This is a genomic window from Marinimicrobium agarilyticum DSM 16975 (assembly GCF_000423345.1).
GTDB classification, from domain to species: Bacteria; Pseudomonadota; Gammaproteobacteria; order Pseudomonadales; family Cellvibrionaceae; genus Marinimicrobium; species Marinimicrobium agarilyticum.
In genome coordinates, this window is the sequence record NZ_AUHU01000012.1 from 57,672 (window position 1) to 146,698 (window position 89,027).

General features: G+C 56.0%; 57 protein-coding genes and 1 tRNA gene (1 of these 58 only partly in view). 31 read left to right on the forward strand and 27 right to left on the reverse strand.

The features are described from left to right. The 16 genes from G547_RS0112720 to G547_RS0112795 form a co-directional block, all read right to left on the reverse strand. Window positions 1–1,190, reverse strand: the 5' portion of a protein-coding gene (locus G547_RS0112720; RefSeq protein WP_027330188.1) for a sugar porter family MFS transporter. 376 nt of this gene lie to the left of the window's left edge; only the first 1,190 of its 1,566 coding nucleotides appear in the window; the start codon lies at window positions 1,188–1,190; its stop codon lies off the left edge, out of view. A 218-nt stretch (window positions 1,191–1,408) separates the two neighbouring features. Further along, window positions 1,409–3,733 (reverse strand): beta-galactosidase, encoded by a 2,325-nt coding sequence (locus G547_RS21355; RefSeq protein ID WP_036188492.1) that lies wholly within the window; start codon window positions 3,731–3,733, stop codon window positions 1,409–1,411. A 43-nt stretch (window positions 3,734–3,776) separates the two neighbouring features. Continuing rightward, window positions 3,777–4,880 carry an SMP-30/gluconolactonase/LRE family protein gene (locus tag G547_RS0112730; protein ID WP_245573478.1) on the reverse strand — a complete coding sequence of 368 codons (1,104 nt, stop codon included), beginning with the start codon at window positions 4,878–4,880 and terminating at the stop codon, window positions 3,777–3,779. After that, window positions 4,870–5,598 (reverse strand): SapC family protein, encoded by a 729-nt coding sequence (locus tag G547_RS0112735; protein ID WP_027330190.1) that lies wholly within the window; start codon window positions 5,596–5,598, stop codon window positions 4,870–4,872. Before G547_RS0112735 ends, G547_RS0112730 begins: the two co-directional genes overlap by 11 nt. 40 nt (window positions 5,599–5,638) lie before the next feature. Further along, window positions 5,639–7,189: a tryptophan halogenase family protein gene (locus tag G547_RS0112740; RefSeq protein WP_027330191.1), complete on the reverse strand. Its 1,551-nt coding sequence runs from the start codon at window positions 7,187–7,189 to the stop codon at window positions 5,639–5,641. Between the two features lie 117 nt (window positions 7,190–7,306). After that, window positions 7,307–10,096, reverse strand: a complete 2,790-nt coding sequence (locus tag G547_RS0112745) for a TonB-dependent receptor (RefSeq protein WP_027330192.1) — start codon at window positions 10,094–10,096, stop codon at window positions 7,307–7,309. Between the two features lie 256 nt (window positions 10,097–10,352). Next, window positions 10,353–12,659: an agarase gene (locus G547_RS0112750; RefSeq protein ID WP_157209872.1), complete on the reverse strand. Its 2,307-nt coding sequence runs from the start codon at window positions 12,657–12,659 to the stop codon at window positions 10,353–10,355. Between the two features lie 11 nt (window positions 12,660–12,670). Then, entirely contained in the window at window positions 12,671–13,312 is a 642-nt protein-coding gene (locus G547_RS0112755; RefSeq protein WP_027330194.1) for a bifunctional 4-hydroxy-2-oxoglutarate aldolase/2-dehydro-3-deoxy-phosphogluconate aldolase, read from the reverse strand. Between the two features lie 12 nt (window positions 13,313–13,324). Continuing rightward, window positions 13,325–14,326, reverse strand: coding sequence for a sugar kinase (locus G547_RS0112760; protein ID WP_027330195.1), 1,002 nt, complete (start codon window positions 14,324–14,326; stop codon window positions 13,325–13,327). Beyond that, a complete protein-coding gene (locus G547_RS0112765) occupies window positions 14,323–15,603 on the reverse strand; it encodes an MFS transporter (protein WP_027330196.1) in 1,281 nt (426 codons plus the stop codon). The genes G547_RS0112760 and G547_RS0112765 overlap by 4 nt, the downstream gene beginning before the upstream one ends. Window positions 15,604–15,631: 28 nt before the next feature. Beyond that, entirely contained in the window at window positions 15,632–16,786 is a 1,155-nt protein-coding gene (locus G547_RS0112770) for a mandelate racemase/muconate lactonizing enzyme family protein (protein ID WP_027330197.1), read from the reverse strand. Continuing rightward, a complete protein-coding gene (locus G547_RS0112775) occupies window positions 16,783–17,457 on the reverse strand; it encodes a GntR family transcriptional regulator (RefSeq protein ID WP_027330198.1) in 675 nt (224 codons plus the stop codon). Before G547_RS0112775 ends, G547_RS0112770 begins: the two co-directional genes overlap by 4 nt. A 224-nt stretch (window positions 17,458–17,681) precedes the next feature. Then, a complete protein-coding gene (locus tag G547_RS0112780) occupies window positions 17,682–19,157 on the reverse strand; it encodes a carbohydrate-binding protein (RefSeq protein ID WP_084645988.1) in 1,476 nt (491 codons plus the stop codon). A 276-nt stretch (window positions 19,158–19,433) separates the two neighbouring features. After that, on the reverse strand, window positions 19,434–20,126 hold the full coding sequence (locus tag G547_RS0112785; RefSeq protein ID WP_036188496.1) for an SDR family NAD(P)-dependent oxidoreductase: 693 nt from the start codon (window positions 20,124–20,126) through the stop codon (window positions 19,434–19,436). A gap of 17 nt (window positions 20,127–20,143) precedes the next feature. Continuing rightward, window positions 20,144–21,334 (reverse strand): DUF6786 family protein, encoded by a 1,191-nt coding sequence (locus G547_RS0112790; protein ID WP_157209873.1) that lies wholly within the window; start codon window positions 21,332–21,334, stop codon window positions 20,144–20,146. Between the two features lie 100 nt (window positions 21,335–21,434). Beyond that, the gene (locus tag G547_RS0112795) at window positions 21,435–22,211 is read right to left on the reverse strand and encodes an IclR family transcriptional regulator (protein WP_027330202.1); all 777 of its coding nucleotides are present in this window, start codon (window positions 22,209–22,211) and stop codon (window positions 21,435–21,437) included. Window positions 22,212–22,386: 175 nt separating this feature from the next. Between G547_RS0112795 and G547_RS0112800 the strand changes: the two genes are divergently transcribed. The 7 genes from G547_RS0112800 (at window position 22,387) to G547_RS0112830 (ending at window position 31,065) form a co-directional block, all read left to right on the forward strand. Next, window positions 22,387–23,538 carry an ABC transporter substrate-binding protein gene (locus G547_RS0112800; RefSeq protein WP_027330203.1) on the forward strand — a complete coding sequence of 384 codons (1,152 nt, stop codon included), beginning with the start codon at window positions 22,387–22,389 and terminating at the stop codon, window positions 23,536–23,538. Window positions 23,539–23,542: 4 nt separating this feature from the next. After that, window positions 23,543–24,688 carry a CaiB/BaiF CoA transferase family protein gene (locus tag G547_RS0112805; RefSeq protein WP_027330204.1) on the forward strand — a complete coding sequence of 382 codons (1,146 nt, stop codon included), beginning with the start codon at window positions 23,543–23,545 and terminating at the stop codon, window positions 24,686–24,688. Beyond that, entirely contained in the window at window positions 24,685–25,839 is a 1,155-nt protein-coding gene (locus G547_RS0112810) for a CaiB/BaiF CoA transferase family protein (RefSeq protein WP_027330205.1), read from the forward strand. Before G547_RS0112805 ends, G547_RS0112810 begins: the two co-directional genes overlap by 4 nt. Beyond that, window positions 25,823–26,659, forward strand: a complete 837-nt coding sequence (locus G547_RS0112815; RefSeq protein ID WP_084645990.1) for an enoyl-CoA hydratase/isomerase family protein — start codon at window positions 25,823–25,825, stop codon at window positions 26,657–26,659. Before G547_RS0112810 ends, G547_RS0112815 begins: the two co-directional genes overlap by 17 nt. Window positions 26,660–26,758: 99 nt before the next feature. Next, the gene (locus tag G547_RS0112820) at window positions 26,759–28,210 is read left to right on the forward strand and encodes an aldehyde dehydrogenase family protein (protein WP_027330207.1); all 1,452 of its coding nucleotides are present in this window, start codon (window positions 26,759–26,761) and stop codon (window positions 28,208–28,210) included. A gap of 24 nt (window positions 28,211–28,234) precedes the next feature. Next, on the forward strand, window positions 28,235–30,601 hold the full coding sequence (locus tag G547_RS0112825) for a glycoside hydrolase family 2 protein (RefSeq protein ID WP_027330208.1): 2,367 nt from the start codon (window positions 28,235–28,237) through the stop codon (window positions 30,599–30,601). 89 nt (window positions 30,602–30,690) lie between these two features. Beyond that, window positions 30,691–31,065 (forward strand): cupin domain-containing protein, encoded by a 375-nt coding sequence (locus G547_RS0112830; protein ID WP_169449452.1) that lies wholly within the window; start codon window positions 30,691–30,693, stop codon window positions 31,063–31,065. Window positions 31,066–31,136: 71 nt separating this feature from the next. Here G547_RS0112830 and G547_RS0112835 read toward each other — a convergent pair whose 3' ends face one another. The 3 genes from G547_RS0112835 to G547_RS0112845 form a co-directional block, all read right to left on the reverse strand. Further along, window positions 31,137–33,167, reverse strand: a complete 2,031-nt coding sequence (locus G547_RS0112835) for a carbohydrate binding domain-containing protein (RefSeq protein ID WP_027330210.1) — start codon at window positions 33,165–33,167, stop codon at window positions 31,137–31,139. A 68-nt stretch (window positions 33,168–33,235) separates the two neighbouring features. After that, window positions 33,236–36,886 (reverse strand): TonB-dependent receptor domain-containing protein, encoded by a 3,651-nt coding sequence (locus G547_RS0112840; protein ID WP_027330211.1) that lies wholly within the window; start codon window positions 36,884–36,886, stop codon window positions 33,236–33,238. 291 nt (window positions 36,887–37,177) lie between these two features. Beyond that, a complete protein-coding gene (locus G547_RS0112845) occupies window positions 37,178–41,185 on the reverse strand; it encodes a carbohydrate-binding protein (protein WP_027330212.1) in 4,008 nt (1,335 codons plus the stop codon). Window positions 41,186–41,644: 459 nt separating this feature from the next. Between G547_RS0112845 and G547_RS0112850 the strand changes: the two genes are divergently transcribed. From G547_RS0112850 to G547_RS21360, 10 genes are all read left to right on the forward strand, one after another. Further along, window positions 41,645–43,156 (forward strand): sulfatase family protein, encoded by a 1,512-nt coding sequence (locus G547_RS0112850; protein ID WP_245573479.1) that lies wholly within the window; start codon window positions 41,645–41,647, stop codon window positions 43,154–43,156. A gap of 284 nt (window positions 43,157–43,440) precedes the next feature. Next, window positions 43,441–46,191 (forward strand): TonB-dependent receptor, encoded by a 2,751-nt coding sequence (locus G547_RS0112855; RefSeq protein WP_169449453.1) that lies wholly within the window; start codon window positions 43,441–43,443, stop codon window positions 46,189–46,191. A gap of 103 nt (window positions 46,192–46,294) precedes the next feature. After that, window positions 46,295–47,545, forward strand: coding sequence for a glycoside hydrolase family 16 protein (locus G547_RS0112860; protein ID WP_036188510.1), 1,251 nt, complete (start codon window positions 46,295–46,297; stop codon window positions 47,543–47,545). 104 nt (window positions 47,546–47,649) lie between these two features. Then, entirely contained in the window at window positions 47,650–49,332 is a 1,683-nt protein-coding gene (locus tag G547_RS0112865; RefSeq protein ID WP_027330216.1) for a sodium:solute symporter family protein, read from the forward strand. Between the two features lie 55 nt (window positions 49,333–49,387). After that, window positions 49,388–50,623, forward strand: coding sequence for a glycoside hydrolase family 117 protein (locus G547_RS0112870; protein WP_027330217.1), 1,236 nt, complete (start codon window positions 49,388–49,390; stop codon window positions 50,621–50,623). 44 nt (window positions 50,624–50,667) lie between these two features. Further along, complete coding sequence (locus G547_RS0112875) at window positions 50,668–52,965, forward strand: FAD-dependent oxidoreductase (RefSeq protein ID WP_027330218.1); 2,298 nt, start codon at window positions 50,668–50,670, stop codon at window positions 52,963–52,965. A gap of 13 nt (window positions 52,966–52,978) precedes the next feature. Then, the gene (locus G547_RS0112880) at window positions 52,979–53,551 is read left to right on the forward strand and encodes an RNA polymerase sigma factor (RefSeq protein ID WP_027330219.1); all 573 of its coding nucleotides are present in this window, start codon (window positions 52,979–52,981) and stop codon (window positions 53,549–53,551) included. Further along, window positions 53,551–55,098 carry a LamG-like jellyroll fold domain-containing protein gene (locus G547_RS0112885; protein WP_027330220.1) on the forward strand — a complete coding sequence of 516 codons (1,548 nt, stop codon included), beginning with the start codon at window positions 53,551–53,553 and terminating at the stop codon, window positions 55,096–55,098. The genes G547_RS0112880 and G547_RS0112885 overlap by 1 nt, the downstream gene beginning before the upstream one ends. 2 nt (window positions 55,099–55,100) lie before the next feature. Further along, on the forward strand, window positions 55,101–57,374 hold the full coding sequence (locus G547_RS0112890; protein WP_051235410.1) for a hypothetical protein: 2,274 nt from the start codon (window positions 55,101–55,103) through the stop codon (window positions 57,372–57,374). A gap of 196 nt (window positions 57,375–57,570) precedes the next feature. Continuing rightward, window positions 57,571–59,136, forward strand: coding sequence for an alpha-L-fucosidase (locus G547_RS21360; protein ID WP_051235412.1), 1,566 nt, complete (start codon window positions 57,571–57,573; stop codon window positions 59,134–59,136). Between the two features lie 395 nt (window positions 59,137–59,531). Here the strand turns inward: G547_RS21360 and G547_RS23685 are convergent, their stop codons facing one another. After that, complete coding sequence (locus G547_RS23685; RefSeq protein ID WP_036188514.1) at window positions 59,532–59,876, reverse strand: hypothetical protein; 345 nt, start codon at window positions 59,874–59,876, stop codon at window positions 59,532–59,534. Here G547_RS23685 and G547_RS21370 point away from each other — a divergent pair. The 3 genes from G547_RS21370 (at window position 59,839) to G547_RS22765 (ending at window position 67,222) form a co-directional block, all read left to right on the forward strand. Then, window positions 59,839–62,880 carry an Ig-like domain-containing protein gene (locus G547_RS21370; protein ID WP_211224559.1) on the forward strand — a complete coding sequence of 1,014 codons (3,042 nt, stop codon included), beginning with the start codon at window positions 59,839–59,841 and terminating at the stop codon, window positions 62,878–62,880. The two genes, G547_RS23685 and G547_RS21370, sit on opposite strands and share 38 nt — an antisense overlap. A gap of 244 nt (window positions 62,881–63,124) precedes the next feature. Then, window positions 63,125–66,547 carry a HEAT repeat domain-containing protein gene (locus G547_RS0112905; RefSeq protein ID WP_084646000.1) on the forward strand — a complete coding sequence of 1,141 codons (3,423 nt, stop codon included), beginning with the start codon at window positions 63,125–63,127 and terminating at the stop codon, window positions 66,545–66,547. Between the two features lie 18 nt (window positions 66,548–66,565). Further along, window positions 66,566–67,222, forward strand: a complete 657-nt coding sequence (locus G547_RS22765) for a putative glycoside hydrolase (RefSeq protein ID WP_051235416.1) — start codon at window positions 66,566–66,568, stop codon at window positions 67,220–67,222. A 94-nt stretch (window positions 67,223–67,316) separates the two neighbouring features. On the opposite strand, the gene G547_RS0112915 is transcribed toward G547_RS22765, so the two are convergent. Together G547_RS0112915 and gcvP are read right to left on the reverse strand one after the other, a co-directional pair. After that, window positions 67,317–69,650 (reverse strand): agarase, encoded by a 2,334-nt coding sequence (locus G547_RS0112915; protein ID WP_027330223.1) that lies wholly within the window; start codon window positions 69,648–69,650, stop codon window positions 67,317–67,319. Between the two features lie 605 nt (window positions 69,651–70,255). Next, window positions 70,256–73,165, reverse strand: a complete 2,910-nt coding sequence (gcvP, locus tag G547_RS0112920) for an aminomethyl-transferring glycine dehydrogenase (protein WP_051235418.1) — start codon at window positions 73,163–73,165, stop codon at window positions 70,256–70,258. A 375-nt stretch (window positions 73,166–73,540) separates the two neighbouring features. On the opposite strand from gcvP, the gene G547_RS21380 reads away from it, so the two are divergent. Continuing rightward, window positions 73,541–75,025: an MFS transporter gene (locus G547_RS21380; protein WP_036188517.1), complete on the forward strand. Its 1,485-nt coding sequence runs from the start codon at window positions 73,541–73,543 to the stop codon at window positions 75,023–75,025. A gap of 110 nt (window positions 75,026–75,135) precedes the next feature. Here G547_RS21380 and G547_RS0112930 read toward each other — a convergent pair whose 3' ends face one another. From G547_RS0112930 to dusA, 3 genes are all read right to left on the reverse strand, one after another. Beyond that, window positions 75,136–75,594 carry a tellurite resistance TerB family protein gene (locus G547_RS0112930; protein WP_027330225.1) on the reverse strand — a complete coding sequence of 153 codons (459 nt, stop codon included), beginning with the start codon at window positions 75,592–75,594 and terminating at the stop codon, window positions 75,136–75,138. A gap of 5 nt (window positions 75,595–75,599) precedes the next feature. Next, window positions 75,600–76,556: a transaldolase gene (tal, locus tag G547_RS0112935; protein ID WP_027330226.1), complete on the reverse strand. Its 957-nt coding sequence runs from the start codon at window positions 76,554–76,556 to the stop codon at window positions 75,600–75,602. Window positions 76,557–76,758: 202 nt separating this feature from the next. Beyond that, window positions 76,759–77,781, reverse strand: a complete 1,023-nt coding sequence (dusA, locus tag G547_RS0112940; RefSeq protein ID WP_027330227.1) for a tRNA dihydrouridine(20/20a) synthase DusA — start codon at window positions 77,779–77,781, stop codon at window positions 76,759–76,761. A 178-nt stretch (window positions 77,782–77,959) separates the two neighbouring features. Between dusA and G547_RS0112945 the strand changes: the two genes are divergently transcribed. Then, the gene (locus tag G547_RS0112945) at window positions 77,960–78,721 is read left to right on the forward strand and encodes a DUF481 domain-containing protein (protein ID WP_027330228.1); all 762 of its coding nucleotides are present in this window, start codon (window positions 77,960–77,962) and stop codon (window positions 78,719–78,721) included. Here G547_RS0112945 and G547_RS0112950 read toward each other — a convergent pair. Continuing rightward, window positions 78,718–79,419 (reverse strand): glutathione S-transferase N-terminal domain-containing protein, encoded by a 702-nt coding sequence (locus G547_RS0112950; RefSeq protein ID WP_027330229.1) that lies wholly within the window; start codon window positions 79,417–79,419, stop codon window positions 78,718–78,720. The two genes, G547_RS0112945 and G547_RS0112950, sit on opposite strands and share 4 nt — an antisense overlap. Window positions 79,420–79,663: 244 nt before the next feature. Between G547_RS0112950 and acnA the strand changes: the two genes are divergently transcribed. The 9 genes from acnA (at window position 79,664) to G547_RS21390 (ending at window position 88,755) form a co-directional block, all read left to right on the forward strand. After that, on the forward strand, window positions 79,664–82,402 hold the full coding sequence (gene acnA, locus G547_RS0112955; protein WP_027330230.1) for an aconitate hydratase AcnA: 2,739 nt from the start codon (window positions 79,664–79,666) through the stop codon (window positions 82,400–82,402). A 97-nt stretch (window positions 82,403–82,499) separates the two neighbouring features. Continuing rightward, window positions 82,500–82,994 (forward strand): cyclic pyranopterin monophosphate synthase MoaC, encoded by a 495-nt coding sequence (moaC, locus tag G547_RS0112960; RefSeq protein WP_027330231.1) that lies wholly within the window; start codon window positions 82,500–82,502, stop codon window positions 82,992–82,994. After that, entirely contained in the window at window positions 82,991–83,239 is a 249-nt protein-coding gene (locus G547_RS0112965) for a MoaD/ThiS family protein (protein ID WP_027330232.1), read from the forward strand. Before moaC ends, G547_RS0112965 begins: the two co-directional genes overlap by 4 nt. A gap of 2 nt (window positions 83,240–83,241) precedes the next feature. Further along, window positions 83,242–83,688: a molybdopterin synthase catalytic subunit MoaE gene (gene moaE, locus G547_RS0112970; protein ID WP_027330233.1), complete on the forward strand. Its 447-nt coding sequence runs from the start codon at window positions 83,242–83,244 to the stop codon at window positions 83,686–83,688. 48 nt (window positions 83,689–83,736) lie between these two features. After that, window positions 83,737–84,636 carry a class I SAM-dependent methyltransferase gene (locus tag G547_RS0112975; protein WP_157209875.1) on the forward strand — a complete coding sequence of 300 codons (900 nt, stop codon included), beginning with the start codon at window positions 83,737–83,739 and terminating at the stop codon, window positions 84,634–84,636. A 164-nt stretch (window positions 84,637–84,800) separates the two neighbouring features. Continuing rightward, a complete protein-coding gene (gene gltX, locus G547_RS0112980; RefSeq protein WP_027330235.1) occupies window positions 84,801–86,279 on the forward strand; it encodes a glutamate--tRNA ligase in 1,479 nt (492 codons plus the stop codon). Between the two features lie 141 nt (window positions 86,280–86,420). Then, window positions 86,421–86,496: transfer RNA gene (locus G547_RS0112985), tRNA-Ala, on the forward strand. Window positions 86,497–87,271: 775 nt separating this feature from the next. Then, on the forward strand, window positions 87,272–87,940 hold the full coding sequence (locus tag G547_RS22770) for a hypothetical protein (protein ID WP_027330236.1): 669 nt from the start codon (window positions 87,272–87,274) through the stop codon (window positions 87,938–87,940). Between the two features lie 47 nt (window positions 87,941–87,987). Continuing rightward, window positions 87,988–88,755 carry a caspase family protein gene (locus G547_RS21390; protein WP_051235419.1) on the forward strand — a complete coding sequence of 256 codons (768 nt, stop codon included), beginning with the start codon at window positions 87,988–87,990 and terminating at the stop codon, window positions 88,753–88,755. Here G547_RS21390 and G547_RS21395 read toward each other — a convergent pair. Beyond that, window positions 88,748–89,027 (reverse strand): ATP-binding protein (locus tag G547_RS21395; RefSeq protein WP_245573480.1); only part of this gene is annotated, 280 nt, incomplete at its 5' end. The genes G547_RS21390 and G547_RS21395 overlap by 8 nt on opposite strands.

An 89,027-nucleotide genomic window follows, 5' to 3' on the forward strand; every position in this document is an offset into this window, starting at 1 on the left:
TCCATCCCCAAAGCTTCGCGAGCGGCGTTTTTGAAGGCAACGTCGCTGGTGAACTCGATGTTGGCCAAGGGCTGGAGCGACGATGCATCAAACGACCCCGCCAGGCTGTTGATGGCGGCGGAGTCAAGCAGGTAGGTGGCGTTGTAAAAGCCCCAGGCACATGCAAAGAGGCTTGCAGCGGCAGCGCCGAGGCCCACCAGCATCAGCGGGCGACGCCCGAGGCGATCGATCAGCAGCAATGCGATGGCGGTGGAAACAACGCTGACCAAGCCGACAATTACCGACTGCATAAAGGCCGCATCGGTGCCGATGCCCACTTGTTCGAAAACGGTGGGGGCATAAAACATGATGGCATTAATGCCGGTAATCGGCTGGAGGAATGCCACGGTAAACCCGAGCAGCATGGCCGCGCGGATGCGACGGTCAAAGAGGTCAGCAATTTGCGCTTTCAACGACCGGTCCTTATGGCCGTGGTGGGCGCTTTCCTCAATACTTTTGATTTGCGGGTCAATCTCTTCTTCGGGCATAACCGTGCGCATGACGGTTTTGGCCTCATCCTTCCGGCCTTCCAGGATCAGCCAGCGAGGGCTTTCGGGCACTGTGAGCAGCAGAACCAGCCAGATGGCGGCGGGAACGATTTCAACACCCAGCATCCAGCGCCAGGTATATGTTGCCAAGCCAACACTCTCGACCCATTCTGCGCCGGAGTTTGAGGCCTGCAAGATGGTGTAGTTGGCAAAGTAGGCGGCTGAGAGGCCCAGAACGATGTTGATCTGGTTCATGGATACCAGCTTTCCGCGCATATTGGCGGGGGCGACTTCCCCGATGTACATGGAGGCGACGGACAGCGAGGTAAACGCCAGGCCCCCGAGAAAACGGGCGGCGACCAGTGCTTCAAAATTGGGGGCAATCACCGAAGAGACGGCGGACACAAGATACAGGGCGGCGATGATAATCAGCGCTTTTTTTCGCCCCAACTTGTTACAGATGTGCCCCGTAGCCAGGAGGGCGAAGATGACCCCGAAACCGGGGGCCGCTACTACGGCGCCGACCTGCATATCGGACAGCCCAAACTCGGTGGTGATAAACCGGACCGTCCCGGAAATCAGGGCAGCGTCGAGGCCGAAGATGAAACCACCCAGGGCGACGATGATCGCGTAACGTAATGCGGATGAGCGATAACTTGCCATAAAAAAGTACCATCTTATTACTATAATGTTGGCTTTACGGGCCCAGAGGCCACGTCAAAGACGGTCTCAGGGCCCGTAAAGCGTCGCGCTAACATCGCATCATACCTCATGTTGGTACGATTGTTAACAATCTACAGAGATTCCTGTGAGCCATCCGGTTCAGCCCGAGTCTGTAGATCGAAAGCTCAGCCCCTGACGGCAGGGGCTGAGTCGTGGGTTTATTGGTCGTTGAATCGCTTGGGGTAGAGGGTTTTGTTGAAAGAGCGAGCGGCCTCAACCATGTTGGGGTACGGAATGTCGGTGACCGAGACGAAACCCACGTTATAGTTTTCGCCATCGAAGGCGCGGCCGGTGATCGGAGAGTCGACGTACTGAAACCAGTGCGCTCCGACCATGGTGTCGTGGGCTGCGACACTCTCCATATATCGCTTGTACATTTCGGCCCGGTCCGCCAGGTCATCCGCCATAACCAGCCCCGGATGAAGGAGGCCGCTGCCACGAGTCGCCCCGATATGAAATTCACCAATAATGCTGGGAAGGTCGATCTCATTGAGAAAGTCCCAGGCGTGGGGCTGAACACCCTCGTCATAAATATTGAAGCTCAGGACGTCTGAGTACTTGATAGAGGCCTCAACCGTTTCGTCCGGCATCCCCCAGCTCGCCATTCGAACGCCCATATAGAGATGATTTGGAAGTGCGGCTTCCAGCGTGTTGTGCACCACGCGAAAGTACTCTTCGGAAAGCAGCGCCAACAGGGTTGAATAGTCCTCAACAGCGGCGTCGGTATGAGTGCTCGGGGCGTAGCTTTTTTCCGCCAGGGCGTCCCAGCTCGCCAGTGAGGTGCCCCAGCGCTCATTCAACTGAGCAATGCTTTTGTAGGTCTTTTTCAGGTGTCGGGTAAACGCCTGTTTTGCGGGGCTTTGGGCGGCGGGTTGTGACAGGGCATCAAGAATAATGCCGTAGCGTTCGGAAACAGAACCTTCGGGGCGTCCCCAGCTTTTTTCATTGTCAATGAACACGCCGATACACCAGGGAGAGCCCTGAGTTTCCTCCGCGATCACATCAATCGTCACCTTTGCTCGACGGACGAACTCCGGGTCAAACGGGTCGGGCATGGGCGCCCATACATCGTGCTTGGAACTTAGCGTGGCAAAGTCCCCGATAATCCAGCCGTTGGCAAAGTAGGGCACTTGTTCGTTGGGGTAAAACGCCGGATCAACCCAGTTACCCATAGACGTAAAGCCCCAGCTTTGCATTCGGTCCAGGGTGACGTCTTCCCATTGTCTGACGTAGGACTCCGAGGCCTGCTCTCCGTAGCGACGCTCCAGGTTGGCGCGATAGAAGCTGAAGGTCTCGCCGGACGGCATCGGCCCTTTGTGAACCGACCGACGGTAGCTGTAGTGGTCGGAGAGTGGGTGATCGTATTCCGGCAACCAGTTGAACATGTCGTGGCGCAGCGACGACGCCACATAGCGGGTTTGGCGAACCTCATCGGAGAGTTCAACGATCCCGATTGAGTCCTCTGGGGTGACTTCGTCGGGGTCCACCTCGCGCACGGAAGGGTCGCGAAAGTCCACTCCGGTCAACGTGGTGAGGTTGGCCATACGAACATTGGCCAGGCCGTTGGAGAAAAACAGATAACCCTCCGGGTCAACCAACCACCACTTTCCATCCACCTTCTTGGTGCGGAAATAACCGGTGGCCTCATAGCGGGGGCCGTCCTTCCAGCCGCCAAAGCGAGAGCGGTCGGCCATGGGGCCATTGCTCTCCAGCGCTTCGAGTTCACGTTTAGCGGCGCGCTTCAACTCGGATTCACTGTGAATTTTGATCGGATAGTCGACGGTCGCATTCTGTCCAAAGCGGTCCACAAACTGCTGGATGTGAGAGGATGAGTACGCCGGGTTCTGACGCAACCGAATGTCATCCACGGTGATTACTTTTTCGGTGAGGTTGCCCTCGACAAACAAGGTGATTTTTTGAATCTGACTCAGGTCAAGGTCTTTGGTGCCGTGGCGCCAATAGAACATTTCATCGGCGTCCCAGGGTGGGGGATTTTCCCGCAGGCCACTGTCGAGTTGATTGAACGGGCCGTTGAGTACGACGTAGTAGGTTCCCGATTCACCGGCGGCCAGGTTCACGCTTTGGCGGCGCACGGCGCCTGAGGCATCGGTAATTCCCAACCATAGCTGGACGGATTCATTCCCCGGGTTGTGGGCATCCATAGCGAGGTGGAAATCGTTGAAGTCGCTCCAGTCCCACAGGTTTTCGGGGCGTAAGGTGACTGCCGCCTTGTAAACCTTTGGCGAAAAGCGGATGTGAAGCTGCTGCTCGCCACTGTCGGTGGAGTGAAGCTCGCTGCGGGTGCCCTCTGAGTCCTCATAAAGTGCAGATGGGGGAGTGGCGTTGAAGTCAGCGATGGACTGCAAGGGGGTAAAGGGACGTTGGGTATCGTCGGCGGTGTCCTGGGTGGGGGCGCATCCCGTACCGACTCCCAGCGTCAGGCCCAAGGCCAGGGCGGTTCCAATCGAGGCTTTTGATGGCATGGCTTTGCTCCTCGTTATGATGTTGTCGTGTTTGGGAATAGGACTACGGCGCTCGCTTGAGCGAGACCCGCATCAGAGTGTCGTGTGCGGTGATGTACAGCTGCGTTTCGTCAGCGTTCAGTGCACAGTTGGCGGTGAGCCGCCCGGTAAAAATTCTCGCGATTGGCTCGCCTTTGGGCGTAAAAACCCAGACACCGCCCGGACCGGTGGCAAAAATGTAGCCACTGGAGTGAACCGCCATCCCGTCGGGAACGCCTGCATAGTCGGGTTTGCCCTTGGTCCAGGAGGCGTCGTAGAGAATCCGTTTCTGGGTTATATCACCGGAAGCGGTCACATCGTAGGCGAGCCAGCGAGGGTGGTTTTTCGAGGATACGCCCACGTAGAGTGTTTTCTGATCCGGTGATAGGGCGATACCGTTTGGGTGTACCACAGTGTCGTCCAAAAGGCGCAGGGAACCCGAAGCACTCAAGCGGTAAATGCCTTGAAAGCCGAGTTCTTTTTGGGGATCATCAAGCCCGCCATTCAAGCCATAGGCGGGGTCGGTGAAATAAAGGTCTCCGCTGCTATTAAACACGCCATCGTTGGGGCTGTTTAATCGCTGCCCTTGGTACTGCGCCGCGAGTGTCTCGAACTGGGGGGACGGCTCGCTTACAGGGGCCCTCATCCGGGCGACACGCCGGTCCCCCTGCTGCAGAAGAATCAAGTACTGGTTGTCGTTGAGCAACAGACCGTTGGAGCCGCCGGTGTAGTCGTGTGGCTGCAAACCGGTTGCACCCGACGGTTCCAGATAAGGTTGGACTCCTCCGCTCTCGCGGTACTTAAGAATTCGGTTGTTTGGAATATCAGAGAACAGCAAATACTGGCCATCTTCGATCCAAAGCGGCCCCTCGGTCCACTCGAATCCACTCGCGAGGGTTTCCACGGGCGTGTCGGGGTTGAGCAGCGCTCTGGCGCTTTCATCCAGGATGTCAATTCGAGTTGTCGCCGGCGTGGTGTGCTCTGGCGTTGGCGAGGGCGCCTGGGATTTTTCCGCAATCGGGGAGCAGCCAATCAGAGCGGTCAGTAACGCAAACGCCGCCCCTTTTCGAAAGATAGTGAGAGCCGAGTACTCGCCGGTTGCTATCCACTGAGCAGTTCTATGAGTCACCACGGTTCACCTGATCGACTAAGCGTTGAATGTGACCAAGAGAAAAGCAGAGAAGGTAGCTGGCCTGCAGATAGCCTTTTTCGCTCCACCGCGCGAGCGTCGCGTCGGGCAGCGCACTCAGACGTTCCTCCTTGATCGTGTACAGTCCGCTGTATTGTCGACGCTCCCGCTCGGAAAACTGAATGTCGAGCTTTGCGGGTTCGATCAGGTCCTGCTCCACAAGCTGGTCGATAAATACCTGGGTCGAGGCTTGGCCCGACATCATCTGTGACAGGGTGCGAATCACTTCCCCGAGAAAGGCGGTTTGCGAGCCGTCCTCTTCAAACAGTTTTTCGCCACTTTCCCGGTTCACGCGGGGGCTGTCGACATCAATGGCCACGAGAGCGCCAGGGCCTTCTTGGGTGTCGCTTTTGGTTTTGTTGGTGGTTCCGGTCAGAAAGGGTTGTCGTCGGATATGAAGTGGTACGTAACTGGCGTTCCAGGTAGAGCCGTTCAAGTAAAGGTTTTCATTAGGCTCAAACCCCAATAGGGCGTAGAGGCCAAAGCGCCCGGTGTCCGGGTCCTTGGCGAGAAAAACAGCGTATTCGAGCACCAGCTTGCGCAGCTCATCGGCGACCACGGGGCTAAGGTGTATATTTTCCCCGTACTGGGCGCCGCGCTCGGTGGTTACTCGTAGGTCTTTATGTTTTTTGGGATCAAGTATTTCTGGGGTTGGCACAGGCTTGTCCTCTTCTTTTATCTGAAGGCATTGGGTTCGGTCACACTTTTTGCAGCCCGAACTCGTGGATTTTGTTGATCAGGGTGCGGGTTGAGGGCAGGGCCTGGGTCAATTGCTCAATGGCTCGCTGATTCGCCCGAAACGCCTCCAACGCTCGTTCCCGGTTTTCATCAATGTGGTGTGCTCGGGTGGGGCGGGTTTCAAAGCCCATGCCGTAGAGCACGTACTGGTAGCTGGCGGCGGGGAACACCTCCACAGCGTGTTCAAAATCATGATGCCAGGGCGGGTGATAACGCCAGAGTTCAGTCAATTCCTTCAGGCTCTCGGGGATGGTGTCCGGGTGTCGGTTATCGAGCCAGAAATCGCTGTCCGTGCGTTGGCTCAGGCTGTAGTGAAGCTTGAGAAAGTCAATGATGCGGTCCCAGCGATATTGAAAGGTACGGTTAAAACGCCGGGCGACGACATCCATGGTGTCGCGGTTGTCGGGAAACTGCTCGGCCAGCATGGCCGCGGATATTTCGACAAGGACCAGAGCGGAGGCTTCGAGTGGCTCGAGAAACCCGGCGGAGAGCCCGATGGCCAGGCAGTTGTTGACCCAAAACCGTTCCCGGTGTCCGGGCTCGATATCAATGGTGCGGAATTTTAGCGCCTCGGGGTCGTTAACGCTGGAGGCGAGATACTGCTTCAGTTGCTCGTAGGCGTGCTCTTCCGAAGTGTGAGCGCTGGAGTACACATGACCGACGCCGCGCCGGGATGAGAGGCCGATGTCCCAGATCCAACCGGCATCCTGGGCCGTGGAAATGGTGTGTGATGCAATCGGGCTTTGCTCTTCCGGGTAGGGCACATGAGCGGCTATCGCGCGGTCAATAAAGAGCACGTCTTTGCAGGAGCGAAAGGGGACCTGGAAATGCCCGCCCAGCAGAAGGGATTTGAACCCGGTGCAGTCGATAAACAGGTCGCCTTCCACCGGTCCTTCCTGCTCGGTCAGGACGGCCTTGATGTCCCCGTTGGCGGCGGACTCCACGCCGGAAACGTCGGCCTGCAGGTGACGCACGCCCAGGTTTTGAGTGCAGTGCTCTTTGAGAAACTCGGAAAAAGCGCCGGCGTCCAGGTGGTAGGCGTAGTTTGCCACCGCATCATACTCGGGGGTGGTGATCAGTTTGGGCGCGAGCCCATGTTCGCACAGGGCCTCCTGCGGGCATACCGCCTGTGAGAACGAGGCCTGCTGCCGCTCGGCTTGCCAATACGGCGCAAGATTCAGTTGAGAAAACTGGTGGGGTTGCACCAGTGGATGGTAGTAAAAATCGTCGTCTTTGCCGGTCGCCCATCGGGAAAATTTGGCGCCCTGTTTGAATGAGGCGTGACATCGGCAAATGAAGTCGGTTTCGCGAATGCCCATTTTTCTGAGCGTCGAGCGCATGGTGGGCCAAGTGCCTTCGCCGACACCGACGGTGGGGACGTTGGGTGACTCGATGAGCGTGATGGTGGGCGAGTGCCCTTGCTTGGAGACTCTGGCTGCCAGGGTGCCAGCGGTAATCCACCCCGCGGTGCCACCACCGACAATAACCACTGAGGTAACTGGTTTGACCACCTGATGTCCTCCTCGTCAAATGGAGAGGCCTGTTCTTATTGGCGTGATAGAGAAAGGCCGCCACACATGTGACGGCCTTCCCTGATGGTGCTTAACCGTTAGCGGTAAAGCAGTCGTTTAGAACTTGGCACGAATGCCAATGTTGTAGCGGGCACCGTACTGCTCTGCGGATACCAGCTGGTTGCTGAAACGGCCATGGCGACGAACGGTTTCCTCGGTGATGTTCAAGCCTTCGAGGAAGACCGAGACGCTGTCGGTGATATCGTAACTGGCGTTAAGGTCCCACTGGCCGTAGGCTTCGGTAAACGTCGGCTCGGTGGCGACCTGCGGCTGGCCTATGCTGAGCAGGAAGTCATCCCGCCAGTTGTAGGACAGACGAACCTGGAAAGCGTCTTTTTCATAGAAACCAATCAGGTTGGCCGAGTCACTCAGGCCGGTGAGGGCGAACGCCGAGTCAAAGTCGTATACGTCGTAGTTAACATCACCGTCGACCATGGTGGCATTGGCTATAACGCCGAAGCCGGTATCGTCAAACATATGCTGGACGTTGATCTCCCAGCCACTGACCTCTGCGTCGTCCTGGTTACCCGGTGTGGATGCTTCCCAGGTAATAACCGGATCATCCGAGTCGGAGAGACACTCATCCACGGGTTCACCCTGCGGATGCGGGCAATCCGGGTGCGGATCGATGCTGGGGTCTGTCAAAGGCTGACCGTTGACGTCTTCCAAGATACGGTCTTCAGTGGTCGAGCCGATAAAGTTCTCGACGTATTTCTTGAAGTAACCGACGGAGGCGTAGCTCCCTTCACCGTAGTACCACTCCAGCGACAAGTCCAGGTTTTCCGACTCGTACGGCAACAGGTTGGGGTTACCCTGGCTGATGGTGAATGGGCCACCGGGGCGAGCGATGCCAAACTGTGTTGCCGGGAACATGGCGGAAATGTCGGCCCGTGCAATGGTGCGGCTGTAGGAGAAACGGCCTACGAGATCCTGAGAGAATTCGGCCTTCACGTCCAGGTTGGGAAGGAAGCGAGTGTAGCCCCCTTCGAGGGTCTCTACGGTGGCATCTTCGGTGTATACCGGCCGCAGCTCTTCGAGGTTGAAGTAATTCAGGGCGATGATGCCGTTCTGAATGGAAGAGGCGGTTACGTCGGTTTCTTCCATCCGTACGCCAGTATTGATGCTGATGGGGATGTCGTTGAACTCAGTTTCAAAGTCAAAGGCGACATAGGCCGCTACGGTTTCTTCGGACACACTGTTGAAGGTGCCCGGGTCGGTGAAGTAGGCACCTTGGTCCTGCACCAGATCCAGGAATTGGCCAGCGTCATACTGTACCAACGAGGGGAACAGGTCGTTGGAACCATCGATTTCGTCGGCGAAGTCACCGCGCGGGGTAAAGGACAGGTCCAACGTGGACAGGTCCAAGTCTACCAGGCCGAAAGACTGGCTTCGGCGAGTGTCAACTTCATAGTCAGTCGTGGCAAGGCCGAACCGGATTTCCCGAAGCGCGCCGTTTTCGGCGTTTTCCCAAGTGCCGTCGAACTGAGCCTGGGTGATTTCATTGGTAATCTCGTAGCCACGTTCCTGGAACAGGTCGGAGGCAATGTTATCCGGGTCGAAGGGGTCACCACCCGGCAGGTCGGAACCGTCGACGAATACGGAAGGAACGCCGTCCCCTTCAACATCCAGACCAATGTCCACCTGGCCGACGTTATCGACGCGCGGGTTCTTCAGGTTGGCGATGGTTTCAGACGGTGCGCCATCAGGCTGCGACTCGGATGTAGAGTTGTGTACGTCGAACGCGAGGTTCAACGTGTCGTTGACTTGCCAGTCGACGTTCAGGCCCACAGAGTCGTTTTCAGTGTTGAAGTAGTAATCCCAGGCCCAGAAGTTCAGCTCGTCGTTCAGGTTGCGGGGATTGATAACAGTACCGTTGCTATCGGCGGTGCCATTGGGGTTGTCGAACCAGAAGCTCGTCCGGTTCATGGCGATTTCTTCTTCGTAGCGCGAGGCGACGTAATCCAGAGTAGCGGTAACGTCGTCATTCGGGGCGTACTGTAGAACCAGTTGCCCGTTCTGGCGCTCACGGGAGTGATCGGACACGTCCATATCAAAGGTGTACGGCGCCCAATGCTGGCGTTCCGGGTTCAAGTTGGTATCGATCGCGTCTGTGTCGGCACTGCCGTGGTTCGGAACCCAGCCCTGGGTGCCAACCCGCTCGGAACGGCTATCGCGCTCGGCGTGGGAGAAGGACAACAATGCACCAAACATCCCATCCGCAAAGGTATGGCTGATCATGCCAGAGACTTCCGGAGTGATGTCATCGCCGACTTCGTTGCTGGTGTCCATCACGCCCTTGAGGCTGCCAGCGGCGGTGAAGCCGTCAAAGTCAAAAGGACGGGCTGTCATAACGTTGATGGTCGCACCAATACCACCAGAGGGCTGCGCTGCCTTGCCGGTTTTGTACACTTCTACCCGCGAGACGCTCTCGGCGGCCAGCTCTTTAAAGTTAAAGCTGCGGGTGATGCCGCGCTCCAGCAGGGCGTTGGAGTTGGGCATTTGGCGACCGTTCATGGTAACCAGGTTAAATGAGGGCCCAAAGCCCCGTACGGTGACCTGGTTTCCTTCGTTGTTGGAGCGGTCGATTGATACCCCGGTGACCCGCTGAAGGGACTCGGCCAGGTTGGTGTCCGGGAATTTACCGATGTCTTCGGCAGAAATGGCGTCGACAACGCCGGAGGCGTCGCGCTTGATGTCCATTGCGTTGGTCAAGGACTGGCGAATGCCGGTCACTACGACCTCTTCGAGCAACTGGGTGTCGTTACCCTCTTGGGCAAACGAGCTGACGCTAGTGGCCGCCATAATCGCGGCGGATAGCGCCCCGTATTTGAAAGGGGTTTTAGCCATACCAAGCTCTCCTGATGATGGGTTGTGGTCCAAGGCAATTACTTTGAACGGCCTTCGACTCATTGCTTTTATTGGTTGTGGGGCTTCTTCGTGAGCCCCGTGTCGCTGAGCGGTGGACTACACCACAAATCCCATACTCCTACTCTGCAAGTCTATTGTCAATAGAAAATTGTATACAAAAATTCTGGGCGCATCCTTTATTCATTCCCTCGGCTCAAATTGGGCTGGGAAGGGGGTTCCTCGATGGCCAGGCCCGCTACGGCTTGCCATAACGGACCTCATACAACCGTTTGTTAAATGCCTTCGCGGCCTCGATCATTTCCGGGTAGGGGCGATCGGTGACGCTGACAAAGCCGACGTTGTAGTTCTCTCCGTCGTACGCACGCCCTGTCAGAGGGGAGTCCAGGTATTGAAACCAGTGGGCCCCCACGAAATAGGGGTTCTCGAGCACGCTGTTCATGTAGGCCTTATAGGTGGCCGCTCGGTCGGATTGAGACGTTGTGTGCACCAGGCCGGGGTTGAACAGTCCGCTGTCCGAGGCGCCCATATGGAACTCGCCAATGATGCTGGGCTTATCGACCTCTTCGAGGAACTGCCAGAACTCCGGGTGAAGGCCTTCCTTATAATAGTTATAGCTCATAACGTCGGCATGAGTGGCGGCTGCGGCGCGAATTTCGGGGGTCATCCCCCAGTCCGCAAAGCGTGCCCCCATGTAGAGGTGGTTGGGCAGGTGCTTCTCAACCGCCTTCGCGACAATTGCAAAGTACTCGTTGGCGTAGTGATGAAGCAGTGTCGACAAATCGTCCTGAAGGGCGTCCGGGTAGTGGGAAAGAGTGATGCCGCGGTCGAACGCTTCCCAGTCAGGTACTGCGGCTTCCCATTGCTTGTTGAGCGCGGAGATGGTCGGGTACTTTTCGCGCATCAGCCGGGAGAACTCCGCCTTGGTCGGGCTCTCCTGTGCGTCCCGTTCAAGTGTGTTCAGCACCAGGCCATAGCGCTGGGTGACCGAGCCGCTGGAGCCCCAGCTTTTCTCGTTGTCGATAAAGACCCCGACGCACCATTGGCTGTTCTGGACCTCTGCCGCCACTTGTTTCAGGGTTTGATCGGCCCGTTCGGCAAAGTGGGGGTCAAACGGGTCGGGCAGGGGGCTCCAGTAGTCATTGCCGCTGGAAACGGTCTTGAAATTGCCGATAATCCAGCCGTTGGCAAAGTAGGGGATGCGGTCCATTTGATAAAAGTCGGGGGAGAGCCAGTTCCCGAAGGAGGTGAATCCCCAGCTCAACATCCGGTCCACCGTCGTCTCGCGCCAGGCGCCCATAAAGCCCTCGGGGTGGGTATCACCGTATTTGCGCTCAAGGTTGGCTCGATAAAAGCTGTAGGTTTCCCCTTGTTTCAGCGGACCTGAGTGCACAGAGCGGCGGTACCCAAAGTGTTTGCCCAGCGGCTCATCGTAGCTGGGCAGCCACTGGAACATGTCGGCGCGCAATTCGGACTTCACATGTCGACTGGGGATCGCTTCCTCGCTTACCTGATTGAGGCCCTTGGAGTCTTCCGGAGTGAAGTCATCTTTGGCGCGCGGCTCAATGAATTTATGGTCGACATCATATCCGGTCATGGTCGAGGTGTTGGCCATGCGGACATTGGCAATGCCGTGGGAGAAAAAGAGGTAACCGTCCGGGTCCACCAGGGACCATTTTCCCTCGTGCTTGGCCGTTCTAAAGTAACCGGTCGATTCGAGTTGCGGCCCTTGTTTCCAACCGCCAAAGCGGGATCGTTCGGGCCAAGGGTTTCCCCGCAGGTTTTTTTGTTCGCGCTTGCGTTGCTCGTCCAGCTCTGATTCGTCGGTAATTTTGCCTTCAAAGTCTACTTTGGCGTTTTGCCCAAACCGGTCCACCAACCCGGTCAGGTAGTCGGAGTCCACTTCAGGCTCCGCGAGCAGGCGCATATTATCGATTATCAGCGTGCGGTCGCTGAGCAGACCACGCACCGAAAAGCTTACGTTCTGCACCTCGGACAGATCGATGTTCTTGGTGCCCCAGCGCCAGTCAATGGGTGTGTAATCGGTTTTCCAGTATGGCGGGTTGGCGCGCAGGCCAGAGTCGACGTCGAGATCGTGCCCTTTTAGCTCCATGTAATAGGAAGTGTCACTGAGGGCAGGCACCGCAAAACTGCGGTTGTGCGTTTGCCCTTCGCCATCAGTGACGGTGACGTACAAATGGGTCGACTCATTGAGTGGGTTTTGAATGTCCAGCGCCAGTGCGAAGGGACCGTAAGAAGACCAGTCCCACGGCGTGCTTGGGGTGAACTCGAACCCGGCCTCTTTGTACGCTTTGGCTTTCAGGTGGATGCGCGTTGCCCGGCCACTGTCTGGCGAGGCCACGGACTCTATCAAGGCGTTGTTCACGCTCAGAGCGTCAGGCAGGGACCTTTTGTCGAAAGCAAACAGCGTTTCCAGTGTCTTTGGTTTTTGTACGGCTGTCTGTGAGACAGGGTCTTTCTCTAGAGGCTCGCAGGCGCCCAGTAGTGCCAGTGAAAGACCCAGAGCTATATGAGTTTTTTTCATGAGAGGCTCCGTTATTGAGAGTTGTCCGAATGTAACGCAGTGATCAACTGCCGGATTCGGCGGGTGAGCTCGGTTTTCTCTAGTTCGGTGTGAACCGGGCAAGCCAGGCTTCCCCCGACACCGACACCAATCGCGCCGGTTTGCATCCATTCGTGAGCGTTGGTTTCATCGATGCCGCCAACGGGGAAGAAAGGTGTGTGTAAAAAAGGCCCACGAGCAAGCGCAGCGAGATACTCAGGGCCAAGGGTCCCAGCGGGGAATAGTTTGACGATGTCAGCCCTGGCGGTTTGGGCAGCATGGATTTCAGTGGGGGTCATGGCGCCCATCACGACGGGAATGCGAGCCGAATGTGCGGTGCGCACAACGGACTCGGAGGTGTTGGGCGTGACCAGAAACTCAGCCCCGGCGTCAATGGCTTCCTGGGCGAGTGCCGTGTCGGTAATGGTGCCGGCGCCCACCAGAAGCTGGGGGAAGCGCCGCTTGATGCGGACAATTGCAGAGGTAAAGTGGGGCGTATTGCTGGTGATTTCCACCGCTCCGCCTCCGCCATCGGCAATACATTGCACAATGTCGTCGATCTCGTTGGGATCCTTGACCCGGATGATCACAACGAGCTTCTCGGCAATCAGTCGTTTTACGGTGTGTTCTCTCATGGGGCGCTCCCGCTAGCGGATGATGTGACCGGAGTGGTGGCCGTTGGCGATGTGTTGAATCTCTGCTTCCGAGCACCAGTGCTGGTCGCCAGCGATGGTATGGGCCAGCGCGAAAGCGGCGGCGGCAAACTCAATACAGGCGGGTTCCGGCCAGCGATTGAGGTAGCCGTGAATCACACCGGCGGCGAAGGCATCGCCGGTCCCCAGACGGTCCAGAATCCCGACGCTGATCTGCTGTGACTGATGCTGGCCCGCGTCCGACACCAGAACGCCGGCCACCGTGTTGTGATTGGCATCGTGATGATTCCTGGCGGTGGTGGCAGCGTCGACACCGAAGCGCTCTCGGAGAGAGGTCGCCGCCCCCGTGGCAACGGCCAGGGCGTCACCGGTGTAGTGCTCGTCAAAAACGTCGGCCATAACGCCGGCGTTGCCCAGGGCGAGGTCCGTGTGTTCGAGAATGCGCTCGAAGTAGTCCCGTGCTTTTTCGGGGCGTTCCCACAGCGTGCGCCGGAAGTTCAAATCAAAACTGACGGACAAGCCCATGGCCTTGGCGGTGCGGGCCGCCTCGACGGTGGCCTCCGCGCATTGCGGGGAAATCGCCGGGGTGATGCCCGATAAATGCAACCATTGCTGCCCTTTGAGAACGGTATTCCAGTCAAATTCTTCGGGCGCCATTTGGGCGAGAGCGGAGTAAGCGCGGTCGTAAGTAACACGAGAGGGGCGGATGGAGGTGCCCAGTTCAATGAAGTAGGTTCCCAGGCGTTCGCCGCCCCGTTGAATGTGGCGTGTGTCGATGCCGAAGCGACGCAGGCTTGTAACTGCCGCTTCCCCGACCGGGTTGTTGGGGATTTTGGTGACCATGTGGCAGTGGTGCCCCAACAGTGCCAGGGAGCTGGCAACGTTGCTTTCCGCCCCGGCGAAATCCATATTGAGTGTCTGACTTTGAGGCAGCGTGTCGAGATGGCGGCCGGGTGTCAGCCGCAACATGATTTCGCCAAAGGTCATAAAGCTCATGACGTTGACTCCTCGGAAAGCTTGGGCTGCAGTTGGATGCGTTCGACTTTGCCGACCAAAAACAGGTAGGAGAGTAGGCCGACCACTGCGAGACCGGTCACCAGGAACAGGGCCGGTCGGAAGTCACCTTCGCGGGCGAGAAAGCCGATGGCCACGGGCACGGTAACGGCTGAGAGGGCACCGATAAAGTTGAAGCACCCCCCCACCAGGCCGACCATGTTTTTAGGCGCCAGCAAGGATACAAACACCCAATTAATGGAGGCGAGGCCGTTCCCAAAGAAAGTGAGCGAGAGAAAGAACGTCACCCAGAAGGTGCTGTCCGCATAGTTGGCGCCCATGACAGAGCTGGACAGCAGCAAACCGGCAATGATGGGGGCTTTGCGCGCAACCTCGTTGGAAAAGCCCTTGCGGACCATTAAATCGGAGAAAAAGCCGGAGAGCAGCACACCACAAAAGGCCGCCAAAAATGGCACGGAGGCGAGAAAGCCGGTATTCAGGGTGTCATAGCCCCGGTACTCTTTCAGGTACGTCGGGAACCAGGTCAGAAAAAAGATGAGCGTTCCGCCCAGGCAGAATTGACCGATGTACACGCCCCACAGTTTGCGGTTGGAGAACGCCACCTTCAGGTTGTACCAGGAAAGGCCGGCTTGCGGTTCGGCCACTGGCGGTTTTTCTCCTGCCTCGCGCGGTTTTTCGTCGGGGTCCCGGTACACAAAAAACCAGACCGCTGCCCAAATGAAACCGATCAGGGCCGAAACGATAAACAGGCCACGCCAACCAAACAGGTCCTGAATAAAGGCGAGTACCGGCATTAGAAAAGCCAACCCGATGAACTGACCCGAGGTGTAAATCGCAATGGCGCTGGCTCGCTGTTCCACTGGAAACCAGCGCGTCACAATTTTATTGTTGGCGGGGTAGGAGGGGGCTTCAAAAAAACCGATGGCCATTCGACAGCCCACCAGGGCGGCCATTGAACTGACCAACCCCTGGATAAGAGTGGCCATCGACCAGGCCACCAGAATAAAGGGGTAGAGAATGCGGGTTTTTACCAAGTCGACCACCATGCCCCCGGGTATTTGCATGATGGAGTAGGTCCAGGCAAAGGCGGAAAACAAGATGCCCATCTGTACCGTCGACAGTCCCAGGTCTTCCGACATGGCGCTGGCGGCCACCGAAATATTGGTCCTGTCCATGTAGTTGATGACCACACTGATGAAAATCAGCGCCAGGATGGTGCCTTTTTTACGGGGCTTGTGGGGTTGCTCGGATGCACTCATAAAATGGATACCGGGTTGTTATTGGGGGTTACCAGTTGGTGTAGGAGCCGTCCGGTCTGATCAGACGCGGCGGTTCCCAAAACTCAAAGTGTTGCGACTGGATGGCGGTCTCATCGACGTCTATACCCAGGCCGGGGGCATCGCTGACCGTGAAGTGGTTGTCACTCAGGGTCGGTAGGGCTCCAAAAACCCGCTCGTGCTCACTCATGTCTCCGTCGTAGGGCGACAGCTCCAGCCAGGCCAGGTTGGGAATGGCCGCGCAGTAGTGAACAGATGCGGCCGTGCACAGCGGGCTTAGCGGGTTGTGCGGCATCATGTCGATGTACTGGCTTTCGCACATGGCGGTGATTTTGGCCGCTTCGGTAAACCCGCCGGCATTGCACAAATCAATACGCCCGAACTGCGTCAGGTTCTGATTCACGTAGGGCGCAAAGGCCCACTTGCTGGTGAGCTCTTCACCAATGGCCAGGGGAATATCCACCGATTGCCGAAGAGCCTGGTAGGCGGCGGGGCTTTCATCCCGAATGGGCTCTTCCAGAAAGTCCAGAGTGCCGGTGGGCATGCGCTGACAAAAAGACAGGGTTTCCGCCACGGACAGCCGGTGGTGGTAGTCAATGCCCAGCACGGTTTCGGGGCCAAGTTGCTCTCTCGCGCGCGTCAACCAGTGCGCCGCGCTGGCCAGTGAGCGCCGCGGGTCAAACTCGGTGGCCTGGCCGGGGCGGCCGTGTTCACCGGTGGTGGCTCGGATGACGGACCAGCCCTCGCTCTGCTTTTGCAGAAGGTCGTCTACAAAAGCCTCGCCGAAGGGCAGGGTGGAGGTGATAAACAGAGGAATACGCTCGCGCTGCTTGCCGCCAAGCAACTGATACACCGGTTGGTTCAGGGCTTTACCCAGCAGGTCGTGAAGCGCGATATCAATGGCGGAAATGGCGGCGGAGAGCACCCGTCCACCCTCGAAATATTGGCTTCGGTACATCTCTTGCCAAAGCGCTCCGATATCGGTGGCGGACCGCCCGATCAGAAATTCCCGGAAGTGCTCAATGGCTCCCACGACGGCCCGTTCGCGACCCGAGAGCCCGGACTCGCCCCATCCGTGAATTCCCTCGTCGGTTTCAACCTTGACCAGACAGACGTTTCGAAAGCCCAGCCAAAAGGCGTAGGGCTTGATGGCGGTAATTTTCATCGGTGTGACCTGACCAGCCGGGACCAATAGTCCCCGCCGCTGTGAATATGTTGGACCAATGCGGCGCGGGCTGCGGTTTTGTCACGCTGACGCAGCGGCGCAATGATGGCTTCATGCTCATCAATGGCGGTTTGAATGCGCGAGCCACTGATGGGCATGTTGGCGTGCAGGGCCAGCAGCCTCAGCCGCTGGCGTTTCCAAAGGTCGACCACATCCCGGTTGTAGTGGTGGCGGTACATCTCCCAGTGGAAAAGGGTGTCCAGCTCCTTGAACCGGTCGACGTCTTTGGTGGTGAGCGCCTTCATCTCTTCGAGCAAAGCCTCCAGGCGGGCCAGCGGGGCTTCCGTGTGCTCTTCGATAAACCAGTCCAGTAAATAGGGTTCCAGTAGCTGCAACAGTTCATAGACGTCGCGCATGGTGGTGTACTCGAAGTGCATGACCCGCGCGCCACTGTTGCGCTGAAAACTCACCAGACCTTCGCCCTGCAGTTGTTTGAGGGCTTCCCGCACCGGGTTGATGCTGGTGGCATAGCGTTGCGCGAGAGCAGTGGTCACCAGGCGGTCACCACTCACGAACACCCCCCGGGCGATGTCCTCCAGCAGGCGGGTATAGACGGTTCCGGGCTCACTGAAGAGGCGGGAAAACAAAGATTCTTGCGTGTTATCAGTCATAAATTATGTGCAATCATTGTAGACAATAAACATAATAATGTCTGTGTTTTGGGTGAATTGCAAGGGGTGAGCGTAGAGGCAGCAGCGAGCGCGGCTGTTTAGAGCTGTCGGGCGCCGGGGCTCAAAGGGGCGCGAGCTAGGGGGAGAGGCTCTCTGGAGGGGAAGCCCCGCCCGGAAGCGAGCGGGGCCATTGCGGGTGTTATTCACCCGCTGCAAATGGTGGGCTAGAGAAATTCGTCAAAAAATGACTGGTGGTTGTGCAGGTGGTTAAACCCGAAGATCCAGGTATCTTCCACGGTATCTGAGAAGTCCATGCCGCCGTCACGAATGGTGGGGTTTTTCCAGCCGGGGTGGTGTTCAATGCTGTAATCCGCAACTCGTTTGGCTTCGGCCCAGATGTCACCGACCTGCGAATCGTTCAGCACGCGACTCCATTGGCTGGTGTCTTTGCTGTTAAAACCGGGGGAGCCGTTGCCGACAGAGTTTCCGTCGTCAATTTTGCGGTAATCCGTCTGGTTTTGAACGTAGGTGAGGTCAGCGTTGGTGGTCTGGTCCTGATTCCAGTTGCTGTGCTGAACCAGATGGATACGCTGCTGGGTATTGATGCCCGGCATATCTTGCTGAATGCGACGCACCAGGTCGGCGCTGAAGTCGGACTGGCCGGCCTCCTGAATCCAGATGTCGCCCCCGCTACTCAGCACCGATGAGGCGATACCGTAGACCTCGTTTAGCGCGCCGCTGCGGTTGTTGTGGGCATCGGACCAGCGGTTGTTCCCGAACGCCAGGTTAAACAAGTGCTCCGCCTCAATGTAGGTACCCCCTTGCGTGCCGTAGGCCCCGGCAACGGCGTGGTAGTTCACGTTCTGGAAACGGCTGTCGTGCAACATGGTGGCAAAAGCCGCGACGGTATGGAGGTCGTCCGGGTCCGGGCGCAGGTCATAATTGGCCAACAGCAAGTCTTGGCTGGCGTCGAAATGGCCAATCATTTCGCTTCCACCGCCATTGTCGCCACCGGCTTGGGCGAGCTCAAACCAGTTGAGGTTGAAGCCTCCGGATTGCACCTGAACCCTCAAGGTGTGATTGCCGGCGGAGAGTTGCCCTAAGTCAACTGTTAGCGTCTGCCAGCTTTGCCAGCCCCCGGTGGCGCTGACCTGGATGCCGCCGGCACGCTGGCTGCCGTCGATCTCCAGGGTGAACAGGCCACCTCCGGGGTTGGAAGCGACCCGAATCTTGGCCTCATAAGCGCCGGCCGTTTGTACGGACAGGTCGTATTCCAACCACTCGTTGGTTTCGATCCAGCCGACGTTGTATTCGCCGCCGTTGTCAGTGGTGGTTTGGATGTCCACGGCGTCCTGGCGGTATTCGCCGCCGAGGTTTTGAGCGGTGGTATCGGAAAAACGAGCGTAGTCCTCCGCCTGCACATAACCGGGCACCGAGTACCGGTTGTCAGACCCCGGATCGGTGTCGCCGCCATCGTCCAGCTCGTCGCAGCGTTGGCCGCCGCACATGCAAACGCTTGATGAGGACCAGCTGTTGGCACAGTCGGTCGCCTGACTGCCAAACAGGGATTGGCATTCGGAGGTGAGGTCGCACTGGTCCTGTGCCAGAGCGGGGCTGTGAAGGCCAACGAGCAATGCCGCCGTGACCAGGCCTTTGAGCGCAAGCTCAATGGGTGTTCGCACACTGTGAATCAACTTCATTGTAAGCTCCTTAGCGTGTGGTGCCGCACGCTTACCCCTTGCGTCACCGTTGCGAGAATGTGAGGTGAATGGAGTGCTGCTGTGAGGTGACCGCATTCGCCGCGATGCACCTCGGGAGCCATGGTAAGGAGGGTGTTGAGGGGAATCTGCCTAATTGTTCACAGTTAACATTTTTCGGTCCTTGATTGGCATTTTAGCCCGTTTTTTGGCGTTTTTCGCCGCTTTTTATGGGTTTTTGGGCGACAGTCGAGGGCGATAAGGGCTTGCCCGAACGACTTACCAGCGTATGGGCGCTCCCTCCGAGTCAAAAAAGCCACCGGATTGCTCGAGCTGCAGTTGTTCGATGGTTTGTGCGATCGCTTGCGCCGCCTGTTCCACAGAGGTGGGGGCATCGTTGCCTCCCATATCGGTCTTGACCCAGCCGGGACTGATTGCCGCGGTAATAATGCCGCGCTCCGCCAGTTTGTGCGCAAGCCTGTGGGTCAGCAGATTCAGCGCCACTTTGCTCATGGCGTATTCCTCAAACGGGCCGTCAGCCCCGATATTTTCCGCAATTGACGCCAGGCCGGAGCTGAGCTGGATAACGCGGGCTCCTTGGGCGAGGTTGTCCCGCAGGGCTTGTATCAGCAGTGCCGGCCCGACCGCGTTGCTCTGGTAGCTGTCGATAAAGGCGGCTCGTGTCCAGCTTCCCAGAGGCTGGTGGTTGGTGGTGCCGGCGTTGTTGATCATGATGTCGATAGGGCCCACCGCTTTAAGGCCCTGAGCGCACTGTTCAATCGATAGGTCGTCCTGTAAGTCCAGCGCGACCGGTGTCAGTTGCCCGCTGGCGTTTTTCGCCGGTCCTTTCCAGCCCTCGGTGCTACTGCCGGGGCGGTGGGTCGCCAGTACGTGATGCCCCTGGGCGAGGTATTGTTGCACCAGACCCAGGCCGAGGCCCCGGTTGGCACCGGTAATCAGAATAGTGGCCATTGCTATTTCTCCGTCAGTTAGTCGGTTGTATCGGCGGCCTGCGCAAACTGGCGCTCTATGGTGTCCAGGCTTACGCCCAGCGTTGCTTGTGCGAGCCTGTTCAATGCTTGCCGATCACCCTGAAAATGCAGGGTAGTCTGCTGGTGGTGGGCGCTTTCGCCCTGTGTGAGCCGTAGGGCGGGGGAGGAGGATTCAAGCTCGTAAAATGGGCCGAAACGTTTACCGTCCTCCATTAAGCCGTCATTAAAAACGTTGATCACATCCCCTTTATAAGGCGCTTGCTCTGAAGACAGCGCGCCCGGCAGCCAGGTGGAGTTGACGTAGCGTTTGGCGGCCGGGTCAAAGGAAAAGACCACGAGCGTGAGCCGCTCCAGGGCCGGGTCCCAAGCGCCCATCAAGGGCAGGGTATGTTCGGGTGGGAGGCCGATTTTATTCATGTACTGGGCGTCGGCCCGGTAGTACACAGTACCGCCCACTACTTTCGTGTGAGACGCGCGGGTGTCATTGAAATAGGGTGTGACTCCTGTCGGTTGCCCTCGGGTCGGAATGACGACGGTGTTGTGCGGGCTGGTCTCAAAGGCTCCCAGGTGCCACAGGGAGATCAGGCCGTTCTCGTCCCTCATGGCGCTCCCGGTATTGGTGATTTCCGTTTGCGCTTTGAAGCCGACGTAGTCCAGCCCCTGGGGAAGCTCGACCTTCAAAGCGTTTTCGATATGGTAGGCATCGAGAAGGTGGATACTGCGCTTAACGTCCAGATCAAGCACCTGCCCCTGATAGTTCTCCAGCTGTATCTGTTGGCTGAACACCGCTTCCGTGGCGGTGCGGTGGAGGAGTTGATAGGGCTGCGTGGAGATGGCGGGTTGAAAACGCACGTTATCCCCCGTTTGTTCAACGCCCGGCTCAAAAAACAGGGAATAGGGCCCCGTTTCCGGCCCGAAGCTCAGTCGGTCTGCGCCGCCGACCGCCGCACTGGACACCCGTTCGGCTTGTGCCAAATAGTCCCGGTTGATCCAGCCGTGGCTTTCCCCTTGGTCCCCTCGGGCCGTGCTCACCATCACCCGCCCCTGTAGCTCGGCGAGAACCATCACTTTTCGAGGGCCATCCTCCAATACGACCGGGGACTGGTGGCGAGAGAGAAGCGCTAAATCCTGCGCAAAGGTCGGACGTGCAGGCGCCTGAGAGCAACCCGTCATAAGCGAGATAGACATGAGCAAAACCAGGGAAGCTGAAAGTGAAGAAAACAGACGGCAGTACATAGCACACCCTTATTGTTGACAGTCGTCAGTGTACAATAAGGGTGCGGGGCTGTTAACCGGCTCGGTGGGTGCCCAGCCGCTGGTTGATCTTGTCCGCTGTGGCGAGCACCGCCGCCACAATGGATTCCCGGTCGTGGTGGCGACCGAGGGTGGAGGTGAGCGACGAGGCGGCGACCGCTGCCGTCAGCCCCGAACCCGCCATGCCCACAAAGGCCGCACAGTCCGTAACGCCCATGGTGATGTCGCTGGGCGCGAAGTGATAACGGTCCCGCCGGATGGTCTCCAGTTCGGCGAGGAGCTGCTGTTTTTGTTCGGCGCTGAGGTGAGGTTCCTGCCCGGCGTCGATCAGCAGCTTTTCGAGCTGCTCCTCGCTGTAGTGCGCCAGCAGTACGCGCCCGGAGGTCGTCGAGAAGAGGGGGAACAGGGTGCCCTCGGAGATAGAGAGCGACACTGGCTCGGGGCTTTTTACCTGGCTGACCACCATCAATTTTCCCTCATAAGGCACGCTCAGGTGGCAGGACTGCCCCACGGTTTCGGCCAACTCCATCATGGGAAGCTGCGCCGCCTGCGTCAGTTGCTCAATGGGGGAGTGGGTGTGCGAGAGCGTGTACAACTTCAGTGATAAGCGATACTTGCCCGAGGACTCGTCCCGCAGGATATAGCCGCGTGCCTCCAGCCCCACCAGAACCCGGTAGATTTCATTGGGGCTGCGCCCCAAGCCGGTAGCGATCTCCGCTTGTGACAGGGGGGCTACGTTGTCGGACAGGTGCTCAAGGATATCCAGCCCCTTGTCCAGGGCCGGAGCAGAGTATTTGGCGGTTCGGTTCATCGTCGCTTCGTAGCTCCATCGGTTATACACCAGCAGTATCGCAACCTCCGGAGCGGGACTCCAGGGAGCGTGTACGTCATTTGTGCAGTGCCCAAAAAAATTGGTTGAAAGAAAACTGTCGACAATTTACCATAGAATTCATCATTTAGATATGAATGAATTGAGCGGAGTTGAGATGAGTCAATCGGTTACTGAATTAAAAGGCATCACTTGGGGGCACACCCGGGGCTACGTGCCCATGACAGCGACGGCCCAACGCTTTGAAGAGTTGAACCCGGGGGTGCGCATCACCTGGAGTAAACGCTCCCTGCAGGCTTTTGCGGACCAGCCCATTGATGAGCTGGCGAAAGAATATGACTTACTGGTGATCGACCACCCCTGGGCCGGCTTTGCCGCTCAAACCGGGGTGATTGTGCCCTTGGAAGATTGGGTGGGTGAGGACTTTCTCGCAGACCAGGCGGCGAACACGGTTGGCCATTCCCACGAAAGCTACCGGTATGCCGATCAACAGTGGGCTCTGGCCATTGATGCCGCCACCCCGGTGGCCGCCGCACGTATGGACTTGCTGGAGGAGGCGGGCGTGGGCATGCCCCAGACCTGGGATGACCTGATGGCCTTGGCCAAGCAGGGCAAAGTGGCCGTGCCCTCGATTCCGCAGGATACGTTGATGAACTTCTACATGCTGTGTTGCACCCTGGGGGAAGACCCCTGTGTCAGCGACGGGGAAGTGGTCAGCGAAGCCGTTGGCACTGAAGCCCTGCAGCGGTTGCGCGACCTGTCCGTACACCTGGACCGCCAATGCTTTGACTGGAACCCCATCAAAGTCTATGAGGCGATGACGCGGACTGACGATTTCGCCTACTGCCCCTTCGCCTATGGGTATGCAAACTATGCCAAACCTAATTACGCACGTCGGTGCCTGAAGTTTGCGGACGTAGTGGCGCTGGAAAACGGCGAGCGCTGTCGGACCACGTTGGGGGGCACAGGCCTGGCCATTTCTGCCAGCTCCAACCATAAAGAGATAGCGGCGGAATACGCCCGGTTTGTCGCTAATGCGGACATGCAGAAAGGCTTCTATATTGAGTTTGGTGGTCAGCCGGGTTATCGCCAGGCGTGGTTGGATGAAACCGCCAATCAGGTGTCCGACAATTACTTTGTCGATACGCTGCCTGCACTGGATCGCGCGTTTTTGCGGCCCCGCTACCACGGCCATATGAATTTTCAGGACAACGCCGGTGCCCCGATTCGCGAATACCTGATGGACGGGGGCGACGAAAAGGCGCTGCTGGCGCACCTGAATAAACTGTACCAAACCTCGAAAGGCTGAACGTATGAAACTGCCGCTTGAGGGCCTGACGGTTCTCGAATTCAGTCAGTATTTGGCGGGGCCCTACGCCGGTTTGAGAATGGCAGACCTCGGCGCGCGGGTGATCAAAATCGAGCGCCCGGGCGCTGGCGATGCCTGTCGGAAGTTGGCGACTAAAAACCTGTGGGCGGACGGAGATTCCGTCCTGTTTCACACCATCAATCGTAACAAGGAAAGCTTTACGGCCAACCTGAAAGACCCGGACGACCTGGAGCGGGTGCGCCGCCTGGTGGCACAGGCAGATGTAATGACCCATAACTTTCGCCCGGGCATTATGGATCGCCTGGGGCTGGACTATGACAGCGTCTACGAGTTGAACCCGAGCATTGTGTACGGTGAGGTCAGCGGTTATGGCGAGTCAGGCCCCTGGCGCGACCGGCCGGGTCAGGACCTGCTGGCGCAATCGGTGTCCGGGCTGACCTGGTTGAGCAACACGGCGGATAAACCGCCTACGCCCTTTGGTATTGCGGTGGCGGACATGCTGTGCGGCACCCACTTGGCGCAGGGCATTCTGGCCGCGCTGGTGCAACGTAGGCGAAGCGGGCAGGGCAGCAAGGTCAGCGTCAGTTTGCTGGAATCCATTCTGGATCTGCAGTTCGAAGGGCTGACGGTATTTCTGAATCAGGGGCAACAAATGCCCCAGCGAAGCGCAGTGGCCGGAGCGCACGTCTACCTCGGTGCGCCCTACGGCATTTATCCAACCGCCGATGGTCATATTGCGCTCTCTATGGGCTCCCTGGAGACACTGTGCTGTGCCCTCGGTTGCACCGGCCTGGAGATGTTCGATACGCCCCAGGCGCAGTTTGACCACCGCGATGACATCAAGGCCCGCCTCTCCGAACATTTGCGCACGCAGACCACACACCACTGGCTCTCGGTGTTGGAGCCGGAGGGCTACTGGTGCTCGGACGTGCTCGACCATCAGCGTTTGACCGAAGAAGAGGCCTACCAGGTTTTGGAAATGGAGCAGACGGTCTCCAGGGGAGACGCGGTCAGTCTGCGGACGACTCGCTGTCCCATCCGAATCAACGGAGAAAAGTTGTTTTCTTCCCGAGCGGCACCGGTCTTGGGTGATTCGACCGAACGGATTACGAAGGAGTTCTCGCTGTGACCAGACCACTTGAGGGGATACGCGTCCTCGACTTTACCCAGTTTCTGGCCGGCCCGGTCGCCACCCTGCGGCTGAGTGACTTGGGCGCTCGGGTCATAAAAGTGGAGCACTACGAGCAGGGAGATCTCACACGGAAAATTTACGCACCTCAGCTGAACCTCGATGGTGAGTCGGCGTTTTTTCAAGCCATTAACCGGGATAAGGAGAGCCTCAAGGTTAACCTTAAAAACGCGGAGGACCATGCGCTGATCTCTCGCCTCGTGGCGGCCTCGGATGTTGTCGTTCACAATTTTCGCCCCGGTGTCATGAACCGTCTCGGCCTCGACTATGACACCCTGAAGAGCGTCAACCCGACGCTGGTGTACGGCGAGATTTCCGGTTACGGGGCAGACGGACCCTGGCGTCACAAGCCCGGTCAGGACCTTCTGGTTCAGGCGTTGTCCGGGTTGACTCAGCTCAGCGGTGCGGAGAGTGACGGCCCGGTGCCCATGGGCCTGGCCGTTGCCGATTACCTGGCTGGCTCGCAATTGGTGCAAGGCGTTCTGGCAGCGCTGGTCAGTGGAGAAGGGACGCGTGTTGAGGTCAGTATGCTCGAAGCGATATTGGACTTTCAGTTCGAGCCGCTGACGTTGTTTTATCAGGATGGTGAACCGGTCAGTCGTGGCGAACAGAACCCCGCCCACTCACTGGTCGCGGCCCCCTATGGACTCTACCAAACGCAAAACGGTTATTTGGCACTGGCCATGGGCTCCATTACCGCATTGGCGGAACTGTTGGCGTGCGAGCCGCTAAAAGCGTACGACGATCCGAGCCGTTGGTTTGAGCTGCGGGACCCCATCAAAAAAGTATTGGCCAAGCACCTGAACACTCAAACTACCGAACACTGGCTGGGCATATTGGAGCCAGCGGACATTTGGTGCGCACCGGTGTTGAACTGGCGCGAGTTGGTTGAGCATGACGGCTTTAAGGCGTTATCCATGCTGCAAAGCGTGACCAATAGCCGCGGCTTTGAGTATCAAACCACCCGTTGCCCCATCCGCTTTAACAATGAGCGGCTCACAGCCCATTGCGCCGCGCCACTGTTGGGAGAGCACAGTGACGCCATAAAATATGAGTTTGCCAACGAGGTTCCCCATGGTTCCCACAACTGATACCAGTGACGCGGCCACAAAAAGTGGCACATCAACAACGGCTGACTCTGTCGTTAGCGTCAGCCTGGCACAGGGTGTTGCGCAAATTACGCTGAACCGTCCTCCCGCGAACGCCTATAACCTCTCGGTCCAGCAGGCCCTTTATGAAGCGGTGGCGGACGTGGACCAGCGCTCCGATGTTCTGGTGGCCGTATTGCGTAGCGCCAGTGATCGGTTTTTCTGTGCGGGTGCGGACATCAAGGAGTTCCAGAGTAATTCCGTGGCGGACAATCAGGCCATGGTCGAACAAGCGCGTCGAACGCTGGGCGCCATGGAGCGCAGTGGCGTGCTCTTTATCGCTCAAATCGGCGGCCACGCCCTTGGCGGTGGTCTGGAGCTCGCGATGGCGTGTGATGTTCGGTTTGCCGCGCGTGGTTCGTACCGTTTGGGGCTGACGGAAATCAAGCTTGGGCTGATTCCCGGTAATGGCGGCACTCAGCGCCTGACCCGTCTGGTGGGAATGCCCCGCGCGCTGGAACTGTTGGCATCGGGCGATCCGTTTGGGGTGGAAGAGGCGGCCCGCTGGGGACTGATCAACCGCCTGTGCGAAGCCGACGCGCTTGAGTCGGAAACGATGGCGTATGCCAAGCAGGTAGCGGCCGGCCCAGCGCTGGCGTTGGCGGCGAGCAAGCGGGCCGTTCGGGACGGCGGTGAACTGCCGTTGGCCGAGGGGCTGGCAAGGGAGCAGGCACTGGCGGACGGCTTATATGACACCCGGGACGCCAAGGAGGGTTTTCAGGCCTTCCTGGAAAAGCGGCCACCCCAATTCACCGGTCGCTAAGCCCTCGGGATTTAGGGGCTATCTGAAAGACATTGTTTGAAAAAACATACTTCAATAATTGTATTCCAATAACAAGCGGCGTGAACGAGGAGCAGAATCATGACTACGTCCCTGCAACACTACCCGTGTTATATCGATGGCCAGTGGGTGGACGCCTCCAATGGCGCCACCTTCACCGTAGAAAACCCGGCGACCGAAGAGGTTTGGGCAACCATCCCCGACTGCACGGTGGAAGACGCCGACCGCGCTCTGAAAAGTGCGCAAAAGGCTCAGTTGGACTGGCAGGCGCTTCCCGCGATTGAGCGCGGCCGGCATTTGCTGGCAATCGTGGAAGGCTTGAAGGCACGACGGGAAGAGTTTGTTCGCCTGTTGGTGCTGGAGCAGGGCAAAACCACACCGGAAGCGCAGGGGGAGTTCGACGATACGCTGAATTACCTGACGTACTCGGCGGAAGCCGCCCGGCGCATTGAAGGCAACATTTACCCTTCGGACAACCCCAACGAACAGATCTGGATTCAAAAAGTGCCTTATGGGGTAACGTTGGGTCTGTGCGCCTACAACTTCCCGTTGGCGTTGATCGGGCGGAAAGTCGGACCAGCGCTGGTAACGGGCAACACCATGGTGCTCAAGCCCCACGAGGCGACGCCGGTAACCGCCTCTCTGTTCTGCCAGGTGGCGCACGAGGCAGGTTTGCCGCCGGGTGTACTGAACCTGGTGAGCGGTACGGGCATTACCCTTAGCTCCCACCTGGTCTCCAGCCCGATGACTCGTCTGGTTTCCTTGACTGGCAGTACGCGTGCAGGGCAGGCGATTTACAAGGCCTCGTCCGAAAATGTCTCTGGCCTGGTGCTAGAGCTGGGAGGCAAGGCGTCGTTTGTGGTACTTGAAGACGCCGACCTGGAGAAAGCAGCCGATGCCGCGGTGATCTCTCGCTTTGCCAACTGTGGCCAGGTGTGTATCTGTAACGAGCTGGTTCTGGTGCAGGAGTCCATCGCCGACAAGTTCGAAGCCATGGTGCTGGAGCGCGTCAAAAAGATTCGCTACGGCCAGCCGGACTCGGAGGTGGATATGGGGCCAAGCGTGACCGGTGCGAGCATCGAACGGGTGAACGGCCTGGTTCAGGAAAGCATCAAAAAAGGCGCGCAGGTCGCCACCGGTGCAAAGCGTCCTGAGGGCTCCGAATTTGAAAAAGGCCACTGGTATGAACCCACGGTACTGACTCAGGTGACGGCTGATATGCCGGTGGCAACGGACGAGATTTTCGGGCCTGTGCTGCCCATTATCCGGGTCAAGGATTACGAGGAAGCGCTGGCCATTACCAATGACCGGGAGGATGGTCTGTCGTCCTATATCTTCACCAAAGACATCAAGAAAATCATGCATGCCGTCCATCATATGCAAGTGGGTACGGTCTTCGTGAATCAGCCGATTTCCGGGTATATCCAGGGTTATCACTCCGGCCACAAGCGCAGCGGCGTTGGCGGCGAGGACGGCGTTTACGGCATTGAAAACTATCTGCAAAAACGTGCCGTCTATTTTAATTACGAATAATACGTTCAGTAAGGGGTTGTATTAATGTCTAGAATCAATTTGGACCTCAGCGGCCACCGCTGGCAAATGGAAAAAATGCGCCCGGGGCAGGGTATCCGGGAGGAGCTGCATCTGTTGCCCGCCGAATACCAGGGGACCACGTTCAGCTGGAATTTCGCCACCGTGCCCGGCGACGTCTACACCGATCTGTACCGCACCGGCGAGCTGGAAGACCCGTACTTTGGCCGCAATATGCACAAAGCCAAATGGGCTCAGGAATACGAGTGGTGGTACAGCCACCGATTCGCGGTGCCGGAATCCATGAAGGGGAAAGTCATTCGGCTGCTTTTTGAGGGTGTGGATTACAGCTGTGATGTCTGGCTGAACGGTCACCACCTGGGGCGCCACGAGGGCATGTTCTCCGGGTTTGAGTTCGACATCACCGAGTTCATCAATTTTGATGACTGGCGTGACGGCTCGAACATGCTGATGATCAAGCTGGACCCGCCGCCCAAGAATTATCGCCTGTGTGGTGGCAAGAAAGTCAACTTCTCCGGGGACTACTTTACCGGCCTGGTGCCCTTTGGCATCTGGCGACCAATCCGTATCGAAGCGACTGACGCCGTGCGCATCAACAACGTTCGCGCTGATGTCAGCCTGCCGCAACCCGGCGAGGCGGCGGTGGATGTTCTGGTGGATGTGTGGAACCACGGAGACAAGCCGGTGACCGCGGATCTGGAATTCGCGCTGTCCGGGCGTAACTGTGAGGCGACTCCCGTCGGTGAAACGAAAAGCGTTCGGTTGGAGCCCGGTTTAAACACCCTTGAACAACGTCTGACCGCGACAGATCCAAAACTGTGGTGGCCCTGGGATATGGGAGACCAGAACCTCTACAACCTGGACGTCAGTGTCGAGAAAGAGGGCGGTGGTAGTGACCAGCAGCAAGAAGTGATCGGGCTGCGGGAAATTCGCATGGAGATGAATCCGGGTTTCACCCCGGAGGAAACCGAGTACCCCTGGACGTTTGTGGTCAACGGCAAACGGCACTTCCTTCGCTCGGCGTGCTGGGGTGGCCAGCCCTCGCTGCTCTATGGGCGCAATAACCTGAAGAAGTACGAGGATCGGGTGGCCATGGTCAAGGAGGCCAACATCAACAACTTGCGGATTTTCGGATGGCACCCGCCGGAGATTCCGGATTTCTACCGGTTGTGTGATGAGTTGGGTATTACCGTCTGGACCAACTTTACTCTGGCGACCCAGGCTTACTCGAAAGAAGACGCCTTTGTGAAGGATGTACTGCACGAGTGCCGGGCCATTGTTCGAGAGCGTCGCAATCACCCCTCCCAAATTTTCTGGATGGGCGGTGAAGAGGTATTCTTCTCAGGCGCCCACGAAGAGAGCGGCAACCGCTATCTGATGGATGTGATCGGGGACGAGGTAAAAAGCTGCACCAATGTTCCCTATGGCTTGGCATCGCCGCTCAGTTCGGAGTCGGCGGTCAATATGGGCTTTAAGCCCAAAGAGTCCATTCACGCCAACGAGCACTACTATCAGGGTGGTGCGGAGTTTATGGAAGAGTATTACCCGGAGTTGGACTGCGCGATCGTGCCAGAGCTGACCGCCGCCTCAGCGCCCTCTGTGGAGAGCTTGAAAAAGTTTATTCCTGAAGACGAACTGTGGCCAATGGGAGTGAGCTGGGCCTATCACTGGGCGGATATAGATGTTCTGAAAAACCTCAACTTCGAAGTCTTTGACGATTATCGAACCGGCTCGCTGGAAGAGTTTGTGGAAGCCACACAGATCGCCCAGGGGACCGTGATCCAGTTCGCGCTGGAAACCTATCGTCGCCGCAAGCCCAAGATGAGCGGTGTGGCCATTTGCCACTTTATGACGCACTGGCCGGACATCAAATGGGGCGTCATCGATTACTATGGTGAGAAAAAGCGGTCGTTTGACTATCTCAAACGCACCTATCAGCCGTTGTTGCCCAGCCTGCAGTTTGACCGCCGGCGCTGGCAGGCCGGTGAAGCCTTTAACGCCCAAATCTGGGTGGTGAATGACTACCAGTACGAACATGAAGCGCTGACGCTGGAGTGGACGCTTCGCTACCAGGACAGGGAAACCGGTGTGGCCGGCCACAAGGTCATCGACGTTGCCGAAGATAGCTCTTCCCATTATGCGGACATAAAGTGGTCGCTTCCCAGCAATGCGCAAGGGCAGTTCACGGTATCGTTGGTGCTTAAAAACGCCTCGGGAGAGGTGGTGGCAGACAACGACTACGTGCTGTTGGTGGGAGACCAGAAGGCGGCGAAGGCGCAGAGCCTGGCCTATCTGGCGGAAGCACAAGAACGCCTGGACCAGTTCGGACACAACGTCTATCGGTACTGGCCGGACCGTTGGCAGGTGGAATAAGCAAATGCCTTGAGGTGTGCACCGGGCTTACCAGGCCCGGTTTTTTTGAATCAAAAAATCGAATGACTACTGACCGGAGAAACTACGCTATGAGATCGCATATTTCCATGTTGGCTCGAAATGGCGCGGGTGTTTTGGTTCGAGCAAACACTGAGAAGGCCCAGCCACTCGAACACAAAGGCTGGAAACTGCTGACCACCAGTGACGCCGGCCTTGGGCTGGTATTTCTGGAAGCCGAACCCGGCGCGGACGAGTTTCCCATTCACTCCTCAGAGGACGCCTGGGTAGGAATGGTGGTTCGGGGAACGGGAACGCTGTTTGCTGGGGATCGCAATGAGGTGATCGTGGACGGTATGGACTATCGCGAAGGGGATTTTATTACCTTTGAGCCCAATACCCCTCACGCTTGGCGCAATAATGGGTCGGACGTGTGCCAGATACTCTTGGCGCGACGGGATGCCTAGTATAAAACGTTGAGAAGTGGGTAAAAAAAAGGGCACGCAAAGCGTGCCCATACAAGGAGGAGATCAAGGAGCTAGGGTACCTCTACCAACTTCACGTTATCGATCACAAACTCCCCGTTTGGATTCCACAGGTTGGGGTTGAAAGTGATCATGACGCTCCGGGATGCCCAGTCATTGACGTCAGTGAAAGCGTCTACATCAATGTAGTGCTCGAACTTGGCCAGCTCTCCTTCTGTTTGGAAGAAGAAGTTTCTGGAGCGGGGTTGAACCTCTGTGGTCAAGTCGGTGCCTACTGGGGAGGTGACCCCGTCGGTGGCGTCAAAGATTGCTAAACTCATGGGACTGTTTCCCGTGCCGCCTGGCGTGAGTACCCGTACGTCCATACTGAGTAGGTACTTCTTACCATTTTCGACGGTACCCGCCGGCAGAGTCAGCTGTGCATTATTCCAATTCGTAATGTAGAGACTGTAGGCCCCACTGATGACTTCGTCGGGGTTTTCGGTAATGCTGGCGTTTTCAGAGTCGCCGACTACCCAATCACCCATTGTGCCGCCTTCGAACCCCACGTTGTATTCTCCAGACTGCGCTACGTGGTTGTTGCCGGCGTCAGTGGAGTAGCGCATTGCGACTACGTCATCCAGATTCATATTTGCCATTGTGTACTGAACTTCACGGCTGCTGGATGATTCGGGACCTGCCATCAACGACGCCACATGGAAGGCATGTTTCGTCCACGCTTCACTGTCCGATGGGTGAATCCCGAAGCGGCGGGAAAAGTCTTCGGTCTCGTTTGCGCCAACGATGTTTACGGAGTAAGCGCCCCAACCGCCAATGCGTTCTACTTGGCGGACCAGATAACCAGCGTTGGGTTCTACATCGAAGCTATTGCTCAGTTTCGGCTCGCCGGTAGATACGAGCTGGAAGCTTCCGTCCCAGGCGTCACCTGCGGTTTCTACGGACAAAACGGAGGTGTCGTCGGCAGACCAGCTAGAGAGGTCTCCGCTTTCGAAACTGCCGTTAGCGATAAGGTTCTCCGGGGCTTCACGAGTGACCTCCACAGAGAAAGTACTGCTGATCTCGAAACCGCCTTCACCGTCATTTACATCAAAGCTGTATTCGTAGGTCTCGGTCGCTCCGACGGTATCGATGTGGGTGGCAAAGTCCACCGGATCAATGACCAGTTGAGTACCGCTGGATTTGTCAAATGAAAGCTCAGGCCCGCCATTTGTGGGGGTAATGGTGTCCCACTCGATAGTCAGCGGATCACCGTTGCGATCGACGATGTATTCTGGGTCATTGAGCTCTACATAGACAATGGAGTCATTGGTAGTGAATGATCCTGAATAGGTGCCATTCACTAAGGGAGCTTCTGGCTCATCAACGACAGCACTGATGGTTATCGCCGCTGTACGCTCGACGGAGTGGTTCCCGTCCTCCACATTGTAGGTGAATCTCAGAGTAAGGAACTCCCCAACGCCAATATCGCTGGTAAATGCCGGAATATCGATGGTGAGTTCTGAGCCAGATACGGAGTAGTCGTCCACCGGGTTTTCCGATGACGCGGTGAAACCGCTTATGGACAGCTCGTCGCCGTCGGCATCCGTGGCACCTTGCAGAAGGTCGATTGTAACCGCATCGTCAGATGCGTCATAGGACGCCTTTAGCTGACCGAACTCAGGCGCAAAGTCTTCCCCTTCGATACGAATGGTAGCGGTCCGTTGAGTACTGTTTTGGCCATCTGAAATATCGTACGTGTAGACCATCTCGTAGGTGTCGCCGGTACCGATCATCGGGGCGATCGCTGAGGGATCAACGCTGATACGTACTTCCTGAGAAGCGTCAAAGCCAGTTTCATCATCTTTACTGGCGGTCAGATTCTTAACGCGGAGAATGTCCGCATCAGGATCTACGGCGTCCTGAAGGAGGTCGATGACCTGTGCGTCGTCAGATTCATGTAAATTTACGGTGATGTCGCCGCTGTGAGTGGGGGCGGCGGCGCCGATTGGCTTTCCGGATTCGTCACCGTCATCGCTACCGCAACCGGTCAGTGACGCTGCGATAATGGCTGTTAACAGTGCATGTCGTTTTTGAAACATTTTCATAAATTTCACCACTTATTGTATCGAGAAGGGTGTAGGCCTCTCGGGCCCACACCGGCTCTGTTTATTGGTTAGAAGCTCACACGTACGCCCAAGCGGTAGGTGATGCCCGTTTTAAACTCGGAGTAGGTGCGCGACTTGGGTGTTTCTCCGTCCATCGCATTGCCTTCTTCCAGCGCCACGAAATCGATGGCACCAGTCTCCTCGTTGTATACACGGTCCACAGCAATTTCACGGCTGGTGAAATACTGGCGGAAGGCGGCATCGGTCAGGTTGATGGCCTGGAAGGTAAAGCTGACATTGTCATTCAGCTCGTAACTCGCCGACAGGTCGAGCGAGTCGCGGCCTTCATTCCACAACGTGCCCTGATTCCAGGTCCGGCCAGACAGACCGGTATTCCAGTCGCTACCTACCAGCGAGTCGCTGGAGCCGCGGTAGCTCAAACGTACCTGGTGTCCGTCCTGCTCCCAGAAACCAGTCAGGTTGTAGGTATGCTCAGGAGTGTCCGCCACTGGCAGGGTCGGGAGCATCTTACTGGGGTCAACGCTGGACTGGTCTGCGTCGTACTCACTGTCCTGGTAGGTATAGTTGGCAGACATACCCAACCCGCTCAGGAAGTAGCCCGGGAGGAAGTGGTAGGTTTGTTGATAACCCAGTTCCAGACCCGTAATGGAGGCGCCTTTACCGTTGATCACTTTCTCCAAGCTATAAATCCCACAAAGGTCGCGCAGATCATCACTGAAACGGTTCGGATCTGAGGGGAACCAACCATAGTCAGCGGTCGCTCGCAGCGGCATACAACCGGTGAGCCCGTTGTCATCGGTGCCGTCATTGGCTGGCAGCATGATCAGGTCATTCGGATCAACCGTGCCTTCAAGTGAGCGAAGGTCGCTCAAGTACACTTGAGCGCTCTCAGTATCTGTGAAGTTGCTCATGTCTTTGTGGAACACTGCCGCGCTTAGCATGGCTGAGTCGTCAAAGTACCACTCCAACGAAAGGTCAAGGTTTTTGGATTCCAGCGGCTCGAGCTGGGTGTTGAACTGCTGGAAGCGGCCGACGTTCGGATCGCCTGTACCCCAGTAGCCGCCTTCGGTGATGCTGAAACCGGATTGGAGTTTATCGATTTCAGGACGTGTCATGGTCTTAGACACAGCGAAGCGACCAACCAGATCATCGGTAAACGCGTAGTTTATGTTCAGGCTGGGCAACACGTTTTCATATTCGTTGCTGCCGGTGGCCGCGAACGACTTCAGCTCTTTGTTGACAGGGTCGATCCAGCTGTAAGCATTGGTATCGGCGTTGTCAGTGGAAACTGAGGAATCATAGTCCAGCGGTGGTTCAGCCAGTCCTGCCTCCCATGCACCATTGCGAACGGTGGATACGTCGGCATAGCGCCACATAGTGTACCAGTTGATTTCTGCGCCCGGGTCGGGCAGGCTCTGATCCTGCTGGTAGGCGGCCCAAGCAGCATAGGCAGGATCGTGACAGGGGCCCTGGTCGGCGATAGGGGTCCAGCCAGAGGGATCCGGACCTGCGGAAACATCCCAACCTTGTCCGTCCACACGCTGGTACTTCTGCTCGTAGCCTTTGCGGTTCGCGGGGTCGTCAAACTCCGGCGCCCGGCATTCGGGGAGGCTGGTGTCACGGAGATCGCGCAGTTGGACCAGATCAAATTCGCGCTGAAGGGTTTCGCCATTCTGCCAGAAGTCGACCCCGCCAAACCCCTCGGCCTGAACTTCAGTCTTGACATAACGAACACCGAGGTCACCGGTCAGGCGGTCATCCATGAAGGAGAAATTGGTTTTCAAGTAGATGGCAGCGGTGTCAATATCAATAGCTCGGGTTTTGGTCTTGTCCGGTGTGCGGACGGTATTCTCATCATCCAGAACAAGATTGATGGTGTCTACGCCATCAAACGGAACCCAGTTTGCAATGCCCGGGACCTCGTAGCCCAGTGAGTCCATAAAGTTGACCCACTCGAGCCCGGATTTTTGGACATCTACTCCTCGAACGTCCGTCAGAGGGCCGCCAGGAACGACGATTACCCTGTCGTTCTCGTCCCGAATGACTTCTGTTTTCGTGATGCTGTTGAACTGGTAGTTCTGTTGATCGACGAACTTCTCGCGACGACTGGCCTTTGCCCCAAACTCAATGGTAGTTAGTCCCAATGTATTAATGTCGTAGTCAAAGTCCATCTGGAAGCTGGTGAGTTCGTCTTCTACTTTAATCGCATTCTCAGAAAGAAAAGACAGATTCTGAGAGGCAATGTCGGCGGGGTTGTAGCCGGTAAAGGCAGTGTTGTCCTCGTACGCCGGTGTGTCGGGGAGGGGGTCGATTTGCTCTCCCAGATCTACAAAACTGTCACCTGTAACGAGCTTGCAGCTTCCGGAGGTGCAGTCAAAACCCGCGGGCTCGATATCACGACCAGCGTCGTACAGCAAGCGAGATGGTACCTGGACAAAGTTCTGCATGACTGCATAAGCGTTGGGGAGGCTTTCCGATTCGCTGCTGGAGTAACCGATCTTGCTCTCCATGCGGAACCGGTCGGTAAACTCATGGGAAAAGTCCAGTGTAGCGCTGATATTCTCTCGCTCGTCACCGCCTATGGAGGAAACCACGTCGCCAACCGAGAAGCGGTTCATCTTCTTAATGAACGTGTTTGTGTCGGTATTGATCGTGTACCAATCTTCCTGAGGATCAGTAAACGGTGCGGGCGGACGAATGTCGTTGGGAAGAACGTCCCGCCCTTCCACAAAGTTGGTAACACGATTGTCTCGAACGGCAAACCCATCTTTTTGTTGGGTTTCTTCCTGTTTGGTATAAGTGGTGTTGAACATCAACTCGGTGCGATCTGTCGGCGCCCACTGAATGCCCAGGTTGGCGCCTTGACGATCATTGGTATTTTTTGACTGTTCGTAGAACGTGGCGGTGGGTTGGATTGCTTTTACACCGGAGATGATGTCGCCGTTTTGGTCGCGAGCTACCTCTATCAGGCCTGATGCTTCGAAGTCTTCTACGCGGTACTGGTCGCGGCGGTAGGTGTTGGTCTCGTCGTAGACGGTCAATGCAACACCGAGTGTTTCGTCGAGAAACGTTTCCGAGACAGAAGCTTGGACCTTGTAGTCCTCCTCTTCGCTGAAGTCGTTGTAGCGACCTTGAACAGTCAGGGAACGAACATCCTCAGCACGGTCCAGCGGTCGGGTGGTGACCAGGTTAATGGAGGCACCCAGAGAGCCTTCGTCGTGGTCCGCACTGGGGGTTTTGACCACCTCCAGCTTGGACAAAATATCCGTCGAGAAAGAGCTGAGGTCCACAGCCTGACTAAAGGAGGTGGAGGTCAACTGCTGCCCGTTGATGGAAATGTTGTTCTGGTTGGCACCGGCGCCGCGAACAGTGACCTGAGCCCCTTCGCCGTTGCGCTGAACCACGGATACCCCAGTAACCCGACCCAGTGCATCGGCGATGTTCTGGTCGGTGTTTTTACCCATGTCCTCGGCGTTGATGGTATCCATGATGTTCTGGGCGGTGCGCTTGTCGTCAATGGACTGCTGAAGGGCTCCACGGATACCCGTAACCACAATCTCTTCTAGCAGCTCGATATCGTTCTCTCCGTTTTGAGAGTCGGCATCGTCGGCTTGCTGGGCATAGGCGGGGAACCCGTGGGTCGCGAAAATGGCCGCAGACAGGGCGGTCAATTTAAAGTGCTTGGCGATAGATGGCATCTTGAACCTCGCTGGTAGTTGCTCATTATTTTTATGGGAGCGCCCGAAGGCGGGGCTCTCAAAAGGATAGTCGGTCTGCTCGACAGGCAGGTTTGTTATACCCTTACCGTAATTGTGAACCAATACAAATTATTGTCAATAGGAGATTGGTGACAATAAACAAAAATGGTAGAGGAAATAGTGGGTGGTTTACGTAGGCTTATATGAAAAAGGAATATACCGGCGGAGGATGAGAAGAGCGAGGGCGGGAAGCGCCCCCACAGCGCAGGCCGTGGGGGCGAAGGGGGTGGGTTAGCGTTGCGGTTGGGTGGAGAAGTCCCACACCGTCAGGTTTGATACCGTCAGCTCACCGTTATGGTGGAAGTCCGCCAGTATCTGGTTATTGCTTTGAAGCACGCTGACCGGCACCGGTATTTCCAGCGTGGCGAAATACCGCTCGGCGCTGTTCTCTTTGGGGCCGCGCCAGTCGATAGGCGTTTCTACGGCTGTACCGTTGATGGTGAGCGAGTCCAGGGTCAGGTTGCCCCCTTCAACGTCGTCTTCTCCCGGGTACAGGGCCACGGTGAGTCGAAGCATGGCCTCAGCGGCACCCGAAGGCACCTGAACGCCGTCGACGTTCAGCTCCACGGCGCCGCCCGCGACGGATACCCGGTGGGGTTCACTGCCACCGCTGACGCTGTCGCCGAAGTACTTGTGCTCCTGCACCTGCTCGTTGACCGCAATGTTGGCGTTGGTGCTGTAGCGCAGCACCACGGTGCCATTGCCCTCAAGCGTTACCGTGGAAGGGGCCTGGTTCATATGCCGGCGGTCCAGCAACACGCTGTCGTCACCCGGGTAATACAGCTGACGGAGCTCAACGTTGCTGAGGCTGTTGCCCCCGAGGCCAGACACGTTCAGGTCGACTGTCGTGGCGGCGGTTTCCAGGTTGTTGAGGATCACAAACAGGTTGGAACCGTCGACGTAGGAGTCTACCTGTACGTCCGGGTCGGTGGAGGCGGTGTCGACGCGGGTGCCTTGAACGTCTTTCCATAGCTCATAGAAATGAATGTAGGACGACCACTCCCAGTTGCCGCTATTGAGTTGGTCTTCAATCAGCATAGCGTAGTGGTAGCGAGTGGTGCACGGTGTGGCGTCGTCGTAGCCACAGCCGCCCGGCAGGTAGCCCCACAGGGGTTTGGCGGGCGTAAAGGGCATGGACTTGATCACGTAGTCCGGACGCTCCAGGAACTGCATCAGCATGGCGTTGAAGGACTTCAGGCTTTCCGCATCGAACCGCTCTTCGTGAGCGCGCTGGTCCCAGCCGCCCTGAACGGCACCATACTCGGACAGTACGATGGGTTTGCGGTTGTTGACGCCGTTTTCGTGAACGTCGTACCACTCCATCATATCCAGCATGGCCTGCACATGGCCGCCTCGACGCAGGGTTTCCGGGCCGGTCATGTTCACGGAGGGCCAGTCATAGATGTGTACGGCATAGAAGTCCATATTGTCGCCGGCGGCTTCCATAAAGCCTTTCCACATCACGTCCCACTGGTACCAGTCCTGGGCTCGCGTATCGTCCACTGGGGTCGCCATCGCATTCTCATAGAAGGCTTCGGCTTCCGCTTCCTGCTGTGGGTCTTCGTGGGTGATCCATTGGTCGTAGTTGTCGTCAGCGTAGCGGGAAATCCCGTCACGTTTATAAAAATCATGCTGACCCCAGGTCATGCCGCCAATCATTGGTGCTTCGCTGCCGAGGCGGCTGCGAATCTGGTTGGCCACCAGGTTGTGGTACTCCCAGATCGCCTCCTGGTTGGTGACCATAAACGCGCCGGTTTTCATTTTCATGTCCGGCTCGTTAATCACTTCCCAAAAAGTGGGCATGGGTTCACCGACATTGCCGTTGCCACTGTGAGCGAAGTATTGCTCCAGGTACTGCCCCATCCATTCGGCCGAGGTCTGAATGTCCTTGGGCTGCCAGTCGGTGTTGGTAAAGCCCGTTGAGTACCAGGACAGCGTGGGATACGTCGGGTGTGGATTGGTCCCGGCAATCATTTCGGTTTTGCTTTCCGGGAAGCGATCATACAGCGGCGTATTCTCGTAGAGTTGCCGTAGCTCTTCGCCGCGCGTCACCATCCACTCGAGGTCAGCGTGGTTGGGCCGCTGTTCGTCTTCCGGTGTTTCGCCGAACTTCCAGGTCGCAGACCCGTTGTCCCGACCAAAATAGACGTCCAGGGTGTTCAGAACGTAATTGAGCTTGTCGGTGTGCCCGTTCCAGTCCTGCTCGAACACGGTGGAGTGCATAGTCATGTGGCGATCCCGCCCAAAGTCGGAGACGCCGTTGACGATATGCTCGATATTGGCATTGACGTTGACGGTTACCGTTTCCGCATTGCTTACCTGCGAAGAAGAGCAGCCATTGCGGTTGGCAAACTCGCCAGCGGGGGTAGCGGAACAGGTGTCTTCAGCGTTGACGACGCCGTCTCCGTCGTTGTCACGGCCGGTAGCGCTGCAACCGTCGGGGCCAACATTGACGCCGTAGGCGGTGGGGCAGCTGTCACTCTCGTTGGCGACGCCATCAAAGTCATCGTCGTCGCCGCCGGAGCTTTCGCAGCCCTGTTCATCCACAAAGGCGTTTTGAGGCGTGGAAGGGCATTGGTCTATCAGGTCGCTGATGCCGTCCTCATCCCCGTCGCGTTGGGAGGCAGAGCAGCCCTCGCCGTTGGCGACTTCCGAGTCGGGGGTATCGGGGCAAACGTCGTTGATATCCGAGATGCCGTCCCCATCACCGTCCAGATTATTGTCCACGGCTCCGATTCGGCGGAACTCAATGGCGTCGATGTTGAACTGGAAGTCCTCCGACCCCGCGCCCGTGATCCGAATGCGGGACTCGCCTGGGAAGATGTTAAAGCGAGTGCTGGAGGTTTGGTCGTAGAAAGTGTCCCAGTCACCCTGGCTGGTAATGGCAGTGGTGTTTTTCAGCACCAGGTCACCGCTGTGGTCAGTAACCATCAGGCCGGCGGCAGTTCCACTGCTGTTACCGGTGGCGACCCGGTACACCGCTTCATACAGCCCCCCGTCGCTGTGATTGATCACGAACTCAATGTGGTCACCCGCGTTGAAATAGTTCACCGCGGTGCCGCCGTCCACCTGATAGGTTTCCAGCTCGCCTGCGGACGCTTGGTAGTGCTCTGCTTCCAGAGTGAAAGTGCCCGAAACAGGGATCGGGTCACCGGACGGAGGCGCGCTTGAGGCGCTGGACGACGCACTTGAAGACACGCTGGATGTCACGCTTGAAGAAGCGCTCGATGAGGCGCTGGAAGAGGGCATGGACGAGCTGGACGAGGCGCTCGAGCTGCTGCTGGAGGCGGTGCCTGCAAAACTCAGCTCAAAGGCGTCCAGGTTCCACTGCCAGTCATTGCTGCCCGCGCCCTGAAGTCGAATATCGACTACCCCTTGGGGCAGGTAGACGCTGCTCGTGGCCTCCAGAGCGTTGAACGTGTCCCAGCTACTGGCGGGGACAGACGTGGTGTGCTTGGAAACCCAACTGCCACTTTCGTTGACCAATAATTCAACGGCGGCGCCGTCGCTGATGGCCGTGCCGATGTAATAGGTCAGATCGTAAAGGCCGGCCTGTGGCACCGACACCTGATAATCAGCGTAGTCGCCACGGTTGACGTAATTCAGGGCCGTCGCGCCGTTTACCGTATATACGCTGATGGGGTCGGGCTGGCCGTCGGCATAGGTGCCACCAATGGCATGGTAGTTTTCGGCTTCTTGCCGCAGCCCCGGAGTGGGCTCGGGTTCAACGTCGCTTTCCATCAGCGTCAGCCGGAATTTATCCATGTTCCACTGCCAAGCATTGCTGCCCGAGCCGTGCAACCGAATGCGTACCGTACCGGCCGGCAGTTGAACGGTATGGGGCGCGAGGACGGACTCGAAGTAGTCCCAGTGGCCGGTGGGCACGGTGGTCTGGCCCTGGCTGTTCCAACTGGAGCCGTCGTTGACCAGAAACTCCACTTCCGAGCCCGAGCTCACAGAGGTGCCCACCAAATACTCCACACCGTAGGTGCCGGCGTCGGCAAGCTCTATCTCGTATTCGACGTAATCCCCATGATTGACGTAGTTGATGGCATCAGTGCCATTGACGGTGTAGACGCTCACCGGCTGTGGCTGTCCATCAGCGTAACTTCCACCGGACCCGTCAAAGGCCTCTGCCTCGACTTCTAACGTTTGCGCGACCGCGTGGTACCCCGCCAATGTGCCGCCCGAGAGGGTGGCAATCATTAAGGGGAGTGTCGCTAGCTGCTTTTTATTCATAAAAACCTCTAAGCACGATTAGTTATAGGATTATTGATGTCTAGCAAGCCATACCACTGGGCTGCTAGCCGGAATTCCCTTTCGTTACCGCTCGAGGTGAGAAAGCACTCGCGTGACCCCTGCAAAAGAGGGGACGGAGTGCGAACACATCGACCCATGCCAGCGATTGTCGGTGTAGTGCTTGGGCATGGGGCGAAGTGAAAGGGCCCTTGGTCTTATGTGTTGGTGGCGGGCCTTAACTGGTTTTGGTAACCGTATATTGTCTACAGTACACATTTCTAAGGCAGGCTAGTAGGTAGATCGGTGGTTTGGGTGCCAATCATCCCGTTTTGAGACGAGAGTCACACTGGTGCGATGATTTGAGTGCCTGCACGATAGTTTGGTGGGGCTGCGGCGCAGGGTTTTCGGGGCAGCAAGTGTGTGCTATATTGATGACAATATACAATAATGAGGTGGGTAATGTCTGTTATTCGTGTGGGTTCGTGTCTGTCCCAATTCGCTTGCTTGATGGCGGGGTTGCTGTGTTTGTTTTTCTCCACGACCGTCGAGGCTGAGGCAACTCAGCCGAATATTCTGGTGATTCTGGCGGATGATCTGGGTTATGGAGACCTTGGATACACCGGCTCCAAAGAAATCAGAACGCCCAATATTGATGATTTGGCCGCCGGAGGGGTGGTCATGGAGAACGGCTATGTGACCCACCCCTATTGTGGCCCCTCCCGGGCGGGATTGCTGACCGGGCGCTACCAGGCGCGTTTTGGGATGGAAAATAATGTCGCCTATTCACCGTATGATCCTCATGCGGGGCTGCCGGAGGAGGAGCGGACATTTGCCTCGCGTCTCCAGGCGGTTGGCTATACCACAGGCATTATCGGAAAATGGCACCTCGGCGCAGCTCCGAATCATCACCCCAATCGCCGGGGGTTTGACTACTTCTATGGATTTTTGTCAGGGGGCCATAACTACTTTCCGGAGGATGTTAGCGTGACCCGCCCGTTGCTGACCGAAGGTGGCAAGCCGGACTACATGGTGAATGAAGGGGGTTATTTGCCGTTAATGCGAAATGAAAAAGGGGCCACCTTCGACGAATACCTGACAACGGCGCTGAGTCGTGATGCCGCCCGCTTCGTGCGCGAGAGCGACTCGCCGTTTATGCTCTACCTCTCCTACAACGCCCCCCACGCACCGCTGGAGGCGCCTCAGGACGTTACTGATCAGTATCAACACATTGAAGACCCGGAGCGGCGTACCTATGCCGCGATGGTGGACGTTATGGACCGTGGGATTGGCCAAGTGCTTGAGGCGTTAAAGCAATCGGGTAAGTACGAAAATACCCTGATTTTCTTTCTGTCGGACAATGGTGGTGTCTACCCAGAGTCCTGGATGCCCAATGCCGACTGGGCGGACAACTCTCCCTACCGGCGCGGCAAAGTGAGCTTGCTTGAAGGCGGGGTACATGTTCCGTTTGTTGTGCACTGGCCGGGAACCCTTCCAGAGGGCAAACGCTTTGATGGCTTGGTCTCGGCTTTGGATATCGCAGCGACCTCCGTTGCGCTGGCCGGGGCAGAAGTGCCCGAGGACAAGCTGGATGGAGTGAACCTCATGCCGTTTCTATCCGATGAGCGGCAGGGGTCGCCTCACAAAGCCCTGTTTTGGCGGCTGGAAGAGGACGACTACCTTTGGGCTGTTCGCACGCCAGAGTACAAGTACATGCGTCAACCCTTGCCGGGCGTTGGTAAAGGCTTCTTCGATATGGTGAATGATCCCTACGAAAGTGAAAACCTGTTGGGAGAACACCCGCAGAAGCAAGAGCAACTGGCAGAGCTTTGGAACGAGTGGAACGCGAAGAACCAGTCAAACGTTCTGCTCCAAGCCTACCCCTATATGGAGCGCCGAAAAGCCTTCTATGATGCTTTGTATAAAGAGCGCGTTCGGGCGGCAAAGCAACGGGAGCCTTACACGGTTCAGTAGCCCCCATCACTACCTCCCTCCCGCAGCTCTCACGGGCGGCGGGAGCTCATGTCGCTCTACTCCCTGCCTGAATCACTTTGCTCTCCCCGTAAATCCACTCCTCTGAGAAAGAGAACGCTTGCTTATAGTCGCGTAAGAGCGGCGTGGTTCGATCGCAACAGTCTTTCAAAAAAACGTAAAAGAATATGTGTCAAAAATGCTCCGTCAAAACACTCTATGTAAGAGTGGGGCGTTTAGACACCCTGCGAATGAGTTTAAAGATAACAATACTCAGGAGAATAACAGTGCGACTAAAGAGAAACCCGATTGCCACTGGAATAATGATAGCGGTGGGAGCGCAAACAACGTTGTTGACTGGGTTGCTGGCTATGCCGGCAATTAGCCAGACAAGCTCGCCTAATGGCAGCCCAGTTGTTGAAGAGATTGTCACAACAGGCATTCGACAGAGTCTCGGTAGAGCGAAGGATATCAAGCGAGAGTCGGCCCAAGTGGTTGATGCAATTGTCGCGGAAGATATTGGCAAGTTGCCGGACTCCAACATTGCCGAATCGCTCCAGAGGGTGTCTGGTGTGCAGGTTGATCGTGGTATAGGCGAGGGAGCCTCCATATCTATTCGGGGGCTGCGAAATAATGTTGTGTTGGTAAATGGCCGAGAAGTCTACGACGCGAGTGGTCGCGGCGGCCAGGGCCCTGACACTCTGGCGACGTCTTCTTACGGCTTGCTGTCCCTTGTGCCTTCAGACCTCGTTTCCCGATTAACGGTAACAAAACTGTCGGCCTCTGATGACATCGAAGGGGCCGTCGGTGGCATCGTCAACATTGTCACTGCAAAACCGTTGGACAATGATGGCTTGGTCGCCTCGGGCACAGTTTCCGCTCAGTATGGAGATCTGGCAGGAAAAGCTGCGGGGAAGGGGTCCTTCTTGGTATCGAACACGTTTCTGGGCGACACGCTTGGTTTTCAACTGAGCGGTTCCTATGGGGAAAGCGCTATACGTGAAGATGGCTTCAATACGTTTTCCGGTTACACCCGTTTGTCGAATGGTCTGAGCTTTGACGATGAGACGGCATACAATGCCGTCACGGGGCCTGATGGAGAGTTGGTCAATCCAGACCCGAATGGAGACGGGGTGCTTGGCATATACCACCAGGACCCGAGGTTCTGGCAGATTGATGATGCCCGGGACCGGGTCGGCTACAGCTTTACCGCCCAGTGGCAACCGACTGAAAACACGGAGTTAACGTATGATTTGCTAGCGTCGCGCATTGAGTCCGAGCGCGATCGTCACTGGTTGGGTGTCTTCTCTGGGTTTGGTGCGCATACAGACGCGGTGCTGTCGGAACAGGAGGTGATGTACAAGGGTGTAGTACACCGCCCGGTTCAAACCAACGTGGAATACGCCAAGTTCTCAAATGATGTAGTCACCCATGCCCTGAACTTCGAATGGTCGATCAACGATGCTATTGAGATGAGTTCCGAGGTTTCAATCAACAACTCCGATAGCCAATCACACCAGAACTTTTTCAGACTCCAGGCGAACAACGCCACCCCAACGCCCTATGACTATCGACCGGAGTTTCCTTCCTACAGTTTTGGGAATACAGTGGTTAACGACCCAGAAGAACTGCATCTTTCGATCCTCTTCGACAGCGTGCTGAATTACCGGACTGATCATTCGGCATTCCGCGTTGACTTTGATCATGAGCTGTCGGACGCCTTGAGCCTGGAGTACGGGGCGCGCTGGTCGTCACTTGAAACGGAATTTAGCAACAATTCGGTCGATTTACGGCCGGCAACCCCGGCGGACCAGTTGGACGCGTTTACTACCGTTTGGTCAAGTACTGATTTTCTGTCGGGTCAGGCGCCTGACATGCCAAGGTCTTACCTGTCTGCTTCAGAGGTAATGAAGGCGGGTGGGTGCACGGTGATGGAGTCGTTCTACCGAAACCATCCCGACCCGGCGCAGACCGAGGCGTACTCAGAAGGTAACAATCCGGGGCTGGGCTGTGACACCCGTTCTCCAAGATTCAACACCGTGGAGGAAGATTTTGCCGCTCTTTACGGGAAACTGAACTTCTATTCAGAGTTGGGCGATATTCCGGTATCCGGGAATGTGGGGGTTCGAAACCTATCCCGGGATTTAACCTCGACAGGTACGCTGAGGGTGGAGGGTGAGCCGCCGCGCCCGATAGTGACAAAAATCAGCAATGATGACCTGCTGCCCTCCGCTGTGGTGAAAGCGGATCTTTCAGATGATGTCGTGGTGCGAGCGGGCGCGGCCCGTGTTCTCTCTTACCCAAACACCGGCGACCTGAGAAACGACTTGATGATCTTCGGTAGTGGTAACGGAACTGGAGGCTCCCCGGAACTAAAACCCTTTGAGGCGGACCAGCTGGACGTTTCCATTGAATACTACTTCGGAGACGAGGGAATCGTGTCTATGGGCTACTTTGTAAAGGACATCAAGTCGTTTGTGGTTCAGCAAACCACGTCGGAAACCATCCCCAATTTTGTAAACCCTCTGGACGGGTCCAATCAGGGACTCATATCAAGAGGTATCAACGGTGATGGTGGATCGATTGACGGTGTAGAGCTCCTATATCAGCAATCCTATTCATGGCTTCCTTCCCCCTTTGACGGGCTGGGTGTCATGGCAACTTACTCCTTCATTGAAAGTACCACACCGTTTGAAGACCCTTCAGGAAAGAAGCTGCCTCAACCGGGGTTGTCTGAGAACAACGTCAACTTCGTGGCCTTCTGGGAGAAAGGACCTGCCGGCGTCCGTCTCGCCTACAATTGGCGTGATGAGTTTTTGGACCGGTTGGGGTTTAGTGGCTCTGGCATCTACCAGGACTCATACGAGGACCTGGCGCTTACTGCTAGCTGGGACCTTAATGACCAGGTTACCCTGAACTTTGAGGCAACAAATCTGCTGGATACCGACCAGCGCCTGTATAACACAGTTCCCGAAGCGACGAGAAGTATCGTTCAGTATGGTCCGTCGTATGGAGTGTCGTTGCGCTTCTCTCTATGAGGTGTGTTTGATGAGAGTGTAGTTTTTGTATGTTGGTCTTTCCAGAGTGGCAATAGCTGGAGAGACCGCTACCAATTTTAATGATCGTTTTATAGGTAGACGTATGCGTAACAAGACCGTAGATGCTATTCGAAAAGTGAGCCTCATCGTCGTTGCTTCAGGGGTATGCGCTTACTCAAATGCGAGTGATGATATTGATCTGAGCCAATGGACTTTGACGTGGAATGACGAGTTTGACTATGAAAATGATGAATTAGATAAGAAATGGATATCTCAGAACGGCCCAACCGAGAATCAGTGGGTGCTTAGCAGCCGCTGGCGTGATAACGCGGTGGTAAAAGATGGCGTTCTTTATTTGCTTAGCAAAAAGGAAAATCGAGGGGGACAGGGTTGGACGACAGGAAACGTCTGGACCAAAGAGACCTTTGGGTTTGGCTATTACGAAGCTCGAATGAAGTACGCTGGTGCCTATGGTACCAATAATTCGTTCTGGCTGTGGCCGAAGCAAGGGGTAAGCGAAGGCGATAAAGCCTGCGAAATAGATATTAATGAAGGGCACTACCCAAATATCATCAATACTAATGTGCACAACTGGACGGACACTTATACGTTGCCCAGTGGAAGAGTGACGCATGATGACGATCAGTTGCATCATACTCTGAATGGCTCACCCGAGCATGCGGTCGAGTTAAGACGGCCCGTTTATACCAAGAAAGTTCGTTTAACGTCCAATAATCCAGCGTCCATCCATGTGTCCGAATTTCGAGTCATAGCGGCGGAGTCCGGTGAAGGGTACAAAGCAGGTGATAACCTGGCGGTATTGAATCAGGCCTCAATTGACACCAATGGAATTTTTGATGAGCTTCCTTCAAAGCAAGTGTATGCCATTGACGGAAAAGAGAATACGCGTTGGGTGTCCAAGAAGCATGGCCCAAAGTGGTTAGAGTTGAGTTGGGACAAAGAAGTTCCGGTAAAGGCGTTGGAGCTTAGAAATGGTTGGTTGCAGGAGTTCGGTGAATCCAAAGGAGAGTACCGAAACTTAATCAGTGACTACAGCCTTGAGTACCATGATGGCAGTAAATGGGTCAGAGTCGCACAGTATCACGCCAAGAAGGTGGCTGATTACTCTGAAGAATGGCACCGTTATGGCCTGGAGTGGGATGAGGACTACTTTCGTTTTTACTTGGACGGCGATCTATTTTATGAGATGCGGAATGATGTCTGCTTTAGCGAGACAACCATCCTATTGAGTTTAGCCATTCTGAAGGCGGACATTGCAGGTCCTGTGACTGATGCGATTGACGGTACAAGTATGAAGATTGACTGGGTTCGGTACTACACAAAAGATCAGTAACTGTTCACGGTGGCTATGGTCGGTGATAAGCCGACGAGCGCTTGACGGCGGAACGACCCGGGAGGTCCCGGACCGTTCCGCACCCACTAAAAGTAAGACGTAGTATGAGTATCGTAGACATCAGCGTTATTGGCGTTTTTACCCTGCTGGTTCTGATTTGTGGAATGAGTTTCTCCAAAGCAGGAAAAAACATGACCAGCTTCTATGCCGCTGGCGGAGCACTGCCGTGGTGGATGAGTGGTCTCTCGCTCTTCATGAGCTTTTTCTCCTCGGGCACTTTTGTTACCTGGGGATCAATAGCCTACAGCCAGGGCTTTGTGGCCATTACCATTCAATGGACCATGGCGATCTCTGGAATACTCGTCGGCCTTTACATTGCCCCTCGATGGAACCGGACCAAGGCCTTAACGGCTTCTCAGTATATTCGGGATCGTCTGGGCGCCCCTGTTCAAAAAACCTACACCTATATTCTTCTACTGATTGGTAGCTTCTCTACAGGTGCGTTCCTTTATCCGGTTGCTAAAATTGTGGAGGTCAGTACTGGCATCCCTTTGCCGCTCAGTGTCTTCATTCTGGGGAGCGTGATTATGGCCTACACCGCTGTTGGCGGTTTGTGGGCCGTTATCGTTACTGACATTCTGCAGTTTGTGGTTCTTACGGCTGCCGTGATTATTGTGCTTCCTCTGGCTTTGAACGCAATAGGTGGGTTCGAAGAGTTTGTCGCTCGGGCACCTGAGGACTTTTTTGAGCCGGTCAGTGGTGAGTACAGCTGGGTATTTATTGTAGTTTTCGGGCTTTATAATTTGTTCTTTATAGCGGGTAACTGGCCTTATGTACAACGATATACGTCAGTCGCCACGCCCGATGATGCCAGAAAAGTGGGATTGCTGTTTGGTGCTCTCTATTTTGTAAGTCCCATGATATGGATGCTGCCTCCGATGATCTATCGGGTTCTGAACCCGGATCTTAATGGCTTGGAAAACGAAGGCGCATACCTGCTAATCTGCAAGGAAATATTGCCTGTCGGTATGTTGGGACTGATGTTGGGAGCCATGGTTTTCGCGACATCAAGCTCAGTGAATACCGCGATTAATTTATTCTCTGGCGTCATTGCGAACGACATCTACAAAAATATTAGACCTCATGCGTCAGAGCGAAGCCTGGTCCGTGTCGGGCGCGTGGCTACGGTTGCCCTGGGTATGGTCACCATAGGGGTAGCATTGTTAATTCCGTATATGGGGGGCATTGTCTCTTTTGTCTTTACCGTAGCAGCGATGACAGGCGGTGCACTCTTTCTACCTCCGGTATGGGCACTATTCTCTAAGTATCAGAAGGGTGGGGTGTTATTGAGCGTCTCGTTGATGACGCTGGCAGTCAACGGTTTCCTTAAGTTTGTGGCTCCACCGGTCTGGGGGCTAAGCCTTGACCGTGAGACAGAAACGATCGTCGGGGTTGGTCTTCCGGTTGTATTGTTGGCGGTATCAGAGATCTATGCACGAGTTATTCGGTCAGATACCTCCCAGTACCGGATCTACAAAGAGATTGAGAAGGCTAGAACGGAGGCCGAAAGCGAGGTAAGTCAAGAGGTGCACTCCCAGGACAATCGGTGGGGAAATATGGTGGTGTCGCTGGGCGTTGCGGCTACAGGTTGCATTATGCTTGCACTGTCGCTCATCGCAAATGAGAGCAGGACTCTGGTGGCGTCAATAGGCGGCGCTATTCTTCTAGTGGGGGCCTGGGGGGGCTATAGGGCGCAGGCCGGAAAGCCGAGGTCCACTGATCGTTGATTCCAGACTGAGGTTTCTGACCCGAACCTGGTATGAGTTTTAGTTGGAGTATTTTATGTCCTTTGATAATAGCGCAAGAACTGAGGGGTTTCCCTGGGATATCCCTCAATCCAGACCTGATAGACCCTTGAGTCAAGCCATGGAGCGTTTGTACTCGAACTATTTAACACCCAGGCCGGAAGATAACCCGCTGTTTACCAGTTTTAAGTACACGCGGGTGAGTGGTTTTGACTACGGGGGCGAAGACGGAAGAATTTCGCGTCGGGACCCATCAAAGATTGTCTGCGAGAACGGAAAGTATTACATATGGTACACCAAGCGTGACACCGTTTCTCCGCCGCGTGGTGCCGAAGCCTGCTCTGATGAAATTCCTTCAACGGATTGGGATTTGAGCGATATTTGGTATGCCACCTCAGAGGACGGGTTTCATTGGGAGGAGCAAGGTGTTGCCGTCGCCCGGCCGAAGAAGCCTAAGCTCGGCTGGCGCTCCGTCTGTACGCCAGACATACTCGTTTGGAAAGGGAAGTACTATCTGTACTATCAAGCGTTTGAAGAGCCCAGTGGCCTGAAAGGTGACCATTGCCCTGTCAGTGTTTCATCAGCGGATTCTCCAGATGGGCCATGGACTCCATGCGTTGATGCAGTTATACCGAATGGTGCCCCCGGTGAATGGGATCAGTACTCGATACACGGTCCCTATCCAATAGTGATTAACGGAAAAATCTATGTGTACTACAAGGCAGCATTTGGCGATAGGCCGAACTACTTGGTGGGGAATGGGGTCGCCATTGCTGATGACCCGCTTGGCCCCTTTGTCAAACATCCGTTAAACCCGGTGTTGAACTCAGGCCACGAAACCACGGTATTCCGTTTTGGAAAAGGCGTCGCGGCGTTTGCTATAAGAAATGGCATCGAGAGCAATACCATTCAGTATTCTCCAGACGGCATTAACTTCGACATCGCAGCGGTGACAGCACTGATGCCGGTGGGCGCTGGGCCCTACATACCCGATGTCTTTACTAGTGAAGGTGAGGGGCAGGGATTTACCTGGGGTTTGGCGCACTTTTGTGATCACGATAACCCCGAGACGAAGTTCAGCTTCCTGGGTCGGTTTGACTGCGATTTACGCAATAGAGTGCCACGCTCGAAGATCGCTAATAATACCGAGATCAAGTGGAGTCCGGACGTTTTTTTCTCTCAGTATTTACCTGAAGAGGTTAAGACGCAGCGCGCCGAAAATGCCCGGGAAGAGGCAATAGAGAAAGCTAGGACGAAAAGCACTTCGTTCTAGACCAGCTACTTGTAATATCAGCGATCTTTATAAAGTGGGCCACTATGATCCGTACAGAATTTTGCGAGCAGGCACGCGGTAACCACCGCGAAGACATACACACAGACGTAATGGTGGCTGGCGGAGGCTTGGCCGGCGTCTGTGCTGCGATTAACGCCGCCCGAGCGGGTGCTACTGTAACTCTTGTGCAGGACAGGCCGGTGCTCGGTGGTAATGCTTCCAGTGAAGTTCGCCTTTGGGCACTGGGAGCGACCTCCCATATGGGAAATAACAACCGGTTTTCAAGAGAAGGAGGGTTGATCAATGAGATCATGCTTGAGAATACCTACCGAAATCCAATGGGAAATCCCCTCATCTTTGATACCGTGCTTTTGGACAAAGTCGTTGCGGAAGAGAACATTACTCTGCTACTGAATACCGCTGTATATCAGGTCCGCAAATCGCATCCGAAGCGCATCGAGTCCTGTGATGCATTTTGCAGTCAGAATGGCATCCATTATCGAATAGCGGCAGCGGTGTTTATAGACGCAACGGGTGATGGGTTGGTTGCCTTCAATGCCGGGGCCAGTTTTCGAATTGGCGCGGAAGCGCGAGACGAGTTTGGAGAGGGGATGGCGCCGTCTAGTGCGAATAAAGAACTGTTGGGACATTCGCTGTTCTTTTACAGCAAGCGGATGAATTATCCTGTGCATTATCGAGCCCCAGACTTTGCGTACACTCAAGAGGAAATAGGAGCGCTGCCCCGTAGCAAGAATATCCAAAGTGGTGACACTGGCTGTAAGTTTTGGTGGCTTGAATATGGCGGAATCAAGGATACCGTGTACGAAACGGAGGAAATTAAATGGGAGCTTTGGAAGATCGTATACGGTATTTGGGACTACATTAAGAACAGCGGCCGTTATGAGGATGTTGAAAACCTGACGCTTGAATGGGTCGGCACCATTCCGGGAAAGCGGGAAAGCCGTCGTTTTGACGGGGAGTATATGCTGAAGCAACAGGATATTGTCGACCAGCGCGAGTTTGACGATGCCGTAGCCTTTGGGGGTTGGGCTATCGACCTACATCCGGCCGAGGGCGTATACAGCGACAAGCCGCCTTGCTCTCAGTATCATGCAAAAGGCGTGTATCAGATTCCTTACCGCAGCTATTTGTGTCGGGGTATAGACAACTTACTTCTGGCCGGGCGTATTATTAGCGCCAGTCACATTGCCTTTGGCTCTAGCCGCGTGATGATTACCTGCGCGCATGGGGGGCAGGCGATAGGCGTCGCTGCAGCCATGAGTGTTGCGAAGGGCTGTGACCCTAAAGCGCTGCTTGATCCTCCTTCCATTCGTGATCTGCAGCAGGAGCTGAACCTGTTGGGACAAAGTATTCCGGGCATTCCTCTGAATAAACAACGCTGCTTGAGCCGTCAGGCCCGAATTTCGGCAAGCAGTACCTATAGCGCTAAGACTCTGGGGCCTGCACAGGGATGGGTAGAGCTGACGCAATCCGTGGCACAGATGCTACCCTTGAGGGAAGGAGTGTTCCCGACTGCTCGATTGAACGTTAACGCTAAACGCTCGACAAGGCTTGAGGTTCAGCTTCGTGTCAGTGAAAAACGGCAGAACTTTACACCCGAACGGGTTTTGTCTTCACAGGCTCTGGAACTGACTGAAGGGGAGCATGAGGTCGAGCTCGATTTGTCCGCTGATATCAAGCACACCCAGTATGGGTTCGTCTGTTTTATCGCCAATGAGGACGTCGAGTTGGCCACCACAGATCGTCGCCTGAGCGGTATTTGTACCGTCATGCATAAAGAACATAAAGCCGTTTCGAACACGGGTAAGCAGGTGGCACCACCGAACAGCGGCATTGAGGAGTTTGAGATATGGACACCCGATCGCCGTCCGGGTGGGCAAAACCTGGCCTTGCGTTTTGGGGAGCCTTTATGGCTCTACGGCCTTGATCAACTGCACAATGGGCATACGCGCCCCCGGGTTACTAGCAATGCCTGGGTGGCAGACATGGAGGACCCGGAACCAGCCATTCACTATCAGTGGGAGCGTCCGGTCTGCCTTACTAAGCTCCGTCTGTTTTTTGATTGTGACTACGATCATGCATTGGAAACGGTGCTTATGGAGCACCCGGAGCATATTATGCCGTTCTGTGTACAGCGTTATAAGGTAATCGACGATAAGGGCGATGTGGTGTATGAATGTGACCGGAACCATCAGGGTGTAAATGTCGTCGAGTTCTCTCAGCCGCTGAAGACCACAGAACTGACACTGCGGCTTGAGCACCCGTCTGAGCGGGTGCCAGCGGCGCTTTTGGAAGTACATCTTGAAGGTGTGCAGGGTTAGAGGCCTGGCAGCGATGAACTTGGCAAACATCACTGACCGACGCGAAGCTGACAATGTGATGAGGTGGGTTGATCAGGCGCGCCGTGGTGATGTGCGGGCCTTTGAGCGGGTGGTTCGTCACTACCAGGATCGTCTTCGGAGCTATTTGGCTCAACGTACCGATTACAGTCGCGACGTTGACGATTTGGCCCAGGAAACCTTTGTCGTGGCATGGAGAAAGCTGCATACGCTGGAAGAGCCATCCGCTTTCAGTGGATGGCTTTTCACGATCGCTAAAAACCTCTTGTGCAACCATCAGCGTAAGCAGGCACGAGTAGAGCCGACTGAACCAGAGCATTTGGCACAGATGCTTGATCGAGAACCAGAGGACGGATCGGATGAAGGTGTTGAAGCTACGTTGAGTCTGTTGCGTCAGTGTTTACTGAAGCTCAGCCATGAGGCGCAACGTACCATTCGACTGTATTACCGCGAAGGGTACAGCTTGCGGGAGTTGCGAGACGCATTGGGCGTACGCCACTCCACGTTGACGATGCGACTGAATCGCTACCGTCAAAATCTGCGCGAGTGCATTAACAGAGGTTTCTAATGGCTGCCATGAACTCCCATGATTCTGAACTAATAGAGCGTTATTTTCAGGGTGACGCTGATGCCAGACGGCAGTTGCTAGCGCGCGTGCGGGAGGACCCGGATCTCAAAAGCCATTTGCGGCACCAAATTCGGGTGCACCGGCTGCTAAAACACTCGGTTCACGCGAAAACGGGGGAGAACTTTGTCGCTGGAGTTGTTCAGGAGATTCAGCGTCGAAAGCCATCGAAACGTTCATGGCGCTGGCAAATGTCAGTGTTGGCAGCCTCCTGTTGCGTTATTTTTGCGATCTTTGCTGTCACCCTCAATTGGCATCAAGAGCCGTCGGCGGTGGGGAGCATCAGCAAGTTGGCGGGCACTGAGCCCCACTTGATGCCCGGCCAGAGTATTGATGCGGGGAGCTTCTACTTGTCGACGGGGTACGCTGAGCTTTCGCTCACCAATGGTGTCGTGTTGCTGCTCGAATCTCCGGCGCGACTGGAGTTTGAGGGCGCAAACCGAGTCTTGTTAACTGAGGGGGCGTTGGTGGCAAAGGTCCCGCCGGAAGCCATTGGTTTTGCAGTGGATACTCCCAGTTCGAATATTGTGGACTTGGGAACTGAGTTTGGTGTCGCTGTAGACGGAACCGGGGCCTCCCAAGTGCATGTTCTGGAAGGGGAGGTAAAGGTCAAAACTCCGAACGCGACTGAGTACGAGAATCTCTACCAGAATGACGCGAGGGCGTTTGATATTGATCGACAGGTTGAAGTGATTGAGAGCTTGCCCAACCGTTTTATGCGGACTTTGCCCGGACGACGGTACCAGGATCCTCATTACTTGCACTGGAACTTTGACGATTTTAACGGACGTTTTGGTTGCGAAGGGCCGGGTATTAATGGTCAGTGCTTCCCTGCAAAGCCTCGCACCCTGAGTGGTAGTGATGGCGCCCCCGATGTCGTTTCGGGCGCATTTGACGACGCCGTCTATTTTGATGGTACTAATCAATGGCTGAGTACCGCGTTTCCAGGAATTGGGGGAAGCAAGCCCCGTACGGTGGCGTTCTGGGTGAAAGTCCCGCAGGACTTCGAGCCGCATCAGGGGTTCGGGATCCTGAGCTGGGGCTTGGCGGATAAGCTTTCTGCCTGGCAAATATCGATTAACCCTCTGGAGGTGAGTGGGCCTCTTGGTCGGATTCGTATCGGCACCAATGAGGCAGAAATTGTGGGAACCACCGACCTGCGTGATAACCGTTGGCACCATGTCGCTATTGTTTTATTTGGTGGGGATAAGGCGGATTTGTCTACCCATGTTTTGATGTACATCGATGGAAAACTTGAGCGCAGCTTTGATAAATCTATTGCCCGAGTGTTTACGGATCTGGACCATCCAAAGTCAAAACCACTGATGATGGGACGCAATATTGCATTTAGCGATTTGAGTAACACGGAGAAAGTCAACCGGTTCTTTAGGGGGGCGGTCGATGAAGTGTTTATATTTGATACCGCGTTAACCCAAAAAGATATTGTGAAGCTGATGCGGACCAACTCAATCTCTCATAAAAAGAGGTAGTAATGAAATCACTGATACCCTTGGGCCTGGCTCTTTCATCCAGTTTAATCATCGCCTGTAGCCAGGTAGAAGTTCAAGCACCGAAGGATAAGGTTTTGATGGACTTCTCGATAGCATCAGATGTTGACCAAATTAAGCCGTTGGCGGCCAGCGTCACCTACGGCGAGTTGGACGGAGGCGCTGCTGAAATCAATTTACACTCAGCGGGGCACCATATCTCCGGGTTTACGGTAAGCCCCCAGTCCCCGTGGGATCTGAGTGAATTCGAAAATCTGTCGTTAGTATTTGATATCGCCAACCCTAGAGGCGAATCGGTCAGTATGTACGTTAGTACCACTGACGCGCATGGCGACTTTCAAATGCGCAGCTTCGTTGTTCCCGCTAACTCCAGCCAGCGATATTCGATTGACGTAGATGTGCCTGAGTTGGGTGTCGAAACTGGAATACGTTCCAATCCAGAAAGCTGGGAGAACGATTACCAGGCGTTGGTTTGGCGAGGTGGAACCAAACAGATTGACACCTCGGCCATAGAGGGCATTCGTTTTGATGTGCGGGGCGCGTTAATCGATAAAACGTTGATTATTGATAACATTAAGGCGGTTGAACCCCAGGGGTTTGACGACAAGTATCTAACGGGACTTGTGGATGAGTTTGGACAGAACGCCAAAAACGACTTTCCTCAGAAAATTCACTCTGTCGATGATTTGCACCGTTCCTTTTCGGCTGAACGGCAACAGCTACAGACCTCGCCGGCCTACGAGCGGTCACGGTTTCATGGTTGGAGTGAAGGGCCAAAATTGGAAGGCACTGGCTTCTACCGAGTCGTCAAATATCAGGGCCAATGGACGCTGGTAGATCCTGAGGGCTATCTGTTTTTTTCCAATGGTATCGCCAATGTTCGAATGGCGAACACTTCAACCATGACCGGATACGACCTCAATCATGCGATGATCCCAGAGCGCGACGCGGGTGACTTTACTCCGGAAGACTCTCTCGGGCTGAACCGGGCGCCCCGAGAGGCCTGGGGCACACGTTTTGTCAGTTCACCTTTGCGTGCAGACATGTTTACTTGGTTGCCGCGTTATGATGAGCCGTTAGGGAAGCATTTTGGCTATCGTCGTGAGGTGCATTCAGGGGCAATGGATCGAGGCGAGACTTATAGCTTTTATCGGGCGAACCTGGCTCGAAAGTACCGAACCGACAACGTTAGCTCGGTCATGCAGCAATGGCGACAAACCACCGTTAAACGCATGGAAAACTGGGGTTTCACGTCATTTGGAAACTGGGTGGATCCCGGGTTCTATGAAATGAAAAGCTACCCTTACTTTGCTAATGGTTGGATTATCGGAAACTTCAAAAAGGTTTCCAGTGGAAATGATTATTGGGGTTCCTTGCCGGACCCATTCGATCCGGAGTTTAAAGAGCGAGCCCATGCCACGGTGCAGAAGATAAGGGCAGAGGTGGCCAACAGCCCCTGGTGCGTCGGTGTATTTATAGACAACGAGATGAGTTGGGGCATTATGGGGTCGGTAGAATCACAATACGGGGTGGTGCTGAATACTCTCTCTCGCCCCGCTAGCGAAAGCCCCAGTAAAGCGGCTTTCGTCGCATACTTGAAAGCACAGTACCCAAATATCGAGACCTTGAACCGGGCCTGGAAGCTGTCATTAAAAGACTGGCAGGAGCTGGAAGAAGGCGTTCGGCTCAATGAGTACAATGACGCTGCGCAGGAAGACCTTGCAGCACTGCTCGAGCTTTATGCTTCCGAGTACTTTCGTATTGTAGGCGCTGCCATGGATGAGCTAATGCCAAATCATCTGTATATGGGCGCGCGGTTTGCGGATTGGGCGATGACGCCCGAAGTGCGAAATGCCGCCGCTAAGCACGTAGATGTCATGAGCTATAATTATTACCGGGAGGCGGTTAGTGATGTATTTTGGGGCTTCCTGAATGATTTGGACATGCCCAGCATTATCGGAGAATTCCACAATGGAGCGTTGGACTCCGGAATGCTTAATCCGGGGTTGATTCACGCGGCCTCTCAGAAAGACAGAGGCGTTAAATATCAGGAATACGTCAACAGTGTGATCGATAACCCATACTTTGTCGGAGTACATTGGTTCCAGTATATTGACTCTCCTTTGACGGGTAGGGCTTATGACGGTGAAAACTATAATGTCGGATTTGTCAGTGTCACTGATATCCCTTACGCACCATTGGTTGAAGCTGCGAAAGAGGTGAACCGTAGTCTATATCGGCGACGTTTTGATCAATAATTTGAGTCCATTAGAAGGAGGTTGACGCTGGCGCCAAGCGCGCCAGAACAACTGATCCGATTGCCCAAGTGATAAGAAGAGCCATGGCTCTATGGCGGTTGGTGGATTACTACGAAGCCGTCTCTGAGAGAGTATTTTGAATGGGCTCTATGAGTAGAACGGCTATATACAGAACTCAGTAACTATAGAGGTTATTATGCATCCGGTTTATATATTTAAAATAATAGTTGTGGTTTTTAGCGCTTTGACGGTTAGTTCCTGCTCAATAACTGACACGACGGTGTCGAAATATGTAGAAGACGAAAAGTCGTTGGCGAAGCATTATGCAGCGCCAGACTGGTTTCGAGATGCCAAGCTTGGTATCTATTTTACGTGGGGCCCCTATACCGTAGCTGCACACGCCAACGAGTGGTATCCGCGCTGGATGCATTTTGATTTTTCCGATCAGGATTGGGTGGGGCGTGATAAAGGCTACCATATCGATGCCATGCCGTGGCATACCAAAACGTTCGGCCACCCCTCAGAGTTCGGCTACCATGATATGATTCCGAGATTTACCGCCGAACGATTTGATGCCGCTGAGTGGGCCGACCTGTTTCAAAGATCAGGCGCTCGGTTTGCGGGGCCAGTGGCGATGCACCATGATGGTTACGCGCTCTGGGATAGCGATATTACGCCCTGGAACTCCGCTGACATTGGGCCCAAGAGGGACATTATGGGGGAGCTGTTTGCAGAGTTGCGTAAGCGCGACATGAAAACTGTAGCGACTTTTCACCACGCTCGTCATTTACAACGATATAAAGGTCAGAGTAAAGAGGAAGCCATGCAGCGCTACGGTCACCTCGACTCCTACCACGCCTACTGGAATTCCCACTACCCCTGGATTGATGGGCTGCCTACCACTTCCGAAGACCCGGATCTTAAGTTACTTTACGGAAATCTTCCGGAAGAGCAATGGTTAGAGCATTTCTGGTTGGGGACGCTAAAGGAAGTCGTTGACAAGTACCAACCTGATATTGTTTGGTTCGACACCTGGTTAGATCAAATACCGCAAGACACCCGATATGATTTTGCGGCGTATTATTTGAATTCGGCTGATCGGTGGGGTAAGGAAGTTATGATGACTCACAAAGACCAGGACATGCCCAAGACATTTTCAGTGGAGGATTTCGAACAAGGGCGTCGAAGTAAGCTGACAGGACTGCCTTGGTTGACAGACGACACCATCTCCAAATGGAGCTGGTCGTATATTGAGGGTCTCGAGGTAAAACCCGCCGAATGGGTTATTCACGATTTCATTGATATCGTGTCAAAGAATGGCCAACTGTTGCTGAATGTATCGCCGAAGTATGATGGCAGCATCCCCGATGATCAGCGCGCTGTCTTGTCTGCGTTGGGGAATTGGCTTGAGGTGAACGGCGAAGCGATTTACGGCACACGGCCCTGGAAAATCTTTGGTGAGGGGCCCACAAAAATGGCAGAGGGCGGCCATTTCTCAAAACATGTAGACTATACCTCACATGATATTCGATTTACGCAGAGCGAGGACGCGCTCTATGCCATATCGTTGGGAACGCCTCGCGAACCATTACATATCGTAGCCTTGGCTAAAGACAATAGTATCGGTGTCAAAACCTTTACGTCTGTTGAGGCACTGAACGGTGACTATGTGGAATCATGGAGCCAAAAGCCCGACGGATTGACAATCATCTTAAAAGAAGACGCCCCGGACCAAGCCGCTTACGCCTTTAGACTAAACTAGTCGCCAAAATAGGTTAAGGGGCTTTCATTGGTTCGAATATATTGATTGGTCCATAACGGGGCGGGCGTATGATGGAGAAAACTATAATGTCGGCTTTGTCAGTGTGACTGACATTCCTTATACACCGTTGGTGGAAGCTGCAAAGGAGGTGAACCGCAACCTGTACAGGAGGCGCTTTGAACGATAAGCCGGTTCATGAAAAAAGGCGTCGTTGGTGCGAGCCGTACCAGCGACGGGACGCGTGACAGTGCGATGATCTCTGAGAGACGGCTCAAAGCTGGAAGAGTGTGTCGGGCGACATATAGTAAAATATTATAATACTACCAAGGGGCTACCATTACTGAGTCATAAGAGGAGGAGAGTTGGACCTATTGGCTTTCGAACAAGGCTGTAGGCTAACAGGTTGCGTGGCGTGGCTCGTTGTGCTCAAATGACAGTCGATTGTCAACAATAAGCACAACAGTCGAGGTCCCTATGATCCAAATGCGCCGATTTTCCAGCGTTTTCCCCACGAAGCTGGCCGCTCTGGTGGTGGCCAGCACAATGATTGTTTCTTGCGGGAGTAATGGGTCTGACGACCCTGAGCCTCCTGGCTCCAGCAGTAGCTCGAGCGTCTCGTCCAGCTCATCCATGTCTTCTTCAAGTGAGACATCGAGCGTATCGTCAAGCGAGACATCCAGCGTACCCTCAAGTGCGTCATCCATGTCTTCTTCAAGTGCGGCAGAGAGCGATCCGGTCATTTCCGTGTCCTCTGACTATGAAATGCCGTATTCCGCCGAAGGGGACCTGGTTAAGCAGGTAGTGCTGGACGTCTCTATTGAGTCGGGTTATGCACATATCAGCGTCCTTTCGGGTGAAAACCGCCTGGTGGATAACATGAATATCCCCAACGCGGGCACTCATCAGCTGACAGCCCTGGTTGAATTTGAGTCTGCCGGTGATAAAACGCTGACCTTGACGGTGCGCGGGGAGCCCGTGACGCTTCAGGGGATTGAATTCCGGGACCCTGCAGAGGAGTCGCTTCCCCTGTTTGCTGATATTACGAGTGATATCGGCCTGCAAACGGAGGAGACCCTGAAATATGGCGGTCCAACGGTCGCAGACCTCAATAACGACGGCCACTATGACATGGTGCTGAATAACCACAATGTTATTCCGGCGCAAGTCTATTGGAACAACGGTGATTCAACGGTCACAGAGCAGGCTGAACCTTTGTTTTCCTGGCCGCCGGACCTTCACGGTACGGCCGCTGGCGATTACGACAATGACGGCGACCTGGACCTGTTGATGACCAAAGGCGGTGGTAATGGCACCAACCCCGCTCCGCCGTTTTTGATGCGCAACGATGAGGGAACCTTTACCCGGGTCGAAGACGTCGCGGGCATCACCAAGGGTGCACGAGGCCGTGCCGCACGCTGGATCGATATGGATCTGGATGGTGATCTGGATCTGGCGCTGGTTAACGCCGCAGGCATCAATGGTGATAGTGGCGAGCAGCACATTTTCTATAAGAATACCGGGGACGGTTCTTTCGAGCCGGTGAGAATTCCGGGTATCGAAAACGCCCAGGCCGAGCGCACGATGGTGCTCGATTTTAACCGCGACGGCATTGACGACATTTTGTTGTTTTCCCCGACGTCTCTCTGGCAGGGCAATGGTGACTTCACTTTTACAAACGTGACCACGACCTGGCTTCCAGAGTCTGCCCGCAATGTGCACCAGGTACATGCGGCCGCCAATACGGATATTGACAACGATGGGGACTACGACGTCTACCTCGCTCGCGGCAAACCCTACTATCAGATGGCCAACAAGTCTCTGGATTTCGACCCGCAGGCTCAGCAGCTGGATTTCAAAGACGAGGGCAACGCTGGGACGACCGAGCTCTCCTTCACCGCTCCGGGCCCTGTTGAGCTTCACGAGCTGGATCTGACCTACCGCGGGTACGATGGTGATTTCCCTGTATTTTTGGGCTCTGCTAAAACCCCAGAGATATTGGACTTCGAGAGCGTTCTTGAAATTTCCCGTAGCGACGCTGATGGCTGGCCCGAAGAGCGGGCTGAAAATGGCATTTATATTGGTCACACGGGAGATGGTGAGTGGCGCGTTGAGACGGTACGAAACCAGGATGTTTACTGGAAAGTTGACTTCTCTTTGAAAGGCGTAGCTTCGGTTGATACCAGCTGGGAACCGAATAACCGCAATATCCAGGATCTGCTTTTGATCAATGAGGGAGATCATTTTGTCGAGGCCGGCGAAGCGTGGGGTATTCCCAAAGGGGGTAACCATTGGGGCGTCACTTATGGCGACTTCAACAACGACGGTTTCAGTGATTTTTACGTCTACCGCTTCGGGTTCATGAAGCAGCCGGTTGCTGATTACCTGCTGGTCAATAATGGCGGCAGTGGATTCAACACCACCACCATGCACAATGCTTTTGATCCGAACGATGGCGGGCATAGTGACATGGGTCAGGCGTTTGACTTCGACCTGGACGGCGGTGTCGATATGCTCAACGGTTCGGATGAGTACGGTAAGTGGTACCTTTATAAAAACCGCAAGGTTGATACCGGGAACTACGTCCTTATTCAGGTGGGCTATAGCCCCTTGGCGGGAATTGACCCCATATCGGCGGAAGTGGTTGTGGAAACACCTTCGAACACCTATGTGAAGCGTGTCGCTTCGGCAGGGGAAGTCTTTTCACAGAGCGTGCTGAACACCGTCCACTTTGGTCTTGGAGACGCGGAGACCATCTCTTCTGTCTCCGTTCGCTGGCGCAATGGTGAGTCAATTTCTAGTGATGAGGTGACGGTTAACGCTCTCTTTAAAACTGATGACGCGGAGCTGCCGGCACCGAACTCAATTACGCTGACACCGAACCCGCTTACCGTGAGAGAAGGGACATCAGAGCAACTGAATGTTGAGCTTGATCCACCAAACGCAGACCCGTCTATGACGTGGACGTCCAGTGATGAGTCTGTTGCCAGTGTCGATGGCAACGGCCTGGTTACTGGGCACCAAGCCGGCGCAAGTGCGACAATTACCGCCACGTCCGATGTCGATGGCACCACGGCTGAAGTAGTCGTAGACGTGACCGAGTACTTCGGAATCCCGGTTGAGGGTGTGTCAGTAACTCCTGAGTCGGCTACGGTCTTTGTCGGAACCACTGAAACATTGACAGCCGAAGTAACCCCGGAAGATGCTGACGACCCTTCTGTCGAGTGGACCTCAAGTGACGAGTCTGTTGCGACCGTCGATGCAGGTGGCGTGGTGACGGGGGTGGCTTCCGGCCAAGCCTCCATTACCGCCACGACGGTGGACGGTGGATTCTCAGATAGCGCGACCATCGACGTCGAAGAGTATCAAGATCCCAGTGTCGCGTTTGATGACGAAAGCTATTACAAAAAAACGACTTTCTATACCAACGAGAACCTGTCGGTCAGTGCCGATTATCATGCAGGTTCAGGGAATACGGTGATCGATTCGAGCTTTGGAGGCTTCCGGGTCATGCTGCGGCACCTTAACGGGTCTTGGGGAGTCGAAAAAGACGTAACCGCCGTGTACTCCGATGCGGTAGGAACCACCTCGGGAACGGCGACCGTGTCTATTCCGCTTGAGGGGTTGACGCCGACGTCAGAACTGCCGGAAGGGCACTTCTACTTCCTGTTTGTCCAGTTCTCGTCAAGTGATGGTACTAAGCCCGAAAAAGGGGCGTGGCCCATTCAGATAGAAAATGCTCCATAGTCGGTAAGGCTAGAGCTGTGTGGCGGGTGAGGTTGCGTGCCTCACCCTCATTTTTGTGGAACTTACCACGCGTTGATGTTTACTTCACTTCCCCACACATATTCCGTTGCCATAGGAAGCCCGGCCGAAGGTATCGGTTGGTGGTTCATCCTGGAAGAGCTTCTGGACGGTTGAAGAAGTATAAAAATGGCCTGCTGGTCAACTCTAGTAAGTACCGGCGGATCAGTTTGAAAAAGAGGTACACATGCCCGCCAAATACGGTTTTTTTGAACAAATGCTTTTTACACTGGGAGTAGCCCTCGCCAGTACCACTGGCACCAGCGCTATTGCGACTCCCTCTTCGGTGGAGGTTAGAGCTATAACCTCGGAAAAGGCCAGAGAGGCGGCAGAAGCGGTGGAGAATGCGCAGGCGGTAAAGCTGGCCGAAGGCATCAGGGTTGATCTCTGGGCCAGTGATGCCCTGGTGGACGACCCGGTGGCCATCAGCATGGACTCCGATGGCAATGCCTGGCTGACGGTTACCAATCGCAGCAATAACTCCGAATTCGATATTCGAGGCTGGCCTCACTGGGAGGCCGACACCCTGTCCTTCAACCAGGTCGCCGACAGGCGCGAGTTTCTGCGGGAGTATTTTTCGCCCTCCAAATCGCTTACGTCGGATGATATCCCGGATCATAATAAGGACGGCGTCCATGACTGGCGGGACCTGACGGTACTCAAAGAAGAAGTATTGAAAATCTCCGATACCGACAGTGATGGCCTGGCAGACCGGGCCCAGGTAGTCCTGGAAGACTTTTCGGACGAAATCAGCGATGTCCTCGGGGGCGTTTACTATGATGATACATCGGATTCGGTTTTCCTCACCGTGGCCCCCAATGCCTGGCGGGCCCGTGACACCACCGGAGACGGTTATCTGGATGAAAAAACCTCTCTTGCCGAAGGTTTTGGTGTGCATATTGGGTTCAGTGGACACAATATGTCCGGCGTCACAATGGGGCCCGATGGTCGCATCTACTACGGCATTGGTGATATCGGGGCAAATATCACCGACCTCGCGGGCAACGAGTACGATTACGCCCATGAAGGGGTCATTGTGCGCAGTGAGCCCGATGGCAGTAACTTCGAAGTGTTTGCCAGCGGGCTTCGCAATACGCACGAGTTCACCTTTGATAAATACGGGAATTTGATCAGTGCGGACAATGATGGTGATCATGCCGGAGAATTTGAACGCTTGGTCTATTTAATCGACGGCTCGGATACCGGCTGGCGAATCCATTGGCAGTTTGGAAAATACTCCGACCCCAAGAACAACGCCTACAAAGTCTGGATGGATGAGGGCTACTATAAAGCCCGTTTTGAGGACCAATCTGCACTTATCCTGCCGCCGATTCAATCTTTTTACGGCGGCCCCACCGGGATGGTCTACAACCCGGGAACCGCACTCGGAAAGCAGTGGCACGACTACTTCTTTCTGGTACAGTTTACCGGCAGCGCGGGTAACTCCGGTATCAATGCGTTTACGCTTGAACCGGAGGGTGCCGGTTTTACCCTGGGCGAGGACAAGACCTTTCTGCGCGGTATTCAAGTCACCGGGCTGGACGTGGGCTCGGACGGTGCGCTATATGCGGCCGATTGGGTGGAGGGCTGGAAAACCAACAACACTGGTCGTATCTGGAAAATTGATGCAGAAAAGCCCAACCCGCAGCGAGATGAAACTCAGGCACTGCTTCAACAACCCTTTGAGCCCTTAGCCGCCGAGCAGCTCATCACACACATGCAACACCCGGACCAGCGAGTTCGGTTAAAGGCTCAGTTCGAACTCGCGGAGCGCAAAGCGCTCTTTAACCTTGAGCAGGCATTGCGCCTGGAAGATCAACTGGCTCGCATTCATGGCATTTGGGGTATCGGCCAACTGGCCCGCAAGAACCGGGACGTGGCTGAGGTGTTAGTGCCGTTGTTGCAGGATGCCGACCCCGAAATCCGAGCCCAGGTCGCCAAAGTGTTGGGCGATGCCGAGTACCCGCGAGCGACCGAGCCGCTTATCGACAACCTCTCCCACCCCAATGCGCGAGTGAGAATGTTATCGGCCCAGGCCCTGGGGCGAATCGGGGCAAATCAATCCTTTGACGGCATTGTCTCAATGTTGGAAGCAAATAACGGAGAGGATGTGTACCTGCGCCAAGCCGGTGCCATCGCCCTTGCGCGTTTGGGCGCCGAGGAAAAACTCGCGCAACTGGCGACCCATTATTCGGATGCGGTACGGGTCGCAGCCGTTATCGCACTGGACCGTTTGGCGAGCCCCGCCATCGCTGAATTTTTAGACGACAGCGACGACTATGTCGCCACCAATGCCGCCCGGGCGATTAACGACGATGCCTTTATTGAGGCGGCCCTACCACCGTTGGCGGCTCAGTTGCCCGTGCCGCGCGTTCGGAACGAACCGTTCGTCCGCCGGGCCATTAACGCTAACGCATTCCTATCGACCGCTGACAGTGCCCAGAGGCTGGTCAACTTTGCGGCCAACGATCGTGATAGCGCTGTTCTACGGGCTGAGGCGTTGAATGCTTTGAGCGTCTGGGAGTCGCCTTCACCCTACGATCGCGTCAGCGGTCGCTATCGCGGTGAGCGCAGTGGTCAGGTTGATCAGGCCGTAGCGGCATTGGCGCCTCACTATAAAGCCTTGTTGGCCGATGAAAGCGCCCGGGTGCGCGCCGCCGCGGCGAACGCGGTCGGTCGGCTCGGCATGGTTGAGTCCGTGGATACCCTGGCCGCATTGGCTGAGAAGGACCCCAAAGCTGACGTTCGTCAATCCGCCCTGGAGAATCTGCACAGACTGTCTTACTCGGGGTTAACCGGTACCGTGTTTACTGCCTTGGAAGATGGCGCCGAAGCCGTGCGCCGAACGGCGTTGGGCCTGATTCCCTCCCTGTCTATTCCCCCGTCGGACAAGGTGCGCATGTATGAGCTGCTTTTGGAAAAGGGCAGTCTGGGAGAGCAGCAGGAAACCTATCTCGCATTGGCCCAGGTTCAGTCGCCGGAGGCCTATCAGCTACTGTCGAAGCATCTGCAAAAACTGATCGATGATCAGGTACCGCCCGAAGTGCAGCTTGAACTGGTGCAGGCCGCAGAGTTGAGCAGTAGCGAAACCGTGCAGGCAATGTTACAGCAATACCAGCGGACAAAGCCCACTGGCAATGTCACCGCGCAATACCGGGAAGCTCTTAAGGGCGGCGACGCGCATATGGGTAAACTCTTTTTCTTTTATAACACCACCGCCCAGTGTATTCGCTGCCACGTGATGGGAGATTTCGGCTCCGCCGTTGGGCCCGACCTGACCGATATCGGTAGCCGTTTAACCCGTGAACAGCTGGTGGAAGCGATGGTTGAGCCGGGAGAGCGCGTCCCCCCGGGTTTCGGCCGCGTGAGTGTCACGCTACAGTCGGGAGAGGAGATCGACGGTCAGTTCACCGCCGAAGACGAGGACAGCGTCACCATTACCACTGATGACAGTGAAACCATCACCGTTGAGAGAAAGCATATAGTTGAGCAGAGTTTTTCAGGGTCCGGTATGCCGCCGATGGGCTTAATGCTGGAAAAGGAAAATGTCAGGGACATTGTGGAGTTTTTGGCAAACCAAAAGGGGCAAGATAACACCGTAAGTCACTAGTTTATTGCGAGGTTCACCATGAACATAAAAAAGATTGTCTCCGTTTTTCTGGGTTTGGTCCTTGTGCCTCCCCTGGCGCTGAGCCAGGAGTCCCTTGACCACAATATCTTTTACATTCATCAGGGGGAGGGGGTCGATCCCTGGGAGCTCAGCCTTCAATTTGGTCAGGTGTTACTGGAAGAAAAGCGTGGCGCGACCGTCAAGAACAGCCTGGTAGCCGAGCCCGCCGCTCACGACACTGAGAACGACGCCATACGGTTTACCTGGAACAAGCGGAAAGTATTGACGGAGTGGGGCGGTCAGAACGAAGCCGTCTCGACCGTCACCCTGACCAACAAGGCCGGGGCTATTGATCTCGCGGGGGTGAAAGACCAGGTCGCATTGGTTTTGGATATCAGAATCATAGACCGGCCCAGCGATCATGTGACCCTTTCTCTGGAAAGCAATTGGGACTGGAAAACCCGCGCCTCCATTCCGCTAAAAAGTGTCCTGCGTAGACTGCCCAAGAAGGAGTGGTTCAGTTTGCCTCTCCCTTTGCAATGCTTTAAAGGCGGAGATCTTGACTTCGGGAAGCTGACTTCAATGATGCAGCTGCATACCGATGGTAACCTTGAGCTAGAAATCTCCAGCGCCAGGCTTGCCGCTTTTCCTCCCGAACAGGTCACTTGCCATTAACCAAGGCCGGTCGGAATAGCGTCGCACAGCAGCCGGCTATTAGAATCACTGTTCAATTTGGCAGTGTGAGCCCCGCCCTTGGGCGGGGCAAACTTTACTTCCCGTACCGCTCGCGGTAGAGATTGAAGTTAATCTCCTTCGCTGCCTCCACCATCTCTGGGTAGGGAATGTCAGTCACGGTTACAAACCCGATATTGGCATTCTCGCCGTCAAAAGCGCGGCCGGTCACAGGCTCATCCACATACTGGAACCAGTGGGCACCCACCATATAGTCTTTTTCCAGTACGCTCTCCATATAGGCCTTGTACATGCGAGCGCGGTCTTCCTGGCTGGCGGCGCTGACAATCCCGGGGTGGTAGTTGTCTGAGTCGGTGGTTGCGCCGATATGGAACTCGCCAATGACCACCGGTAAGTTGATATCCTCAAGGAAGTCCCACTGATGGGGTTGCATCCCCTCTTCATAAATATTGAAGCTGAGAACGTCACTATACTTGACCGAGGCTTTGATGATTTCATCCGGCATACCCCAATTGGCCATGCGCGCACCCATGTACAAGTGATGGGGCAGATACTCCTTCAGAGTGCCGTGAACCACTTTAAAGTACTGCTCACCCAGGGCTTCCAACAGCAATGACAAATCGGCCACTTGCGCTCCGGTGTGCTGGCTCACAGAGGCGTCGGCGGCGAACACGTCCCAGTTATCAAATTGACTGTCCCAGGCGCGGTTGAGTGCTTCGACGGTGCCGTACTTTTCTTTCAGACGGTCGGTAAACGCTTTCTTGGCAGGGCTTTTCGAGGCGTCTTTGCTCAGGGCATCCAGAATGACGCCATAGCGTTCAGCCACGGTGCCCTCGCGCTCGCCCCAGCTTTTTTCGTTGTCGATAAACACACCGACACACCAGGGGGAAGCTTTCACATCCTCAGCAATGACTTCAATGGTGGCACGGGCGCGTTCCGCAAACACCGGATCGAAGAAGTCTGGCATCAGCCCCCAGTGGTTGGTATGGCCGGACAGAGTCTGATAATCACCAATAATCCAGCCGTTGGCAAAGTAGGGGACTTTTTCATTCGGATAGAACGCCGGGTCCACCCAGTTTCCAAATGACGTGAAGCCCCAGCTGTTCATGCGTTGCAGGGTGACGTCTTCCCATTTTCTGACATAGGACTCCGGTGCCGTTTCACCGTAGCGGCGCTCCAGGTTGGCGCGGTAAAAGCTGTAGGTTTCCCCGTGGGGGATTGGCCCTTTGTGGGTAGAACGGCGGTAGCTGTAATGATCTGCCAGGGGGTGGTCGTACCCGGGCAACCACTCGAACATGTTGTGGCGGATGTCGTTGATAATATAACGGCTTTCGCGTACCTCATCCGAAACGTTCACAATGCCCATGGAGTCTTCCGGGGTGACTTCATCCTCGTGAACCACGCGTACAGAGGGGTCTTTGAAGTCCACCCCGGTCAGGGTAGTCAGGTTGGACATCCGCACATTGGCGGGGCCGTGGGAGAAGAACAGATAGCCCTCGGGGTCCACCAGCCACCACTTCCCGTCGACCTTCTCGGTCCGAAAGTAGCCGGTCGCTTCCAGTTGCGGGCCGTCTTTGTATCCCCCAAAACGGGAGCGATCTTTGGGGCCGGTGTTTTGCGCGAGCGTTTTTAGTTCCTGTTCCGCCAGAGCCTTGAGCTGCGCCTCTGATTTCACCTTCAATGGAGTGTCTTTCTTGGCGGCTTGGCCGAAACGGTCTACCAGGTTTTGGGTCCAGTCTTTGCCCGCGTCTGGGTTGGGTCGCAGTTGAATATTGCCTACTTGCAGCTCGCGATCCTGCAGTACCCCGATGGTGTAGAACGACATTTTGGTGATTTGACCGAGGTCCAGTTCGTCATGCCAAGAGCGCCAGACCATTTTCAGCTCGTCGGTCGGCCAGGGCATAGGGTTGGCCCACATGCCCTTGTCAGTTGCCGCCTTTTCTCCGGCCAATGGGAAAAACACCGTGCCTGTATAGCCTTTGGGTACACTCAACTCCCGCGTCTGGCTGTTGCCGGCGGCATCAAACAGCTCTACATAGAAGTGCGTAGAAACAGACGACAAATTGGTGACGTCAAAGGCGAGGTTGTAATCGTCTAATCGTGAAAAATCCCAGGGTTGATCGGGCGCTATGCTCAATACGGGCGTATGGACCGAGGCGGGAAAGCGGATGTTGAGGGCTTGCGTGCGGCCGTTATTGGCGGCGCTGATATGGGCCTGCTCCGGCTCCAGCCAGCCGCGCTCACTGGCAATGGCGAAATCCACAATAGTGGCGGGTAGCTGCCGGGGCGTCAATTGGGCGGCGGGGCTTTCCCCGGCGCCATGGACCCCAGGGTTATGGGTATGCTGGCTGCAGGCACTGGTCAGGGCGGCCGTAACCGCCACGGCGTAGACTAAGGGCTTTAGGGTCATTTTTGTGTCCTTTATTAGTGTGAAATTGATAGTTTTACCGGAGGCTCTGCCTTAGAAAAGAGCTTACAGAATGCCACAATAGTAAATTGTCTACAATAGATGCGTGCGATCAAGCCTCGGATCAACACTTTTAACAACCGATAACCTCGCGGGAAACGGTGGAAGTAGCAGGCGAGCTAGGTCAATCAGTTGGAGTAAGATAGCTTCCGGTGAAAACCGTCGGATGTGACCTCAAAAAGGTGTTCTTCAGCGCGCAGCCTGTCCATTTAATATCTCGAAAAGCTACAACACACACAAAGTCTGCGGCGTGGGAGTGGGGGGGGGCAGGGGAATTACCTAGTTTTAGCTAGATTCGGGCTTTTCAGGTGCGTTGTGAGCATGGAGCTCGCCAAGCTTTCAACGTTTATGAGATGAAAAGGATAAGTCAGATATTTGGCGGAATTATAACTCTTTGATTTTAAATGGTATTTCCTTGGTCGATTCGGTTTTAGTTCACTCTTCCCTGAGTGATACCGCGCATGATTATTTAGTCTCAAACTTTATTGTAGTCTCAAACCTTATTGTTGAGTCTCAAACTTTATTGTCCATCGACATGGGCGGAAGTGCTACCGGTAATTTTCCATACTCGGACAAGAACAAATCAAGTTCCGGTCCCCATGGACATTATCAATCCGGTTCACCGTCGGCCACACCTTGTGCTCCCTCAACCACGCCGCTGGCCGTGAGGCCGTATCCCGGCTGTAGGGGCGGTCCCAGCCTTCATCCATCATATCGTCTTGCGTGTGCGGCGCGTTGCGCAGCGGGCTTTGAGTCAGTTCGTATTCGCCGCTTTCGATTTTGGCGATTTCCTTGCGGATGGTGATCATCGCTTCCACGAAACGGTCCAGCTCTTCTTTGGACTCGGATTCGGTGGGCTCGATCATCAGCGTGCCCGGCACCGGGAAGGACATGGTTGGGGCGTGGAAGCCGAAGTCCATCAGGCGCTTGGCGATGTCTTCTTCAGACACGCCCGTGGCGTCTTTCAATGGGCGCAGGTCCAGCAGGCATTCGTGGGCAATGGTGCCGTTCTTGCCTTTGTACAGAATCGGATAGTGGCCGCTCAGCTGCTTGGCCACGTAGTTGGCGTTCAGGATTGCGTACTCGGTGGCCTGGCGCATACCGTCGCGGCCCATCATTTTGATGTACATCCAGCTGATGGGCAGGATGCTGGCCGAGCCCCAGGGGGCGGCGCTGATGGTGCCGTTGGCCGGGTCAGTGTCCGGCACACCCTGCACCGGGTGGCCGGGCAGGAAGGGCGCCAGATGCTCGGCCACGCCGATGGGGCCCATGCCCGGGCCGCCGCCGCCGTGGGGAATGCAGAAGGTTTTGTGCAGGTTCAGGTGCGACACGTCGCCACCGAACTGACCAAAGGCCGCCAGGCCCACCAGGGCGTTCATGTTGGCGCCGTCGATGTACACCTGGGCGCCGATGCTGTGGATCAGCTCGCACAGCTCGGTCACGCTCTCCTCAAACACCCCGTGGGTGGAAGGGTAGGTGATCATGATGGCGGCGATGGCCTTGCCGAACTGGTCGATCTTGGCTTTCAGGTCCGCCAGGTCGACGTTACCGTCTTTATCGCAGTCGACCACCTTTACCTGCATACCGGCCATCTGAGCCGAAGCGGGGTTGGTGCCGTGGGCGGAGGCGGGAATCAGGCACAGGTTGCGTTCGGCCTCGCCCTTGCTCTCGAAGTACTTCTTGATGGCCACCAGGCCGGCGTATTCACCCTGGGAGCCGGCGTTGGGCTGCAGGCTGATGGCGTCGTAACCGGTGCAGGCCTGGAGCATCTGCTCCAGTTCCTCGAACAGCTGCTGGTAACCCTTGGCCTGGTCGATGGGTGCGAAGGGGTGTAATTGGCCAAACTCTGGCCAGGTGACCGGGATCATTTCCGCCGTGGCGTTGAGCTTCATGGTGCAGGAGCCGAGCGGAATCATGGACTGATTCAGGGCGATGTCCCGGCCTTCCAGGCGGCGCAGGTAGCGCAGCATCTCGGTTTCGCTGTGGAAGCGGTTGAACACGGGGTGAGTCAACACTTCGTCTCTACGCTCCAGTTCCTCCGGGATGGCGTCCGAGCGGTTGTGGCCGGCCAGCGCGTAGTCGAGCTGGGGCAGGTTCAGCGCATGGTCGCCAGCACAGAAGACGTTCAGCAGGCGATCAATGTCCTCCAGAGCGGTGGTTTCGTCCAGGCTTATGCCCAGGGCGGTGCCGCCGACCTTGCGCAAGTTGATCTCATGAGTCAGCGCAGCCTGGTAGAGGCCGGTCTGCTTTTTCTCGCTGTCCAGCTCCACCACCACGGTATCAAAGTAGTGGTCGTGACGAACGTTGAAACCCTTGTCTTTCAGACCTTCGCCCAGCAGGCGGGCCAGGCGATGGATGCGCTCGGCAATCCGGCGCAGGCCCTCGGGGCCGTGATAGACGGCGTAGCAGCTGCTCATGACCGCCAGTAGTACCTGGGAGGTACAGATGTTGGAGTTGGCCTTCTCCCGGCGAATGTGCTGCTCGCGGGTCTGCATGGCCATGCGCAGGGCGGTTTTGCCGCGACTGTCCACCGAAACGCCGATGATGCGCCCCGGCGCAGAGCGCTTGTAGGCCTCCCGGAAGGCGAAAAACGCCGCGTGCGGGCCACCGAAGCCCATGGGCACGCCAAAGCGCTGGTTGCTGCCGATCACCACATCTGCGCCCATGGCGCCGGGGGATTTGAGCAGCAGCATGGCCATCAGGTCGCTGGCGACGGTGACCAGCACGTTTTTCTCGTGGGCCCGGGTAATCAGATCGGTCAGGTCGCGCAGCTGGCCGGTGGAGCCGGGGTAGGAGAGCAGGGCGCCGAAACACTCGGTCTCACTCAATTGCTTCGCCGGGGCGACTACCACCTCAAAGCCGAAGTGCTCGGCGCGGGTTTTCAGCACCGCGATGGTCTGCGGGTGGGTGTCTTCGTCCACAAAGAAAGCGTTGGAGCGGTTTTTCTTGTTCTGGCGCTTGCACATGGCCATGGCTTCCGCCGCCGCGGTGCCTTCGTCCAGCATGGAGGCGTTGGCCAGTTCCATGCCGGTCAGGTCCATGATCATCTGCTGGAAGTTCAGCAGCGCTTCCAGGCGGCCCTGGGAGATTTCCGGCTGGTAGGGCGTGTAGGCGGTGTACCAGCCCGGGTTTTCCAGTACGTTGCGCTGAATCACCGGCGGCACGAAGGTATTGTAGTACCCCATGCCGATGTAGTTTTTGAACAGGCGGTTCTTACGAGCAACGCGCTTGAGCTCCGCCAGGGCCTGATGTTCGGTCATGGGACCGGCCAGGTCCAGGTGCCCGCGCTGGCGAATGGATTCGGGCACGGTCTTGTCCAGCAGCTCGTCCAGGCTTTTCAACCCCAGGGCATCCACCATGGCCTGGGTTTCAGTGGCATCCGGGCCAATGTGACGGTGGGTGAATTCGTCGGCGTAAGCCAGTTGCGCCAGGGGCGCGGAGCGGAAATCTGCGGACATAGAGTGGCTCGTATCGAGGTTGTGCGAACGTAAAGGTTGGGGTACCGGCAGCGGGGCTGGGAGCCGGCCCCAAAGCCGCTAATGGTAGCAATTGCAGGCCCGTGCGGCAATTAATGAATCGGCCGGGCGGCAAGGCCCAAGGGGCCTCCTCCTCAGCGAAAGTACGTTGGCAAGCGGGATTTGGTTTGCTGGCCGCCGAATAATCGGTTTATACTGCCAAGCTTATAGTAATCTTAACTATATATGAGGTGCCGACCGCCTGGGTCCGGTACCCCCGGGGCCAGATGCGCTACACTTTGGCCTCTAGCAGTGGCGCGAGGGGTGGGCCGCAAAGCCACCTCTGTTGTTAACGACTTACAATAAGACTCGAGCATTATGAATAATCAATCACAGATTCTCACGGTCAAAGAGAAGGTCGGCTATAGCCTGGGTGACCTGGCGGCTAACCTCGTATTTCAGACAATGGTCACCTTTATTGCCTACTACTACACGGATGTGTACAAGTTGGAGGCGAGCACGGCCCAGTGGGTTATCGCCACCTGTGGCATTATCGGCGGTGTGTTGTTCGCCCCGGTCATGGGTGTGATTGCGGATCGAACCCGCACTCGTTGGGGGCGCTACCGTCCGTGGATTCTGTGGACGTCCGTTCCTTTCGGCGTGATGGTGTTGTTGACGTTTACCACGCCGGATGTGAGCTACGAGATGAAGGTGGTCTACGCCTTTGCGACCTATCTGGCATTGGTGACTCTCTACACCGCCAACAACCTGCCGTACTCCTCGCTCAGTGGTGTGCTCACGGGCAATATGTCCCAGCGTAACAGTCTCTCCGCCTACCGCTTTGTGGCGGTCATGGTGGCGCAGTTTGTCGTTCAGGTACTGTTGCGGCCGGTCGTTCTGATTCTGGGCGATGGCAATGAAGCGGTCGGTTTCGAGAAGATCATGATGATCTTTGCCATCGTGGGTGTGATTTTTTTCCTGATCACTTTCTTCACCACCCGCGAGCGGGTGATCGAGAAACCGAACGAGACCAGCTCGATTGCCCAGGATGCGGGCGATCTGATGAAGAACCTTCCCTGGATCATCCTTCTGTTTGTGACGGTGCTGGTCTTTACCAACCTGGCGCTCAAGGGCGGTACCTATGTGTACTACTTCAAATACTACGCCGGGCAGGCCGCCCTGGCGGAGTTCCTGAGCGATATTGGTTTTACCGGAATGATTGCCGGTATTCAGGAGGTCTGGCCAAACTTCAAATGGCCCGAAGCCCCGGATGCCTCCGCCTTTGGCCTGTTTAATGGTGCGGGCATTATCCTGATGATTGTGGGTATCGGGTTCGCCCGGCCGCTGGCCGACCGCTTTGGGAAGCGTAACGTTTACGGTATCGGCCTGTTCCTCTCGACCCTGCCATTGCTGGCCTTTATGGCGATTCCCCGCGATGCCATCGGCGTGATGTTTGTTGCCCAGATCCTGCACGGGTTTTTCTACGGCATCACTATCCCCTTGTTGTGGGCCATGACCGCCGATGTGGCCGATTATTCCGAGTGGCGCAATCACCGCCGGGCCACCGGCATCATTTTCTCGGCCATGATTCTCGGGCTGAAAGGGGGGCTTACTCTCGGGGGGACGCTGGTCGTGGCTATTCTGGCGGCTTATGGCTACGAGGCCGGTCAAGCGGAGCAGAGTGATGAATCCATTCTGGGTATCCGCCTGATGATGAGTCTTTATGCCTCCATTCCGTTCCTGATTGCCTGCGGCCTGTTGTTTTTCTATCGCATCAACAAGTCGGTGGAAAATCAGATTGAGAAAGAGCTTGGTGATCGTCGCAACCAGCCGATGCCCGAGCCGGATGAACCGACGGTATAAAGAAAAGAAAGGGTAGGGTGGGGCTTGGTCGAGCTCCACCCTGCATAAAAAAAGGCGAGCCACGCAGGTGGCTCGCCTTTTTTATGCGCTCTGCGCAACCGCTTCGGGCGTTAGCCCTGTGCGTCGCGCACCGTATTGCGGGCGTGGATAAACATGGAGTGGGAAACGTGGATCAGTTCCGCCACTTGGCGGATCAGCGCCTCCTCGTATTTATCCAGCTCGTTGTCGGCGTAAGCGACTTCCCACATGGCTTTGATCAGGTCGTACTTCTCGTCCTGACTGCAGGCCTCGTTGATCTGGGTCGTGAACTGGTGCAGCGAAATCGCCTCGTCCTGTTCGGATTTGGCGAGTTCGCTCAGCTCGTCGAGCCTCTCGGGCGCGAGGTTGAACTTGCGCTGGAGGATGGCTCGCAGAGTCTGCAACTCGGTGTCATCCAGCAGCCGGTCGGCGGTGCCCACCTCAATGAGAAGGGCGGCCACCGCCAACTGCTTCTGCTCCGGGGATAACGTCTGAGCGTTCTCCTCCGGTTGCAGATGCTGCTCGATGAACTGTGTGATTTTACTCAGCACAGCGTTTACGCACGAGCCTTGAGCAGGTCTTCCAGCTTGATCTGGTCTTCGGCGAACTTGCGGATGCCTTCGGCCAGTTTCTCGGTGGCCATGGCATTCTCGTTCAGCGCAAAGCGGAAGCTGGACTCATCGATTGGGGGCTTGGCAATCTTCTCGCCCGTGTTCTCTGGGTTCAACTTGCGCTCCAGAGTGCCGGTGTCATTGCTCAACTCTTCCAGCAGCGCCGGGCTGATGGTCAGACGGTCGCAGCCGGCCAGAGCTTCGATTTCGCCCATGTTGCGGAAGCTGGCGCCCATGACCACTGTGTCGTAGTTGTGCTGCTTGAAGAAGTTGTAAATGTGACGCACGGACAGAACGCCGGGATCTTCTTCGGAGGCGTATTCGCTCTTACCGGTGTCTTTCTTGTACCAGTCCAGAATGCGGCCCACGAAGGGAGAAATCAGGTAAGCGCCAGCGTCGGCACAGGCCGCAGCCTGAGTGAAGCTGAACAACAGCGTCAGGTTACAGTTGATGCCTTCTTTCTGCAGAACCTCGGCGGCACGGATGCCTTCCCAGGTGGAGGCCAGCTTGATCAGGACCTTGGAGCGGTCAACGCCGTTTTTCTCGTACAGGTCGATCAAGTGGTGCGCTTTCTCAATGCTGGCTTTGGTGTCGAACGACAAACGGGCGTCCACTTCGGTGGAGATCTTGCCCGGAATCAGTTTCAGTACTTCGCTCCCAATGGCCACGGCCAAATGGTCGGCGGCGTAGCTGATTTGCTGGGCACTGTCGCCGCCTTCTTTCTTACCAGCCGCTACGGAAGCGTCTACCAACTCGGAATACTCGGGAATCTGTGCCGCTTTCAGCAGCAAAGAGGGGTTGGTGGTCGCATCTTGAGGCTGGTACTTTTTGATGGCTTCGATCTCGCCGGTATCGGCGACCACATCGGTCATTTTCTTCAGCTGTTCGAGTTTCGTAGTCACTGTTATCCCGTCCTATCATTAACGTGTTGAGTGAATGTCGGATGGCCGCTCATTTACCCGTCCAAAAGTGCGGGTAGCGGCCAGTAATGCATTTATCGTTGTCCCTATTGTATTACAAATCGCTTCCTGCTTGAAGTTTTGCTTTTGGCTCTCCTGATACGGGCCCTTCAGGGCTTCTTTGGCGTCGGCTAACGCCTTGTGCCTAGCCCGCCATCGAAGTGGGCTGATGCTCAACCCGGGCTCTGGCGCGTTCAAGCACCTCCAGCCCGGCGCCGGGCCTGTAGGCCTCTTCGCTGATCACCCGGCGGAATTGACGTCCCCCGGGCTGACCCTGATACAGGCCCAGAATGTGTCGGGTCATATACTTCAGAGACACGCCCCGGGCCAGCTCAGTTCCTATATAGTCGCTGAAAGCGTCCAGAATCTCGGCGCGGGATGCCACCGGGCGGGCCTCACCAAACAGCCGCTGGTCCACGTCCGCCAGCAGGTAGGGGTTGGTGTAGATTTCTCGCCCCAGCATGACGCCGTCCAGGTCTTCCAGCAGCGTCTGCGCCTGCTCCAGGGTGTTAATGCCACCATTTATCACGATTTCAAGGTCCGGGTGCTCCTGCTTGAGGAGCTTCACCCGGTCGTAATCCAGCGGCGGTACATTGCGGTTTTCTTTGGGGCTCAGGCCCTGAAGCCAGGCTTTGCGGGCGTGCACAATAAAAGTGCGACAACCGGTCTGAGCGATGGTATCGACAAAGTGTGACAGCCCTTCGTAGGCGTCCATATCGTCCACGCCGATCCGGTGCTTGACCGTCACCGGAATGGTGACCGCCTGCTGCATGGCGTCGATGCACTCGGCCACCAGTGCGGGCTCGTTCATCAGGCAGGCACCGATCATGTTGTTCTGGACCCGGTCACTGGGGCAGCCGCAGTTCAGGTTGACCTCATCGTAACCCCAGTCTTCCGCCATGCGCGCGCACTCGGCCAAATCGGCGGGGTTGCTGCCGCCGAGCTGCAGGGCCAGGGGATGCTCCGCGGCATTGTAATCCAGGTGCCGGGCCCGATCGCCGTGGATCAGCGCGCCGGTGGTGACCATTTCCGTGTAAAGCAACGTATTGCGGCTCAATAGGCGCCAGAAGAACCTGCAGTGACGGTCCGACCAGTCCATCATCGGGGCCGCGCAGAAGCGCCGGCTGAAGGTGTTGTTGGCGGAATGGGACCGGGGGTTTGGCGTCATAGGGGCCTTGGTTTGAACTCTTGGGGCTTGCCTTGGGGCCTTTTTGGGGCTAAGGACCGAGTCATTAAGGGGCGTGATTGTAACACTTTTTCAGTGCCGTCGAAAAATCCGGCGGGGCGAAAAACCGAAGGCAGTTGTGTAAACTATCGGCTTTTGTCGATGCAGTAAGGATTGAGTTATGAAGGCAAAACTGACGACCATCGCCGCTTCTCTGGTGGCATTGAGCGCTGCGCCCGGTGTTGTGGCGCAAGACGAACAGAAGGGCACCTGGAAAGCCTCGGCGGAAGTAGGGGCCATCTCCACCTCCGGTAATACCGAAAGCACCACCTTCAACGGCAAGTTGGACGCGGCTCAGGACCTGGAGCGCTGGAAGAACCAGTATACCCTCAATATTCTGTACTCTGAGGACGAAGTGGCTCAGCCCGATGGGTCGGTCGCGTCGGAAACCACGGCGGAAAAATTTTCCGGCTCCGTCAAAAGCGCCTACAAGATCAATCGCGACAATGCCAACCTGTTCGTTTTCGCCTCCCACACCGATGACGAGTTCGGCGCGTACCAGAAATATACAACGCTCGCCCTCGGTTACGGCAACCGCCTGTTTGAGACCGACACCATGCAGCTCGACGCGGAAATTGGTCCCGGTTACTACTGGGCCGAGGAAGATACGGTTGACGGCGTCATCGAAGAGGACGGCGCCTTGCTGCGTGCCGCCGCCCAGTTCGACTGGCAGGTCTCGCCCACGGCGGATTTCAAACAGGTGCTGAGCACAGAGTCCGGCGAGGAGAATACCCGTACCGTATCCGACACTTCCCTGGCGCTGCGCATCAACGGCTCCATGCAGATGAAAGTGGGCTACACCATCCAGCACGATAGTGACGTGGGGCCGGAGAAAGAAAACACCGACACCACCACCTACGTAAACCTGGTGTACAAGTTCTAGCGTTTTTTGGGGTCGCAGACCTCCAGAGCAACGCCATAGCTGGGGCGCTCCGTGCAGCGCTCCAGCCATTGGTACACCGCCGGAAACTCCCACAACTTCAGCGTCTCCCGGGCGTCATAGAAACGCTCCAGGCAGTCCACCCATGGGGCAATCGCCATATCGGCGATGCTGAAGCTCTCCCCCAGCATGAAATCCCGGCCGGTCAAGTGCCGCTCCAGCACGCCCAGTAGCCGGCGGGTTTCGTCGCTGTAGCGTTTGACCGGGTAGGGGTGATCACATTTATCGCGAGCGTACACGTAGAAATGCCCGAATTGCCCGAACATCGGGCCGATATGCCCCATCTGAAAAAACAGCCACTGCAGGCAGGCGCTTTTGCCATCCGGGTCCATGGGGGCAAAGGTACCGGTTTTCTCCGCGAGATAAAGCAGGATGGCCGCCGACTCCATCAAACTGATGGGGCGATCATCGGGGCCGTCCGGGTCGTAGAGCGCGGGGATCTTGCCGTTGGGGTTGATCCAGAGAAACTCGGGCTCGTGTTGGTCCCCCTGGGTGATGTCGATCGTGTGGGGTTCGTACGGTAAATGCATCTCCTCCAGCGCCTGGGCCACCTTGATGCCGTTGGGCGTATTCATGGAATAGAGCTGGATGATCCCGGGCTCGCGAGGGGGCCAGCGGCGAAAGATCGGTGGTTGGCTCATGCGCTTTCTCCTGTGATCAAGCGGTGAATGTTTGCGGGTGGAACAGTGAATGAATCGCTCGCGTCTCTTGCTTGCCCGGTGCCTCGGGGCTTGGATTACCAGCATAAGGCCCCATATCCTTAAAAAGAAGCGCATTTGCGCTGCCAGTGCAAGCCCAAGTATGTGGGCCACTGGCGGTGAAAGGCCATGTGGCCTAATCTCTTAGGAGATGATGGATTAACTTCAAGCAACCCGTGAGGCAGTTATGGCTGATTCCTACCGGACCACCGACACCCTCAAGGTCGGGGGCAAAGACTATCGTTATTTTCCCTTTAGCGAAGTCGAAAAGCGCTACAACGTTCAGAAACTTCCCTATTCATTGCGAATCCTGCTGGAAAACCTGCTGAGGCACTCGGATACCGGCCTGGTCAGCGACGCCGATATCGAAGCCCTGGCAAGCTGGGACCCGAAAGCCCAGCCCTCCCAGGAAATCGCGTTTGTCCCCGCCCGGGTGGTACTGCAGGATTTCACCGGCGTGCCCGCCATTGTCGATCTGGCGGCCATGCGGGACGCGGTCAAGAGCCTCGGCGGCAAACCCGAGCAGATTAACCCCCTCTCACCGGTGGAGCTGGTGATCGACCACTCGGTGATGGTCGACTACTTCGGGGGGGAAGACTCGTTCAAGAAGAACACTGAAGTGGAAATCAAGCGTAATCGCGAGCGCTATCAGTTCCTGCGTTGGGGGCAAAAAGCCTTCGATAACTTCAAAGTGGTACCCCCGGGCACCGGTATTGTCCACCAGGTCAACCTGGAATATCTCGCCCGTGGCGTCTTCACCCGCGAGAAAGACGGCCAGCTGGAGGCCTATCCCGACACCTTGGTGGGCACTGACTCCCACACCACCATGATCAACGGCCTGGGCGTACTGGGCTGGGGCGTCGGCGGTATCGAAGCCGAGGCGGCCATGCTGGGTCAGCCCATTTCCATGCTGATTCCCCAGGTGGTTGGCTTCAAAATGACCGGGAAGCTACCCGAAGGCGCCACCGCCACGGACCTGGTACTCACCGTGACCCAGATGCTGCGTAAACTGGGCGTTGTTGGCAAGTTCGTCGAGTTTTATGGCCCGGGCCTCAAACACCTGACCCTGGCGGACCGCGCCACCATCGGCAACATGGCGCCGGAGTACGGCGCGACCTGCGGTATTTTCCCTGTCGACCAGCAAACGCTGGACTATCTGACGTTCACCGGCCGCTCCAAAGAACAAGTCGAGCTCGTTGAGCAATACATGAAAACCATGGGGCTGTGGCACGACGATGACAGCCCGGACGCAGAATACAGCGATATTCTGGAGCTGGACCTGAGCACTGTGGAGCCCTGCATTGCCGGCCCCAAACGCCCGCAAGACCGCATCTCGCTCAAAGATTCCAAGCCCGCCTTCCACAAAGTGCTGGAAGAGATCGGGCACCATCACGAAAACACCATTGCCTCCACCGAGCAGGACTTTGCCGCCGAGGGCGGCGCCGCGGCGGTGGGCGGAGTTCCGCTGGCCGACCAGGGTGCGGTTCCGGTTGAATATAAAGGTGAAGAGTTCCTGCTGAAAAACGGCGCGGTGGTGATCGCAGCCATCACCAGTTGCACCAACACCTCCAACCCGGCCGTGCTGATGGCCGCCGGCCTGTTGGCCAAGAACGCCCGCGAGCGCGGCCTGAGCACCAAACCCTGGGTGAAAACCAGCCTGGCGCCGGGCTCCAAGGTCGTGACCGACTACCTCGAGAAGGCGGACCTTCTGGACGAGCTCGAAGGGCTCGGCTTCTACCTGGTGGGCTATGGTTGCACCACCTGTATTGGCAACTCCGGGCCGCTGCCGGAAGAAATCAGCGAAGGCATTCACAAGGGCGACCTGACCGTTACCTCGGTGCTGTCCGGTAACCGGAACTTCGAAGGGCGGATTCACCCCGATGTGAGGGCCAACTACCTGGCCTCGCCGCCACTGGTGGTGGCCTACGCCCTGGCCGGCACCATGGATGCCGACCTTCAGAACGAGCCGCTCGGTTACGATGCGGACAACAAACCGGTTTACCTCAAAGATATCTGGCCCTCCACCAAGGATATCCAGAAGGCCATCGAATCCTTTATGGAACCGGAAATGTTTGCCGACAAATACTCCGATGTGTTCAGCGGTGACGAGAGCTGGCAGGCCCTGCCGGTGAAGGAAAGCCAGCTTTACGACTGGCCTGACTCCACCTACGTGCGCAAGCCGCCATTCTTTGACGGCATGGAGGCCAAGCCGGCCGAGGTCAAACCGATCGAGGGCGCGCGTTGCCTGGTCAAAGTGGGCGACAGCATCACCACCGACCACATTTCCCCGGCTGGCGCGATCATGCCAGACAGCCCCGCAGGCCGCTACTTGCAGGAGCAGGGCGTGAAGCCCACCGACTTTAACTCCTACGGCTCGCGCCGGGGTAACCACGAAGTGATGATGCGCGGCACCTTTGCCAACGTGCGCCTCAAGAACCAGATGGCCCCCGGTACCGAAGGCAGCTGGACCACCTACCTGCCCAAAAACGAAGTCATCAGCATCTTCGATGCCGCCGAACGCTATCGCGAAGACGGCACACCGCTGGTGGTACTGGCCGGTAAGGAATACGGTTCCGGCTCCTCCCGGGACTGGGCCGCCAAAGGGCCTGCGCTGCTGGGCGTACGCGCGGCGATTGCCGAGAGCTACGAGCGGATTCACCGCTCCAACCTGGTGGGCATGGGTATTCTGCCGCTTCAGTTTGAAGAGGGCGATTCGGTGGAGTCCTTGGGGCTTACCGGCGAGGAGGAATTCGATATCCCCGTGGTCAATGCCGATAGCAAAACGGTCGAAGTCACGGCCAAAGGCTCGGACGGCAAATCCAAAACGTTCAACGCCAAAGTGCGGATTGATACGCCCAACGAGTTTGCCTACTTCCAGAACGGGGGCATCCTGCACTACGTATTGCGTAACCTGGCTAGCCAATAGTGGGTAGCGTTTACCTCTAGAGCGCCTGCCCGCCCCGGCGGGCGCTTTTTTTGGAGTATGATGCGCAATACCTTCCTGAAACCAGTCCGGATTTGATATGAGTTTGACTCACACCGATGAACGCGGTCGTGCCAGCATGGTAGACGTCTCCGATAAAGACGCCACCGTCAGGGAAGCGCGGGCCGGGGCCTTTATCCGAATGCAGCCGGCCACCCTGGCACTGATCCGGGAAAACGGCCTGAAAAAAGGCGATGTACTTTCTGTCGCCCGTATTGCCGGTATCCAGGCAGCCAAACAATGCAGCGCTTTGATTCCGCTTTGCCACCCGCTGGCGTTGAGCAAAGTGGGTGTGGAGTTCGAGTTTCAGGACGAGCCGCCCGGCGTGGTCATTGAAACGTACTGCAAACTCACCGGCCAGACCGGTGTGGAAATGGAAGCCCTGACGGCGGCGAGTGTCGCCGCGCTGACCATTTACGATATGTGTAAAGCGGTAGACATGGGCATGGTCATCGAAAACCTGCGTCTGTTGGAAAAGTCCGGTGGCCGTCGGGGCCACTATGTTCGAGAACTCAAAGGGGAGGAGAGCGCGTGATAGAAGTCCGCTTTTTTGCCCGCCTGCGGGATCAGCTCGGCTGTGACGCAATATCCATTGAATCCGTCGAACAGGACAGCGTGACCCTGGTCCGCGAGCGACTGGTGGCGGAGCACCCTGACTGGCGTGAACCCTTGAGCCAAAGCGGCGTCCTGTTTGCGGTCAACCACGCGCTGGTGAAGTCTGACCATGTGGTGAAGGACGGCGACGAAGTCGCGTTTATGCCACCGGTCACAGGAGGCTGATCATGATCTCAGTTCAGCGCGAGCCTTTTGATGTCGCACACGAATACAAGCAGCTGACCGGGGGTGATGTCGAGTCCGGCGCGGCGGTGTTTTTTGTGGGCCGGGTAAGGGCTCGCAACGACGGGCGGCGGGTCAGCGGCCTGAGCCTGGAACACTACCCGGGAATGACCGAAAAGGCACTGGAAGCGATTGTCAGTGACGCGCGTGAACGTTGGCCCCTGGAGCGCGTACGTGTCATCCACCGGGTGGGCCCGATGGCGCTGGGCGAGGAAATCGTGTTTGTCGGCGTGACCAGCTCACACCGGGATGCCTCGTTTCAGGCGGCTGAATTCATAATGGACTACCTGAAAAACCGGGCGCCGTTTTGGAAACAAGAGCAAACCGAAGAGGGCCCGACCTGGGTCGAGGCGAAAGCCAAAGACCACGAAGCGCTGGGCCGCTGGCAGTAATTAACGTACGCATTCCTTTAACGACTTTATAAAAATTGGAGGCAACACATGAAAGTATTTAACACGGTAATAGGGGTATCAGCGCTATTGGCGTTGGCCGCTTGTGATTCCAAAACCGAAAACGCCCAGGAGCCCGCAGCGGAGAGCTCCGCCATGACGGAGGCCCCGGCCCAAGAGGCTCAGGCCGTGGAAGAGCCCGGCGATACCGTACTGGAAATCCTGACCAGCCCGCACCGCAGTGACGCCAACCGCGCTCGCGACCAATATCGCAACCCGGAAGAAACCCTGTTCTTCTTTGGCCTCGAGCGGGATGACACAGTGATCGAAGTCAATCCCGGCGGCGGTTGGTACATGGAAATCATCGCGCCGTTTGTGAAGGATGAAGGGCAGTACATCGCGGCCCAACCCAACCCGGAACTGGCGGACATGCCCGCCTATATCGTGCGTCAGGCCGAACAGATTCAAACGCGGTTCGAAGAGCAGGAAGCCGTGTATGGCGACGCGGAACTGATGTTCTACAACCCGGCCGACCCCAGTCTCGGTGAGCCGGAATCCGCCGACATGGTACTGACCTTCCGCAACACCCATAATTGGATCAACGCCGGTCAGGCGCCGGCCATGTTTGCCGCCTTTGCCGAAGTGCTCAAGCCCGGTGGCGTTCTGGGTGTGGTTCAGCACCGTGCCGAAGACGGCGCATCAGCGGAAGAGACGGCCAGCTCCGGCTACGTCTCGGAGCAGGAGGTGATTGATCTGGCGGAAGCAGCCGGCCTGGAGCTGGAAGACCGCAGCAACATCAACGCCAACCCCCGTGACACTCACGACCACCCGGAAGGCGTCTGGACCCTGCCGCCCACCCTGCGCCTGGGCGACGAAAATCGGGACGTGTATATGGAAATCGGCGAGAGCGACCGCATGACCCTGCGGTTCGTCAAACCCGATCCGCAGTAAGCCGTTCTCCATACCTTCCCTCAGTTGAGTTACAATGGGCGCCGTTTTTTCGGCGCCCTCGGCTCGTCGCTTCCTTGTGCAACGTGACGCGCCCAGCGAGCCGACAAGCCGGGTAACTCCGCCCGCCATACACTCGAACCGACAGACTCGACGGAATTCACACTATGACCGTTCGCACCCGCATTGCGCCCTCGCCGACGGGCGACCCCCACGTCGGCACCGCCTACATCGCCCTGTTCAACCTCTGCTTCGCGCGCCAACACGGCGGCCAGTTCCTGCTGCGCATTGAAGACACCGACCAGACCCGCAGCACCCCGGAATCGGAAAAGGCCATTCTGGACAGCCTGCGCTGGCTCGGCCTCGAATGGGACGAAGGCCCGGACGTCGGCGGCGAACACGGCCCCTACCGCCAAAGCGAGCGAATGGACATCTACCGCGGCTACGCCGAAGAACTGGTGGAAAAAGGCCACGCCTTCTACTGCTTCGCCACCGCCGAGGAGCTCGACGAAATGCGGGCCGAGCAACAGGCCCGGGGTGAAACCCCCAAATACGACGGCCGCGGCCTCAAACTGAGCGATGCGGAAGTCAAACAGCGCCTGGAAGCGGGCGAGCCCTACGTCATCCGCATGAAAGTCCCGGAAGAGGGCAGCTGCAATGTGAAAGACATGCTGCGCGGCGAAATCGACATCGACTGGGCCCAGGTGGACATGCAAGTGCTGCTCAAGGGCGACGGCATGCCTACCTACCACCTGGCGAACGTGGTGGATGACCACCTGATGGGCATCACCCACGTGATTCGCGGGGAGGAGTGGATCAACTCCGCGCCCAAGCACCTCAAACTCTACGAATACTTCGGCTGGGAAGCGCCGGTACTCTGCCACTTGCCGCTGCTGCGCAACCCGGACAAATCCAAGCTGAGCAAGCGCAAAAACCCCACCAGCATCCTGTACTACCAGGCGGCGGGCTTCCTGCCCGAGGCGCTGCTGAACTACCTGGGCCGTATGGGCTGGTCCATGCCGGACGAGCGCGAGAAGTTCACTCTGGATGAAATGCAGGCCAACTTCGACATCAACCGCGTGTCCCTCGGCGGCCCCATCTTCGACGTGGAAAAGCTCTCCTGGCTCAACGGCCTGTGGATTCGCGAGAACCTCAGCACCGAACAGCTCGCCGACCGCCTCCAGGAGTGGGCCTTCAACCGCGACAAACTGATGCAAGTGCTGCCCCACGCCCAGTCCCGCATGGAAACCATGGGGGATTTCGCCCCCCTGGTCAGCTTCCTCGCCACCGGCAACCTGGGCCTCACCGAAGCCCACTTCACCGGCAACAAAATGGAGCTGGACGACCAGAAACGCGTCCTCCAGTTCGCCCTGTGGCGCCTGGAAGCCCTGCGCACCTGGGAGCGGGACGCCATCTTCCAGGAGCTCAAAGCCCTGGCCGACGCCACCGACACCAAGGTCAAAGACTTCCTGGCCCCGCTGTTCGTGGCCATTTCCGGCACCACCGCCTCCTTCTCCGTCATGGATGCCATGGTCCTGCTCGGCCCGGACATGAGCCGCGCCCGCCTGCGCCAGGCCCTGGAAGTACTCGGCGGCATCGGCAAAAAGCAGCTCAAAAAGCTGGAAAAAGCCTACCTGGCCCTGTAACAAAAGCCGGGTAGGGAAGGCTGACACTGAACAAAAAGTGCCCAGGAATCAAAGAATTAGGATTTTTGGCCCATTTAGTGTTGACAGTCTTTTCCGGGGTGCTACAATGCGCCCCGCTTCTAACGAAGCGCACCCAATTGTGGGGCCTTAGCTCAGCTGGGAGAGCGCAACACTGGCAGTGTTGAGGTCAGCGGTTCGATCCCGCTAGGCTCCACCAATTACCAACAAAAAAGCCCTGGGCGAAAGCTCGGGGCTTTTTTGTTGGTAATTGGTGGAGCTTGGTTGGGTGAGAAGCGCTGACGCGGTTCACAAAATGGCAGGATAGCCATTTTGCACAGCCGAAGGCTGCCCGCAGGGCGAGGGCCATGGATGGCCCGAGTGCATCCCGCCCCTCCGGTGGCTTCCAGGTGATTATTCTGAACAAGCTGCAAGGCTCCACAAAAAAACGCTGTTAAATCAGCAGCTTAGAAGCCCGCTCACGTAGCGGGCTTTTTTGTGCCTGCCATTTAAGTCCATATTAAGTCCAAATTTATTCATCAAATTGGCGTTTAAGTCCCCAGCCGTATCTGTAAATTCTCGCGATTTTGGCGATTGCCACATTCAACAAACCGGTATAGCCAGTTATGGCCCGCGCGCGTCCCAAAGGCGCTCCTGGGCTCTTTGAGTCCCTGCAGTGGGTCATGGGTCAGTGCGTCACTGAATGACCCGTGCTAGGCTTATTGCCATATGCCTCAGGGTAAAAGGCGAAGCCTACGCGGTGGTGGGTGAACTCTAAAGGGCCAACCTAAGCCGTATTGACCAAATTTTGAGCGATTTATGCAGTGTATTTACCGTGCCGCCAGAATGGTGCGCGCCTTTATCCTACTTGATTGGCGGAGAGCTAGACGAAATGCATAGCAAATCACGGGGTTATATGTCCTCCATAAAGTGATATATGGGGAAGATATAACGCATGCGCAATATAAAGATGTTAGCATTCTGTGGAGAATTTAGTGCCATCTTTTGAACTCATTATCCAAGTCATTACGCTGGTTGTAGTAGTGGTTATTGGCTATTTTCTTCGAGAATTTTTCCCAAGTTACACAAAAGAGAAGGGGAAAAATTTAGCCACAAAAGAAGATATCCGAGAAATCACAGAAAAGATTGAATCGGTGAAAGCTGATTATGCCAAATCTCTAGAAACCTTAAAGTCTAAGCTCCAACTTGAATCGGCTCTCAAAGGTGCCTATCAGGAGAAGTGCCTTGGGGCTTTAACGGCGATCAACGAGTTGCTTGTGGAAATCACGCTTTATTGTTGGAAGCAGCTTGCTGAACGATCACCAAACGAACATTACGTTTGGTCCAACGTCGATGACCTTGATGAAAAACGACATTTTCACTACTACCGAGTCGCAGTAGATAAGGTTGCATTGATACACGGCATGTACTTAACGCCAGTAGCAAGAAATGCGCTATCTGACCTATCCAGTAGCATCGGCATGCTTTCAAGCATGGAGCTGGCGTTATTGAATGATCATCCCCACCCCGGAGTGTTGGAATCAGCAGCAAGCGGATACTCTTCTGGTTTAGAAGCTGTAGTGAAATGTCGCGAAGTGCTTATTGCTGAGCTAGGTTTATCAGAGGTTGGTGCCGTTGAAAGTGGTGCGGGTCCAGACCGCTAAAGCGTCGGCTGATTAGGGCGTTAAAACATCCAAAAGGAACGTTTAGATTGCGTGATCTTAAGTTCATTCTTCAGCAAAAATATGAAACCAGCAGAGCCTTGGTTATTGGAATAAATAGCTATCAGAGAGTGGCGCCACTTGGATATGCTGTTAATGATGCAAAAGAGATAGGTGAGACATTAATAAATGAGCTGGGTTTCGATGAAAGCAATGTGACTTATCTTCTTGATAGCGAAGCTACGAGAGAGAGAATATTAAGATCATTTTTGAGGTTTTCAAACGACGACGTCAAAGTTGATGACAGGTTGTTTGTGTTTTTTGCCGGGCACGGTCATACCAGGTCAGGGGTCAGAGGTGAGGTAGGTTATCTTGTGCCTTATGACGCTGATTTTGAGGATTTCTCTACATTCATACGGTGGGATGAGCTTACTCGAAATGCTGAACTAGTTCGTGCTAAACATATTTTGTTCGTAATGGACGCGTGCTACGGAGGGCTAGCGGTTCACAGAAACTTGAAGCCCGGGAGTAGTAGATTTCTAAGAGATATGTACCAGAGGTTCTCGAGGCAGGTAATTACCGCAGGAAAAGCAAATGAGGTCGTTGCAGACTTCGGTGGGCCCTTGCCTGGACACTCAGTTTTCACGGGACATTTCATCGAGGGGATAAGAGGCAAAGCGGCGAATGAGTACGGAGTCATCACGGCCAGTGGATTGATGGCTTATGTATATTCAAAAGTTGCTGTCAACACCGGCGCACTTTGTCCGCATTTTACCGGTTTAGATTGTCCGGTTTTTAACGATTTCAGCGTCAGTTGATGGCAACAGTTTCCTCCTCTGGGTTGGGGTTGTCGGTATTCACTTTCGCGGTATTGGCCGCGATCAGTCCGGCCTTTCGCTTGTCCTTCAGCCGGTAGCTTTCTCCTTTGATGTTCAAGGTCGTCGAGTGGTGCAGTAGCCGGTCCAGTATCGCGGTGGCAATGACCTGATCCCCGAACACCTCACCCCAGTCGGTAAAGCTCTTGTTGGAGGTCAGGATGATACTGGCCCGCTCGTAGCGCCGGTTGACCAGCCGGAAGAACAGACTGGCT

What these genes read in the sequence shown, in the direction of transcription:
- G547_RS22765 (WP_051235416.1), top strand. Translation starts at nt 66,566, where the DNA reads ATGAACATAAAAAAGATTGTCTCCGTTTTTCTGGGTTTGGTCCTTGTG.
- G547_RS0112860 (WP_036188510.1), top strand. Translation starts at nt 46,295, where the DNA reads ATGCGTAACAAGACCGTAGATGCTATTCGAAAAGTGAGCCTCATCGTC.
- G547_RS0112775 (WP_027330198.1), bottom strand. Translation starts at nt 17,457, where the DNA reads ATGACTGATAACACGCAAGAATCTTTGTTTTCCCGCCTCTTCAGTGAG.
- G547_RS0112760 (WP_027330195.1), bottom strand. Translation starts at nt 14,326, where the DNA reads ATGAGCTTTATGACCTTTGGCGAAATCATGTTGCGGCTGACACCCGGC.
- G547_RS0112820 (WP_027330207.1), top strand. Translation starts at nt 26,759, where the DNA reads ATGACTACGTCCCTGCAACACTACCCGTGTTATATCGATGGCCAGTGG.
- G547_RS0112815 (WP_084645990.1), top strand. Translation starts at nt 25,823, where the DNA reads ATGGTTCCCACAACTGATACCAGTGACGCGGCCACAAAAAGTGGCACA.
- G547_RS0112840 (WP_027330211.1), bottom strand. Translation starts at nt 36,886, where the DNA reads ATGCCATCTATCGCCAAGCACTTTAAATTGACCGCCCTGTCTGCGGCC.
- G547_RS0112905 (WP_084646000.1), top strand. Translation starts at nt 63,125, where the DNA reads ATGCCCGCCAAATACGGTTTTTTTGAACAAATGCTTTTTACACTGGGA.
- G547_RS0112825 (WP_027330208.1), top strand. Translation starts at nt 28,235, where the DNA reads ATGTCTAGAATCAATTTGGACCTCAGCGGCCACCGCTGGCAAATGGAA.
- gltX (WP_027330235.1), top strand. Translation starts at nt 84,801, where the DNA reads ATGACCGTTCGCACCCGCATTGCGCCCTCGCCGACGGGCGACCCCCAC.
- G547_RS0112750 (WP_157209872.1), bottom strand. Translation starts at nt 12,659, where the DNA reads ATGAAAAAAACTCATATAGCTCTGGGTCTTTCACTGGCACTACTGGGC.
- G547_RS21355 (WP_036188492.1), bottom strand. Translation starts at nt 3,733, where the DNA reads ATGCCATCAAAAGCCTCGATTGGAACCGCCCTGGCCTTGGGCCTGACG.
- G547_RS0112865 (WP_027330216.1), top strand. Translation starts at nt 47,650, where the DNA reads ATGAGTATCGTAGACATCAGCGTTATTGGCGTTTTTACCCTGCTGGTT.
- G547_RS0112835 (WP_027330210.1), bottom strand. Translation starts at nt 33,167, where the DNA reads ATGAAAATGTTTCAAAAACGACATGCACTGTTAACAGCCATTATCGCA.
- G547_RS23685 (WP_036188514.1), bottom strand. Translation starts at nt 59,876, where the DNA reads ATGACCGGATCGCTCTCTGCCGCACTTGAAGAAGACATGGATGACGCA.
- G547_RS0112880 (WP_027330219.1), top strand. Translation starts at nt 52,979, where the DNA reads ATGAACTTGGCAAACATCACTGACCGACGCGAAGCTGACAATGTGATG.
- moaC (WP_027330231.1), top strand. Translation starts at nt 82,500, where the DNA reads ATGAGTTTGACTCACACCGATGAACGCGGTCGTGCCAGCATGGTAGAC.
- G547_RS0112805 (WP_027330204.1), top strand. Translation starts at nt 23,543, where the DNA reads ATGAAACTGCCGCTTGAGGGCCTGACGGTTCTCGAATTCAGTCAGTAT.
- G547_RS0112950 (WP_027330229.1), bottom strand. Translation starts at nt 79,419, where the DNA reads ATGAGCCAACCACCGATCTTTCGCCGCTGGCCCCCTCGCGAGCCCGGG.
- gcvP (WP_051235418.1), bottom strand. Translation starts at nt 73,165, where the DNA reads ATGTCCGCAGATTTCCGCTCCGCGCCCCTGGCGCAACTGGCTTACGCC.
- acnA (WP_027330230.1), top strand. Translation starts at nt 79,664, where the DNA reads ATGGCTGATTCCTACCGGACCACCGACACCCTCAAGGTCGGGGGCAAA.
- G547_RS0112765 (WP_027330196.1), bottom strand. Translation starts at nt 15,603, where the DNA reads ATGAGTGCATCCGAGCAACCCCACAAGCCCCGTAAAAAAGGCACCATC.
- G547_RS0112885 (WP_027330220.1), top strand. Translation starts at nt 53,551, where the DNA reads ATGGCTGCCATGAACTCCCATGATTCTGAACTAATAGAGCGTTATTTT.
- dusA (WP_027330227.1), bottom strand. Translation starts at nt 77,781, where the DNA reads ATGACGCCAAACCCCCGGTCCCATTCCGCCAACAACACCTTCAGCCGG.
- G547_RS0112845 (WP_027330212.1), bottom strand. Translation starts at nt 41,185, where the DNA reads ATGAATAAAAAGCAGCTAGCGACACTCCCCTTAATGATTGCCACCCTC.
- G547_RS0112850 (WP_245573479.1), top strand. Translation starts at nt 41,645, where the DNA reads ATGTCTGTTATTCGTGTGGGTTCGTGTCTGTCCCAATTCGCTTGCTTG.
- G547_RS0112780 (WP_084645988.1), bottom strand. Translation starts at nt 19,157, where the DNA reads ATGAAGTTGATTCACAGTGTGCGAACACCCATTGAGCTTGCGCTCAAA.
- G547_RS0112785 (WP_036188496.1), bottom strand. Translation starts at nt 20,126, where the DNA reads ATGGCCACTATTCTGATTACCGGTGCCAACCGGGGCCTCGGCCTGGGT.
- G547_RS0112745 (WP_027330192.1), bottom strand. Translation starts at nt 10,096, where the DNA reads ATGGCTAAAACCCCTTTCAAATACGGGGCGCTATCCGCCGCGATTATG.
- G547_RS0112945 (WP_027330228.1), top strand. Translation starts at nt 77,960, where the DNA reads ATGAAGGCAAAACTGACGACCATCGCCGCTTCTCTGGTGGCATTGAGC.
- G547_RS0112830 (WP_169449452.1), top strand. Translation starts at nt 30,691, where the DNA reads ATGAGATCGCATATTTCCATGTTGGCTCGAAATGGCGCGGGTGTTTTG.
- G547_RS0112790 (WP_157209873.1), bottom strand. Translation starts at nt 21,334, where the DNA reads ATGTCTATCTCGCTTATGACGGGTTGCTCTCAGGCGCCTGCACGTCCG.
- G547_RS0112975 (WP_157209875.1), top strand. Translation starts at nt 83,737, where the DNA reads ATGAAAGTATTTAACACGGTAATAGGGGTATCAGCGCTATTGGCGTTG.
- G547_RS21370 (WP_211224559.1), top strand. Translation starts at nt 59,839, where the DNA reads ATGTCTTCTTCAAGTGCGGCAGAGAGCGATCCGGTCATTTCCGTGTCC.
- G547_RS21360 (WP_051235412.1), top strand. Translation starts at nt 57,571, where the DNA reads ATGCATCCGGTTTATATATTTAAAATAATAGTTGTGGTTTTTAGCGCT.
- G547_RS0112800 (WP_027330203.1), top strand. Translation starts at nt 22,387, where the DNA reads ATGAGTCAATCGGTTACTGAATTAAAAGGCATCACTTGGGGGCACACC.
- G547_RS0112770 (WP_027330197.1), bottom strand. Translation starts at nt 16,786, where the DNA reads ATGAAAATTACCGCCATCAAGCCCTACGCCTTTTGGCTGGGCTTTCGA.
- G547_RS0112915 (WP_027330223.1), bottom strand. Translation starts at nt 69,650, where the DNA reads ATGACCCTAAAGCCCTTAGTCTACGCCGTGGCGGTTACGGCCGCCCTG.
- G547_RS0112875 (WP_027330218.1), top strand. Translation starts at nt 50,668, where the DNA reads ATGATCCGTACAGAATTTTGCGAGCAGGCACGCGGTAACCACCGCGAA.
- G547_RS0112755 (WP_027330194.1), bottom strand. Translation starts at nt 13,312, where the DNA reads ATGAGAGAACACACCGTAAAACGACTGATTGCCGAGAAGCTCGTTGTG.
- G547_RS0112795 (WP_027330202.1), bottom strand. Translation starts at nt 22,211, where the DNA reads ATGAACCGAACCGCCAAATACTCTGCTCCGGCCCTGGACAAGGGGCTG.
- moaE (WP_027330233.1), top strand. Translation starts at nt 83,242, where the DNA reads ATGATCTCAGTTCAGCGCGAGCCTTTTGATGTCGCACACGAATACAAG.
- G547_RS0112890 (WP_051235410.1), top strand. Translation starts at nt 55,101, where the DNA reads ATGAAATCACTGATACCCTTGGGCCTGGCTCTTTCATCCAGTTTAATC.
- G547_RS0112870 (WP_027330217.1), top strand. Translation starts at nt 49,388, where the DNA reads ATGTCCTTTGATAATAGCGCAAGAACTGAGGGGTTTCCCTGGGATATC.
- G547_RS21380 (WP_036188517.1), top strand. Translation starts at nt 73,541, where the DNA reads ATGAATAATCAATCACAGATTCTCACGGTCAAAGAGAAGGTCGGCTAT.